This window comes from Roseivirga ehrenbergii, assembly GCF_001593005.1.
GTDB lineage: Bacteria > Bacteroidota > Bacteroidia > Cytophagales > Cyclobacteriaceae > Roseivirga > Roseivirga ehrenbergii.
The window spans coordinates 57,672-156,194 of the sequence record NZ_LQZQ01000012.1 but is presented as its reverse complement, the minus strand read 5'-3'; the positions used below and the strand labels follow the sequence as shown (position 1 = coordinate 156,194).

Annotated in this window: 93 protein-coding genes and 2 tRNA genes (1 of these 95 cut by a window edge); 44 read left to right on the top strand and 51 right to left on the bottom strand. The window is 38.7% G+C overall.

Going from position 1 to position 98,523, the window contains the following annotated elements:
* Positions 1–370 precede the first annotated feature (370 nt).
* Positions 371–3,658, bottom strand: a complete 3,288-nt coding sequence (locus tag MB14_RS09000; RefSeq protein WP_084376021.1) for a WD40/YVTN/BNR-like repeat-containing protein — start codon at positions 3,656–3,658, stop codon at positions 371–373.
* Positions 3,659–3,867: 209 nt separating this feature from the next.
* On the opposite strand from MB14_RS09000, the gene MB14_RS08995 reads away from it, so the two are divergent.
* A tRNA-Ser gene (locus MB14_RS08995) sits at positions 3,868–3,954 on the top strand.
* 164 nt (positions 3,955–4,118) lie between these two features.
* On the top strand, positions 4,119–4,664 hold the full coding sequence (locus MB14_RS08990; protein WP_062591234.1) for an inorganic diphosphatase: 546 nt from the start codon (positions 4,119–4,121) through the stop codon (positions 4,662–4,664).
* A 43-nt stretch (positions 4,665–4,707) separates the two neighbouring features.
* On the opposite strand, the gene MB14_RS08985 is transcribed toward MB14_RS08990, so the two are convergent.
* From MB14_RS08985 to MB14_RS08965, 5 genes are all read right to left on the bottom strand, one after another.
* Positions 4,708–5,955 carry a metallophosphoesterase gene (locus MB14_RS08985; protein WP_062591233.1) on the bottom strand — a complete coding sequence of 416 codons (1,248 nt, stop codon included), beginning with the start codon at positions 5,953–5,955 and terminating at the stop codon, positions 4,708–4,710.
* A 173-nt stretch (positions 5,956–6,128) separates the two neighbouring features.
* Positions 6,129–9,572 (bottom strand): efflux RND transporter permease subunit, encoded by a 3,444-nt coding sequence (locus MB14_RS08980; RefSeq protein WP_062591232.1) that lies wholly within the window; start codon positions 9,570–9,572, stop codon positions 6,129–6,131.
* Between the two features lie 24 nt (positions 9,573–9,596).
* Positions 9,597–10,772 carry an efflux RND transporter periplasmic adaptor subunit gene (locus tag MB14_RS08975; protein ID WP_084376020.1) on the bottom strand — a complete coding sequence of 392 codons (1,176 nt, stop codon included), beginning with the start codon at positions 10,770–10,772 and terminating at the stop codon, positions 9,597–9,599.
* The gene (locus MB14_RS08970; RefSeq protein WP_062591231.1) at positions 10,762–12,117 is read right to left on the bottom strand and encodes a TolC family protein; all 1,356 of its coding nucleotides are present in this window, start codon (positions 12,115–12,117) and stop codon (positions 10,762–10,764) included. The genes MB14_RS08975 and MB14_RS08970 overlap by 11 nt, the downstream gene beginning before the upstream one ends.
* Positions 12,101–12,727, bottom strand: a complete 627-nt coding sequence (locus MB14_RS08965; RefSeq protein WP_132644016.1) for a TetR/AcrR family transcriptional regulator — start codon at positions 12,725–12,727, stop codon at positions 12,101–12,103. Before MB14_RS08965 ends, MB14_RS08970 begins: the two co-directional genes overlap by 17 nt.
* A gap of 208 nt (positions 12,728–12,935) precedes the next feature.
* Here MB14_RS08965 and MB14_RS08960 point away from each other — a divergent pair, with 208 nt between their 5' ends.
* The 4 genes from MB14_RS08960 (at position 12,936) to MB14_RS08945 (ending at position 17,067) form a co-directional block, all read left to right on the top strand.
* A complete protein-coding gene (locus MB14_RS08960; RefSeq protein WP_062591229.1) occupies positions 12,936–13,748 on the top strand; it encodes an alpha/beta fold hydrolase in 813 nt (270 codons plus the stop codon).
* 19 nt (positions 13,749–13,767) lie between these two features.
* The gene (locus MB14_RS08955) at positions 13,768–14,235 is read left to right on the top strand and encodes a Rid family hydrolase (protein ID WP_084376019.1); all 468 of its coding nucleotides are present in this window, start codon (positions 13,768–13,770) and stop codon (positions 14,233–14,235) included.
* A gap of 72 nt (positions 14,236–14,307) precedes the next feature.
* Positions 14,308–15,324: a hypothetical protein gene (locus MB14_RS08950; protein ID WP_062591228.1), complete on the top strand. Its 1,017-nt coding sequence runs from the start codon at positions 14,308–14,310 to the stop codon at positions 15,322–15,324.
* Positions 15,325–15,465: 141 nt separating this feature from the next.
* Positions 15,466–17,067 carry an amidohydrolase gene (locus MB14_RS08945; RefSeq protein ID WP_062591227.1) on the top strand — a complete coding sequence of 534 codons (1,602 nt, stop codon included), beginning with the start codon at positions 15,466–15,468 and terminating at the stop codon, positions 17,065–17,067.
* Here the strand turns inward: MB14_RS08945 and MB14_RS08940 are convergent.
* Positions 17,064–17,585 (bottom strand): DUF6155 family protein, encoded by a 522-nt coding sequence (locus tag MB14_RS08940; RefSeq protein ID WP_062591226.1) that lies wholly within the window; start codon positions 17,583–17,585, stop codon positions 17,064–17,066. The two genes, MB14_RS08945 and MB14_RS08940, sit on opposite strands and share 4 nt — an antisense overlap.
* A 192-nt stretch (positions 17,586–17,777) precedes the next feature.
* On the opposite strand from MB14_RS08940, the gene MB14_RS08935 reads away from it, so the two are divergent.
* The 12 genes from MB14_RS08935 (at position 17,778) to MB14_RS08880 (ending at position 29,302) form a co-directional block, all read left to right on the top strand.
* Complete coding sequence (locus MB14_RS08935; protein ID WP_062591225.1) at positions 17,778–18,179, top strand: hypothetical protein; 402 nt, start codon at positions 17,778–17,780, stop codon at positions 18,177–18,179.
* Positions 18,180–18,240: 61 nt separating this feature from the next.
* Entirely contained in the window at positions 18,241–19,260 is a 1,020-nt protein-coding gene (locus MB14_RS08930) for a sensor histidine kinase (protein WP_062591224.1), read from the top strand.
* Between the two features lie 11 nt (positions 19,261–19,271).
* A complete protein-coding gene (locus MB14_RS08925; RefSeq protein WP_165899464.1) occupies positions 19,272–20,024 on the top strand; it encodes a LytR/AlgR family response regulator transcription factor in 753 nt (250 codons plus the stop codon).
* 69 nt (positions 20,025–20,093) lie between these two features.
* Positions 20,094–20,732: a carbonic anhydrase gene (locus tag MB14_RS08920; protein WP_062591222.1), complete on the top strand. Its 639-nt coding sequence runs from the start codon at positions 20,094–20,096 to the stop codon at positions 20,730–20,732.
* A gap of 851 nt (positions 20,733–21,583) precedes the next feature.
* Positions 21,584–23,251 carry a glutamine--tRNA ligase/YqeY domain fusion protein gene (locus tag MB14_RS08915; protein WP_062591221.1) on the top strand — a complete coding sequence of 556 codons (1,668 nt, stop codon included), beginning with the start codon at positions 21,584–21,586 and terminating at the stop codon, positions 23,249–23,251.
* A 222-nt stretch (positions 23,252–23,473) separates the two neighbouring features.
* Entirely contained in the window at positions 23,474–24,304 is an 831-nt protein-coding gene (gene speB, locus MB14_RS08910) for an agmatinase (RefSeq protein WP_062591220.1), read from the top strand.
* 85 nt (positions 24,305–24,389) lie between these two features.
* The gene (locus MB14_RS08905; protein ID WP_084376018.1) at positions 24,390–25,277 is read left to right on the top strand and encodes a NotI family restriction endonuclease; all 888 of its coding nucleotides are present in this window, start codon (positions 24,390–24,392) and stop codon (positions 25,275–25,277) included.
* 1 nt (position 25,278) lies between these two features.
* The gene (locus MB14_RS08900; RefSeq protein WP_084376017.1) at positions 25,279–26,157 is read left to right on the top strand and encodes a DNA adenine methylase; all 879 of its coding nucleotides are present in this window, start codon (positions 25,279–25,281) and stop codon (positions 26,155–26,157) included.
* A 7-nt stretch (positions 26,158–26,164) separates the two neighbouring features.
* A complete protein-coding gene (locus tag MB14_RS08895) occupies positions 26,165–26,542 on the top strand; it encodes a DUF3703 domain-containing protein (protein WP_062591219.1) in 378 nt (125 codons plus the stop codon).
* 6 nt (positions 26,543–26,548) lie between these two features.
* Positions 26,549–27,370 (top strand): AraC family transcriptional regulator, encoded by an 822-nt coding sequence (locus MB14_RS08890; RefSeq protein WP_062591218.1) that lies wholly within the window; start codon positions 26,549–26,551, stop codon positions 27,368–27,370.
* Positions 27,371–27,603: 233 nt separating this feature from the next.
* The gene (gene chrA, locus MB14_RS08885) at positions 27,604–28,713 is read left to right on the top strand and encodes a chromate efflux transporter (RefSeq protein WP_062591217.1); all 1,110 of its coding nucleotides are present in this window, start codon (positions 27,604–27,606) and stop codon (positions 28,711–28,713) included.
* Positions 28,714–28,777: 64 nt separating this feature from the next.
* Entirely contained in the window at positions 28,778–29,302 is a 525-nt protein-coding gene (locus MB14_RS08880) for a flavodoxin family protein (RefSeq protein WP_062591216.1), read from the top strand.
* 67 nt (positions 29,303–29,369) lie between these two features.
* On the opposite strand, the gene MB14_RS08875 is transcribed toward MB14_RS08880, so the two are convergent.
* From MB14_RS08875 to MB14_RS08845, 7 genes are all read right to left on the bottom strand, one after another.
* The gene (locus tag MB14_RS08875; RefSeq protein WP_062591215.1) at positions 29,370–30,572 is read right to left on the bottom strand and encodes an aminotransferase class V-fold PLP-dependent enzyme; all 1,203 of its coding nucleotides are present in this window, start codon (positions 30,570–30,572) and stop codon (positions 29,370–29,372) included.
* A 124-nt stretch (positions 30,573–30,696) separates the two neighbouring features.
* Positions 30,697–30,975 (bottom strand): hypothetical protein, encoded by a 279-nt coding sequence (locus tag MB14_RS08870; protein WP_062302844.1) that lies wholly within the window; start codon positions 30,973–30,975, stop codon positions 30,697–30,699.
* A gap of 188 nt (positions 30,976–31,163) precedes the next feature.
* A complete protein-coding gene (locus MB14_RS08865; RefSeq protein WP_062591214.1) occupies positions 31,164–31,862 on the bottom strand; it encodes a DUF4097 family beta strand repeat-containing protein in 699 nt (232 codons plus the stop codon).
* Positions 31,863–31,873: 11 nt separating this feature from the next.
* The gene (locus MB14_RS08860; RefSeq protein ID WP_062591213.1) at positions 31,874–32,614 is read right to left on the bottom strand and encodes a hypothetical protein; all 741 of its coding nucleotides are present in this window, start codon (positions 32,612–32,614) and stop codon (positions 31,874–31,876) included.
* Positions 32,615–32,864: 250 nt separating this feature from the next.
* On the bottom strand, positions 32,865–33,620 hold the full coding sequence (locus tag MB14_RS08855) for a DUF4097 family beta strand repeat-containing protein (protein WP_132644017.1): 756 nt from the start codon (positions 33,618–33,620) through the stop codon (positions 32,865–32,867).
* 99 nt (positions 33,621–33,719) lie between these two features.
* Positions 33,720–34,496 carry a PG0215 family putative anti-sigma factor gene (locus MB14_RS08850; protein ID WP_062591211.1) on the bottom strand — a complete coding sequence of 259 codons (777 nt, stop codon included), beginning with the start codon at positions 34,494–34,496 and terminating at the stop codon, positions 33,720–33,722.
* Positions 34,483–34,995 (bottom strand): GFO_1088 family ECF-type sigma factor, encoded by a 513-nt coding sequence (locus MB14_RS08845; RefSeq protein ID WP_062591210.1) that lies wholly within the window; start codon positions 34,993–34,995, stop codon positions 34,483–34,485. The genes MB14_RS08850 and MB14_RS08845 overlap by 14 nt, the downstream gene beginning before the upstream one ends.
* A 145-nt stretch (positions 34,996–35,140) precedes the next feature.
* Between MB14_RS08845 and MB14_RS08835 the strand changes: the two genes are divergently transcribed.
* The 6 genes from MB14_RS08835 to MB14_RS08810 all read left to right on the top strand — a co-directional run bounded on the left by MB14_RS08835 (position 35,141) and on the right by MB14_RS08810 (position 40,030).
* A complete protein-coding gene (locus MB14_RS08835) occupies positions 35,141–35,905 on the top strand; it encodes a YdcF family protein (protein ID WP_132644018.1) in 765 nt (254 codons plus the stop codon).
* Between the two features lie 98 nt (positions 35,906–36,003).
* The gene (locus MB14_RS08830; protein WP_062591239.1) at positions 36,004–36,420 is read left to right on the top strand and encodes a VOC family protein; all 417 of its coding nucleotides are present in this window, start codon (positions 36,004–36,006) and stop codon (positions 36,418–36,420) included.
* Between the two features lie 107 nt (positions 36,421–36,527).
* Complete coding sequence (locus MB14_RS08825) at positions 36,528–37,376, top strand: SDR family oxidoreductase (RefSeq protein ID WP_062591207.1); 849 nt, start codon at positions 36,528–36,530, stop codon at positions 37,374–37,376.
* 213 nt (positions 37,377–37,589) lie between these two features.
* The gene (locus tag MB14_RS08820) at positions 37,590–38,552 is read left to right on the top strand and encodes an endonuclease/exonuclease/phosphatase family protein (protein ID WP_084376026.1); all 963 of its coding nucleotides are present in this window, start codon (positions 37,590–37,592) and stop codon (positions 38,550–38,552) included.
* 125 nt (positions 38,553–38,677) lie between these two features.
* On the top strand, positions 38,678–39,496 hold the full coding sequence (locus MB14_RS08815; RefSeq protein WP_062591205.1) for an AraC family transcriptional regulator: 819 nt from the start codon (positions 38,678–38,680) through the stop codon (positions 39,494–39,496).
* A gap of 72 nt (positions 39,497–39,568) precedes the next feature.
* Positions 39,569–40,030: a VOC family protein gene (locus MB14_RS08810; protein ID WP_089082162.1), complete on the top strand. Its 462-nt coding sequence runs from the start codon at positions 39,569–39,571 to the stop codon at positions 40,028–40,030.
* An 85-nt stretch (positions 40,031–40,115) separates the two neighbouring features.
* On the opposite strand, the gene MB14_RS08805 is transcribed toward MB14_RS08810, so the two are convergent.
* The 3 genes from MB14_RS08805 to MB14_RS08795 all read right to left on the bottom strand — a co-directional run bounded on the left by MB14_RS08805 (position 40,116) and on the right by MB14_RS08795 (position 43,480).
* Entirely contained in the window at positions 40,116–41,474 is a 1,359-nt protein-coding gene (locus MB14_RS08805) for an NAD-dependent succinate-semialdehyde dehydrogenase (protein WP_311316239.1), read from the bottom strand.
* 57 nt (positions 41,475–41,531) lie between these two features.
* Positions 41,532–41,834, bottom strand: a complete 303-nt coding sequence (locus MB14_RS08800) for an ArsR/SmtB family transcription factor (RefSeq protein WP_053223262.1) — start codon at positions 41,832–41,834, stop codon at positions 41,532–41,534.
* A gap of 236 nt (positions 41,835–42,070) precedes the next feature.
* Positions 42,071–43,480, bottom strand: a complete 1,410-nt coding sequence (locus MB14_RS08795; RefSeq protein ID WP_062591203.1) for an OmpA family protein — start codon at positions 43,478–43,480, stop codon at positions 42,071–42,073.
* A 197-nt stretch (positions 43,481–43,677) separates the two neighbouring features.
* On the opposite strand from MB14_RS08795, the gene MB14_RS08790 reads away from it, so the two are divergent.
* Entirely contained in the window at positions 43,678–44,178 is a 501-nt protein-coding gene (locus MB14_RS08790) for a metallophosphoesterase family protein (RefSeq protein WP_062591202.1), read from the top strand.
* A 59-nt stretch (positions 44,179–44,237) separates the two neighbouring features.
* Here the strand turns inward: MB14_RS08790 and MB14_RS08785 are convergent, their stop codons facing one another.
* Positions 44,238–44,918, bottom strand: a complete 681-nt coding sequence (locus tag MB14_RS08785) for a tetratricopeptide repeat protein (protein WP_221405475.1) — start codon at positions 44,916–44,918, stop codon at positions 44,238–44,240.
* A gap of 30 nt (positions 44,919–44,948) precedes the next feature.
* Positions 44,949–46,367, bottom strand: a complete 1,419-nt coding sequence (locus MB14_RS08780; RefSeq protein WP_062591200.1) for a CCA tRNA nucleotidyltransferase — start codon at positions 46,365–46,367, stop codon at positions 44,949–44,951.
* Positions 46,368–46,646: 279 nt separating this feature from the next.
* Between MB14_RS08780 and pyrG the strand changes: the two genes are divergently transcribed.
* From pyrG to dapB, 7 genes are all read left to right on the top strand, one after another.
* Positions 46,647–48,260, top strand: a complete 1,614-nt coding sequence (gene pyrG / locus MB14_RS08775; RefSeq protein ID WP_062591199.1) for a CTP synthase — start codon at positions 46,647–46,649, stop codon at positions 48,258–48,260.
* A gap of 19 nt (positions 48,261–48,279) precedes the next feature.
* Positions 48,280–50,106, top strand: coding sequence for a membrane protein insertase YidC (yidC, locus tag MB14_RS08770; RefSeq protein WP_062591198.1), 1,827 nt, complete (start codon positions 48,280–48,282; stop codon positions 50,104–50,106).
* A gap of 205 nt (positions 50,107–50,311) precedes the next feature.
* Positions 50,312–50,992 (top strand): metal-dependent hydrolase, encoded by a 681-nt coding sequence (locus MB14_RS08765; RefSeq protein WP_062591197.1) that lies wholly within the window; start codon positions 50,312–50,314, stop codon positions 50,990–50,992.
* Between the two features lie 8 nt (positions 50,993–51,000).
* A complete protein-coding gene (locus tag MB14_RS08760) occupies positions 51,001–51,765 on the top strand; it encodes a ParA family protein (RefSeq protein ID WP_062591196.1) in 765 nt (254 codons plus the stop codon).
* Between the two features lie 80 nt (positions 51,766–51,845).
* Complete coding sequence (locus MB14_RS08755; RefSeq protein ID WP_062591195.1) at positions 51,846–52,751, top strand: ParB/RepB/Spo0J family partition protein; 906 nt, start codon at positions 51,846–51,848, stop codon at positions 52,749–52,751.
* Positions 52,751–53,332 carry a DUF5683 domain-containing protein gene (locus MB14_RS08750; RefSeq protein WP_062591194.1) on the top strand — a complete coding sequence of 194 codons (582 nt, stop codon included), beginning with the start codon at positions 52,751–52,753 and terminating at the stop codon, positions 53,330–53,332. The genes MB14_RS08755 and MB14_RS08750 overlap by 1 nt, the downstream gene beginning before the upstream one ends.
* Positions 53,329–54,045: a 4-hydroxy-tetrahydrodipicolinate reductase gene (dapB, locus tag MB14_RS08745; RefSeq protein ID WP_062591193.1), complete on the top strand. Its 717-nt coding sequence runs from the start codon at positions 53,329–53,331 to the stop codon at positions 54,043–54,045. Before MB14_RS08750 ends, dapB begins: the two co-directional genes overlap by 4 nt.
* 44 nt (positions 54,046–54,089) lie before the next feature.
* On the opposite strand, the gene MB14_RS08740 is transcribed toward dapB, so the two are convergent.
* Positions 54,090–55,400 carry a hypothetical protein gene (locus MB14_RS08740; RefSeq protein ID WP_062591192.1) on the bottom strand — a complete coding sequence of 437 codons (1,311 nt, stop codon included), beginning with the start codon at positions 55,398–55,400 and terminating at the stop codon, positions 54,090–54,092.
* A 167-nt stretch (positions 55,401–55,567) separates the two neighbouring features.
* On the opposite strand from MB14_RS08740, the gene MB14_RS08735 reads away from it, so the two are divergent.
* The 3 genes from MB14_RS08735 (at position 55,568) to MB14_RS08725 (ending at position 59,159) form a co-directional block, all read left to right on the top strand.
* Positions 55,568–56,755, top strand: a complete 1,188-nt coding sequence (locus tag MB14_RS08735; RefSeq protein WP_062591191.1) for a DUF4934 domain-containing protein — start codon at positions 55,568–55,570, stop codon at positions 56,753–56,755.
* Between the two features lie 117 nt (positions 56,756–56,872).
* A complete protein-coding gene (locus MB14_RS08730; protein WP_062591190.1) occupies positions 56,873–58,009 on the top strand; it encodes a DUF4934 domain-containing protein in 1,137 nt (378 codons plus the stop codon).
* 1 nt (position 58,010) lies between these two features.
* Positions 58,011–59,159, top strand: coding sequence for a DUF4934 domain-containing protein (locus tag MB14_RS08725; RefSeq protein WP_062591189.1), 1,149 nt, complete (start codon positions 58,011–58,013; stop codon positions 59,157–59,159).
* Positions 59,160–59,204: 45 nt separating this feature from the next.
* On the opposite strand, the gene ung is transcribed toward MB14_RS08725, so the two are convergent.
* On the bottom strand, positions 59,205–59,867 hold the full coding sequence (ung, locus tag MB14_RS08720) for a uracil-DNA glycosylase (protein ID WP_062591188.1): 663 nt from the start codon (positions 59,865–59,867) through the stop codon (positions 59,205–59,207).
* A gap of 75 nt (positions 59,868–59,942) precedes the next feature.
* Here ung and apaG point away from each other — a divergent pair, with 75 nt between their 5' ends.
* The 3 genes from apaG (at position 59,943) to MB14_RS08705 (ending at position 62,277) form a co-directional block, all read left to right on the top strand.
* Positions 59,943–60,329 carry a Co2+/Mg2+ efflux facilitator ApaG/CorD gene (apaG, locus tag MB14_RS08715; RefSeq protein ID WP_062303179.1) on the top strand — a complete coding sequence of 129 codons (387 nt, stop codon included), beginning with the start codon at positions 59,943–59,945 and terminating at the stop codon, positions 60,327–60,329.
* 5 nt (positions 60,330–60,334) lie between these two features.
* On the top strand, positions 60,335–61,108 hold the full coding sequence (locus MB14_RS08710) for an O-methyltransferase (protein WP_132644019.1): 774 nt from the start codon (positions 60,335–60,337) through the stop codon (positions 61,106–61,108).
* Between the two features lie 65 nt (positions 61,109–61,173).
* The gene (locus MB14_RS08705) at positions 61,174–62,277 is read left to right on the top strand and encodes a DUF4934 domain-containing protein (protein WP_062591186.1); all 1,104 of its coding nucleotides are present in this window, start codon (positions 61,174–61,176) and stop codon (positions 62,275–62,277) included.
* 2 nt (positions 62,278–62,279) lie between these two features.
* On the opposite strand, the gene MB14_RS08700 is transcribed toward MB14_RS08705, so the two are convergent.
* Positions 62,280–62,867: a methyltransferase domain-containing protein gene (locus tag MB14_RS08700; RefSeq protein WP_062591185.1), complete on the bottom strand. Its 588-nt coding sequence runs from the start codon at positions 62,865–62,867 to the stop codon at positions 62,280–62,282.
* Between the two features lie 104 nt (positions 62,868–62,971).
* Here MB14_RS08700 and MB14_RS08695 point away from each other — a divergent pair, with 104 nt between their 5' ends.
* Positions 62,972–63,889 (top strand): DUF8428 domain-containing protein, encoded by a 918-nt coding sequence (locus MB14_RS08695; protein WP_062591184.1) that lies wholly within the window; start codon positions 62,972–62,974, stop codon positions 63,887–63,889.
* A gap of 139 nt (positions 63,890–64,028) precedes the next feature.
* Here the strand turns inward: MB14_RS08695 and MB14_RS08690 are convergent, their stop codons facing one another.
* Together MB14_RS08690 and MB14_RS08685 are read right to left on the bottom strand one after the other, a co-directional pair.
* The gene (locus MB14_RS08690) at positions 64,029–64,856 is read right to left on the bottom strand and encodes a PhzF family protein (protein ID WP_084376014.1); all 828 of its coding nucleotides are present in this window, start codon (positions 64,854–64,856) and stop codon (positions 64,029–64,031) included.
* Positions 64,853–65,701 carry a DMT family transporter gene (locus tag MB14_RS08685; RefSeq protein ID WP_062591183.1) on the bottom strand — a complete coding sequence of 283 codons (849 nt, stop codon included), beginning with the start codon at positions 65,699–65,701 and terminating at the stop codon, positions 64,853–64,855. The genes MB14_RS08690 and MB14_RS08685 overlap by 4 nt, the downstream gene beginning before the upstream one ends.
* Before the next feature lie 52 nt (positions 65,702–65,753).
* Between MB14_RS08685 and MB14_RS08680 the strand changes: the two genes are divergently transcribed.
* Positions 65,754–66,212, top strand: a complete 459-nt coding sequence (locus MB14_RS08680; protein WP_062591182.1) for a peroxiredoxin — start codon at positions 65,754–65,756, stop codon at positions 66,210–66,212.
* A 60-nt stretch (positions 66,213–66,272) separates the two neighbouring features.
* Positions 66,273–67,127 carry an outer membrane beta-barrel protein gene (locus MB14_RS08675; protein WP_062591181.1) on the top strand — a complete coding sequence of 285 codons (855 nt, stop codon included), beginning with the start codon at positions 66,273–66,275 and terminating at the stop codon, positions 67,125–67,127.
* 169 nt (positions 67,128–67,296) lie between these two features.
* Here the strand turns inward: MB14_RS08675 and MB14_RS08670 are convergent, their stop codons facing one another.
* The gene (locus tag MB14_RS08670) at positions 67,297–67,953 is read right to left on the bottom strand and encodes an ABC transporter ATP-binding protein (protein WP_062591237.1); all 657 of its coding nucleotides are present in this window, start codon (positions 67,951–67,953) and stop codon (positions 67,297–67,299) included.
* A 130-nt stretch (positions 67,954–68,083) separates the two neighbouring features.
* Here MB14_RS08670 and sucC point away from each other — a divergent pair, with 130 nt between their 5' ends.
* The 3 genes from sucC (at position 68,084) to MB14_RS08655 (ending at position 70,439) form a co-directional block, all read left to right on the top strand.
* The gene (gene sucC / locus MB14_RS08665) at positions 68,084–69,295 is read left to right on the top strand and encodes an ADP-forming succinate--CoA ligase subunit beta (RefSeq protein WP_062591180.1); all 1,212 of its coding nucleotides are present in this window, start codon (positions 68,084–68,086) and stop codon (positions 69,293–69,295) included.
* 8 nt (positions 69,296–69,303) lie between these two features.
* A tRNA-Arg gene (locus MB14_RS08660) sits at positions 69,304–69,377 on the top strand.
* A gap of 153 nt (positions 69,378–69,530) precedes the next feature.
* Entirely contained in the window at positions 69,531–70,439 is a 909-nt protein-coding gene (locus MB14_RS08655) for a DUF6089 family protein (RefSeq protein WP_062591179.1), read from the top strand.
* 123 nt (positions 70,440–70,562) lie between these two features.
* Here MB14_RS08655 and MB14_RS08650 read toward each other — a convergent pair whose 3' ends face one another.
* From MB14_RS08650 to pseC, 26 genes are all read right to left on the bottom strand, one after another.
* Positions 70,563–72,467 (bottom strand): polysaccharide biosynthesis protein, encoded by a 1,905-nt coding sequence (locus MB14_RS08650; RefSeq protein ID WP_062591178.1) that lies wholly within the window; start codon positions 72,465–72,467, stop codon positions 70,563–70,565.
* Positions 72,464–73,600, bottom strand: a complete 1,137-nt coding sequence (locus MB14_RS08645; RefSeq protein WP_062591177.1) for a DegT/DnrJ/EryC1/StrS family aminotransferase — start codon at positions 73,598–73,600, stop codon at positions 72,464–72,466. Before MB14_RS08645 ends, MB14_RS08650 begins: the two co-directional genes overlap by 4 nt.
* Positions 73,593–74,192, bottom strand: coding sequence for an acetyltransferase (locus MB14_RS08640; protein ID WP_062591176.1), 600 nt, complete (start codon positions 74,190–74,192; stop codon positions 73,593–73,595). The genes MB14_RS08645 and MB14_RS08640 overlap by 8 nt, the downstream gene beginning before the upstream one ends.
* On the bottom strand, positions 74,189–74,794 hold the full coding sequence (locus MB14_RS08635; RefSeq protein ID WP_062591175.1) for a sugar transferase: 606 nt from the start codon (positions 74,792–74,794) through the stop codon (positions 74,189–74,191). Before MB14_RS08635 ends, MB14_RS08640 begins: the two co-directional genes overlap by 4 nt.
* Complete coding sequence (locus MB14_RS08630) at positions 74,784–75,956, bottom strand: glycosyltransferase family 4 protein (protein WP_062591174.1); 1,173 nt, start codon at positions 75,954–75,956, stop codon at positions 74,784–74,786. Before MB14_RS08630 ends, MB14_RS08635 begins: the two co-directional genes overlap by 11 nt.
* Before the next feature lie 8 nt (positions 75,957–75,964).
* Positions 75,965–77,215, bottom strand: coding sequence for an O-antigen ligase family protein (locus MB14_RS08625; protein WP_062591173.1), 1,251 nt, complete (start codon positions 77,213–77,215; stop codon positions 75,965–75,967).
* Positions 77,215–78,327, bottom strand: coding sequence for a hypothetical protein (locus MB14_RS08620; RefSeq protein WP_062591172.1), 1,113 nt, complete (start codon positions 78,325–78,327; stop codon positions 77,215–77,217). The genes MB14_RS08625 and MB14_RS08620 overlap by 1 nt, the downstream gene beginning before the upstream one ends.
* Positions 78,324–79,433, bottom strand: a complete 1,110-nt coding sequence (locus MB14_RS08615) for a glycosyltransferase (RefSeq protein WP_062591171.1) — start codon at positions 79,431–79,433, stop codon at positions 78,324–78,326. Before MB14_RS08615 ends, MB14_RS08620 begins: the two co-directional genes overlap by 4 nt.
* A gap of 6 nt (positions 79,434–79,439) precedes the next feature.
* On the bottom strand, positions 79,440–80,102 hold the full coding sequence (locus MB14_RS08610) for an HAD family hydrolase (RefSeq protein WP_084376013.1): 663 nt from the start codon (positions 80,100–80,102) through the stop codon (positions 79,440–79,442).
* A 996-nt stretch (positions 80,103–81,098) separates the two neighbouring features.
* Positions 81,099–81,980, bottom strand: coding sequence for an NAD-dependent epimerase/dehydratase family protein (locus tag MB14_RS08605; protein WP_062591169.1), 882 nt, complete (start codon positions 81,978–81,980; stop codon positions 81,099–81,101).
* Complete coding sequence (locus MB14_RS08600) at positions 81,977–82,906, bottom strand: phosphoglycerate dehydrogenase (protein ID WP_062591168.1); 930 nt, start codon at positions 82,904–82,906, stop codon at positions 81,977–81,979. The genes MB14_RS08605 and MB14_RS08600 overlap by 4 nt, the downstream gene beginning before the upstream one ends.
* Before the next feature lie 36 nt (positions 82,907–82,942).
* Positions 82,943–84,070 carry a hypothetical protein gene (locus MB14_RS08595; protein WP_062591167.1) on the bottom strand — a complete coding sequence of 376 codons (1,128 nt, stop codon included), beginning with the start codon at positions 84,068–84,070 and terminating at the stop codon, positions 82,943–82,945.
* A 1-nt stretch (position 84,071) separates the two neighbouring features.
* Positions 84,072–85,520 carry an MBOAT family O-acyltransferase gene (locus MB14_RS08590; RefSeq protein WP_062591166.1) on the bottom strand — a complete coding sequence of 483 codons (1,449 nt, stop codon included), beginning with the start codon at positions 85,518–85,520 and terminating at the stop codon, positions 84,072–84,074.
* A 16-nt stretch (positions 85,521–85,536) separates the two neighbouring features.
* Positions 85,537–86,286 (bottom strand): acylneuraminate cytidylyltransferase family protein, encoded by a 750-nt coding sequence (locus MB14_RS08585; RefSeq protein ID WP_062591165.1) that lies wholly within the window; start codon positions 86,284–86,286, stop codon positions 85,537–85,539.
* Positions 86,286–87,374, bottom strand: a complete 1,089-nt coding sequence (locus MB14_RS08580) for a glycosyltransferase (protein WP_062591164.1) — start codon at positions 87,372–87,374, stop codon at positions 86,286–86,288. The genes MB14_RS08585 and MB14_RS08580 overlap by 1 nt, the downstream gene beginning before the upstream one ends.
* Positions 87,375–87,399: 25 nt before the next feature.
* The gene (locus tag MB14_RS08575) at positions 87,400–88,476 is read right to left on the bottom strand and encodes a glycosyltransferase family 4 protein (RefSeq protein WP_062591163.1); all 1,077 of its coding nucleotides are present in this window, start codon (positions 88,474–88,476) and stop codon (positions 87,400–87,402) included.
* Positions 88,473–89,657, bottom strand: a complete 1,185-nt coding sequence (locus MB14_RS08570) for a glycosyltransferase family 4 protein (RefSeq protein ID WP_062591162.1) — start codon at positions 89,655–89,657, stop codon at positions 88,473–88,475. The genes MB14_RS08575 and MB14_RS08570 overlap by 4 nt, the downstream gene beginning before the upstream one ends.
* A 9-nt stretch (positions 89,658–89,666) precedes the next feature.
* On the bottom strand, positions 89,667–91,067 hold the full coding sequence (locus MB14_RS08565) for a capsular polysaccharide export protein, LipB/KpsS family (protein ID WP_062591161.1): 1,401 nt from the start codon (positions 91,065–91,067) through the stop codon (positions 89,667–89,669).
* A gap of 27 nt (positions 91,068–91,094) precedes the next feature.
* Positions 91,095–92,147 carry a pseudaminic acid synthase gene (gene pseI / locus MB14_RS08560; protein WP_062591160.1) on the bottom strand — a complete coding sequence of 351 codons (1,053 nt, stop codon included), beginning with the start codon at positions 92,145–92,147 and terminating at the stop codon, positions 91,095–91,097.
* Between the two features lie 15 nt (positions 92,148–92,162).
* Complete coding sequence (locus MB14_RS08555) at positions 92,163–93,308, bottom strand: ATP-grasp domain-containing protein (protein ID WP_062591159.1); 1,146 nt, start codon at positions 93,306–93,308, stop codon at positions 92,163–92,165.
* Positions 93,309–93,352: 44 nt separating this feature from the next.
* Complete coding sequence (locus MB14_RS08550) at positions 93,353–93,898, bottom strand: acyltransferase (RefSeq protein ID WP_062591158.1); 546 nt, start codon at positions 93,896–93,898, stop codon at positions 93,353–93,355.
* Positions 93,899–93,947: 49 nt separating this feature from the next.
* On the bottom strand, positions 93,948–94,976 hold the full coding sequence (locus MB14_RS08545) for an NAD-dependent epimerase/dehydratase family protein (RefSeq protein ID WP_062591157.1): 1,029 nt from the start codon (positions 94,974–94,976) through the stop codon (positions 93,948–93,950).
* Positions 94,977–94,988: 12 nt separating this feature from the next.
* A complete protein-coding gene (locus tag MB14_RS08540) occupies positions 94,989–95,897 on the bottom strand; it encodes a glycoside hydrolase family protein (RefSeq protein ID WP_084376023.1) in 909 nt (302 codons plus the stop codon).
* 1 nt (position 95,898) lies between these two features.
* Positions 95,899–96,903 carry a hypothetical protein gene (locus MB14_RS08535; RefSeq protein WP_062591155.1) on the bottom strand — a complete coding sequence of 335 codons (1,005 nt, stop codon included), beginning with the start codon at positions 96,901–96,903 and terminating at the stop codon, positions 95,899–95,901.
* Positions 96,900–97,595, bottom strand: a complete 696-nt coding sequence (pseF, locus tag MB14_RS08530) for a pseudaminic acid cytidylyltransferase (protein WP_062591154.1) — start codon at positions 97,593–97,595, stop codon at positions 96,900–96,902. The genes MB14_RS08535 and pseF overlap by 4 nt, the downstream gene beginning before the upstream one ends.
* Before the next feature lie 3 nt (positions 97,596–97,598).
* Positions 97,599–98,523 carry the 3' portion of a UDP-4-amino-4,6-dideoxy-N-acetyl-beta-L-altrosamine transaminase gene (pseC, locus tag MB14_RS08525; protein WP_062591153.1) on the bottom strand. The gene runs 284 nt beyond the window's last position, so 925 of the gene's 1,209 nt are visible here — the last part of the coding sequence; the start codon falls outside the window, past its right edge — the gene reads right to left on this strand; the stop codon is at positions 97,599–97,601.

Sequence of the window (98,523 nt, the reverse complement as noted above, 5' to 3'; positions counted from 1 at the left end):
CTCGGAACTGCCACCCCGACTAAAACCACTGACTTTTGTTAGTGGTTTTTTTTATGTCTAATCAATCCTATAAGCTATAGAGAGGTCGTAGGTTCGTTCCGAAGTCTCGGAACTGCAACCCCGACTAAAACCACGGTCACGTACTGATATAGGTTGACACAATCAATTGATAACGGTCAACTAAAATCTAGAGGAGACATTTCAACAACTAAATGGCATTGAAGAATAGCATAGTCTAGTAAAACAGTATTGTTTATTTATAACCAGACATCCAGATTAAAACAAAAAGCCTGCGGAGATAAACTTCCGCAGGCTTTTCAATTAATTATAATTCCTACCCAAAATTGGGAGAAAGATATTCATCTATTTTTCATTCACCTCCTATCGGAGAGAAGTCTACTGTTTTAACCGATGCTAAATAAGCATTCCAGTTTGCCGCATACCAAGCATCCACTTTAGATTGCAATGATTTGAATTCACTATTGAAGTCAGCCAAATCCTTACGGTCTGCAGCACCAGGAGCATCAAATGACCCAGAAATTGTACGAGACAAGCCACTTACTTTTGAGCTTAATGGAATAACATCAGAGTTACCTCCACCTCCACCACGGCCAAATCCACCTCCGCTACCCACGGCATCAGAGAGTTCTTTCATTTCCTTCTTTACTGTTTCGCTCTTAGTTCTCAATGCATTTGCTTCTGGACCACGCTTACCATTTAAAGCTTCTATCACTTTATCTACAGACGCCATATCGGTAGTGATTTTAGAGGCTAAGGCCGAAACATCTGCCGAAAGCACATTTACTTCTCTGAGTAAGTCTCTTCTAGCAATTAAATTGTTGATATCATAAGAATCACGCGGATCCATTTGAAATTCAATTTTCCCTTCGTCTGATTGATTACCAATGGTTACTTTGAAAGTATACTTACCAGGCAAGGCTGGAGCTCCACTTCTTCTAAAGAAAGAAGCGAATTGAGCAGGAACACCCGCAGGCAATTCTGGCTGTACTGTGTTTTCTGGAGGGTCTTCATCATATCTCCACGAAACGCTATTTAAGCCTTCTGCATACGAAGTACTGATCGTTCTCACTAAGTTCCCACTCAAATCAAAAATTTCAACTTTAGCTTGAGGACCTCTAGCCGCATTGGCTCCTCCACCGGCTCCGCCTCGGCCACCACGGCCTCCGCCACCACCTTGACCACCAGCAGGTCTTCTTTGTGCTTGAGGTGCAGACGCACCAGCGCCTCTTCCTCCGCCAGCTGGCATTTCAGGTTTTTTAGCAAAAAATTTGATTATTGCCGAACCAGACTGTCTATTTTCTCCTTCGAAAGTTGCATTACCAGGATTAGCTGGGCCACTCGCTGCTCTTGTGCTCACCATATAGGATGTAACGGCATCAATCGCTGTTACATCAGACTCAGTTATCGCTTTTTGGCCTTTTGCTGCCAAAACACGCAGTGGGTTAATATCGTCAAGCACGTAAATAGCTCTACCGAAAGTACCAATCACTAAATCACTCTCACGCTCTTGAATCACCAAATCCATTGTTGAAACACTTGGGTAGCCGTTTTCAAACTTAGTCCAAGTTTTTGCTTCATCGATACTGATATATAATCCATGCTCAGTACCTAAAAACATCAATTTAGGTTCTACTGGATCTTGGATGAATGACAATGCATATCCGAAAACATCATTTTCGTTTACAATTGATGTCCAAGTTTTTCCATAATCTTTAGTTCTCATCAAATATGGTTTGAAATCGAACCTTCTGTAATTATTAATTACAGCAACGGCTTCTCCTTTATTATATCGAGAAGCTTTAATTTGGTTCACCCATGATCCTGCAGGAACACCTTTAAGGTTTTGGGATACGTTTGTCCAAGTAGCGCCTCCATCTTTTGTAACATGAATGTAACCATCGTCTGATCCAGCCCAAAGCACTCCTTTTTCCACAGCACTTGGTTCAATCACTAAAAGCGTAGTATGGTTTTCCGCTCCCGTTGCATCAATGGTTAATCCACCACTCTTATCTTGATTTTGTTTAGTACTATCGTTGGTTGTTAAGTCTGGAGAAATAATTGTCCAGCTATCACCTTTATTTGTACTCTTATGTACAAACTGACTTCCAAAATAAATAGTGCTATTATCAAATGGATCTTGTGCCATGGCTGAGTTCCAGTTGAAACGTAACTTTACTTTAGGGTCATCGCTTGTAGGCTTAATTCTCTTGCTGCTTCCAGTGAGTTTATCATATCTACTAACATTACCTTGTTGCGACTGAGAATAGCCATAACGTGAATCGTCAGGATCGGCCATTACATCAAAACCATCTCCACCACCAATGGTGAAGAAGTAATCGTTTCTAATTCCATCGCTTTTCCAGGTATAAGCAGGACCTGTATATGTTCCGTTATCTTGTAAACCTCCATATACATTGTAAGGCATTTCGTTATCTACATTAATATGATAGAACTGGCCTAGTGGTAAATTCTCTACAAACTGCCATTTCTTACCCATATCACGAGTAATAGCCATACCTCCATCATTTCCTAAGATTATATACTTAGGGTCATCTGGATTAATGTATAAAGCATGATTATCTACGTGGATAAGGTTTCTAGGAATAATATTCTCAAATGACTTACCACCATCTTCACTTCTGTGTACGTTCGTAAAAATACTATATACCCTGTTTTCATTTTTAGGGTCTACGTAGATATCAAAATAATAGAAAGGTCGGTTTCCGATGTCGTTACCATTGTTTATCATCTCCCATTTAAAACCACCATCATCTGAACGATAAAGTGCGTTTTCTTTGGCTTCGATAAGTGCGTAAACTCTGTTCGGATTGTTTGTAGCAAACGCTAAACCCATACGACCTAAATCTCCTTCAGGAATACCGTTTTCTTTAGCTGACTGTTTTGTCCAGTTTTTACCGCCATCTACGGTCATATATAAGCCTGAGCTTGGCCCACCAGAAGTAAAGAACCAAGGTTCTCTTCTGTGTTGCCACATGTTTACCAGAATCTTATTTGGGTTAGAAGGATCCATCACCATGTCACCAACTCCTGTTTTTTCATCTAAATAAAGAATATGGTTCCACGTTTCGCCACCATCAGTAGTTTTATAGACACCTCTTTCTTTATGGTCACCCCACGGAGAACCAATGGCTCCGATATAAACTGTGTTCGGATCATTTGGATCGATGATAATACGGTGAACGTTTCTGGTTTTTTCAAGCCCCATTAGCTCCCAAGTTTTACCAGCATCTAAACTGCGATAAACTCCATAACCTCCTGTTAAACTGTTTCTAGGATTTCCCTCTCCTGTTCCTACCCAAACAATATTCGGGTTTTTTTGAGAAACGGCTACCGCTCCTATAGAAAGCGCTAATTCATTATCAAAAATAGGCTCCCAAGCAATACCCCCACTTTCAGATTTCCAGAGGCCACCAGAGGCAGAGCCTGCATAAATAATTTCTGGACTGCTATTTACTACATCAATGGAAGTGACCCTTCCACTCATGTTGGCAGGCCCAATACTTCTTGGTTTCATTGCTTCTAGCTTACTGAAGTCAATTTTCTGCCCAAAAGACAAAGTACTGATCAGTAAAGCGCAAAGCACGAGCATTCCAGTTCGGAAACTCGTGGCATTCATACATTTTGGTTGATACATAGTTTAGTTGTTGATTTTCGATTTAGACAGCAGTTAGTGGCTATCGTTTAATGAATAGACTCAATTTTAATGAGTTATAAAAATGGATTTACATTGATGGTATTTTTTCTAAAATACGCTTGGTGAAGTCTGATCTAATCACCTATATTTGCACTCCTCTTAAACGAGGGTAATATATCAGCTAAATACACGGAGAGATGGGTGAGTGGCTGAAACCACATGTTTGCTAAACATGCGTGCGGGAAACCGTACCGGGGGTTCGAATCCCCCTCTCTCCGCAAAAGGCCTTAGAGACAATTCTAAGGCCTTTTTTATGCTTTTGTCACAGCATTTGTCACATTTGGCCAAAATCAGGCACACTCATTTGCTAGTAGCATTAACTATCTTTACAACTCTTAGCTTAAAGCAATAAGCAATCTTATACACTTGAAAAACCTACGTTATGAAAAATAAATTTAACCCTTGGCATGACGTTTCTCCTGGAGACAATCTGCCCGATATCGTGAACGGCATTATTGAAATTCCGAAAGGAACCAGAGCAAAATATGAACTAGACAAAGACAGTGGACTTTTAATCCTTGACAGAGTGTTGTACTCTTCGGTTTATTACCCAGCGAATTATGGCTTTATTCCTCAGAGTTATTGTGAAGATAGAGATCCATTAGATATTCTGATTCTGTCACAAATCGACATTGTACCTATGTGTATTGTTCCGGCCAAAGTTATTGGCGTAATGCGTATGCTCGACAACGGTGAAGCAGATGACAAAATCATTGCAGTAGCTGCAGGCGACCCGAGTATTAGCCATATCAACGACATTTCTGAACTTCCTTCGCATTTTATTTCAGAAATGAGAAATTTCTTTGAAGACTATAAAAAGCTAGAGAAGAAAACCGTGGTAGTGGAAGAATTTCTGAACAAAGAAACTGCCATTGAAATTCTTAAAGAGAGTTTTGAAATGTATAACGAGAAGTTCAATAAAAAATAACACTGTACAGTCAATGCAAATTGGGGCTAAAGCAGCCCCACCTTTAAACCGGCCTATTCGTCAATTCAAAAATGGTGATTTCGGGAAGAATTCCGATTCGGCCAGGGAAGCCTAAGAAGCCAAAGCCTCGGTTTACATAGAGGTGATGGTTTCCCTGGGTATATAAATCAGCCCATTGTGGGTACATCCATTGCGAAGGGCTCCATCTAAAATTACCAACCTCCACTCCTAGCTGCATACCGTGGGTGTGCCCTGCAAACATCAAATCAATGTCGTTATACTTTGGCCTTACTTGTGCATCCCAATGACTTGGATCGTGTGAAAGCAATATTTTCACATCGCCTTCTGAATTTTTATACGCAAGATCTAAGTCGCCATATTTGGCAAAACGACCAGCACCCCAGTTTTCCACTCCTATTAAAGAGATTTGATCTGCGCCTACTTTCAGCGATTTATTTTCATTCATCATGAGATTCCAGCCCATTTTTTCATGCGCCAAAATCATGTCTTGTAGGTTCTTTTGTTTGGCCTGAGCTGAAGTCCATTGCATATAATCTCCGTAATCATGATTTCCTAAAGTAGAATACACTCCTAGATCGGCTTTTACTTTAGAGAAAATATCGAAGTATTCGTTCAGTTCTTTTGTCTGGTTGTTCACCAAGTCGCCTGTAAAAAACACTACATCGGACTTTTCGGCCATCAGTAAATTAACGCCTCCTTCAACTGCTTTTTTATCGAAGAAACTTCCGCTATGGATATCAGAAAGCTGCGCCATTTTAATACCATTGAAACCGCTCGGAAGGTTTGGAAGGTATAATTTTCTTCTTCTAATTCTATAATCATAGGCACCTGACACAATGCCAAAACTCATGGTTACAATTGGCAAAGTAGCTGCCGCAACGGCAGTTTTAGCAAGAAATTCAGACCTAGATATTTTTTTACCTGCTGCTATCTTCTTTTCCTTTCTGCGCTTCTTGCCTGCAAAGAAAAGCGCAATTGCTCTCCTAATATCATCTATAAAAACGAAGACCAACCCAATGAGCTTGGCAGTATAGGACATAAAAATTATGGAGATAAGAAAACTGAAAGAAATGGTTCCTGTTTGAGATAGGCGCAAATACACCACAAGAGCCATCATAACTACGGCTTGTAAGAGGTAAATCCGCTTTAGCCATTTGGCTCGACTGGCCTTTACATTCTTGAGAAGGGTCTTTGTTGCCTGATAAGCATATATCTCTATCCAGGCTAAAAACAGAATTATTAGAATAAAAGAAAAGACACTAAACTTCATACATTTTGCTAACTGTTTGAAATCAATTTGAGTTCAAAAAAAGAGCTCTCGGGAACCACCCCGAGAGCCACCAAATCAACCTTAACTATGATGGTGCCTGAGAAACAGACACCTAAATCACCACATAGTATTTTAAACAAACATCAAGCCAAAGCTCTGTTTGTATTATTTCTTTAGCTTAGAGCGTTTGCTTTTCTTGCTTCCTTCTTCCCTGCTATTCTGTACATGAATTTATCGGCTAATAAATACATTGTAGGAACAATAATAAGAGTTAAGAAAGTTGCAAAAGTAAGCCCGAAAATAATCGTCCATGACATCGGACCCCAGAACACCACGTTATCACCTCCTACATAGAAGTCCGCATTGTAACTAGTAAACCAACCGATAAAGTCAATGTTCAATCCAACTGCCAACGGCACCAAACCAAGGATGGTAGTAATAGCGGTTAAGATTACAGGACGAAGCCTGGTTTTACCAGCAAGAATGATAGAGTTCAAAACTTCTTCCATTGGTAAACGATCATCATCATCTAAGCCTAATTCTCTTCTCCTTCTTTTTCTTGTAAGTTCAATGTAATCAATCAAAACAATCGCATTGTTCACCACAATACCGGCCAAAGCAATAATTCCCACCATGGTCATGATTACCACGAATTCCATATTGAAAATTACCAAGCCCAAGAATACACCAATGGTACTCAAGAACACCGACACCATTATAATGAATGGGGCGGTAATTTTGTTGAACTGAGATACGATGATCAAGAAAATGGTAAACACGGCAATCAACAATGCTTTGGCCAAGAAAGCCATATTTTCAGCTTGCTCTTCTTGCTCTCCTGTAAAGGCATAACTATAGCCAGCCGGCATATCGTAATCAGCCATTAACACTTTGAGTTGCTCTGTAATTTCTGTAGCATTCGAGCCTGCCAGCACATTAGAACTTAAGGTTACAACCCTGTCTAAATCCTTTCTTTTGATAGAACCATATGTAGAGCCATAACGCACATGAGCAACAGAAGAAATTGGCACTTGTACCAACTTACCTGAGTTCTGATTTCTGAAAGTGATATTCTTATTCAACAAAGCATCGATATCGTAGCGATAGTCTTGATTCAAGCGAACATTGATTTCGTAATCGTCCTCCCCTTCTTTGTATTTAGAAACTTCCTTACCAAAAAGAGCGGTTCTAATTTCATTGGCAATGGCGTATGTAGACAAACCAAAACGTCTGGCATTATCGCGATCAATATCTACGATCAACTCAGGTTTACCCAATTCTAAAGAGCTCTTTAATTCTTCAATTCCACGAATTCCAGACTCATCAATTTTTTGTTGAATGTCTTCACTCACATGAATTAACCTCTCAAGATCTTCACCAATAATCTCTAAGTTAATCGGTTTTCCTGTTGGCGGACCAGCAGCATCTTTATCAATGGTTAAAGTAACACCCGGCTCTGGCTTAATTTGCGCACGCAAATCGTTCATCACATCAATGGTATTGATGTCGCCACGGAGTTTACTTTCAATAAAGTTAACGGTGATACGTGCCTTATGCGGCTCTTCTGATTGACCAACTGCTGTTGGATCGTTAGGATCGGCAGCGCCCTGACTAACATTGGTAGAAACCGACTCTACAATAGACTCATAAGGCTTAATGATTTCAAGCACCTGTGCTTCAATCGTCTGAGCAAAATCATTGGTCACTTCAATGTCAGTTCCCACAGGAAATTCAACAAAAACGTTTACATATTTAGGTTCGTTTTCAGGGAAGAATAGCACCTTAGGTTGGAAGGCGGCAAAAACACCCAATGAAATGAACAAGGCCAAAAATGCACCTCCCAAATAAAGACCTGGATTCTTTACAGCACTCTTCAAAACTTTTTCATAACGCCCCTCTAAGGCTGGTAAAAAGCCTGATTGGAACATTTTAGACAAGGGCCCTAATACATAAATGTTCATTAATGTAAGTGCGCCAATAAGAATTAAGAGGTTGCCCAATGCTGGAATTCCAGCTCCAAGAGCAATAACAAGTCCTACTACAATAGAAATAGAAGACCTAATGATTATTCTCTTGTGGTTATACACTTTCTTCCCATCTAAACTCATAAAAGACGAGATGAATACGGGGTTAATTACCAAGGCTACAAATAGAGATGAGCCCAGCGTAATAATTAGCGTTACTGGCAAGTAAAGCATAAACTCACCTATAATACCTGGCCAAAAAGCCAATGGCATAAAGGCAGCCAAAGTAGTAGCAGTAGAAGATATAATAGGCAAAGCCACTTCGCCTACACCTTTACGGGTAGCCGCCATTGGGCTCAAACCTTCTTCCATTAAACGATACACGTTTTCAACTACCACGATACCATTATCTACCAACATACCCAAGGCCATGATAAGACCGAAAAGTGTCATGGTGTTAATAGAAATGCCCAGTAAACCCAGAATCATTAAGGCCATGAACATGGATAACGGAATTGCCATACCCACAAAAAGTGAGTTGCGGGTTCCTAAAAAGAACATCAAAACGGTAACTACTAAAATTACCCCAAAGATGATATTGTTACCCAAACTGCTTACTTGCTCTCTTGTATCTTTCGACTGATCGTTGGTAACGGTTACTTTGGTTGAAGATGGAATTTGACCACCTGCGTAGCTTTCATCAATTAGTTTGGTGATTTTATCAGTAGCTATCAAAAGGTTTTCACCACTTCGTTTCATCACATCCAACTTCACAACAGGATTTAAATCCAATCGTGCGTAGTTCATCTTGTCCTTATAGCCGAATGTAACTGTGGCCACATCTTTTAAATAAACAATGTGTCCATCTTCATTACTAATGATGATTTCTTCGATTTGAGCAGGGTCATCAAATTCACCAATTACCCTTACGTTTCTTCTTAAACCATCAGCCACTACATTACCGCCAGAAAGCGTAAGGTTTTCTGCTGTAATTGCATTTTCAATATCCGTAAAGGTTACTTTTCTAGCTTCAAGCTTGAAAGGATCTACTTTTACTTCTACTTCCTTTTCATCAACCCCAACAATATTAACCTTAGAAATCTCCTTGAATTTCTCAATCTCATCTTCCAGATATTCTGCAATATCATTGAGCTCATCGAGTGTTTTTGAAGGATCAGTAAGGTTAAGGTTCAGAATAGGAAAGTTTTCTGAAAAGCTAAACTTGATTACACTCGGATCAGATTTCAAATCAGTCGGTAATTCAGACTTAGCTCTATCTACTGCATCTTTTACATCGATCACCGCATCGTCAACATCTACACCTACTTGAAATTCCACCACAATGGCAGAGAAATCTTGTACCGAAGTAGATTGAATATTATCAACGCCTTCTATGGTATTGATTTCCTTCTCTAGCTCACGCGTAATCAAGCTTTCGATATCCTCAGGTGAGTTACCTGGGTGTGCTGTACTTACATAAACCGTTGGTTGTTCCACTTCTGGAAAACTCTCCTTTGGTAGAGTAATATAAGAGTATACACCTGCCGCTACAATGATGAGCGTAAGCACGTATACTGTAATTTTATTTCGAATCGACAGGGAGGTTAATCCAAACTCCTTATCAATCACATTTTGTTGATTATTTTCAGCCATAATGCTCTAATTCAGAGGTTAAGATTAATTCTGCACTTTTACAGTTGTGCCATCTGCGATTGAACGATTTCCTTTATCAACAATTACTTCACCGCCCGTCAAACCAGAAAGCACTTCTGTTTCGTGATCGTGAGAAAGACCTAATTTCACATGAACTTTAGATGCTTTATTCGCAGCATCTAACACATACACAAAGTTACCCTCTAGGTCTTCTTGAATAATTCTTGAAGGAATTGTAATGGCTTCTTCGTTTGTATAGTCAGTTAAACCTAAAATGCTCACAATGTTCACCTTTGCATTAGAAGCTTCGCTTGGTAATTTCACTTCAATAGTGAAAGTTCTACTAGCAGGGTTGATTACATTTCCGATACTTACAATTTTAGAAACGTAGCTCTCATTCATAGATGGTATTTCAACATCTACCTCATCACCTACTTTCACTTTACCTAAATAGGCTTCAGAAACTTCGGCTGAAATGTACATATCACTGTTGCTTACCAAAAATACAATTGGAGAACCCGGTTGAACTACTTCTCCTGCTTTTACTGGCACCTCTTCAATACTTCCGGCAAAAGGAGCTACAATATTGGTTTTGCTCAATTGTGTATTTAAGGTTGAAAGTTGTTTTTCAAGTGCTTCTTTGTTGTTTTTAGCAGTCAAAAAATCTACTTCTGTACCAATGTTCTTCTTCCAAAGTCTTTCTCTTTTTTCGAAAATGGTAGTAGCATACTGCAATTGATTTTTCACTTCATCAATCGACTTCTCAAGTTGTTCAGAGTCGATTGTAGCCAACAACTGACCTTTCTTTACCGACTGACCTTCAACTACTTTTACCGAAGTTAGAAGCCCCATGCTTTCTGCACTTACGTACACGTTTGTACGAGACATTACCGTTCCTCTTACCTCGATTTTATGATCGAAATTTTTCTTTTCAGTTTTTATTGTGGTTACCAAAGTAGCTGCTCCTGAACCGTTGAAAAAATCAGGGTCAGCTTCAGCAATTTCAGCCTCTATGGTTTCAATTTTATTTCTGATTTCCTGAAGTTGAACTCTGGCTTCAGTCAGTTCTTTCTTCTTGGCGTCAAGACCTTCATTCTCAGATTTAGGCCCACATGCTGCTACCGTGAGCACAGCAAGAAAAATTGTGGCGATTGATTTAGCTTTCATGTGATTGATATATTTTGAGTTATTAGTTGTCATTGCTTCTTAGTTTACCGAGTGCTTTATCCAAATCCACTTTTGCAATAATGGCATTGTATAAGGCATTCAAATAGTTGGTTTCTGCTTCTTTATAATCCTTTTCGGCATTGGTAACTTCTAAATTAGACCCAACTCCTTCTTTGTACTTCTCTTTTGTAATACTGCTTACTTCTTGCGCCAATTCCATATTGGATTCTTGTACCTCTAATTGCTCAAGGCTTACCTCTAGATTTCTCTTGGCATTTTCAAACTCTTGAGTCAAGCTATTGGTCAATAAACCGTATTGATTGTTCAGTGTCTCTAGCTCAATTTTATTACGCTGAATTGTGTACTTTTTTCTTAAACCATCAAAGATTGGGATGCTAACATTCAAACCAATTTGAGAGTTTGAGAACCACTTTTTGCCATCGGTTAAATCGCTAAAATCGTTGGAACCGGTATTTCTACCCCAACCTGCATTGAAAGTAACTTTAGGTATGTACTGAGAAGTGGTATTCTTGATCTGCAAACCAGCCAATTCTTTTAGGTAATTGAGTTGTTGCACTTCTAACCTGTTACCAATACTAAAACCTTCTAATTCAGATTGATCGTATTTGAAGTCCAGTGTTTCTAACTGATCGGAAAGCGTAATCTCCTCCTCTACTGGCATACCCATACTTAGCTTGAGTAAATCTTTACTGGTTTTAACAGCTTGCTCCACGCCACTTCTTTCGGCTAAAAGATTATTGGTTTGTACCTGAAGCCTGCTTACATCGATTCTTTCTGCAAAACCATTTTCATATAAGGTTCTGGTTTCATCTAAAGTAGTGTTTAAGGTCTCCAAATTAGCATTGATTAAATCAACACGGGTTTGGTTTACTAAAACCAAATAGTAAGCTTTAGTTACCTGTTCGATAACATCTACTTCCGCTTTCGCTTTATCTACTATCACTTTTTCTCTAAGCACTTTCGCAGCTTGTAATCCAATAAAGAAGGATCCGTCCCAGATCATTTGCTCTAAACCAACATTCAGGTTACCAATATGTTGGGCACCAAAACCTACTAAGGTTACACCTTCATCATTTGGATTGCCAGAAATAAACGATGTTGGGATTGGGCTTTTGGCGATAAATAGGTTGTTGGTATAGTTGAAGCCAGCATTAACCTGAGGTAAACCATCGGCACGTGTTTCAAACACCTGAGCTTCTGCGTCAAGTGTAGAAAGTTGCGCATTCTTCACATTCTCATTGTTGATCAGTGCATATTCCAATGCCTTGTTCAGAGAAAATTCCGTTTGAGCTTTTACCGCAACAGCGGGCAGCAAAAGCGCGAGCATAAGCAAGTATTTATTAATTCTGCTCTTCATTGTTTTTTGAGTTTGTTGTGTATTGATTAAAAAGTTGGTGACCTTCTATGGTAAAAAGACCATGCATAAAATGATCGAATAATTGCATTTGTATTTCTTCTAAAGTGTATTTATCCCGAGGAACAAGGTTTCCGAGAAGGAATGTTTGAACCTGTTCTATACGCATAATTGCTATGAGCTCAGCATCTATATTTGGCCTAAAAAGACCTTCTTTTTTTCCTCGTTCAATAACACTCATAATAGACTCCTTCATCACATTGCCTTTAAACTCTTCGTAGAGCTTCCAGGCCTTAGGGTAGAATTTTTGAAGTTCATAAAGCAGGTTCATTTTCGTATCTCTGATGGAGTCTCGAAGGCAAACAGAAAGCAACACGAGCTCGTGCACTCCATTCTTACTCTCTTCGGTTAACCCACAGAATCGTTGACTCTCCATATCGAAGTGATTTTTGGTAATTGTACTCACCAACTCACTTTTATCTTTATAATATTGGTAAATCGTTTTCTTAGAAATACCCAACTCCTTGGCGATGTCGTCCATTGTCACAGCCCTGATACCAAATTGGGTATACAGCTCTGTTGCCTTCTCTAAAATATTCTCTCTAACATCCATTTCGATTGCAAAACTATGGAAACTTAAAGGTTTTCCAAAGTTTCCTTCGGCATTCAGACGTTTATTTTTAAGGTTTTGTTCAACATTTTTTAAAATTCTGCAAAAAATGCAAGTGCTTACGAAAACCCAAACCAAAGATTATTCTACCGAAGTTCTTGTGTTACAATTATGATTCTACCATTTTACAAAAGACATTTAACCCTAATTGATGTTATCTGAAACACATAGAAATATTACAATTAATCACCACTCTTTAAATTATACCATTTGGAACGGTGGCAAAAATGTAATACTCTGCTTCCACGGCTTCGGTTTAGATCATTCTTCGTATAAGATCGTTTGGGAAAGTCTAAAAGAGACACACACCATTTATAGTTTTGATTTACCTTATCATGGTACCAGCCAATTTCCTAAGAATGAACAGACACTTCTACCGAAACACTGGTTGGAGTTTATGGAAAAGTTTTTAATGGTTGAGGGAATTGACAGGTTTGAAGCGATAGGCTACTCTATGGGTGGAAAATATGCTATGATCACGGCTGAGCTTTTTCCAGACAAAATCAAACACCTACACTTGATTGCCCCCGATGGAATCACCACTCACTTTTCGTATCGTTTTTCTACTTATCCCTTTCTTTTCAGAAAACTGTTTAAAACTCAAATTAAAAACCCATGGTTCTTCAAGGCTTTAGTAAAATCATTGCGCACTTTAAGAATCATGAACAACTACAGCTTGAGGTTTGCGGAAAGCCAAATGGATACCGAGTTTAAACGATCTCAAGTGTATTACTCTTGGGTTAATCTAAGACACTTTTTACCTAACTTAAAATTATTGGCAGCGCAAATTAACGACCATCAAACCCCCACTACTTTCTATATTGGCAAACACGACAAGGTCATTGATTCGAAAACCATTGAACCTCTGCATAAGCTTTTGCCCGATAGCGAATTGGTAATGCTAGAAAGTGGACATAGTAACCTATTGACTTCGGTGGCCAAACACCTTGAAACGAAAAATTAGCTTTGACACATCAGCCCATATGAAAAACTACACCATTCTACTTCTAACCCTATTTTTAGCCAGTTGCAGTACTTCTACAGAAACCACCACGCCAGCAAAAAGCCTTGAGCATTATCAGTCTGAGTCGATGAAAACCTTAGGTCTCCCCTTTTCTGATGCTGTAATAGTAGACGACATCATTTATTTATCAGGACAAATTGGCAACCTTCCAGGCACTTTGGATTTAGCTCCGGGAGGTTTACAGGCTGAAGCCAAACAAGCCATAGAAAACATGAAAGCCATTTTAGAGGCCAATGGTTCTTCACTGGATGACGTAATCAAAGTAACTGTAATGATGGCCGACATTGGCGAATGGGGAGAATTTAACCAAGAATATATCAAGTATTTTACTGCAGAAAAGAAGCCCGCCAGAAGCGCTTTCGGAACCAGTGGTTTAGCATTAGGCGCGCGGCTTGAAATTGAGTGCATTGCGCTCAAAAGAAAATAATCATGGATTAATCACTAGTGCTTAATAACTTATCGGAAATCACTCCGTTATTTTCTTGTAATTTTTCGATGCATGAACTCATCCCTCCGCTCAGTCTTTACTATTAGTATATTTTTTCTCAGTCATTTTTATTGCCTTGGCCAGAAAAAGGAAGTAACTGACCGGAAAATTTATGAATACCTCGATCAGTATTCTCCAGAAAGCTCCGAAATGCTTCGGCTACTGTATAGCCTACCCTCTAAGTACGAACTGAATGGAGTAACGATGAATCTCACAAAAGAGCAACCTCCCTCCTCTTGGGTTTCTGATCATTCTGAAAAAGGTATTCTGAAAAGACTTAATACCGTGGTACATGAATCTATGCACGGATTAACGTCAAGATTACCATACACTTTACTAAAAGAACAAGGCGATGTTTATTATAATTTTAAAGATGATTACTCTGCTTTTTATGTAAACAAAGACTCCTCTTTTTTGGTAAAACACAGCCCCGTTTTTAGCAGTAATAAAATCAGCAATGAGATTCCCAAAGCCTTAAGAACCTTTAGATTCAGACCGTATATCGCTCCAAGGAATAAAATATTAGGTAGCCAGGCCCATGGAATTTACGGACTGACAGATGAGTGGAATGCTTATTACTTCGGCACAAAAACCGCCTTAAATCTTTTTGATTATTATAAATCAAAATCCGATCAAAACTACGAAGTCTATCTGGAATATGTGAGCAATATTGCTGGCACTTACTATGCCTATTATGAATTCAAGTACTTTATTCTGAAATACTTAGAATACGCCAGATCGAACGAAAAAGAAGTATATGATGGCATAATTTCCAATTACGAATTTAGAAAGGCTTTTACTTCCATTGATGATCGCTTCACTGACTTGCTGCGCGAATTCGATAAACGCTTGGATGAAATCGCGACTATCACAGAACAAAATACGGGGAGCCGTGCCTATATTGAGGATGGCTATTATTTTATTAATGGAAATGGCGTTGGGCTTTTTACGGAAGAAGTCGAAATGCTTAAAACCGAATTAAAAAACCCCAGCTTAAAGGCTATGGAGTTGGCGTTGAGGGTTGGCTAGCTATCTACACACCCAAAAAAATGCAAACGAAATTGCTTGATTCCCGCATTTATAGCCCTATAAATAAAACCAACTTTAACTCTTGATGAAATTGATTATTTTGGAAGGACCGAAAATCAACAGCTTCCAAAATAATCAACCATGAAAAGACCATTGACTAGTAAATTACTCCTGTGTATTGCGCTATTTTTTACGAGCAGTTTTGCCTTTGCACAAAAGAAATACTCCGAAAAACAGATCGCGAAACTCAAAACTGAAGTTGCCCAAATTGTGGAAGACAACCACAAGCAAACACAGATAATGATCGATAAAATTTTCAGCTTTGCTGAGCTTGGCTTTCAAGAGTATGAATCTTCTAAATACCTCACAGGCATTTTAAAAGCCAATGGCTTCGAGGTTGAGGAAGGGGTATCAGGTATTCCGACCGCTTGGTTTGCCACTTGGAAACAAGGAGATGGCCCTACAATTGCCTTGGGAAGCGATGTCGATAACATTCCAAAAGCATCACAGTATCCGGGAGTTGCTTATCACAAGCCCATGGTCGAAGGCGCACCGGGTCATGGCGAAGGCCATAATGCTGGGATTCCATTGAATATTACAGCCGCTCTTGCTGTAAAGCAGATTATGGAACGCGAAGGCATTGAAGGCACACTAATTTTGTGGCCGGGAATTGCCGAGGAATTGGTAGCTGCCAAAGCTTGGTACACCCGCGATGGCCTGTTTGACGATGTAGACATTTCAATCTTCACCCACGTAAGCAGCAACCTTTCGGTATCATGGGGACAAGCTTCTGGAACTGGACTAATTTCCGTTGAATATACTTTTGATGGCGAAGCCGCCCACTCTGCAGGTTCGCCTTGGCGAGGAAGAAGTGCTCTGGATGCGGTAGAATTAATGAGCGTAGGCTGGAATTACAAACGCGAGCACCTCACTACTTTAAAACGCTCTCACTCCATCATTACCGATGGTGGCGACCAACCCAATGTGGTGCCTTCAAAAGCTTCGATTTGGTACTATTTCCGTGATGTAACTTATGAAGGCATCATGGAGATGTATGCTGATGCCAACAACATTGCCAAGGGTGCGGCTTTGATGACAGACACGCAAATGAGCTCAAGAATATTGGGCACCGCATGGCCACGTCATTTTAACAAAACCATAGCCGAAACCATGTATGAGAACATCAAACAGGTGGGTTTACCCACCTGGAGTGAAGAAGATCAGGCTTTGGCTAAGGCAACTCAAGCAGAAGTAGGTTCTGAACCAAGAGGATTGAGTGTAAACCTTTCTAGCTTAGGCATGCCTGTAAGAAGCCCAGTAAGTGGTGGTTCAGACGATATTGGTGATGTATCATGGAAAGTACCCACGGTAACCATGCGTTTTCCTTCTAATATTCCAGGTTTGCAAGGCCACCACTGGAGCAATGCCATTGCTATGGCCACTCCTATTGCCCACAAAGGCGCCACTGCTGGTGCCAAAGCCGAAGCCATGACCATTATGGATTTTCTTTTAAAGCCTGAATTGGTAACTCAAGCTTGGGATTACTTTAACAATGTGCAAAGCAAGGAAACGCAGTACAAACCCATGATCTCGGCCAGCGATGCGCCACCTATTTACCTAAACAAGAAAATCATGGATGAATACCGTCCGCAGCTAGAGAAATTCTACTATGACGAAACAAAATACGGCAGTTACTTAGAGCAGTTGGGCGTTACTTATCCAACAATTAAGAAGGGGAATTAAGGCAAATCAGCCAGTTCGCCTAGTTTAATTTCAAAAGCCGAAGCGTTGAACCAATTCTGTGCTTCGGCTTCCTCCAATATTTTATTCAGCCGTTCCCAATAAACTCCTTTCAGTCCATTCCTTAAAACGAATTCAGAAGCTTCCACAAACGAGTTGTAAACACTCTTGAAAAAGGCTTCCTGCCTCACTTCTTTTCTGGCATTAAAACGCATGGCAGTCTCAATATTAAAGAGCATGAAATCCGCCAACAGCGAAGGGTCTAATTCCAGTGTTAAAAAATGCTTTATTACTTTTTGCGCTACCGATCTACGGGCTTTAGGCTTTCGTTTGGTCTGAGGCAAATACTCTTTGAGCACCTTCTGTTTTGCTTCATCTATCAGTTTGTCTTCTTTGGGGTTGAACACAAAGTTATAGTAGGTACGAACAGGCAGAAATTTATCGTAAAGTTCCAGCACCTGTGTTTCAAGCTCATCTTTTTTTAATGACTGTAAATACTTAACAAGTGCACGCTTACTCATTTATCGTCCTATTGGTTTTTAGATTTCGCTAAGGTATCAATTATTCAAAAAGCATCGGTCGCCAATCTGTTTTGCGAAGCTACAGCTCAACTATTTCCTTCAACAATTCAGCCTGATTTTTCGACAACCCACCAAAAGCCGTATTTCAATATTTATATGAATGATTAAATATGCATAAAAACATCCCCAATCATGAAAAGAACTTTATCACTATTCGCCATACTCCTTTTTGCAGGCTTAGGAAACCTAAACGCTCAAAACCTTGAAAAACCAAGGTCTGGAAACGAAATCCGTTTAAAAGATTACACGGTAACCGTAGCCCAAGGTGAAGAAATCGACCTTCAAATGTGGGTAGTAAAAGCGAAGAAATACAAATTGGTTGTTGAAGAACCAGAAGCTTCTGCCAATGATGGCATCCACTTCTCATTCACTCAAAAAACTGAAGTAGAAGACCCTTTGACTTACGACATGAAAGTAAAAGTAGACGCATCGACTCCAGTAGGTGATTATCTGTGCATTTTAAAAGTTCCAGGCAAAGGAAGAAGTGCTGTAACAGGTTCTACCATTAAAATTAAAGTCGTTCAAAACGACTAAAAAATTCAGAATTCAATGAAGCCCTTTTGTTTACACTTAAGGGCTTTTCTTATATTGAGCCATGTCTAAAGGAAAGGTATATGGATTAAGAATAGCAATAGGGCTTTTGGTCTTTATGTTCTTCAAAATCACATCCTATAAACTTTCTGAATGGGGTACATCCACCTTTGTATCCATGGCCAGCACGGTACTTACGGTACTCATTGTTTTTGAAATTATTGGTTACACTGGTAAATACCTGATTAAGCATTATAAATGTAGCCTTACTTCATACCGTACGCTCACAAAGTTTTATATCGGAAACTGCCTTATCACTGCTCCCTTCGTGATCGGTGCTGCTGCCTTCCATACCGAAGTTCTTATTCCTGCTTTTCCATGTACTACTTGTACTGTCGAAATATCATTAGCCACCACCGTTGCACAAAGTTTGGTGCTTTCATGGCTAATCATTTCTGCAAAATCTTTTATGATTTATGTAGAGTACACTAAACGTTCGGAACATGAAAAAGACATTCTGCAAAAAGAGCTCGCCCTTTCTAAATACGAAAGTCTAAAAGACCAAATAGAACCTCATTTCTTATTCAACAGCTTTAGTGTGTTGACGGCAGTTATTGAAGAAGACCCAAAATTGGCGGTGGACTTTGTTTCTCGACTTTCTAAGATTTACAGGTATCTAATGGAAAACACCTCGCAATTGGTGTTACTGCGTACGGAACTTGAATATTTAGAACACTATGTTTTTGTACTAAAAACAAGACACGGCCAAAGCATTAATGTGAATCACAATTTGGATGCGGGAGCTGCGCAAATTCCAATTTTATCGCTTCAAATGTTGGTGGAAAATGCTTTAAAGCACAATTACTTTTCGAAAGAAAACCCTTTGACCATCAATATATTTACTGAAGGCAATGAGTTTTTAGTAGTGAAAAACAACTTGAACAAACGCCCCAACTTAGAAAAAACTACTCATTTAGGTTTAGAAAACATCAATAAGCGTTATGAATTGCTACTCAATAAGAGTATTGTGGTGCAAGAAAGTGCAGATAGCTTTACGGTTAAACTACCATTAGTATCTCAATGAAAAACCTCGGCATGAAACTGGTTATTATTGAAGACGAAGAACTTTCGGCCAAGCGTTTGGCGAAAATGATTACTGAAATCGTTCCAAACGCTCAGATTTTAGCCAAACTGGAATCCGTGAGTGAATCATTGATTTGGTTTAAAGAAAACCCTAAACCCGACCTCATTTTCTTAGACATTCAACTGAATGATGGTACCGGTTTCGATATTCTGAATGCACTGAACGACTACCCCAAAATCATTTTCACTACCGCTTATGAGCAATATGCGCTAGATGCTTTTAAACACAATAGCATTGATTATTTACTGAAGCCGATTGATGCTACAGAGCTAAAAAATTCATTTAAAAAGCTAGAGAATATTAAGGCTACCGAAACCCTTCAATACAAAGAAAACATCGACAGTTTAAAGGCTCAGTTTTCATCTGGATTCCGTGAAAGGTTTCTAGTTAAAATTGGGCCACAGTTCAAAAGCATTACCACCAACGACATCAAATATTTCTTCTATTCTGATGGCCTCACCTACCTTCAAACCGAAGAAAGTGCCTTGCCGATTGATTACACTTTAGACCAACTGAAAGACGAATTAGATCCTAAACTCTTCTTCAGAATCAACCGCCAATTCATTATCAAAATCTCTAGCATCAAGGAAATTCACAGCTATTTCAATAGCCGACTGTTACTCACTCTGAGCCCAGCTTTTAAAGAAGAAGTAATTGTAAGCCGTGAACGGGTTTTAAATTTCAAGATTTGGGCTGGAATGTAAGTCATCTGTACTCTATTTTTGTTCAGGCGATTTTCGTTTTCCAATTTCAAAATACTATACCTTTAAGCTATGGCTAACCAACACAAAGCATTACTCGAAGGAAATAAACAGTTCATCCAGAACATCACCAAAGTCGATCCCGATTTCTTTTCAAAGCTATCGCATCAGCAAAAGCCAGAATTCCTCTGGATTGGCTGTTCGGATAGCCGTGTGCCCGCCACTGAAATCACCAACACTACTCCAGGTTCAATTTTCGTAGGTAGAAATATTGCCAACGTGGTTGTTAATACCGACCTCAATTTACTGAGCGTGGTCTATTATGCTGTCAAGGTATTGAAAGTGAAGCACATCATTGTTTGCGGCCATTATGGCTGCGGAGGGGTAAAAGCCGCCATGTCGAATGAAAGCTTTGGCTTTTTAGACAATTGGTTACTGAATTTGAAAGACATTTATAAAAACCACAGCAAAGAACTGAACGGCATTCAGGATGAAACCAAAAGGTTCGACCGCTTTGTAGAATTAAATGTGATAGAGCAGGCAAAAAACTTGGCCAAGATATCCTTTGTACAGGAAGAATGGCAGAAAGGTGAATTTCCCTTTATCCACAGTTGGGTTTACAGTTTGAATGACGGAAACATTACAGACTTAGAATGCTCTTTCAACTCAGCCGAGGCGGTAAATTCAATCTACGGATACAATCAGGAGTAACGCAAGGAAAATAGTTTTTAGATAACGAAAAAGACCGCCTGGCAGCGGTCTTGATCTGTATTTTTACAAATACCCCCAAAAACAAAAGCGGGGGACGAAGATTCGCCCCCACTTGCCATGAAAAGGCCGTGGCCATTTCACAACATCAAGTTACTGTTCAAGCCTTTGTTCTTCATTTATTGGCCCAAGCTATAAACAAAAAATGCTGTCTTCTTCAGCTTCGTCCGTTGCCAGCACCTAGTGCTAAGACAGTTTAACGCAGCTTTGCAGTCTTTTTATAAGGTTCAGTCTAAGAAAGAACCAAGCCGAAAAGATAAGGGTAAACCCTGTACCTTTTCCAATTTCTGCTCACACACCCAAATGCGCTCGCTTCTGAATTGGACTTTGGTGTATGCTCTCGCATTTTCCATCAGTTAAGCTGACTGTCTCAGATCATCTTTTTCAAGAATAACCCTTTCGCGTACATTTTTTCCGGGCTTCCCCCGAAGAGAGACTGAAAACTAGTTTCTGACTTTTATCCCTCACTTGATATATCTAAGATACTCTTCCTAAATTTACGCTCAAACTTTGTAACTCATTAGTTTCCAACAACTTTCCCGCCTCGTTATCCACAGGGTTATACACCGGCTTATCCACGATTTTCAAGCCAATCTCCTGTAAGTCAGAGACTCACGCTGAATAAGAGAGTCCTCCAAAAGTTGAGGTACCTGTTGTATAAGGAGTTATTGAATTCATCTGAACAATGAATGAGAACTTTTGGAGGGTTTTTTAAGAAAGGATAAGCTGATTTTTCAATCCCTTCTGAATGCTTTTTACTAAACTTGCACTTTAAACTTTTGAATACAGGAAAAATGAGTGAAAAGGACCCAAAAGAGTCGCTCAACTTTATTGAGCAAATGATTGAGAATGATCTAAAATCAGGAAAAAACTCATTCGTCCAAACGCGTTTTCCTCCTGAGCCCAACGGTTACCTCCACATTGGCCACGCCAAATCGATTGTATTGAATTTTGGCCTTGCCGAAAAATACAATGGCAGCTGTAACCTCCGTTTTGACGACACTAACCCTGAAAAGGAAAGTGAAGAATACGTCAACTCGATAAAAGAAGATATTAAATGGTTGGGCTATACTTGGTCGGACGAGGCACGTTATACTTCAAATTACTTCGATACGCTTTATGAATTTGCCGTAAAGCTGATCAAAAAAGGAAAAGCCTATGTAGACGATCAGTCGGCTGAAGAAATTGCAGCGGGTAAAACCAACCCTACCATTCCAGGTATAAAAAGTCCTTTCCGCGATCGTTCGGTTGAAGAAAACCTTGATTTATTCGAACGCATGAAAAATGGTGAGTTCGATGCAGGAAGCCATGTATTACGTGCTAAAATAGATATGGGTTCGCCCAACATGCACATGCGCGACCCTATCATTTATAGAATTAAAAAAGTAACCCACCACAATACAGGTGATGCTTGGTGCATTTACCCTAATTACGATTTCGCACATGGCCAATCCGATTCGATTGAACATGTTACTTACAGCCTTTGTACGCTTGAATTCAGAGATCATAAGCCATTGTACGATTGGTTCATTCAAGAATTGGAGATTTTCCCTTCTAACCAAACAGAGTTTGCAAGACTGAACTTAAGCTATACCATCGTGAGCAAGCGCAAGCTTTTACAATTGGTAGAAGAAAAGCATGTAACGGGCTGGGATGACCCAAGAATGCCCACCATTTCTGGTTTTAGAAGAAGAGGTTATACCCCAGAATCGATCAAAAACTTTGTAAAAAAAGTGGGTGTAGCCCGAAGAGATGGCATTACCGATGTAGCCCTTTTGGAACACAGCATCCGCGAAGATTTAAACAAAAAAGCCAACCGTGTTTTTGGAATTCAGAAGCCACTAAAAATGGTGATTACCAACTGGCCAGCAGACAAAACGGAAATGATGCAAGCCATCAATAACCCTGAAGACGACACAGCTGGAACGCGCGAAATGCCTTTTACTCGCGAGATTTATATTGAAAGTAAAGACTTTATGGAGGAACCGCCTTCGCCTAAGAAATTCTTTGGCTTAGGCCCCGACAGAGAGGTGCGTTTGAAATACGGTTACATTGTAAAATGCACAGGCTTTGAAAAAGATGCTGATGGCAACATTACCGAAATTCATTGTACTTACGATCCTGAAACACGTAGCGGCAACGATACCAGCGGCAAAAAGGTGAAAGGAACTTTGGGTTGGGTTTCAGTACCTCACGCTGTACCAGCGACTTTGCGTTTATACGACAGACTTTTCCGTACCGAAAACCTGAACAGCATTGACGATGATTTCTTGAATCATATCAATCCTGATTCGCTGACAGTAGTTGAAAATGCCATGCTTGAGCCTTCTATTAAAGATGCACAAGCAGGCGATATCTTCCAGTTCGAGAGACAAGGCTACTTTGTGGTAGACAGAGATTCTACTCCAGAAAAGAAAGTCTTTAACCGAACAATTACACTGAGGGATAATTGGGCGAAGTAGACTGTTAGAGGATAGGCAGTAGACATTAGATTTTAGACGATTGACTTATCGGAATTAGGTTCAAACTGCATTCTTTACTTGAGTCTAAACTGATTACCTTTCAATTAAAAACTGTTTTATAGTTTTTCATCCTGAGGTACGAAGGATCTAAGGTTTGACAAGAGTTCTTCCGAAAAACAGACACAAAAGCACGATATTCAGATTATCGTGCTTTTTTTGTGTATGTCAATTCTACGAACCCCTGTAAATCAATTAAAGCCAGGTCAAATTGCTTTGATCGGTTTGCCTTTTGATCAAAACTCTTCTTTTCTTCAAGGCCCAGCCAAAGCGCCTGAGCTAATCATTCAGGCATTAGAATCCGATTCGGCCAATTACTTTACCGAAAACCTGACCGACCTTAACGAGCATCCAAAACTGGCTTGGTGCGGAAATGCTAAACTAAGCCAATACACAGACATTGAACAGCGCATTGACGAAGTGCTCGCACAAGGCGCCCTCCCTTTTTCTTTGGGTGGCGATCATTCCATTACTTTCCCTGTGATGAAGGCATTGACCAAGAAGCACCCCAAACTCAGCATTCTCCATTTCGATGCTCATGCCGATTTATATGACGAACTGGACGGCAACCGATATTCTCATGCTTGTCCTTTTGCTAGAATTATGGAAGGCGGTTTTGCCCAACACCTGACTCAAGTGGGCATTCGTACCTTAAACAGGCACCAAAAGACCCAAGCCGAGAGGTTCAATGTGCATATGATCCAGATGAAGGATTGGAAAGCCGATATGAAATTTGAGATCGAAGGCCCCGTTTACCTTTCCTTTGATATGGATGTACTCGACCCTGCTTTTGCACCCGGGGTATCGCATCACGAACCGGGAGGCTTTTCTACCCGCGAAGTACTGACCATGATTCAAAACCTCAACCTCAACATTGTAGGCTGCGATGTAGTAGAATACAACCCCGACAGAGACCTCAATGGCGCTACCGCCATGGTAGCGGCTAAGGTGGTGAAGGAGTTGTTGGCGAAGTTGGCGAGCGGGCAGGATAATTGATAATACTTAGCTAAATACAGATATTGGTTATATAAAAATCATTTACGATATTTCTAACGGCCGATAGAAATATCTATCTTTGTATATGTTGAAAAAAAATGATCAGAAAAGTCCATTAGGCGAAGTATTTGGCTTTCCCATTAAAAATGATGGATCAAAGGCTCAACGTTACCGAAAGCAAAAACTTTGTCCCTTCAACAACAAAGTACCCAACTGTACCAAAGACAAGGCTAACAATCCTTTGGGAGTATGTAGTGTATGGCACAATGGGGTGTCGGTAATAACTTGCCCAACAAGGTTCAGAGAGGATTGGCTTATAATAGAAAAGGCTGCCGAGTTTGCCTTTGGATTGCAAGCCACATGGACTTCTATATCTGAAATTAAACTAGTTGATAAAAATGGTCAGTCAGCAGGCAATATTGACTTTGTATTAGTACAGTATAACGAAAAGGGGCAACTTATAAATTTTGCTTCTCTCGAAGTCCAGGGTGTTTATATTTCTGGTAACTTAAGAAATCCCTTCGAGGAGTATATTAAGAACCCATCTAAAGATTTTGAATGGCCGACAGGATATAATTACCCAAAACCTGACTATTTATCCTCTTCACGTAAGCGGCTTATACCTCAAATGTTGTACAAAGGAGGTATTTTTCAATCATGGAAGAGAAAACAAACCGTAGCTCTTCAGAAATCTTTTTTTGAGACTCTCCCCTCACTCCCTACCACTACAAAGGAGAAAGCTGACATCGCTTGGTTTCTATATGACCTAGAGTTCAATGAAGAACAAAATCAAAATAATTTAGTCTTAACAAAGACAGTTTATACAGAATTTGAGCCTGCACTTCTAAGGGTAACCACGCCCGAGCCAGGAGATGTCACAAATTTCATCAATATTTTACAGAGCCGTCTTGATGAACACTTAGACAAAAACTCACCTGATGCTCCATCATTAACAGATATAATCAGTAATTAAAATGAATGGTCAACTAGCTATTTTTGAGACTAATCGCAAAAGATCAACCCAGAAGGTTGTAAACGTGGCCTCTGTGCCCCAAAGAAGTCCATTTAGATACCCCGGAGGTAAAACATGGTTAATCCCCGTAGTCAGAAAATGGCTCAAACAATCTTCTGATAATTCCAAAACTTTAATTGAGCCTTTCGCGGGTGGTGGAATAGTTAGTGTAACCGCAGCTTTTGAAAAATTGGCAGGCAGTATAGTAATGGTTGAGCTTGACCCAGAGGTAGCCGCTGTATGGGAAGTAATTATAAATGGAGATCACGATTGGTTGGCTGATAAAATTTATTCGTTTGATCTTACTTCTGAAAATGCAAATAAAATTCTTGAGAAAAAGAGTAAAAGCATTCAGGAACAAGCATTTAGCACAATACTCAAAAACCGTATTTTCCACGGAGGTATTATCACAAAAGGTTCAGGGCTAATAAAGAACGGGGAAAATGGAAAAGGAATTAAGTCTCGTTGGTATCCTAAAACATTACATGATAGAATCAAGGGGATTGGGTATGTAAAAGAAAAAATGCGCTTCATAACTGGCGATGCTTTTGAAGAGCTGAAAAAATTCAAAAATCAGAAAGATGCCTATTCTTTCATAGATCCACCTTACAAAGCCGCTGGAAAGAGACTATACACTCATTTTGACATCAACCATGATGCTCTTTTTGCTCTGGCTTCCCAACTTAAAGGTAAGTTTATGCTCACATATGATGATACAGAAGAAATTCGAACACTTGCACTCAAACACAATCTTGATTTCAGAACGATTCCAATGAAGACAACACATCATATTCAAAAAAATGAACTCATAATTTCAGACAATTTTGATTGGTGGAATTGAAATAGCTATGAACCTCCACACCACCCTTCCTAAAACCCTTACACCCTATTTTAAAGCGGAATTACAGGCATATGCTATGGCGTATAAAGCTGGTGATTTAACCAAGGCTTGGGCGCATTTGGAAAGGGCGCATATTATTGGCCAGCGGTATCCCTTTGCGCATACTTTCGTGCATTGGAAAATGATTCAGTTTGGGTTTCGGATTAAAAGCGGAAAAGAAGTGATTGGGCAAATCCCTCGTTTGTTGGTGGGAGGCGTAAAGTCGTTTGTGGGTAAAGTGCCTCTGGGAAATCCCGGTGGCGCTAATGTTCCACCCATGAAACCCTTCCCCATAGAAAAAGACATTCAGGATATTTTTATTAAAGCTGGAGTTGAAACGGCATAAACAGCAATGACTACACAACTCGAAATAAAGGACAAGACTGCGCCCATCGACAGCATTAAGATATCTCCTTTCAGGAAGAACATCCGCAAAACCACCCCGCACAAACACAACAGTTATTTCGAGATTATCTTTCTTACGGAAGGTTCAGGCACGCACACCACAGACACGCAAAAATTTGACATTGTTCCGCCCATTGTTTTTACGGTGCGCAAAGAGCAAATCCACTTTTGGAATATTGAAACGGAACCATCGGGCTATGTGCTAATCATCAAAAAACAGTACATCGATAACTGTTTGGACAAGGAAATCAAACAACTGCTGGCCAAATTAAGCGCCTACCCTTGCCTCTACCCCAATGCTCAATCGTTGGAGCCGCTCTTCGAAATTCTTAATCAGGAATACCAAGAAAACGGCTACAGTCAAAAGCCGGTTGTGGACGGACTGCTCAAAGCCATTTTGGGTAAACTACTATTGTCGGCCAAAGCAGAAAAAGCTAGCGAAAGTAATAAGATCAGTGACTTTCAGCATTTTAAAGAGTTGCTCAACCAAGAAAACCAATTGACGAATAAGGTAGCGCACTATGCAAAACTCTTGCATACTACGCCTCAGAACCTGAACGCCATTTGCAGGAAAGAAGCCCATCAATCGGCTACTGAAATTATTTCAGAACACATTGTTAGTGAAGCCAAACGTCTATTGCTCTACACGGACCTTACCGTAAATGAAATTTCGCATAAACTCGATTTTAAAGACAATTCACACTTCACCAAATACTTTAAAAGGCATACTGAATTAACACCCAATGCTTTCCGTAAAGAATTGCTCTAAACCTATTGAGATTAAAAGTGCTTTAAAATCAACATTAAGCAAACTCTCCAAAAGTTCTTATTCATCGTTTAGATGAACACTTAACCCCTGATGATTATCGGTCAGCAACTTTTGGAGAGTTGGTTGATCTCAGGTCGAAAAGACCACAGCCTTTTCAAATAGACCATTTTATTAATCATACCTTGTATATTTTTGCAGCAGAGATAGTTTTTTAGTTTAGATTACATAGAGCAATGAGCAAGGAATTAAAAGAAGTCGCTAAGCTGTTTTTCAAACTGGGTAGTATTGCCTTTGGAGGCCCGGCAGCCCACATCGCTATGATGGAAGATGAAGTGGTGAAGAAGCGAAAATGGATGACACCTCAGCATTTTCTGGATTTGGTGGGTGCCACTAATCTAATTCCTGGCCCCAACTCTACAGAAATGACCATGCACTGCGGACATGAACGCGCAGGCTGGAAAGGTTTAATTGTAGCCGGTGCTTGTTTCGTTTTTCCTGCCGTTGCTATTACCATGCTCTTTGCTTGGCTCTACCAGCAATATGGCCAACTACCTTCCGTAGAACCCTTTATTTATGGTATTAAGCCAGCGGTAATTGCCATCATTATTTCGGCCGTTTATCGTCTTGGAAAAAAGGCACTCAAAAATGTAGAAATCGGAATTCTGGGGGCACTTACTTTGGCCGCTAGTTTACTGGGCATGAATGAAATCATCGCACTGTTTGCTTGTGGTGCTTTAGGCTTAATCATTCACCTGATCCGAAATTCAAAAAGTACCCTGAACAGTTTCTCTCCTATCGCTCTAGTGCAAATCACCGCCACCTTAGGCTCAATGAAAATCTTCTGGACTTTCTTTAAAGTTGGCGCATTGCTTTATGGAGGCGGTTATGTGTTGTTCGCTTTCTTAGATGCAGAACTCGTAAATACTGGCCTACTCACCAGACAACAGTTGATTGATGCGGTAGCGGTGGGTCAATTCACGCCAGGACCAGTACTTTCTACCGCCACATTTATTGGTTGGCAATTGGGAGGCTTTTGGGGTGCCATAGCGGCTACAGTAGGTATATTTATGCCCTCTTTCATCTTTGTTTCTATACTGAACCCTCTGGTTCCGAAAATGCGAAAATCGAAAGTGATTGCTGCTTTCTTGGATGCAGTGAACATTGCTGCAGTAGCCGTGATTGTCGCGGTTTGTATCGAAATGGGCAAAGACACCATTGTGAACTGGGAAACCATAGTAATTGCCGTGGCCAGTTTAATCACCGTATTCGTTTTTAAAAAACTGAACAGTGCATTTATCGTGGTTGGCGGATCATTGCTTGGTTATTTGTTGACTTTGGTTTAGAAGCCTTCTTTCTAAAAAGTATATGAAGTAGCTTTAGCTTCTCATTCCCCAAACTTACGCAGCTATGAGAAGCATTATTATTCTTGGCAGTTCTAGAAATGACGGTGACACCTCCAAAGTGGTGAACCTGCTCAAGGAAAAGTCTGATTGGGACTTAATCGACTTGAATGATTATGATTTTAGCTACTATGACTATGCACACAAGAACGCAGGGGACGATTTCCTTCCTATGATGCGAAACATCATCGACAACTACGATACTTTGATTTTTGCCACTCCAGTGTATTGGTACAGTATGAGCGGTATCATGAAAGTGTTCTTCGATCGCATTACCGACTTACTCGAAATTGAAAAGGATTTAGGCAGAAAGCTGAGGGGAAAAAATATGGCCGCATTAAGCTGCTCCATCGGCAATCATTTGGGCGATCAATTCTGGCTACCCTTTTCTGAAACCGCTAAATATTTGGGGATAAATTACCTTGGAGGCGTTCATGCGGTAATCAATGACAGCACAAGTTTTGAGGCCGAAACGGACAAACTAGAAAAGTTTATTGCGTTGATTAACACAGCAGAGAAATCTTCTCATTAACGAAACCCTCCAAAAGTTAAGATTCATAGTTAGACTAAATGCATTAGCTCTAGACCGGATTGAGGCCTCAACTTTTGGAGGGTTCATAGCCTATCATTTCCTCTAGTGTAGCAGTAAACACCTCAATTTCTTCTTCGGTATTATAGTAATGCACGGAGGCACGCACGATTTCTTTCAACTGTCGAGCCGTCATATCGAGATAACTGTTAGGAATTCCCATCCATGAAATATTAATGCCTTGGCGATGTAAGTAGGTTTTCACCTCTGCGGCTGATTTCCCTTCTACTGTAAACGACACAATCCCACTTTTCACTTCACCAATATCGTGAACAGTGATGCCCTTTACTTGACTAATTTGCTTTCTTAACACCGAAGACAAATGTTGCACCCGTTCCCATATATTCTCGATACCTACTTCTAAAATGTAATCCGCAGCGGCTTTGAGCCCTAGGGTATTGGCTCGGTTTCCTTCCCAATTCTCAAATTTTTTAGCATCTTTTCGAATGGAGTAAGTCGCTTTGCCTGTCCATTCCGCGGAATGAAGATCAATGACAGCGGGCGTCAACTTTGGCAATACCGACTTTCGAACATAGAGAAAGCCAGTACCTCGTGGACCTCGCATGTACTTTCTGCCTGTGGCAGAAAGCATATCGCAACCAATTTTTTCTACATCAAGCGGGTATTGTCCTACGGATTGACAGGCATCTAATAAGTACAAGATACCATGTTTTCGAGTGATCTCTCCTACTCCTTCGGCATCTACGGTCAATCCGCCATTGGTAGGCATATGCGTAATAGAAACCAGTTTTACCGAAGTATTCATCATGTTTTCTAGCGCTGCTAAATCCAGTTCTCCCGAAGCCTTATTAGGAATGACTTTGATTTCTATCGCCACTTTTCTTTGAAGGTGCAAATACGAAAGGTAGTTCGAAGCGTAATCGGCTTGGGTAGCAATAATCACATCACCATCTTTCCAATCAATGGCCTGAAAGGCGGCATGCCAAGCGGCTGTAGCGTTTTCTACCAAAGCAATTTCTTCTGCGGAAGCATTGATTAGTTTGGCAATAGAAGTATAAGCTCCTGAGATCTGTTCAGCATATTTTTCATGGGTTTCATAACCCCCGTAAGTCATTTCTTCCTCCAAATAATCGATCACAGCATGACGCACTGCCTGAGGCGGTAGCGAACTTCCTGCATTGTTGAAGTGAATCACCTTATCTGTCCCCGGAGTTTCCTTTCGAAATCGCTGAATATCCTTTTCTGTAAGCATGTTTGAAATTATGAAATTTGGATGGATTGTTTAATGCGGAATCCATAAAAAAACCCCGACAAATGCCGGGGCTTGGATAGAAAACACCTGTTTAATAATCACCTCAAACCATAACTAAATCAGGCTATCTTAAATTTCTTGTGCGGTTAATTACAGCTTCCAGTTCCTTGCAAGTCACCACGTCTTTTCCTCCTTTAAGTTCCTCCAGTAAAATTTCGGCTACTCGCTCTTCGCCCGATTCAAACTGATTTTCTGATTGAAGCGTGTTATTTCTATGCATGAATTTGAGATGATTAAGAAGTAGATTCTTACATTCATTTTCTACATAAAAAACTACTCCGCTGATGCTGATTTTGTGGTGACCATCCATGGTGCCGAAGTATAAAGTGGATTGAGAGAACATCTGGTTTTTATTTTTCTACACTTCTCTTTTTCAGAAAAGTTACTGACTGCTGCTTTTTCCTTTGCTATATAGATGCGCCTCGGAGCAAAAATGTTGCATGCCCTTGGTCTTTTTAACTGAAATTAACCGCAAAAGGTGAATTCATTAACAGTCGATAACATAAAGACTGCTTTCCAAGCCCTTCTTTCTTACAGGTCAGAGGCTTTTAGGTAAATATCACTCGTCACCGTTTTTAGATTTAGTGCTCTGCCACCGCTTTTGTAAGTGGCCTTCACTTTGTGGCTACTGATTTTCGGAAGTCCTTTCTCCTTTTCCATGGCCAAATCCATATTGGTATAAATACCGCCATTGACCGTTTCAATATTCACTTGGGCACCAGCGCTCTTTGCCCAGAGTAAATTGATTTGGCCTGTAACCGTTTCTAAATCGAGGTTACCTGAAAAGCCTTCTACAGCTACATCAGCCACAATGGTTTTGACCTTCACATCCGACTTTCCAGGCATCATTACTTCTACCTTGATGTCAACACAAACTCTATTGCCTTTGGAACCACGCCCAGACCAGTGATTTCCATTCTTACTATTACAGCAACAATCGCCAAGTTTTTCTAGCTTCTTGCTGTCTAGTTCAATTTCAACAGTCAGTTTTCCATTGCTATCATCCACTTTCCAATCCATGACCTCGTTGTCTTTGCCCTCGTTAATTTCATAGGTAATTTTTACTGATATCTCATTCTTATCCCAAGATTTCAGAATTACTTCGGTTCCAAAGTTCAAATCAAGATCCAGCTTTTGGCCAGTGTAGGCATAGCTTTTTTCGATGGTTTCGGCTTGGGAGAAAGCTAGCTGCGCGAAAAGACAAGCGATAAATGTAAAGAGTGCTTTCATGATTCCTTGATTTAGTTTTTACGCAAATACACGTGACCATACTGTGATTCTATCTTGAGGCGCTGGCTGCCATCTTTGATAGATGCATGTGCTTTCATCCATTTACCGAGGCCATCATCTCCACCAATTTCTACCTTGGTTTCTAGGTTAGAGAAGATTTGCCCCCACTGGGTGCTGGCCTCTAAATCCAAAGATTCAGTCTCGTCTACTTTCACATCCACTCCGCCATATCGGGCTTCCACATCAAGATGGTTCGTGCTTTGCAATACTTCTACCAAACCATAACGGGCATCGAGCATAACAGCCATACTGCGAGGAACAGTCACTTCTAACACAATCGAAATATTGATTCCGTTGGTGTAGCGGCCACTTTTACCTGTAGAAATAGTGGTTCCATTTTTTGAAATGGTGACAGACCTATTTTCTCCGTCCTCATCTTTATCAGTGTATACCTGATAGTTTTTATAGTTGTCGATGTTTTTGATGTTCGACTCTATCATGAGTTTCCCTCCGCTAACCTGGCTAGAGAGTTCGAAATCATCATCAAATTCTCCATTATGGATTTCTACATGACCTTTAATGTTGACTTCATTTTTATCCCATACTTTAATTTTGACCAATTCGGGATACTTGAAAAAGAGGTCGATGTTTTTGACTGCACTGGCATCAAAGGTCTGATTGATTTGCTTTTGCGCAAAGGCACAAACCGAAAAGAGCATGAGTATCATTAGGATTAAAATTGGCTTTTTCATGTTGTGATATTTTGAGTTGTTGACCGTTTTTAGAATTCTATTCAAATCAGAATTCAAGCTTGATTTTTCAGTTCGTCAAGACATAATTCTCCCGTTTCAATCATAATTGAATACGAATCACTAAGTAAAATAGAGGGAGAATTGCCTTAGACTTGAGCTTCCTTTTGAGGGAAGTATGGCTACCTATTTTAGCCCGGTATTAGAAAAACATCTGTAAAGTTTAGTATTTAAACTTCACGGACATTTCAGATTACTTCTTTCGAAGGTAGATATTTTTGTAAGAGGCTTGAATATCAAGTTTGACGCCTCCACCATTTAAGGTGCCTTCCACAGTTGAGCTTACCTTTCTCATACCGTCCGTTTTAGGGAATTCAATATTTAAATCTGAGTAGGCTTCACCAAAAGGTGTTTTTGCCGAAATATTGGCTTTCGCATTGGCCGGAAGCGTTACGTCTACATCGCCATATACCGAAACTAATGAGGTTGGACCTGCTTGGCTCAGTGAAGTAAATTTAGCTTCGATTTGACCATAAACTGTGTTCACCAAAGCTGGGCCAGTAATGTCTTCCAAATACACTCCATTATTATTACCTGAAATCTCCAGCTCTCCGCTTACTCGGTATACTTCAATTTTACTACCTTCCCAGCTCCCATTATGCTCAACTTTCACATTCATCGACTTGGGTATTTTGATGGTGTATTTTCCATCTGCGCGTCTGGCTACTTGCATTATAGTGATTTCTCCAGCTTCAGTCTTTACATTCAAACCAATTCCAGTATTGTCTTCTCCCCTTGCGCTGAGCGACTTAAGGCCTGCGGCTCTTTCTGATCGTTCCTCGTCCTTGTTACTTGAAGTAATTTGAATTTCAGTGCCGTCATAAGCTTCTACACTTACCCTGTTTACTTCTTTAATCACAACTTTCTTTTGACCCGATACTGCGACTTTAAAATCCTGTCCTTCTACCGTAAAGGCCACTAAAAAGAGCGCTATCGCTAATAAATTCATTGTTAACTTTTTCATCATTGATTTTTTTATGTTTCAGATATTTTGAGTTTTACCTTTTAAGGAAGGCTAATCCTGACCAATTCAATCGATTAAATACTTTTACATTTCTTTGAGTTTGAACATGCCCATATAAGCCTGATCCTTCACTCCTTTTATACTGTTGCTGTCTTCGGCTATGCGTTCTAAATCGTCCAATGCTGCTTTTTCATTATTTTCCACTAACACATCAATCAACGCGATTTGCATCATTGGCTCTTTCTCTTCTTTTAAAGCCTTAAGCAAAGCTTTCTTGGCTATGGGCTCATCATAAAACTTGGCCAAACCCTCCACTGCTTTTAACCTTACATTCATGTTTTCATCGGTTTCCAGCACGTTAATCAAAGCGTTGAGCATTTCCTGATCTACTTCTTTAAGTTCAACCGAGTAGTTCACTGCTTGCAGCCTTCCACTGGCCGATGAGCTTGTCATTTGTTCGAGCATCATAGCTTTTACCTGCGCCAATTCTTCTTTCACTCCTGCTACATCATCATTTCTGATTTCATTACCCAAGTAGAAGCCGACTAATACTAAAGCCACGGCAGCCGCTACACGATACAACCAAACCTGCTTTGTTTTAGGTTGAAGCATCGGAACCACTTTGGCTTCTTCTTGCTTCACCTGGGATTCCAACTTTCCAAAAAGCTTATCTTCAGAAAAACCTTCCCATTCTGTTTTCGCTCTCAAATCAAGCTGTGCAAACCAGACTTGCACCTCCTTCAAATGGTCGGGGACGCCTTCTCTCCGAAAGAAGCTTTGGAGTTGCTCTTCTTCCTGAAGAGAAGTTTCCCCGTTGTTATATTTCTCGATTAATGCCTCTATTTCTTTATTGCTGTTCATAATTCGCAATTTTTAAGTAATCTTCTTTCGCCTTCTTTCTTGCTCTGGAAATGCCCACTCTAATGTTGTTCACTTCCAACCCTGTTTGCTCTGCTATTTCTTCATAGCTGTAGCCTTCCACATCCCGAAGGGTAATCAAAAGCCGCTGTTGATCTGGCAGTTGCTCAAACACCCTCACCATCGTTTTTACGCTGTCGTCCAGTTCAATGCGTTGGTAAGGCGAAACTGCTCCAGAATCCAACTCCATTTCTTGAATGTCGAAATGGCCTTTCATTCTTTTTGATTTGAGTCTGTCCAAACAAAGGTTTTTGGTAATTGTTACCGCAAAAGCCTCTAAGTTTCTGTACTCGACCCATTGCGCCCGTTTGTCCCAAAGCTTTACCATTACATCCTGTAGAATGTCTTCGGCTTCCTCCACAGACCGCATCATATTAAGAGCGATCCGAAAGAGCTTATCCTTTACTGGTAGAACTTGTGATTTAAACGTTTGCAACTCCATTCAATAGTAGAGACGAGGGTGAGGGTATGTCATTACACCCGTTGTGAAATAAATATCAAAAACAAAACAAAAAACATTTAACTAATTAATAATCAATCGATAATGATTTCAGATTTTGTTAATGTAATTTCGTAAAAAATCCATCGTGTTCTTTATTCTTTCAAAAATACTCGCCCTTTTCGTAATGCCCCTCACTTGGGTCATTGGTTTTCTTGTGTATTCTAGGTTCACTAAAAGTCCGAAAAGGAAAAGGCTCTTCTTTATCCTCCCTTTGGTTTTATTGATTTTCTTTTCGAACCAATACATCAGCAACAGGGCCATGCTTTTATGGGAACCCGAACCTACACCAATGAAAGAAGTGGGTGTATATGATGTGGGGATAGTTTTTACGGGTATAACCAAAGGCAGTAAAAGTCCGAACGACAGAGTGTATTTTAACCAAGGTGCCGATAGAATTACACATACACTTCAACTTTATAATGAGGGTAAACTGAAACACATTATAGTAAGCGGTGGCTTGGGATTTCAGCAAGTAGGAATGAGTATTGCCGCAGAAAGACTCAAGAGTTTTCTGGTAATGGCGGGCGTTCCAGATTCTGTTATTACAGTGGAACCCAAGGCCGTAAACACCTATGAAAATTCGGTGGAATCTGCTAAAATATTGAAGCGTGATTTTCCAAATCAGAAATACCTTTTGATTACTTCTGCCTTCCATATGAAGCGTTCGGCCCTATGTCTAGCCAAGCAAGGCGTTGAGTTTGACGAATTCCCTGCAGGCTATTATACCGACAGGCCTAGCCTTAACTTTGATGATATTGTCATTCCAAAAGCGGAAGCCATTAAGCGTTGGGAAACGCTTTTTAAAGAATGGGTGGGCTTAGCAACTTATAAAGTGATGGGGTATATTTAGAATATACTTCGAAGAACAAAATGAACAGACTTATCATAACGATATCGATTGCAGCCTTACTTGCAAGTTGCAACTCAACACCTAATGAAACCACAAAAATGGAAGACTCAAAAAATCAAACAGACAATGTTGATAGCACGCCAAAAGTGACAGGGATTGGTGGTATATTCTTTTATTCCGACAATCCGGAAGAAACGAAAGAATGGTATGCGAAAAATTTAGGGATTGAGACCAATGAATGGGGCTCTGCAAGTTTTGAGTCGAGAAACCTTAACAAGCCTGACAAGGTTAACTCTCTTCAATGGAAGCCTTTCAAAAAAGGAGATGAACATTTTTCTCCATCCAGAAAGGATTTTATGATCAATTATCAAGTTCAAAATATAGAAGCGCTCATCATCAAACTTAAAGAAAACGGAGTAACCATTGTTGACAGCATGGCTACTTATGACTTCGGAAAGTTCATACATATCCTAGATGCAGAAGGTAATAAAATTGAGCTTTGGGAACCTAACTAATATTAATAAGTGGTTAGTCGAATTCACTATTATATAAGACCATTTGTAGCCAGCTAAAAAGAGCCTCAAGTTCTCAAAAAAAGTTAAATCATTAAAACACTTTTCCAATGAAAACAGCAGTAACATCGGCAAGCGGACAACTAGGTTCAGCCATAGTAAAGCAACTGATTGAAGAGATTGGTAAGGATAATGTGATCGCCATTGCACGAACACCCGCAAAAGCAGAACAGCTTGGTGTAGCCGTAAGAAAAGGCGACTATAACAATCGTGAGGATTTTGATATTGCTTTGAAAGGGATTGATGCCGTGCTTCTGGTCTCTGGCATGGACGAACCACAAAAGAGAATTCAACAACATAGAAATGTGATTGAAGCGGCAAAGCAAAATGGGGTGAAAAAGATTGTTTATACCAGCATTATTGGTGACGAAGAAAAAAATGCGTTTAGCCCCGTGGTTCAAAGCAATCGTCAAACCGAAGCTGATGTTCGGGAATCTGGCCTTCAATGGGTGATTGGAAGAAATGGCATTTATATCGAACCCGATTTAGAATATATCCAGACTTACAAAAGGGAAGGTGAAATTAGAAATTGTGCAGGCCATGGAAAATGTGGATACACAAGTCGACCTGAATTAGGTTATGCATATGCCAAAATGCTTTTAAACGACAAGCACATTGGAAAGACTTACAACCTGATGGGCGAAACTATTACACAAGCTAGGTTAGCAGAGTTGATCAATCAGGTATATAAAACAAACCTGATTTACAATGCTGTACCCTGCGAAGCTTATGAAAAAGAAAGAAAAGAAGAACTAGGCGAATTTATAGGGTCTGTAATTGCTGGAATTTATAAAGGAATAAGCGATGGGGTTTATAACATTCCTTCCGATTTTGAACAGGCAGCAGGAAGACCTCACAAACCAGTTATTGAGTTGATTAGAGAGTTTAAACATCTATAACAGATTACCAAAATATATTAACTTAGGTCTCCAAAAGAACCCATTATATCAAACCTGGCTCTTTTGCTATTTTAAAACCCATAACAGGCTGTTTGTAAACATTTTGAATTGAGCATTTTTTTTATCTTTCTGTCGGTACTGCTTATTATTATAAGCTTATTACCCTTTGTTAAAAACCAGCATTGGGTTTTTCGTGTGCCTGAATTTATTAAAATGCAGCTGCTCATTCTTCAGGTTGTAGCGAGTATTGGCCTTTTTGTTTTCTCGGAAAAGAGCATTGGTTTTTGGGTGGTTGCATTAATCCAAATAGGGCTAATTGTTTACCACTCCTATTTATTAGCTCGTTTTACAAAATTTTATAAAAGCCACAAGAATGAAACAGAGGGGTTGACCGAGATAAAAGTAATTTCTACCAACATTTATCAATTCAATCAAGAGTTTAACAGATTTAAAGACTTTATTCGAAAAGAAAAGCCAGATATTTTTCTCACCATAGAAAGCAACAAGGATTGGGAACTTGCCATGCGAGAAATGGAAGCTGACTATCCTTATACAGAAAAAATAACATTGGAGAACACCTATGGCATGCATTTGTATGCTAAAATGCCTTTTCAGAAGGTTACTACCCATTACTTCGTATCAGAAGATTTACCAAGCATAGAGGCCCATTTCAAAACCGAAGATGGAGAAGACTTTGTACTTTTCTGCGTACACCCACCACCGCCAAGCCCTACAGAAGAAGACACTTCTAAAGAGCGCGATGGCGATCTACTATGTATTGCAAAACGCACCAAAGAAATCAACAAGCCAACCCTCGTAATAGGCGATTTCAATACAGTGGCATGGTCCAAAATCTCTGAACTATTCCGCAAAAACAGCGGATTAATCGATGGTAGAATGGGGCGTGGAATTTTAGCTTCTTATCATGCTAAATATTGGTTTTTCAGAGCTCCATTAGATCTCGTCTTCCATTGCCCAACTATTTTTCTAAAAGAATTAAGCGTTTTAGAACACGTTGGCTCAGACCATTTCCCTATCTGTTGTGTTTTCTCTATCGACTCTTCAAATCACAATCAAAAGGAAGAAGTTGAAAAGCTAGAAAAAGAAGAAAAGGAAGAAACCAAAGAACTGATTGCAGAAGGAAAAAAAGAGAACAGCGACAACCGAACCGCATAAAGTTTCCGATTTCAATCTTAGCCTTAGATATATACCTTCATCAAGATGAGCTATCGCATGACTCTAATTACTCTTTTTTATCTTCCGAAATGGCAGGCTGACCATTCTCCAGTAAATCTCTTTAAATGAATTATCAAACGTATAAAGTTCACCCCGACCTAGAAGCCATTGTTAAGTGTTACTGGACACTTGAGGTTTCTGCTGAAATGGCAACCGAAAAGCAAAGAATAGTACCTGACGGTTGCATTGAAATGGCCTTTATTCTTGGGGAAGACATAAAACGATTGGAGAACGAAAAAAACTGGGTATTGCAGCCAAGAGCAATGGTTGTTGGCCAAATTACCAAGTCATATTTTATCCAACCCACAGGATTTGTCAATTCATTTGCAGTTCGCTTCTACCCTTACGGTTTTGCCAATTTTATAAAATCGCCAGTCAAAGAACTAGCCAATAAGGACACACCTCTCTCCGTGCTTTTTGGAGAATCAGCAAATGAATTAGAAGAAAAAATTATTCATGCTGCAAGTACGGAAGAGAGAATAGAAATTGTGGAGAGTTTTCTGTTAAGCAAGTTGATTGAAACGTCCACAATTGATAGAATCGTAAAATCTACTATTGACAGCCTTCATACAACAAACGGAAGTATACCCATTAGTTCTATTCTGAAAGGTGAACTATCACAAAGAAGAAACCTTGAGAGAAACTTTTTAAAACAAGTGGGGATTAGCCCCAAACAATTAGGAAAAATAATAAGGCTGCAAGCTGCTTTAAAAATGATGCTCAATAAGCAACCAGATAGTCTAACAGCGATTGCTTACGCTAGTGAATATTATGATCAAGCACACTTCATTAAAGATTTCAAAGAGTTTACTGGCACCAATCCTAAAGAGTATTTGAGTGACAAGCAATTAGTGCTTTCTTCTCTTTTCTATTCGGAGGACTAGAGTTGTCGCATTTTTACAATTCGTTCTTTTAGAGGTTTCTTAATCTTGAAAACTAAATTTTAAGAAATCAGAATGAAAAACACACCACTAAGTTTAATTGTAATTTTCGCAATCATACTGACTGCTTGTACTGATAAAAACACTCTAGACCCAAAAAGAAAAAACATGAAAAGCTTTATCTCAATTTTCGAAATACCAACGACTGATTTTTCTCGTGCCGTTAATTTTTATCAATCAATCTTAGATATAGAAATCTCTGAAATAGAGATGCAGGGTACACAAATGGGGTTATTCCCTAGTGATGGAGAAGCTGCCTCAGGAGTGCTTATAAAAGGCGAAGGATATACCCCTTCTTCTGATGGTGTAATAATTTACCTCAATGGTGGAGATGATCTTCAATTTATTTTGAATAAAGTAGAAGCTAATGGAGGAGAAATCATTGTTCCGAAAACGTTAATCGATGAAGAAAATGGACACTTCGCTATGTTCCTCGATACGGAGGGTAATCGCATAGGGCTTCATTCTCTAAATTGATAAAAGAAAAGAGCTGATGAACAATATCGTTCATCAGCTCTTTATTCACCTACCTCTCTGAATTATCAGACAGGTTTGTCAATCTTTAATTAATGACAATAGTTTTAGTATTCATAAATTCACGGATACCCAAGTGCGACAGCTCTCGGCCATAACCAGAGGTTTTAATACCGCCAAAAGGTAAACGTGGATCAGAAGAAACCATATGGTTTACAAACACGGCTCCTGATTCAATTTTTCTAGCAATCATTTCTCCACGCACCAAGTCTTGTGTCCATATAGAAGCCCCTAAACCAAACTTACTGTTATTGGCTAAAGCAATGGCTTCTTCTTCATTTTTCACTTTAAACAATGATGCGACTGGCCCGAAAAGTTCCTCTTCATAGGCTGGCATACCCGGCTTTAAATCTGCTAAAATGGTAGGTTCAAAATAAGCGCCTACTCTGTCAGGACGCTTACCTCCCAAAACCACTTTAGCACCTTTTTCTACACTTTCATTTACTTGTTTAAGTAATTCATTGGCCAAGTCATCCGAAGCCATTGGGCCGCAAGAAGTCAAAATATCACTGGGGTCTCCGATCTTAAGTGCTTGTAAAAATGAGCTGAACTTTTCCACAAATTCATCATACACTCTTTCTACCACAATAAAACGTTTTGCTGCAATACAGCTCTGACCGCAGTTACGCATTCTGGCCTTTACGGCAGTACGAACGGTAAGGTCCATGTCGGCATTATCGAGCACTATAAATGGGTCACTACCGCCCAGCTCCAAAACTGATTTTTTAATTTTCGATCCAGCTACACTCGCCACAGCACTACCGGCTCCTTCGCTTCCGGTAAGAGTTACCGCTTTAATGCGATCATCATTAATAATGGCCTCTACTTTATTAGAACCAATTCTTAAGTTTTGAAAAGCCCCAACAGGAAAACCCGCTTCGATGAAAGTATCTTCAATGGCTTGAGCGCACATTTGAACGCTTGAGGCATGCTTTAACAAACCAACATTTCCTGCCATTAAAGTTGGTGCTGCAAATCTAAACACTTGCCATAATGGGAAGTTCCAGGGCATTACAGCCAAGATAGTACCCAATGGTTGATAGCTTATAAATGCTTTAGAATGATCGGATTTAAGGATTTCATCCTTTAAAAATTTCTCTGCATTGTCGGCATAATATCTACACACTAATGCACATTTCTCGACTTCGGCAATACCTTCGGTTGTGAGTTTCCCCATTTCCAAGGTCATAGTTTCGGCAAGTGAGGTTTTACGTTCTTCAAGTACATCGGCAAGCTTATTAAATAGCTGAGCTCTGTACTCGAACAACTCATTCTTCCAAGTAGAAAACTGAAGATCGGCTCGCTCTATTGCTGCCTGAACATAATCCTCTGAATGAGGTTCGAAAAGTTGTATTACTTGATTATTTGAAGGGTTTACTGATTGCATTGACATAATTGAAAAAACTGAGTTCTTCAATGTAACCAGTATTTTGGGGAGTAAGTTCTAAAAAACATTAACCTTAACATCTTCTAATATTTTGATGATTTCCGGAGCTTCCTTCATCTTCAGAAAATAGAAAATATTCTTTCCATCACGCTTACTTCCTAATACGCCTTTCATTTTAAGGTTGGCCAAATGATGTGAAGTTAGCGATTGCTCTAGACCAAGGTACGCAGTAATATCATTCACCGACATCTTTTCATTCCTGCTTAGGAGATCAATGATACCGACTCGCATAGGGTGCGCAATAGTCTTCAGTACGAAGGCAATTTTCTCGACCCTTTCATTGTCAAGCTGCTCTTCCATTTGGATAGGTTTTTATCAAAGGTATGAACATATGTTCATGTAAAAAAGAAAAACAAAAATTAATCAAGCCTAAATCGGTAAATAACTAACGACTGGCATTAAACACAAACGCATAAATATGATTCACAAACACAAATAAATGATACTAACATTAAAATCAACACTTACCTTTTATAATAAAAAGAGAGGTCGCTGTACACAACGACCTCTCATTAAGTATTGTTTAATTTACTTTACTATCTGAAGATGATTTTCAATTCTACTCTCCTATTTCTAGCTCTACCTACTGCAGTTTTATTATCAGCCACTGGATTTACTATTCCGTAACCATCAGCAAACAATCTATCAGCTGAAATACCTTTGTTTATTAAGTATTGTTTTACAGCGTTGGCTCTTCTTTTAGAAAGCTCAAGATTCTTAGCAGCATCACCAGTGCTATCAGTATAACCACTTAGCTCTAAGCTGAAGTCTTCGGCTTTCATCAACTCAACAACTTGATCTAAAGAACCGTTGGCAGATGATTTTAAAACATCGCTACCTGAATTGAACTGAATATCCTTAACAGCAAGCTCAAGTACTTTTTTTACTTCTTCCTTCACTTCTGGGCATCCATTGTTTGAAGACAAGCCAGCAGTTTCAGGGCAGTTATCTTCGCTATCTTTCACACCATCGCCATCGCTATCAGGACAACCATTTAATGTTCCAGCTACAGTTGGACAAGCATCCTCGCTATCTTTCACTCCGTCACCATCTCTATCAGGGCAACCATTCAATGTACCAGCTACAGTTGGGCAAGCATCTTCAAAATCTTGGATTCCATCGCCATCAGTATCAGGACATCCATTGAATTCGGCAATACCGGCTACAGTTGGGCATGCATCTTCAGAATCTTTAATTCCATCACCATCAGTATCAGGGCAACCGTTTAAATTACCTGCTTTTGTAGGGCAAGTATCATCTTTATCTAACACACCGTCACCATCAGTATCAGGCCAAGGACAACCTTTGTTCTCTAATGGACCAGCTTCTGTTGGACACATATCTTCTTTATCGTAGATACCGTCACCATCAGAATCCTTCTTACCGCTTAAAGAGAACGAAACACCAATCGCATACTGAAGATAGTTTGGCGCGTAATCGATGCTCTTTTTGTAAGCTGCACGCATGTTAATTTCAGCGTTTTCAACCACTTTGAACTTTAATCCAGCTCCTAAAGGAATCATTTTATATGTTCCTTTATTGAACTCTTCATAAATTGGTTCAATCTTAGAAAAGCTTGTTACTCCAAAGCCAGCAAATAAATAAGGTGCTACTTTAGAGTCCTTCTTGAAGATGTAACCGTTATCAAACTTGTAGGCGAAACGTAAGTCAAGATCAGCTACATTTCCATCGAGTACATCATTGTGAACTAAGTTTCCGTAAGAAGCTCCAAGCTCTAAATCAAAACTTGAGTTTAAGTAACGCTCAACTCCTACTCTAAAGCCAGCATTATCTAGTTGGCCAAAGCTGAACATTCCATCGTACCATTTGTAATCCAATTTGTTGTTGGTAAGCTCTAGAGTCATCCACCAAGGTGAATCCTCTGTTTGGGCTGATAGGCTAAAAGTGCTGACAGCCATTGTTAGAATTAGTAATAATTTTTTCATCGTTTTTGGTTTTGTTATGCTTGTACACTTATCAAAACCTAAACCATAATTAATTTTTCACTTTTATTTTGGCACATACAGACATTTGTACTGTAAATGAGCATTATACGCTATGAGATTTATTTTTCGCTTCGAAGTGTATATTTCATTTCGGGAAAGGGTATCCCATTTCGGGAAAAATAAGCACCTTTACTACTATGAAAATAGGGTTAATTTCAGACACACATGGCTTTCTTCATGAGCGTGTATTTCATCATTTTAAAAATTGTGATGAAATATGGCACGCAGGAGATGTTGGCGATGTTAGCGTGATAGAACAGCTGGAAGAATTCAAGCCTACTAAAGGTGTTTATGGCAACATTGATGATAAAACCATTCAATCCATTTTTCCAGAAGAACTAATTTTTGAAGTAGAAGGTGTAAAAGTATATATGATTCACATTGGCGGGAAACCTCCAAAATATGCTTCTGGTATTCGAAAAAGGCTTGAAGAAATTAAGCCTCAATTATTTATTTGCGGCCATTCACACATACTGAAAGTAATGCCCGATAATAGCCTAAATAAAATGCTTTATATGAACCCTGGGGCTGCGGGTAATCATGGTTTCCATCAAGTGAGAACCTTGCTGCGTTTTGACTTGGAGAATGGCAGGATAAAAAACCTGGAGGTAATAGAACTCGGAAAAAGGGGAATGTAAAAAGGCATCACCTCATATGGTAATGCCTTTATGATTCGTTAGTAAAAAATTCGTAAATCTTACTTGCTTGCTTCTGCCAAGCCCATTTTTGCCGCTTCAAAATCTGGCGAAAGGGCCAAAGCCGCATTAAAATGAGTTTTCGCAGCTTCTTTATCCCCTTGATCTAGTGAAATCAAACCACTTAAATTTTTCACAGCTGCTTTAAAGGCAACTTCTTGAACAGATCCATCTTGCTTGGTCAAGGTTATCTTCACATCATCTTTCAATTTGCTTTCTAGTATACCAATATTAGTATTGGCTTCCTCGTAGCGCTTAATAGAATACTGTAGGTAGGCAATTTGGTAAAGGATGTTATTATCGTCTAGCTTGAGCCACATTTCTTGGTAATACTCAATGGCTTTATCATAAATCCTTAGTTGCTCGTAGCTCAATGCAGCAATTTCTGTGGCTACCATATTACCGGGGTACTTCTTTAGTAAATCCATAGCTACTAATGCACTTGAAGTATATCTTCGGTTATTATAATAATATTCCGACAGGGTTCTCATTACTGAGCTATCACCTGGATCTAGCACCAGCATATCGTACAATGCGGCCTTTTGGACTTCGATGTCATTATATAATTGTGCTTGATTATAAACTGCCATTGCTTTGGCATATTCATTCGATAGGTAAGTGCTATCTTGGCCGAATGACGCTACCGAAACCATCATAATGGCCGCTATCATCCAATACTTCATTTTTCTCATTTTATACTAATTCAGATTATTTCAATTTTTAACAACTTCAAGACCTCTTTCCCTACCTAATTCTAACATTAGATTGTAAGCCTGATCATACTCATTTTGAATTTTACCTTCCAAAACCGCCTCTTTCAACGCCTCCTTTATTTCTCCTACCATACGGCCCGGAGCCACTTTAAACGTATTCATAATCACTTCTCCAGTAATTACCGGCTGGAAGTTACGAATTTTATCTTTTTCTTCTACTTCGCGCATTCGTTGTTCTACCGAATCGAAGTTCTGAAGAAATCGCTTTACTTTATTTTGGTTTTTCGAAGTAATATCTGCTCGGCAAAGCATCATTAAATCATCAGTATGCTCTCCTGCCTCAAATAACAGCCTTCTTATTGCCGCATCAGTAATTTCATCTCTTACCAATGGAATTGGTCGTAAATGAAGTCTCACCAATTTCTGAACCTTTTTCATTTCGGCCCCTAGCGGTAATTTCATTCTTCTGAATATACCTGGAACCATTCGAGCTCCTTTATCTTCGTGACCATGGAAAGTCCAACCCGTTTTTTTATTGAAGCGTTTGGTAGCAGGTTTGGCTATATCGTGTAAAATGGCTGCCCAACGCAACCATAAATCATCGGTATTCTCACTTATATTATCCAGCACCTGCAGGGTGTGATAGAAATTATCTTTATGCGATTTATCTTCAATGGTTTGAACACCTTGTAAGGCTACCATTTCAGGAAAAATTTCATCTAAAAGCTTGGCATAAAAAAGCAATTTAAAACCGTATGAGGGCTTTTTGGCCAAAATGATTTTATTCAACTCATCGGTAACCCTTTCCATCGAAACGATTTCAATTCGATCGGCCATTTTAGTAATGGCTTCAAAGGTATCGGCTTCAATGTCGAAATTAAGCTGAGTAGCAAACCTAACGGCTCGCATCATTCTGAGCGGATCGTCAGAAAAAGTGACTTCTGGTGCTAATGGGGTTCTAATTGTTTTAGAAACTAAATCCGCTTGACCGTTAAAAGGATCAATTAGCTCACCATAACTCTTTTTGTTAAGAGAAATGGCCATAGCATTGATTGTAAAGTCGCGTCTATTCTGGTCATCTTCCAAGGTGCCATCTTCCACGATAGGTTTTCGGGAATCACGTTGATAGGACTCTTTTCTTGCCCCTACAAATTCCAATTCCAGATCACCACTTTTGATCATAGCCGTTCCGAATGACTTAAAAACTGAAAAAGGCAAGTTACCTCCTAGCTCATTGTGAACAGCCTGGGCCAATTCTACTCCAGAGCCTACACATACAAAGTCAATATCTTTTGAAGGTCGCTCTAAAAGAATGTCGCGCACATACCCCCCTACTACATAGGTTTCAACACCCATTTTATCGGCAACAGCGCCTACAAGTTTAAAAATACCGTGTTGTAAGTGTTTTGACAGGTTCATCCGTAGTCCTTTTTTTAAAAGGTGCGCAAAGTTAGCAGTTATTCAAAAGGGGACAAAAAGTAGAATAAAGGTTTATCAAATCACCTTATATGGATCATAAAATTAGTTAAAAAATAGAGAGAAGAGGCCAGTTTGGGTGTTGAGCACATAGAAAAACTCATCTAATCAATTTAGCCACATGGTTTTAAAAGAGTGAGGCAATCTTTCTGCAAGTTACCTTCATATCAAAGTAAATATACTACCTTTGTACCCCATAAGTTATTCCATTTACTCTTACTTATGGCTTCTACGAAATACATTTTTGTTACCGGTGGTGTTACTTCTTCTTTAGGAAAAGGAATTATCGCTTCATCTCTTGGTAACCTTCTGATGGCAAGGGGATACCGTGTCACCATCCAAAAATTCGATCCGTACATCAATATCGACCCAGGAACGCTCAATCCTTACGAACATGGCGAATGTTATGTAACTGATGATGGCGCAGAAACTGATTTAGACTTGGGTCACTACGAACGTTTTTTGAATGTTCGTACGTCACAAGCGAATAACGTAACTACGGGAAGAATTTATCACAACGTAATTACCAAAGAACGAAGAGGTGATTATTTAGGTAAAACCGTTCAGGTAATTCCACATATCACCGATGAAATCAAAAGAAATTTCTACCGCCTTGGCGAAACTGGCGATTACGATATTGTAATTACAGAAATTGGAGGTTGTGTTGGTGATATTGAGTCACTTCCCTTTATTGAAGCCGTGAGACAGGCAAAATGGGATTTGGGAGAAAGCAACTTTTTGGTAATTCACCTTACGCTTATTCCTTATTTAGCCGCTGCCAAAGAACTAAAAACCAAACCAACACAGCACTCGGTAAAACAATTGCTAGAAGCGGGTATTCAGCCCGACATATTGGTTTGTCGTTCAGAAAAACCATTACCTTCTGAAATCAGAAGAAAGCTGTCTCTTTTCTGTAACGTACAGTTGAACTCAGTAATCGAAGCATTAGATGCGGAAACCATTTACGATGTACCGTTGATGATGCGTAAAGAAAAACTTGACGAACGCGTTTTAACAAAATTAAAGCTTGCTCACAAAGAGCCTCCGCATATTGACGAATGGAGAACCTTCTTGAGCAAACTTAAAAACCCAACCAACGAAGTAAACATTGGTCTAGTTGGTAAATATGTAGAATTGCCTGATGCTTATAAATCTATAGCCGAAGCATTCATCCACGCTGGTGCCCACTTAGAGTGCAAAGTGAACATTCACTGGATTTCCTCAGAAACAATTACAGAAAAGTCCGTTAAACGAACCTTAAGTGATTTACACGGAGTACTGGTAGCCCCAGGCTTTGGTGAAAGAGGCATTGAAGGCAAAATTGAAGCTATTCGCTATGTAAGGGAGAATAATATCCCTTTCTTTGGCATTTGTTTGGGAATGCAGTGCGCTGTAGTGGAGTTTGCTAGAAACGTTTTAGGTTTCGAAGATGCAGCCTCATCTGAAATGGATAAGGAAACCAAACACCCAGTAATTGACCTGATGGAAGATCAGAAAAAGATTACCGACTATGGTGGAACCATGCGTTTGGGCTCTTATGAATGTAAATTAAAGAAGTCATCTAAAGCCTATCAGGCTTATAAGACTTCTACTATACATGAAAGACACAGACACAGATACGAGTTTAACAATAAGTATTTAGAGCAAATGGAAGCAGCTGGACTAAAAGCAACAGGCATCAATCCAAAATCAGGATTGGTAGAGATTGTTGAGTTAGATAACCATCCCTATTTCGTTGGTTCTCAGTTCCATCCAGAGTTAAAAAGCACAGTAATGAATCCTCACCCACTTTTCGTGAGCTTCATTGATGCTATAATACAGAATAAGAAAAACTAAGCATAAGAATAAAGAGAAGATGGATAGAAATCAGATGATCGGTCTCGGCCTGATTGCAGCGTTATTAATAACCTATGCAATCGTTTTTAAGCCGCCAGTTACCGAGGAAGATTTAGCAACGCCAGCCCCTACCGAACAGGCAGCGGTTACCCCTGAGCAAACAACTAGTCAATCAGAAGAAAGTAATGTTTTAACAGACACTATTGAAACTGATTATACAGATAAATATGGTGCGTTTGCAGCTGGTGCTCAAGGTGAAGCAACAGATTTAACCATAGAAAACGAAGTAGCTAAGTTTACTTTTAGTTCTAAGGGTGGTATAATAAAATCGGTTGAATTAAAAGAGTTTAAGACTTGGGACGGAAGGCCATTGATATTGATTGATGAAGAATCAACAAGTCAGTCGTTAACGCTACAAACGGTTAAAGGAAATATCAACATAGCCGACCTCTATTTTAAAGCCAGCCAAACAGGCACTAGTCTGGTAAAAGGCGATTCGCTTCAGTTTAAATACACTATGGATTTAGGCTCAGGCAATTCAATTGAACAGATTTATTCAATCGCAGGCGATTCATATGTAGTTGGCTATGAGATCAAAATTAATGGCCTAAACAGCACAATCATTGGTGAGCAAATGAACTTTGTTTGGCAACACCAAATGAAGCGTTACGAGAAAAATTTATCCGATTCTCGTATCAAGTCTACCATCAAATGGTATTCGCTTGCTGAAGATTTAGATGACTTAAAAGCATCGAGCAGCGATATTCAACAAGAGCAGTTAACCGAGCCAATAAAGTGGTTAAGTTTCGATCAGAAATTCTTTAATGCAGGTATCATCTCAGAAAAGGGTTTTACTGGAGCATTAGTAAGTACAGACGTTCCAGCTCAAGACACAAGCATTGTTAAAAATGGCGAAATGCGTTTGGCCATACCTGTAGCCGACTTATATAGCGGTAGCAAAAACCAGTATTATTTCGGACCAAACAATTACCGAATTCTAAAAAAGGTAACTCCGGGTTATAAAGAGAATATTTACTTAGGTTATAAAATGGTGAGTTGGGTGAACAAACTCATCATCATTCCTCTGTTCCAATTCTTAGAGAAGTACATCTCTAATTACGGAGTTATTATCATGATCATTGTTTTGATCATCAAATTGGCGCTATTCCCTCTTACAAGAAAGTCCTACCTGTCGATGGCCAAAATGAAGGCCCTGAAACCAGAACTGGACGAGTTGAAAGAAAAGGTAGGCGGAGATCAGCAAAAAATGCAGCAAGAGCAAATGAAGCTCTATCGCGAAATGGGTGTAAACCCAATCAGTGGCTGTATTCCTATGGTGCTTCAAATGCCAATTTTATTCGCCATGTTCTTCTTCTTCCCTAACTCTATTGAGTTAAGAGGAGAATCATTCTTATGGGCAACCGACCTTTCAACTTACGATGTGCTTTTCAACTTACCGTTTACCATTCCTTTTTATGGTTCTCACGTAAGTGGTTTCACCTTACTTATGACGGTTTCTACTATACTATACACTTGGTCAAACAACCAAGTAAGTACGGTACAAGGCCCAATGAAAAGCATTGGTTATTTTATGCCAATCATTTTTATGTTTGTGTTGAACTCTTATTCTTCAGGATTGAGCTTCTACTACTTCGTTTCGAACATCATCACGTTTGGTCAGCAGGCCATTATCAGACGTTTTGTAGACGAAGACAAGATTAGAGCAACGCTACATGAAAATAAGAAAAAGAATGCCAACAAGGGTAAATCTAAATTCCAACAAAGACTGGAAGATGCTATGAAGGCAAGCCAAGAAGCCCAAAAGCAAAAGAGATCTAAAAAATAAGACTTACCAATATTCACAAAAAAGGAAGACTCAAACGGTCTTCCTTTTTTGTTTCAACTTCATAAAACACCTAATTCAATCAGTCACAATCAATTATTAACACTTCACACATTCATCATTTTCTATTGATGTAGTTCCCTTAATTCTTTCAATGATTCTTCTATCTTTGTAGGCTATTGACGAACCTAATCAGAGACTACAAAACATGAAATTCACCTTCTACGGACACTCTTCTTTCATGGTAGAAACAATGGGAAAGAAGTTGCTGTTTGATCCCTTTATTACACCCAACGAAAAGGCCAAGAACATTGACATCAATGAATTAGAGCCTGATTATATTATTCTAAGTCATGGGCACGGAGATCATGTAGCAGATGTTGAGGCTATCTATTTCAACTCAAAAGCTAAGTTAATTTCCAATTTTGAAGTAGTAAATTGGTTTGAAGCCAAAGGAGTAGAAAACGGACATCCCATGAATCATGGAGGTGCTTGGAACTTTGATTTTGGAAGGCTGAAAATGGTAAACGCAATTCATTCCAGCTCAATGCCCGATGGCAGTTATGGTGGAAATCCAGCAGGCATTGTTATTACGAATAATGAAGGCAGCTTCTATTATTCGGGTGACACCGCTCTTACCAAAGACATGGAACTTATTGGCGAAGAATTCAACTTAGACTTCTCTATTATGCCCGTAGGCGACAACTTTACGATGGGTGTTACCGATGCTATAAAAGCTGCAAAAATGGTGAAATGTAATACCTTAATTGGAGTACATTTCGACACTTTTCCTTATGTAGCAATAGACCATGAGGAGTCGATAGAAAAAGCTGAAGCCGCTGGCATAAAGCTTACATTACCAAAAATTGGACAACAAATCACTTTTTAGATTTAAGAATGGGTAAGATAATTTCCATAGCAAACCAAAAAGGAGGAGTAGGTAAAACTACAACAGCCATGAACCTTGCCGCAAGTTTGGCGGTATTAGAATATAAAACTTTGGTGGTAGATGCCGATCCACAGGCCAACACCACTTCTGGCTTAGGCCACAACCCTAGAGAAGTAACCAAAAGTATTTACGAATGCATGGTGGGCAAAGAAGGCATACGCGATTGCATTATGTCTACCGAGGTTAACTTTCTAGACTTATTGCCTTCGCATATCAACCTGGTTGGAGCAGAAATAGAGATGGTAAGCCTATCGAACCGAGAGGAAAAAATGAAACAAGTTTTGGGCGAAATTAAAGATGAATATGATTTCATCTTGATTGATTGCGCGCCTTCACTAGGTTTAATTACCATTAACGCACTAACCGCTTCAGACTCCGTTATTATTCCTGTACAATGTGAGTACTTTGCTTTAGAAGGTTTAGGTAAACTTTTGAATACAATTACCATTATTCAAAAGCGTTTGAATGCTAAACTCTCAATTGAAGGAATTCTTCTTACGATGTACGATGTACGTTTGAGGCTCTCCAACCAAGTAGTTGAAGAGGTACATACGCATTTTAAAGACATGGTTTTCGAAACCATTATTCCTCGAAATGTAAAACTGAGCGAATCTCCTAGTTTTGGACTCCCAGTAATCGTTCACGATGCAGAAAGTAAAGGAGCCTTGGCTTACCTCAACCTTGCAAAAGAGATAGGAGATCGTTTAAATTAGATTTATCAATGAATTCAGTCTGTGGATTCCTTTAAATGGAAGCCATTCAGACCGACTCATTCTATTAATAAAAAATTATTATGGCAGCAAAAGCACCCAAAAAGAAAAGCGTATTGGGAAGAGGATTAGGTGCGCTTTTGGAAGATTCCAATTCTGAAGGCAACAAAAACCTAGAAACCTCATCGGTAGGAACGATGAATGAAATTAACCTTGACCAAATTGAGGTAAATCCATATCAACCCAGAACCCATTTCGATCGAGTAGCATTAGAAGAGCTTGCCGATTCAATAAAACTGCAAGGGATTATTCAGCCCATTACGGTAAGGCAACTGAGTGAAGGGGAATATCAGTTGATTTCTGGGGAACGAAGATTTCAAGCTTCAAAAATTGCTGGGTTAAAGAGTATTCCTGCTTATGTAAGAACTGCCGATGACCAGCAAATGCTGGAAATGGCCATTATTGAGAACATTCAGAGAGAAAATCTGAATGCCATCGAAATTGCTTTGAGTTACCAGAGGCTTCTATCTGAATGTAAAATCAAACAAGAAGAATTAGGAGAACGTGTTGGTAAGAACAGAACCACTGTAAACAACTACCTGAGGTTGCTTAAACTTCCGCCAGATATTCAAGCAGGTTTGCGCGACAATAAGATTTCAATGGGTCATGCCCGTGCCTTGATCAATATCGAAGATGTAGACAAGCAATTGCACATCTATAAGCAAACTGTAGAAGAAGAACTTTCTGTAAGAAAGGTGGAACAGTTGGTACGTGATTTGATTACCCCGAAAGAGGAAAAACCTAAGCCAGAAAAGACTGGAGATAGTAAGCACAGAACTTATGAAGTTCAGCAAATTCAGCAAAAGCTATCTTCACATTTCGGTACAAGGGTAAACCTAAAAGCAGACGGACAGTACAGAGGAGAAATAAAAATACCATTTGTTTCTACTGAAGACCTGAACCGCATTTTGGAGATCATAAACTTGTAATGCAAAAAATCATATTCCTTGTTTCATTCTTTGCCCTTGGCTTTGGAGCAATGGCCCAAGACCCTATAGAAATAATGGACAAAGGTTTGGTAGAGGGCGACACTGTTCCACCAGACATTGAGCTCAGAAAGGAATATGACCCTAAAAGAGCCTCTACCCTATCTGCTATTTTTCCTGGCTTAGGCCAGATTTATAATGACAGTTGGTGGAAAGCGCCTATCATTTATGTGGGCATGGGTACTTCTATATACTTTATCGATTATAATAATCAGAAAAGAAAAGACTACACTGTTTTGGTCAAAGAGTTGCTAGCGAAGCAAAAAAATGGTGAGACAATCAATGAAAATGAATTGAGGGTATATCGAAGAAATGCTGATTACTGGCGCAAAAACCGTGATTTAGTGTTTCTGACAACGCTTGCCATATATGGCTTAAACATTATTGAAGCTTCAATTGATGCCCACCTCAAAGGCTTTAATGTAAATGATAACCTTGCCAATTTTAAACCCAAAGTTGGCGTAATTAATAACGGCACCACCTACCTTGGTGTAGGTGTAACTATTCCAATCAGATCAAGATGAAAATTCTTTTATTAGGTTACGGAAAAATGGGTCAGATGATAGAAAAACTGGCCCTAGACAGAAACCATAACATTGTTGCTAAAATTACGGTAGACAATAGACACGATTTAGACAGTCTTTCTACGGACGATATTGATGTAGCCATAGATTTCAGCCAACCTTCTGCCGCTCCTGATAATATTAAATGGTGTGTTGGTCATAAAATACCCGTGGTGGTAGGTACTACCGGTTGGGCAAGTCACAAAGCTGAAATTGATCAATATTGTAATGATAATGGAGGTACTTATTTAGTGGCTTCAAATTTTAGTATTGGGGTAAATATCTTCTTCAAGTTGAATAAATTTTTGGCCAAACTCATGAATGGGCAAACCGACTATGAAGTGAGCATGAAGGAGATTCACCACACTCATAAACTGGACTCCCCAAGTGGCACGGCCATTACTTTGGCTGAAGGCGTAATGGAAAACTTACCAAGCAAAACCAAATGGGTGAACCAAGCTTCAAACAAACCAGAAGAATTATCAATTATTTCTGAGCGTGTTGACCCTGCTCCTGGCACACATTCCATCCAATACGATTCAAGAATTGATTCCATAGAAATTACCCATACTGCGCATTCACGAGAAGGTTTTGCCATGGGTGCCCTGCTGGTAGCAGAATGGCTTCCCAACCAAAAAGGCATAAAAACCATGGAGGATTTCTTGCAGTTTTAAGCGTTTATCGAACGAACCCTCCAAGGGTTAAGACAGAAAATCGACTAATCCAACTTCAGTTCATACCTCACAATCAGTTTATAATCTCTTTCCTGAGCGTAATCGTTATTATATAAAACGTACAGAGAATTCAAGTCACTCCCTCCAATGAGCTGCCCTCTCAAATCTGTAGCACTTCTAAAGTATTCTCCCCCCGGTTGAGGAGACAATGCTACCAATTCAAAGTCTTGTTTTACCACGCTGCCATCCTTGATCAACAGGTAATAAAATTTGTAAGTTGATTTTCGTACTGTTTCCCAGTATTCGCTCTCTGAAATTCCTCCAGACTCCACTAATTGGCCCGCCTGAGTATTGGAGATTACACTGCTATACCTTATCAAAGTATAATCACCAAGCTGTACCATATCATGATAAGTTGAATTAATTAGGCTTCCACCACCTTGCCTCCAATCCAAATATCCGGGACTGCCTGAATCAACAACGGATTCATTTCCACTACTAAAATAAGCTGGCTTCAAATCAATGACATTCAAGAGACTACCATCTGCTATTGAGTACTGATGCAGTTTTTGGAATTTACTAAATAGCACACTCAATACCCCTATTCTTTTATTGAAAGCCATTCTTGGGCTTGTTCCGCCTATGGTCTCATCTGCAATTCCCTCTGGAAACCCATAATTCTGAATTGTATGATCATTAATACCATCGTCCGATCCTAACAAACCGTTCAAGTCAAAAATCCTAAAGGACTTCATATAGGGAAAAGGATTGTCTTGGTTCTGGAATGCTTTCATAGACATTGTAGTATAGCCCAAAGCGAGGTTTCCATTCTGAAAAGCACTGATATCAAACGGTATATCTAAATGAGTTCTTTGGGTATTCAAGGCTTTGCTGCGCCCCAGTAGATTTCCATCGAAGTCATAAACAAAAAATCCGATCTTAGTAAAAACCCCTATCCGATTATCATCAAGAAATAGGTTATTCTTAGCCCCTACGCCATGATTGACTGGGCCATCTCCTGTATTATTAAATTGCCCAAGAACCTCACCTGACCCATCGATAATTATGAAACCGACTTCATTACCCTTTGGCATAGCTCCATCAGGTAGCATCTCGCTGAAACCATCAGCCACATCCCCCAACAAAAAGAGGTTATTCTCAGGGTCATAATCATAAATTTTTATTGGACTTAAGACATCAATCTTAATTGAATCTTTCGGAATTAAGGTTACCTCTCCAGTTGCTTGACTGCTTTCTTTACTCCCTTCATTTGAGCAGCTACTTACATTAGACAAAACTGTCAGAGCGAATACCGCTCTCAACAAGAATAAACACTTGTTGTATTTAATTTCCATAGAGATTAAGTAGTGTTAAGAATATATATTTTTAAAGTACAAGCTCTTCTTTCCTCGAATCTGTAACGTTTGTTTTAGTAGTTAAACTAACTTACATTTAATACAACTATTAATTTAGTAGTATTAAGAATTAGTCTTTTAAAATAACCTATATAATCCGAATCATCATGAATTATAAAAAAGTATTCTTCCTGCCATTAGCTTGCATTACTATATTTTCCAGTAGTTGTAGTAATAAAAAAGAATCTAATGAAACTACGAATCAACTAAATTCAGGTGCGGTAGTTATTGATATCGAAAAAGCACTTAAAGAAGGTACTTCACAATACCTAAGTCAGTTTAGTTCTGAAATTGAATATGTTAGACTCGAAACGGTAGACGAGGGGTTCGTTGCTACTGCATACCCACGAGCCTATGTATTGGAGGATTACATTTACACTGTCGCTTTCAGGCAAATACTTCAGTTTGATAGAAAAACAGGGAAGTTTATTAAAGAATTAAGCCACTATGGTTATGATCCAGAGGCTTATCAATATACCCTTCCTTCTATGCACCCAACAACGTCTAATGAAATTTATGTTAGAACTGGTAACCGAATCAAAACTTTAAATTCAAATGGAGAAATTAAAACTATAGCTTCGGCTCCCTCAGAAGTTGAAAATGCTTTCGAAGTAGAGGACGGTTATTTTGCTGGCTATATCAAGAACATGAGTTGTACTGTCACAGAGCTAATAGTTATTTTTAATAAGAAGGGAGATGTAATAAAAAGCTTTCCTAATCACCAACAATGTGAGCCAAATCGAACTAACTCATTTTCCCTCCGCTTAAGCGAAGGCCTGTTTTTCACTAGTAAAAATGATGTCTTTTTTAAAGAAGCCTTTAACGATACAGTTTTTCAGGTAACAAAGGAGAAACTTTTACCTACCGTTATATTTAATATGGGGGAACATTCACCACCCTATGAAAAGAAAGAAATCATGGAGGACGATGATTACTTCAACATGTATTCGGTGAGTAATATTGATTTAAATGATAATTACGTGTTTTTTAGCCTCAATTATCAAGGAAAAACATATAGTGCCTACCACGACATTAAAGAGAATAAAACACACCTGGCCTATGAGAGGTATGAGCAAATATCTAGCTTTCAAGATGATTTAAATGAGTTTATACCTTTCTCTCCACAGTATATCAACGACCAAAATGAACTCGTTTACAATGTTGAAGCAGAAAAGATATACAACTGGTTTCAAGACAACCCTGATAAAATCGAATCACTACCTAAAAGCTTGCAGAAGCTAAAGGACATAGACCGAGAAGATAATCCGGTCGTAATGATTGTGAAATTAAAATAAGCCTTGGCACATCATGCCAATAAGAAACTACTTCAGAAAGAAGAGATATCGGCCATTAAAATCATAGGCATCGCAATACTAAACTAGGCTCTCTTTAAAAAAAAGCTATATTTAAATATGATTAAACACATCTCTTCTTTTGCGTTTCTTCTTTTCTCCCTAAACCTAGCCGCCCAAACCCCGCCTAAGTTCGAGAGTTTTGAGATTGATATTGATGCCACTAGAACAAACTTCTTCGATGCCATTGAACATATTGAAATTATCAGATTAGAAGAAACTGAAAAGACACTATTAGGGGAGATTGATCATTATTTCAAAACGCCTTCGGGGTTTGTCATTCCTTACATGCCTATTAGCAAACCAGCTAGGCTTATTCTTTTCGATAAGCAAGGAAACTATATCAATGAAATTAGCAAGAGTGGGCTAGGCCCAGAAGAGTACAGAAATATTAGCGATGCATGGTTTAAGGATGGCCACATAGCGCTATTTAGCGGGTGGTCAAGAAGAATTCAACATTATACGGAGTCAGGTGAATACGTTGGGTCCATTGAAGCCAGATATGACAAATCAATTAGTGGTTGGGCAATGATTCCATATCAAAAAGGCTACATATTTCACCAAATGGGCACACCTCCAAATGGTAATGAGCTCATATTTACCGATAACCTTTTGAATCTCACAGGAAAAAGTGCACCAGTTGCCAAACCTCATCCATTACCTTTCACTCAGAAAAAGGTATTCAGCTCGCTCAGAGAGTCAATTTTCTATATGAAACCGTTAAGAGATTCTGTTTTCCAAATTATGAATAGCAAAGCATACCCAAGGTTTAAATTCGATTTCGGCAATGAATGGCTTTGGTCAAATCCAAAGCACATGAAATCACCAGTCACTGCCATGAACGCCATGTCTGCCGAAGCAAAAGTATATATGGTATACCCATATATTGGTGAGTGGCGCATTTTTTTGACCTACCTTTTTTACGAAGACAAGCTTGTTCATCAGAAAAAAGGATATATAGATAGAGAAACAGGTGATTTCTTTCGCTTCGATTTACGGAAGAAAGACAAAGAAGACTATAACCTGACGTTTCTTACATGGGAAGATGACAGGCTGGTAAGTTCAATCGCTGCCTACGATTTCGAAGAGTTTATGGATAACCTTAAAAGCGACCAATGGGCAGTTAAAGGAGGCTTTGACTTGGAGGAAATATTTCAATCAGAAAACCCTGTTTTGCTCAAAATCAAATTCAAGTAAAATGAACAAGTCCTGTTTTTTCATTCTCCTGATTTTCTCTACAGCTTTAAAAGCTCAAAACCTCCCCAAGCTCGAGCGTTTTGAAATTGACATTGATGCCCCAAGAACCAATTTCTTTGATGCTATTGATCATATTGAAGTTATTCGGTTAGAAGAAAACGAAAACTCACTCATCTCTTCTTGGGATAGTTACTTCAAAACTCCGAATGGATTTGGAGTGCCGAATAAGGAAGGCACAAACTTTTATCGCTCAATAGCTTTGTTTGATGTAAAGGGCGATTACAAAAATGTGATCAGTAATTACGGTCAAGGACCTAATGAATATAGTAACATTAGCGATGCTTGGTTTAGTAAAGGTAGGATTGAACTCTACAGCGGGTGGTCTAGGCTTTTACTCAGGTATTCTGAAGATGGAGAGCATATTGAAACTTTAAAAGCTGGATATGATAAGGCAATAAATGGACAAGAAATGATTCCTTACAAAAACGGATACCTTTTTGAGCCAAGAAATCCTTCAAGTCCTAATACAGTCATTGCTTATGATGGGTTTTATATTACAGATGACAAACTAAGAATCATGAGTAAGGGAGCATTCATCAACAATCCCAAACGAGTTCCAGAAAATATTGAAGGAAATATAAGCCAGCTAGAAGAGGCTGTGTTTTACAGTAAACCATTAACGGATACCGTCTATCAGATCATTGACGGGAAAGAATACCCGCGATTCAAATTTGATTTTGGAAAGCAATGGCTATGGTCAGACCCTACAAGTAATGTATCTATGAATCGAGACATTAAAGTCATGCTTAAGGGTAACAAGGTATATAAAGTAAAGCCAGGCATAGGAAAAAATTACATAATGGTCAGCTATAATTTAAACCCTATGAGTCAACGAAAAGGCATGATTAATAGAAAGTCGGGAAAGTTCACTCGGTTTGATATGCGTAAAAACAACAAGGAGGATTATGACATCAATTTCTTAGAATGGGAAGATGGCCGCCTAGTAGGTTTCATCGCTGCCTACGATTTTGAAGAGTTTATGGATAACCTTGATAATGACCAATGGACAGTAAATGGAGGTTTTGACTTAGAAGAAATCTTTCAATCAGAAAACCCTGTGCTATTGAAAATCAAGTTTAAGAGCAAATAGTAAATCAACCCTTGGAGGGTTTTGAACCCTCCAAAGGCTTAATCATCACCACTCAATCCCATCACCTCCTTTTTCTTCCAAATAAGCATTGGCCTTGCTAAAGTGCTTGCAGCCAAAGAAACCTCTGTAAGAAGATAATGGTGAAGGATGTGGCGCTTTTAAAATTAAGTTTGATTTGTCGTCAACAAAGGAGGCTTTCTTCTGGGCATAGCTGCCCCAAAGCAAATAGACTATCCCCTGTTTTCGGGTGGCCAGTTGATGAATAACAGCATTCGTAAATTCTTCCCAGCCTTTATTTTGGTGTGAACCTGCTTGATGCGCTCGCACAGTCAAAGTTGCGTTGAGTAATAAAACGCCTTGTTGTGCCCAACGGTCTAGGGAACCATGTGGTGGAATGTCTTTGCCTAGGTCGTCTTTAATTTCCTTGAAAATATTGACCAAAGAAGGCGGAAAAGGCATTCCTTCTTTTACAGAGAAGCAAAGCCCATTGGCTTGCCCTGGGCCGTGGTATGGGTCTTGTCCCAGAATCACCACTTTTACATCGTCAAAAGCACATTGATCGAAAGCCCTGAAAATGTTATTCCCTGCCGGAAAAATGGTTTGAGTTTTATATTCCTCCTTCACAAAATCCGTCAAACGCTTGAAATACTCCTTCTCAAACTCCTCTTTTAAAACTTCTCTCCAGCTCTCCTCAATCTTAACATTCATCGAATTTTCGTTTTCTCATTAGTAATTTTAAAAGTAATCTATATCTTTAAAACTCTGAAGCGAAAGCCATAAATGATTGTAACAGCAATAACAGAAGGTGTAAAAGTAAGTGTGGAAACCCACTATCAACCGGAATACTCCAGTCCGGCACAAAATCACTTTGTGTTTACCTACCGTATTACGATTGAAAATGATGGCGAAAATACAATTAAGCTACACCGCAGACATTGGCAGATTTTCGATACCAATAACGAAATGCGCGAGGTAGAAGGTGAAGGTGTTGTGGGGCAACAGCCTGTTTTAGAACCGGGCGAAAAGCATCAATATGTGTCTGGTTGCAACCTGAGAAGCGGTATTGGCAAAATGCGTGGCATCTATTTGATGGAAAGGGTGATGGACGGAAAACAGTTTGAAGTCATCATTCCTGAGTTCACCATGATCGTTCCCTATCTCCTTAATTAATTCCCTTGCACCAAATTCTGGCTTATATAAAGTACTGGCTTTTGGCCATGAATGAACATTCGTTGCACTCGCCATTCCTCTACCCTTTCTATACTGAAGTCGTTAAAAAAGACAATAAAAAAGGTTTTGAACCCATTGAAGCCTTAAGAAAAAGCCTGCTTCAAAACGATGAAGAGGTTTTAATAGAAGATTTGGGTGCAGGTTCTCGGATCAGTAATTCCAATACGCGCAAAGTAAGTCAGATCGCTAATCACGCCTCCACTCCTGCTCGCTTTTCAAGATTGCTCAATCGAATCATCACACATTTCGATTATAAAAACATCGTGGAATTGGGTACTTCATTAGGTTTGAATGCCGCCTATATGGCTTCTGCAAAAAAGGATGTTCAACTTTTCACTTTTGAGGGAAGTGCGTCCATTGCCAGTTTAGCCAGGCAAAACTTAAGTAAGTTAAACTGCTTCAATTACCAATTGATCGAAGGGAATATTGACAACACTTTACCTCAATGGATTGAAAACGCTCCTCAAATTGATTTAGCCTACATTGATGCCAACCACAGGTACGAACCTACACTTCGATACTTCGAACTACTCTTGCCTAAAATGACAACATCAGGCATGATTATTTTAGACGATATTCATTGGTCTAAAGAAATGAACGATGCTTGGAAACTGCTCAAAAAACATCCTAAAGTCTCCCTTTCCATCGACCTATTCGAAGCAGGAATGCTCTTCCTTCAGCCTGATCTAATGAAAAAAAGCTACATCTTAGAAATCTAAGACTAAAAACATAGTTCATAGATTTTAATTCTGTAAATTCATGGATCAATTTGAATTCTAAATCCGTGAAATACATTCTAGTTGGCTTTCTATTTACCCTAATTTCCGCTTGCTCTACAAAAGAGAAAACTAAATCTGATGACGATTTACAGGTCATTTCTATCGGAGAAGTCACCAAACACATTGGTGATAATTTGATCACTGAGAGAAGTGAAGTCAAGTTAGAATTGACCGACAGTTCTACTCTTGGCCCAATTGATAAGATGATCATCTATAAAGGGAAGATTTACCTGCTTGACATTAGAGTATCCAAATCTCTCTATATTTTTAATTTAGAAGGGGAAATTCTTAGGCGAATTCATTCCATTGGTGTAGCCGAAGGACAATTCTACCTTCCCTTCGATTTTAACATCAATCAGTTTTCGGATGAAATCAACATTTTGGATGTTCGCCAACGGAGAATGCTCAACTATGATTTAGAGGGGAACTTTAAAAGCCAACATAAAGTCAATGGACAGATTTCCAACTTTGCTTCACTGAACAAAGGCAATTTTGTTTTCCATATGGATGGCAGACAGGATGATCCCACTGAGAGAAAGGAACTTTTGCAGATTGCTAACAAAAGCAATGACAGCACATTTCTAAGCGGAGTATTGGAATATGGTTCAACAGATTATGTGAAAATATTCAACAGCTTAACATTTTCAAATGAGCGCATAATCTATATGCAATCCATGCACGATAGTATATACATGGTAACAGAAAAGGAAATTAAACCCATTTACTCCATCGATTTTAATGGCCATAATATTCCGTCAGAAATCAAAGGAAAAGACCCGATGGATTTCCGTCAAGCATTAATGACTGGTGACTATTATATTGTGCAGGGCAATTTATTTGAGAGCGATAATCTACTCACTTTTTCGTGGGAGAGAACATCAAAAACTGACTCCGAGACCATTGAATACGTTTGGACTCTTTTCAACAAGAACACCGATAAAACCTTAAATTTAACAATGAATCGTTTTAAAGAAAAGTATGGTTTTGGCCCTGCTCAATTCGCTCAAAAAGGCTATTTCTATAGTGTTAATACTATAGAATCAAGGTCAGTCTCTGATACAGGAGAAGAAGAAAACCCTACAATTGTTCGGTATAAGATTAACTTTTAGAATCAGATCTTTATCATCTTCACGAAAAGCTCGTTCCCCATTCTTGGTGGAATGGAATTATAAGCTTCTTCCATAATTTCAATCTTGAAATAAGGCGAGAAAATGGACCTGTACTCTTCTTCTTTACCACCAAAAGGAGGATGCGTTGTATTGAGTGGAATCTTAAACATAAGGCCTATTAGTTTACCGCCCTCCACTAAAAGCTCTTGCATTTTAGTCACATAATCCGTTCGCATAATGGGGTTGAGCGCGCAGAAAAATGTCTGTTCAATAATCAAATCATATTGCGAGTGATGCTCGAAGAAGTTACCATGAATTAATTGCGAAGCAGGGAAATCAGGAATTCTAGATCGAAGATTCTGCAAAGGAGTTTTAGAAAGGTCAATCACCCAAACATTTTTAAACCCTTGATTCCATAAGTATTCTGCTTCATAGGCATTTCCCGCCCCGGGAATTAGAATCTTAATGTCATTATCGGTAAGCTGATCGATATAATCTTTAATAGGTGTAGAAACATGGCCTATATCCCAGCCCACCTGATTATTCTCATACCTTTGTGTCCAATAATTCTCATTTAAAGATTCAATCATGCCAGTCGTTTTTAATGGGTTGGCATATTTAAAAAAGATTTAAGTAATTCGCCCAATATTTAACCGAAAAGGCGTTTAAAATTTATTAACAGAGGTTCAGCGGAATGAGTGAAGTAGCAAAGAAGAAAGGCGGAAGCCCAGATAAGATTAGAATTATATTAATTGTGGCCCTCATTGTTATTGTAGCTGGGGCGGGCTTCAAAATTTACTCTGATAACGAAAGCAAAAACGCACTTCAAGCTGAATTTGAGGCTACAAAAATCACACTTACCACTAAATTAGATAGTATTAGCGGTCAACTTAGCAACCGTATTTCTGAAATAGCCAAGTTGGGTGGAAATATAGATTCCTTGGTAACCTTAAAAGACTCTATCACTGCACAACGTGATCAGCTGCAACGAACAAGAGTAGCCAATAAAGCCATTATTCAACGCTTGGACAGAAAAGTGGGAGGTTACGAAGAATTACTCTTAGCCAAAGATGACGAGATCGCAGCGTTGAAAGTAATCAATACCAAATTGGTAGAAGAGAACATTGATTTAAAAACCGAGAAAAACGAATTGAACAATACGATTCGTAAAGCCACCGAAACGCAACAAGAGCTAAAACAGCAGATTTCTTTGGCAGCCAAACTTAAGGCAGAAAACGTAAAAGTTTTCAATATAAATTCTAGGGGAAAAGAGCGAGAAGGTGATTTCAGAGGTCGTCAGGCTGAGAAAATCAAGGTAACTTTCAATCTAGCAGACAACCCTGTTGCACCAGTTGCAGGCCATAAAATCATGATTCAGTTGGTTGACCCTGCTGGCAATGTAGTTTTTGATATCGCTAAAGGTTCTGGTTCATTTACTGTAGATGGACGTGAACAAACATTTACAGCGCGTCAGGAAATTCTTTTCGATAACTCAAAGCAAGAATTGACCTTCGTTTACGACAAAGGTTCTGAATTTGATGAAGGCGAGTACAAAGTCATCATTCTTTCTGATACTTACGAAATAGGCAGAACTACTTTTAATGTAAGGTAGAACCCTGAACCTGATTCTACACTTAGACAAACCCTCCAAAAGTTGGGGCAATTATATTATCAGTAGTAAATAATTAATCTAAAGCGAAAAAGAGAACTTCTGGAGGGTTCTGCTAATGGCAGAATACTCAATAAATTGCCTAAACTATTTTATTAATTGGGTTCAGGTTAGAAGGTATCTCAAAGTCAGTTTCAAAAACCATTACTGCATTTCCTTTTAGAATTACGCGATTCCCTTTTAATTCCGTTTGCATTTCGCCTGTTCTGGCAGAAGCTTGAAAAGCCTTAAAATTGGTCTTTCCAGTTTTATCAGCCCAGTAAGGTGTTAGAATGGTGTGCATAAAACCAGTTACAGGGTCCTCTTTAATTCCCAAATTGGGTGCAAAATAGCGGCTTACAAAATCGTAGTTCTCCCCTTTCGATAAGGCAGAAACAATTACCCCATTTTGGGCTTGTTTAGCGATAACGGCATCATCAGGATTGGCTGACAGCACAGCTTCCTCCGATTCAAAGATCAGAATTAACTCAGCAGGGTAGTTAAGCACTTCTTTAATAGGAAAACCAAAAGCACTTTCGAGTTCAATTTTATCAAAGCCTTCGGCAGTAGTGGCATAATTTGCAGGAAAATCCATGATAATTAAACCGTTTGAATCTAAAGAAGTAAACAACGAACCGCTTAAAGTTTTAAACTCAATGGTTTTGTCTTTTGGCCAGTGGCCGCCTTGCCAAAGCGCAAAAGCCGAAGCCAATGTTGCATGGCCGCAAAGAGGAACTTCGGTAGCTGGTGTAAACCATCGTAAATCGCAATAACCTTCATTTATTTTGACAAAAGCAGTTTCAGATAAATTCATCTCTACCGCTATCTTTTGCATCATTTCATCTGAAATCGGTTCACTCAAAATGGCCACAGCTGCTGGATTACCTTTAAAAACCTCTTTGGTAAAAGAATCTACTTGATAAATTTTCATACAACTTTCTGCTTTCTTTGCTTATATACTACATTCAAAACTACGCCTATCATCACCAAAGTCATTCCCAAATAGGTCAGAAGGTTGAAAGTTTCTTCGAACAAAACATAGCCAAAACCTAAGGCATAAATAATTCCGATAAAGTTAAGGTTGGCTACCTTAGAAAGTTCTTCCGACTGATAAGATTTAGTCATAAAATACTGTGCTAATTGAGTAAGCACACCAATGGCCAAAAGTACCACCCACTCAATCCCTACTGGCCAAACCCAGTGGAATGCGGAGTAAATTCCAACAATAGGAAGCGTAACCAGTGGAAAGTAAAATATGATTACCAAAGGGTGTTCCGAAGTTTTCAGCTTCCGAATCATATTATAGGCAATTCCCGAAAAGAAGGCCGCCCCTACGCCTAGCAAAGCCATTTCTGGCGAAACTCGCGCATCAAAGCCTTTAATCATTAGAATTCCCGCAAAAGAAAGCCCAAAGAAAATCCATTGTACCCAAGCCACTTTTTCTTTTACAATCCACATTCCTAGAATCGCAGTGAAAATTGGCCCCAGAAACATTAAAGTAACTGCACTTGCTAAGGGAGTTTCCTGAAGCGTAGTGAAAAACATCATTAGTGCAAGAGCTCCAGCCAAGCCTCTAAACAGGAGTATTTTCTTGTTGTTTCCAAAAAGAGGAACCTTCTGTGATTTTAATGCGATACCCGACATTAAAAACGAAACAATTGAGCGAAACAAAATGATTTCAATTGCAGGTATATTTGGCACGTATTTAATGAGCACATTCATTACTGCAAAAATGAATGTTGACAAGAGCATGTATTTTACCCCTTTTGAAACCATGCTCGAAGTTGCGATATTCCCATCCGAAAAAATAATTACTCAAACATAAAGCATGGCATTAAAAATTGGTTCAAAAGCACCCGAAATAAAATTAAAAAGTACCACAGGACAAGTATTCGATTTAGCGGTAGACCTTAAAGGCAAGCCCTGTATCATTTATTTCTACCCAAAAGATTTCACCCCAGGCTGTACAGAAGAAGCGTGCACCTTTCGCGATGCCTTTTCAGACTTTATAGGCTTAGATGTTACAGTCATTGGAATAAGTAAAGACAGTATCACCAGTCATCAGAAATTTAAAGAAGAACATAATCTCCCTTTCGAGTTACTTTCTGACCCAAAGGGGGAAGTTTGTAAATCATACGATGCACTTATTCCATTGATCAAAATTCCAAAGCGGATTACCTACCTTTTAGATGCTGAACATAAGGTTGCTGCAGTGTATCAAGATATGTTTGGAGCAAAAAAGCATATTGAAATCATGCTTGAAAAGATGAAATCTGCCAATACATAGCTTTTTTTTGCGTTTGAATTATATCTTTATGGTTCTAAGCCTAAATCAAATTTTTAAAGAATGACTAAATCACGCTTTTTGTTATTGCTTTTTGTTATTGTTTCAAAGAGCATCATGGGTCAACAGTACACCACTACAGGCGATTTTGATAGAATTTCGAAAGTCACTTTTGGCTTTGGCTTAAACACCTATTTTGGAGAGTTAAGTGCTTTAGCCACCGACACTAAAGTAAAAATGGGTTTAAGTACTTCACTCGCTTACGAACACCTTTTCACTGACAACATTGCGCTTCGCGGAAGTTTATCGGTATACTCAATTAAAGGAGCCGACTCTCTTTCTGTTGAAACAGCGAGAGTTCGAAGAAACTTATCTTTTAAAGCCACTAACATAGAGTTTACGGCTCAGGCTTTATATTATGCTTTTCGCCACCCCCATACAGGCTATAAAGACAGGGCTTTTGTGAATCCTTATTTTCATTTGGGTTTAGGGGTAACCACAAACAAACCCAAAGCTACTTTAGCCGGAACCGACTACGAATTACGTCCAATGAGACTAGAAGGCGTTGAGTATGGTACTTTGGCGCTGATAGTCCCAATAGGTGTCGGGGTAAATATATTCATCAATAGAAATATGGACCTGCAATTAGAAATGCAGTACACAGCCGCTTTGACAAAGTATCTAGATGATGTGAGTGCAAATTATAGAGATCCATCTTCTTTTGCTGACCCAATCGCTTCACAGCTATCTGACAGAAGAGTAGAGTTAGGTTTTGATCCAGCCGCAGCGGGCGATGCACGCGGGGAAGGTACGAATGATGCCTATTTAAGATTTGGATTCAGACTAGGATATTATCTACCGGGTTCATTATACGGTAAATCTTCTATTCGTTGTAAAGTGGTGAAGAAGACCAGATAAAACTGAACTCAGCTTTAAATACACTAAGAACCTTCCAAAAGGACATTCTATTTTCTAAAACAAAAATGAGTACTGCTGAATAATGAAAACAAATACTTTGATGGCTAACTGATAACAAAGCACAGCTCAAGTCATGGTTGAAATTATCAAATTCGGGGAAGATAAATATCTACTCACTAACAATTACCCCATCTCTAATTTCAATCTTTCGATCAGTCATTGATGCTAGGGATTGATTGTGCGTTACAATCACAAAAGTTTGGTTAAGTTCATCTCTAAGGTCGAAAAATAAGCGATGCAACTCTTCAGCTGTTTTCGAATCTAAATTACCGCTGGGTTCATCAGCAAAAACAAGGCTCGGGTCATTAATCAAGGACCTGGCTACTGCTACACGTTGCTGCTCACCACCAGAAAGTTCAGAAGGTTTATGATCTTTTCGGGACAATAGACCAAGTTTAGTTAAAAGCTTTTCACCCTTTTTAAAAACTTCCTTTTCATTAGAATTAGAAAATAATGCTGGCAAACACACATTTTCCAATGCTGTAAATTCAGGCAACAGATTGTGGAATTGAAAAATGAAACCTATTTCCTTATTCCTGAAACTGGCCAATTGTTTAGGATTCATTTCACCGACAGATTTTCCGTTGATCATTATTTTACCAGTATCTGCTAAATCTAAAGTTCCTAAAATATGAAGCAAGGTGCTTTTTCCAGCCCCTGATTCTCCTACAATCGACAGCAACTCTCCTTTTTGAACAGTCAGGTGAATGCCCTTGAGCACTTCTAAATCACCATATGACTTCCTTACACTTTCTGCCTTTAAAATCTCCATAGCTACTTATGAAACCAAACATAGTAAAATCATACGAATGATCATGTACAACTAAAAAGAACGCCACCTATTTTCCTTGTTATATTAAGGTCAAAGGTGTAGTTTCGTGCAAAAATTTTGACACATGAATATCCACGAATATCAAGCAAAAGAACTACTAAAAAAACATGGAGTAAAAATTCAGGAAGGCATTGTTGCTTCAACAGCTGACGAGGCGTTGGAAGCGGCAAAAAAACTGAATGCTGAAACAGGAACATCTTGGTACGTAGTAAAAGCTCAAATCCATGCTGGTGGTCGTGGAAAAGGCACTGTAAACGAAACCGGATCACGAGGTGTAGTTTTAGCAAAAAGTTTAGATGAAGTACCTACCAAAGCAGGAGCTATTTTAGATGGCACTCTTGTAACTCATCAAACTGGGCCTGAAGGAAAGAAAGTCAACAAAGTACTTATTGCACAAGATGTGTACTATCCTGGCGATTCAGAGCCTAAGGAATACTACATGGGTATCTTATTAGATAGAGCAAAAGGCTGCAATGTAATCATGGCCTCTACCGAAGGTGGAATGGACATTGAAGAAGTTGCAGAAAACAGTCCAGAGAAAATTATTAAAGAATGGATTGATCCAAAAGTAGGTCTTCAAGGTTTCCAAGCTAGAAAAGTAGCTTTCAAACTAGGCTTAGAAGGAAATGCATTTAAGGAAATGGTTAAATTCATTTTCTCACTATACAAAGCATATGAGAGTTCTGATTCTTCAATGTTTGAAATTAATCCAGTTTTAAAAACCTCTGATAACAAGATTCTTGCTGTTGACGCAAAGGTAAACTTAGACGACAATGCTTTAATGCGTCACCCAGACCTATTGGCATTGAGAGATGTTACTGAAGAAGATCCAGCAGAAGTAGAAGCAGGAAAGTTTGGTTTAAGCTATGTTAAACTAGATGGTAATGTAGGCTGTATGGTAAACGGAGCTGGTTTGGCCATGGCTACTATGGATATTATCAAGTTATCAGGTGGAGAGCCTGCGAACTTTTTAGATGTTGGAGGATCGGCTAATGCAGAAACTGTAGAAGCAGGTTTCAGAATTATTCTTCAAGACCCTAATGTTAAAGCCATATTAATCAACATATTTGGAGGTATCGTTCGTTGCGACAGAGTGGCCAATGGAGTTGTAGAAGCTTATAAGAAAATTGGAAATATTAATATCCCAATCATCGTTCGTTTGCAAGGAACAAATGCTGAAGAAGGAGCTAAAATCATTGACGAAAGTGGTTTAGCCGTTCATTCTGCTATTCTTTTAAAAGACGCAGCAACTAAAGTTCAAGAAGTTTTAGCTTAAAAAGCTAGGCATCCGTAGCTCAACTGGATAGAGTACCAGATTTCGGCTCTGGGGGTTGAGGGTTCGACTCCTTCCGGGTGCACTTAAAAATCCTTCGGTATTTTACCGAAGGATTTTCTATTTATAAGAATATTACCTAGTTTTGTACAGCCTCACCGAAGTACGTTTAGTGTAACCACCACTTATTTAGTTAAATGTTTTTCAGTATATAGATTTACACACTTGTGTATTCGGAATGAAAAAAACGATATTTCTTCTTCTATTTATTTTCGTTGTGGTTGATTCTGTCAACGCTCAAAGCTTCTATTCTAGAAGACGAGACAGAAGCATGATGTTCTCTTTTGGTTTAGGCGCGTCCACCTATCATGGTGACTTACATGATGTACTATACGATGGATTTACAGCAAGACCTAATTTTGGTCTAGGATTACGTAAAAAATTTGGTTCGCAATTGAGTGTGAGGGTTGACTTAAACTGGTATCAAATTGCTGGTGCCGACTCACTTAATCAAGAAATCAAACAAAGAGATAATAGATTTGGTGGTACTGATACTCGAAGAAAGAGAAATTTATCTTTTAGATCAAACAATCTTGAGTTATCGGCCATGTTTGTTTTCAACCTGATACCAGTTAACAACTCCTATACTAGACGTCCTTTGATTAACCCTTATATTTATGCTGGACTTGGACTAAGCTCCAACAATCCCAAAGCATTATACGAAGGGAACTGGGTACCCTTAAGACCATTACAAACTGAATTAACACCGTATTCTGGAAGAATTATGGTAGTTCCTATTGGCATTGGAGTAAGATTAAAAGCCAATGATGCGATAGATATTCTTTTGGAAGCAGGTTATAGACACACCTTTACTGATTATTTGGATGACATTAGTAAAGATCATGTAGATAGAAGTGAGTTTGACGTTCTATTTGGTGAAAACACAGAAAAAGCAGCTTTAGCGAAAGCCTTATCTGATAGAAGTGCTGAAGGTGGATTTTCCGTAAGTTTACCAGGAGATGATAGAGGAAACCCGTTAAAGAACGATGCTTATTATATTTTTCAAATCAGACTAGAAATGTATTTACCAGATAATTTCTTATCACAACTCTTCTCTCCTTCTAGAAAGAAACCTAAGTTTAGATAATCATCTACATATAAAGTAGACATAATAAAAGGGGCTGAATTCATATGAATTCAGCCCCTTTCATGTTGAAAATTAATATTTAAATAAACTCCTTCTTCTTGTCCCTCTCACCAAAAAGGAGAATCAACGATCAAGCATTGTGAATTTAGATTCCTTGCTTCTATACTCTTGAATAAGAGACTTTAATACCTTCACCATTTTCATATCTATATCATCACCACTGCTAGGTGACGAATAAATTAGACCTTCTAAATCGGAGTAGTGTGATTTAACCTTAGAAAAGTCAAGAGACCTTACTTTGGCGATCATTATTTTGGGATGATGGGTACTCATCGTATTCTCTTTGTCATCTAAGAGCTCTTCATACAGCTTTTCACCAGGCCTTAATCCGGAAAAAACGATATCAATATCTTTTCCTTCTTTTAACCCTGAGAGCTGAATCATCCTTTTTGCTAAGTCAACAATTTTTATTGACTTACCCATGTCAAAAACGAAAATTTCACCACCATTACCCATTACCCCAGCCTCCAACACGAGACTACAAGCTTCAGGTATTGTCATGAAATATCGTGTGATGTCGGGATGAGTTACGGTAATTGGCCCGCCTTTTTGGATCTGTTTTTTGAAAATAGGAATAACCGAACCATTGGAGCCTAACACATTACCAAACCTTGTAGTTATAAATCGTGTAGGACTATCCGCCTCAATCTCAGAAAGAAGGTTATTCAAGGATTGCACATATATTTCAGCAGCTCGCTTAGTAGCCCCCATTACACTTGTAGGGTTTACCGCCTTGTCTGTAGAAATCATCACAAACTTTCGGACGTCATATTCCACTGATAAATCGGCCAAATTTCTAGTGCCCAACAAATTACATTCAATCGCCTCTGGAACATTAATTTCCATCATAGGCACATGTTTATAAGCTGCTGCATGAAATACGAACTCAGGCTTATACTGACTAAACAACCGCCTAACGCGCTCTCGATTGGTAACATCAGCCACATAGCAAACGAGCGATTCACCCAATGACCTTAACTCTCTAATCTCATTTTCAATTTCAAAAAGTCCAGACTCAGACTGATCTAATAAAATAAGCTTAGCGGGGTTATATCGAACAATTTGTCTAACCAGTTCTGAACCAATAGAACCTGCCGCACCAGTAATCAAAATACTTCTTCCCGATAATTCCTGATTTACAAATTTGTTTTTTAGACTAATCGGGTTTCTTCCTAGAAGGTCTTCAATCTTCACTTCATGAATTTGATCAATACCAAACTCTCCTCCTATCCATTGATCTGCTGAAGGAACAGTTGACACTTTAATTCCAAATTCTAAGCATTGATCTACAAGTTCATTTTTCCTGTCTAGCGACATACTTGTAGTAGCAATGATTAATTCGCTAGGGTTATTTTTAATCACTACCTTTTTAAAATCGTTTCGTGCAGAGTAAATACGTACACCACTCAATACATTACCAATCTTTCTTGGGTTATCCTCCAAAAAACCAATGACCTTAACATTAGTTGAAGTATCATTATCTAACAATTGTTTGGTAATCATACCCGACTGGCCAGCACCAAAAATAATAATCTTCTTACTGACCTTAGGAATCGTTCTGTAAAATGAAAAGAGCTCCTTTACTAGAAGTCGATAACTCGTGAGCGCCACAACGGATACAAAAAATGCAATTGCCGCAATGGAATATGGAATGGCATTTTCCGAAATGGAGTTAATTCCTAATGCTATAACCAAGGTTAATAAACTGGCATAAAGCACTCTCAAGGTATCTTGAATACCTGTATATCGAATGATGCCTGCAAAGCTCCTAGTGACTAGAGAACTAATTAGACCAGCAAGGGTGAAAATAATTATGCCCTGTAAAAAATTATAGGCATAAAGGTTTTCAACATTAAAGTTCAGACGAAGTAAATACCCCACTAAGGCAGACAGTGAATAAATGACTAAGTCAATTAAAACAATTATCCACCTAGGTAGAACGTTTAATGTGCTAATGCTTCTTTTCATGATTTAGCAATGAAGCCTTTAATTGCTACTACTACTCTTTCTAATTCTACTGTAGTTAGGTTCGAACCTGAAGGAAGACACAAGCCCTTAGTAAATAACTCATCACTGACTCCATTGCCGTAATAAACACAATCTTTATAAAGTGGTTGTAAATGCATTGGTTTCCAAAGTGGTCTAGTTTCTATATTACTCTTCCATAACTCAAGCCTTACGTCTTCACGGTCTACTCCAAGTAGCTCTGGTTCAATTTTGACTGAAGTTAACCAATAATTAGAGAAATCATTAGCACTCATTTCAGATTGAAAATTAAGGCCTTCAAAACTTAAATGTTCTCTATAAAATGCATTAACCGCACGTCTCTTCGATACATGACTATCTAATACTTCTAACTGCCCTCGTCCTACACCTGCCAAAATATTCGACATTCTGTAATTATAGCCCAATTCGGTGTGTTCATAATGTGGGGCTTCATCACGAGCCTGAGTAGCCAAAAAGCGAGATTTATCAATCCATTGGGTATTATTGCTCACTAAAGCCCCACCACCGGAAGTAGTAATTATCTTATTCCCATTGAAAGATAAAATACCCATATCACCAAAAGTTCCTGCCTTTCTTCCATCAATAGTTGAACCTAGTGCCTCAGCGGCATCTTCAATTAAAGGGATTTCATAACGACTACAAACCTCTACAATTTGCTTCATTTTAGCAGGCATTCCGTAGAGGTGAACCATAATCACCGCTTTGGGTCTTTTCCCTTTTTTTATTCTATCTAGGATTGCTTCTTCGAGTAATACAGGGTCAAGATTCCAAGTGTCATATTCGCTATCCACTAAAACAGGGGTAGCTCCTAAGTAAAGTATTGGGTTTGTGGTTCCGCAAAAAGTAAAACTTTGAGCAATTACTTCATCTCCGGATTTAACTCCTAAAAGTATTAGCGCCAAATGGATGGCTGCAGTTCCGCTTGAAAGAGCGGCCACGTGATTAATCCCTAAATATTCTCCTAATTCTTTCTCAAAGTGATCGACATTAGGCCCCAATGGAGCAATCCAATTGGTATCAAAGGCCTCCTTTACGTATTTCAGCTCATTGCCTCCCATATCAGGAGAAGAGAGCCAGATTCTATCTTCAGTCATTTGTGTATTTGATTATTTTTCCAGGACTCCCAACAACTACTGCAAAATCTGGTATATCTCTTATTACCACAGCCCCTGCCCCTATAACAGCCCATTTTCCAATTTTGATATTAGGACTAACCACAGCACCAGCACCTATTTGAGTTCCCTCTCCTACATGAACAGTTCCACAAAGCGTGGCATTGGGGCTAATATGTACATAATCTTCGATTACGCAATCATGATCAATTGATGAGGAGGTGTTTATAATTACGTGTTTACCCACTTGTGTATCTCTATTAATAACCACACCAGCCATAATCACCGTGCCCTCTTTTACATTTACGGTTGAGTCTAAAACAGATTGAGGGTGGATGCCTATAACGAAGTTACAAGGGAGGTGTTCCGCCAATTTCTTTCGAATAGCATTAGAACCTATACTCAGTATAGCCTGCTGGTTTGTAAAGTCAAAGTCTGCATCATGCTCTACTTTGTAACCACATAACTGCTTTATATTGGGGTTGGCGTCTACCAAACATTTTATCTTTCGATTATTTCTTTCAAGAATATCGAGTATCACCTTAGCATGACCTGAAGCCCCTATCAGAATCATATGTTACCTTTAAACTTCTCCATTGTCACAGTTCCTTCACCGCTGATGCCTTCTGAGACCAGCACTTTTTTAATTGTCAAAAATAGAATTTTTAGGTCTAGCTTAAAAGATAAGTGGTCTACATACCAAACGTCCATTTCGAACTTACTTTTCCAGTCTACCGTATTTCTTCCATTTACTTGAGCCCATCCAGTAATTCCCGGTCGAATATCATGTCTACGTTGTTGTTCTTTAGAATACAAAGGTAAATACTCTACTAAAAGTGGTCGAGGACCAATAAGCGACATGTCTCCTTTGAGGACATTGATCATTTGTGGTAGTTCATCAATTGAAAATTTTCTCACAAATGCACCTATGCTGGTCAATCTCTGCTCATCAGGGAGCAAACTTCCGTGGGCATCCCTTTTATCATTCATCGTTTTAAATTTGACAATTCTAAAGATTTCCTCATTCTTGCCTGGTCTTGACTGAAAGAAAAAGGGTTTACCCCCATTTGCAAAAAAGAGAGCAATTGTGGTTAAAAACATTATCGGGCTTGCTAAAATAAGTACAAGCAGTGACACCGTGAAATCAAAAATTCGCTTGAAATGGTTAGCGTACATGTTTAGATATTTGCTCAAGGTACTCTGAATGTAAGGCTTCCCAAAGTGATTTTTGATCATATCGATTTATAATCATATCCCTTGCGTTACGCTTTAAGTTATCCATTAACGACTGATCCGTTAACAGTCGCAATATGGCTGAACTTATTGCTTCAGTGTCTTTTGGAGGAACAATCAATCCATTTTTTTCATGCAATACAATCTCATTGCATCCATTGATATTGGTGACGATAGAAGGTAAACCCATTGCCCCAGCCTGCAGTGGAACATTAGGAAATCCCTCTCTATAACTAGGAAAAACCAAGAAGTCACTAGCTAACAAATATGGGCGAACATCAGCCTGAAAACCAACTGAATGTATTCTTGTGTTGGTCATTATTTCATTCATTACACTAAGTTCTAAGGGATCTAATTCGGGCTCAAACGGCCCCACCAATATTAAATCAAGATTATCGAACTCTTTGAAAGCGTTAATCAACTCATTGATCCCTTTGTCTCCTGTTACTCTTCCCACAAATACTCCCACATGTTGACTACGTGAAATCCCAAGTTCGAGCCTTAGTTCCTCCGCTCTCTCGACTAATGTAGGATTCGATTGAAAGTATTCGCAATTAATCCCATTGCTGCTGCCATTCCCTATTACTTTAATCTTTTTCTCGTTGGAATAAATATTTTTAAGAATAAAATCTTTTTGTGCAAAAGAGTTTGGATACACCTTGGTTGCACAACTGTAAGTGAGATGTTCGACCCAAACCAAAATCTTTCTTTTGAAGCCTCTTGCTTCCATCAAAGGAAGTCCTGCCACAGTATGCATCCGAACTGGTACTCTACAAAACCATGCCGCCATCATCCCTATTAAACCAGCTTTGGGTGTGTGGGTATGAACAATATCAAAGGTATTTCTTCTCAAGAACCGGATCAATTGGAGTAAGGTCCTAAGGTCTTGTATAGGAGATATTTCTCTACTTAAGGGGAACTCGTTATGAATTACTTTCTCTTGTTGAATAATGGCGCATATTTCAGGACCTTGTGAAGAACCCACCTCAACATGAAACCCTTTACTTTGAAAATAAGCAAACTGACCTTTCAAAAGAAGGGACAAGGACATTGGAATGGTAGTAAGTCTTAAGATTTTCAGAGATTGTTTATTCTGATTTACCATGAATCCAACTAAGAAGCACTTTGACTTAATAACTCCGACTTCTTAAACACAGCAAGCTTCTTCTCCATTCCCTTCTTTTTTAACAAGTACATTTTCAACATCTCAACCTTATTCCGCTCTGCTCGAATAATTGGAAACATCATTAATGCTACCCAAAATATGGTAAACCGCAGTCCCATATGGGTTACCCCATAGGCGAAAAGTGGCAACGAATACACTAGATAAAACCATGGAAGCTTTTTAAGTAGGGAATAAACAAAAAGCAAAAACAATAGAGTGCCAGGTATCCCATAACAGAAAATAATTGTCCCAAACGATGAATGAATTTCATGATTGGTTATAAATGTATCAAACCGATTATATCCCCCTTCTCCCGCACCAAAAACTAAATATTCGGGGTGGTTGGTGATCCTGTCATATCCCCGATATTCCCATTCCGTAATTTCATCTGGTCTATTCTCTTCATTTACGTTTCTAGCATCTAAATTTTCTTGGAATCTCTTACCAAATTCAGATTGAGTCACACCTAAAAAGCCTAGACCTCCGACCACGATTATGGCAAATATATTTCTGACAGAAAATATTTTATTGGCTATCAAGTAAGCTCCAAAAAGAATAATCATTGAGCCTAAAGCCGCTTTTGAAACACTCACTAGTGCTAAGTAACTAAATACAAAAAAGCTTAAGTAAACTATTAGTCGTGGTAATTTGATCATGGTCTCCAATACCAATACAATAGCCAAAGCACTCAATGAATAATATCCCAATTGGTTTGGGTTGGTGAAAAACATTGCCCCACGAATACCTTCACTATTGGTTTGAAGTGCATAAGAAAGCACAATCTGAAGAATACCGGCAAAAACACAAGCATAGGCGGTAGTATAAATAAATTGCTTCCCATATTGCCTATACAACGATAGCGCAAAGCCCATTACCATTAAGTTATAAAAGTAAAATGCACTATAGACATACCAAGCCAATCCATTATTGCTCTCCCCCAACAGAGCAAAATGAACACCTAAATTAACAATGCTTAAATAAATGCAAAACTTCAAAAAGCCTTTAAACACGGGTTGGTTTACTTCACTTATTTTAAAATGCTGCCCCAATACATACAAGCCAATCACAACAACTATCACAATATCGGAGGGTTGTGCACTCCCCGCTGGGAGAAAATAAAAAGGAAAGGCAATCAAGTAAATAGCCCATGCCTTTAACCAACCTTTTGCTCCTAATGTATGTTTGAAAATAGCTAACATTATTCTGTTAAAACGGAAGTGATCTTTTGGGCTGCATTCCCTATTGCAATGTGTTCATAAAAATAGGAAATTTCCGCTTGTCCTCCGAAAAGAACGGACAAATCGAAATCTCCTTCTATCGGGATTTTCAAAACATCAGCGCTTTCATGATAATCAAAAACGTATCCATAGTTAGGGATTTCTAATTGCGCAATTTTTCTTTTGGCTCCTAAAAGCTCTAATCCTACAGTAGATGCCATAATTACTCCCGCATCCACCTCTAAAATGGCTTCTACAATGGATTTTGGTAATTCAATTGCAGGAAAATACTTATTGGCAACGGCTAGATACTCTTGAATATCTTCCCGTGGGTGACATTTAATACCTAACTGAATATTCATACGCTTTAATTGCGGAGCAGCCCGCATCACAAATTGCTCTAATAACTCTAGCTTAGCTTGAGGGCTACAAAAACCTTGATCATCAATGGGATTGGTAAAGATTCCCAAAACTTTTTGATTACCATCTCTTATTAAACGCGGTTCGATATCTGCTAGAAATTTATTAAACCTTGGCGACCCTGTAACGACTACCTCAGTGCCTTGAGTTGCAATGGGTCGAAAATGTTTGGCGGAGCGTTCGCCCCAAGTCATCACTTTTACGGCTCCGTTCCCCCCATATTTCACCTCAGCTTCGTTGGGTAAAGGAAACCTAATTCCTTCTTGCATCAAATAAAAAGGAATTGATTTACCCTTAAGCCATTTACATATTCTATCTCCTGGAAAAGCAGCATCATTCAGTAGCAGTACCTTATCAACACCAGAAAGTGATTTTTTAATGAAAGGCTTAACTTTCCAAAACCAAAAAATCATCCTCACTACGGTTCTAACTACCGAATCACTATTACCCAATGCTTTCTTACCCGAACTCGGCTTCAGATTTTGAGGCAAACTACCAAATTTAACATATTCGATTCCTTCACTTTTAAGGATATCTTCTGGACTCGCCATTCTTCTAAGCTCACAAAGCGAAACATAAGTTACCTGATGCCCTTTTGCTTTAATCAGTTTTGCAGCATCAATTGTGAGTTCCAAATGGTGATTTGGATTGGTGATAAGTATGGCTAGTTTCATTCGTCTAGAAAATCAAAATATGACTGCACTCCATTCTCTTCTGTATATGATTGTACTGCATTTGGTGCAGCTATAGAAAACTTGAGCCTCAAATCATGTTTTTCTAATAAGTGGAGAATCCTTTCGCTCATGGCAGTATCGTCTTCCACATCAACCAAACACCCATTTTCACCATCAATAATTAGCTCATTGGGTCCGGTTGGGCAATCTGTAGAAACACAGGCGGCACCGCAGGCTAGCGCTTGTACTAGCGTTCCAGGCATTCCTTCATGACGAGAGCTAAGTACATAAATATCAGCAGTAGCCATATATTTAAAAGGATTCTTATCGAAACCTGCGAAACACACCTTATCGTCTAATTGCATTTCTGAAACCATAGCACGATAATGATTTTCCAACGGCCCCTTGCCCAAAATAAATAGGCCAACCTTTTTATTTACTTGAGTCACCTTTTGAAATGCTTTCAGAAGTGTGTCGTAATCCTTCTGCCACTCAAAACGACCTGTTGCTAATATGGTTTGGTCAAATTGATTAAAGAATGGATGATCTACTTTTTCTCTAGCACCATCTAACAATGCCTTATTTACAATTGGATTATGTACTACTCGAGTGCGTGATGATGGTACGCCAAGAATATCCTTACATTCAATAGCCACACCCTTTGATACCGCAGTCACCCATGTTGCTTTTTTATAAAGAAAGGCCTTAATAAAAATCATCAACCTCCTTTTAGCCTTGCTTTTTTTAGGAGGAAAAAGAATATTTCTTTCCGAAACCACAGTGATTCCTTTGTATCCACTGAGCCAAGCAGCTAACATCATCGGCATTGAAGCGCCTCCACAAGTAGAGTAAACTACATCATAATCACTTTCTGAAATCAACTTTTTCAGTGGCTTCCACATGGGCCAAAGTGAACTACATTTAAGGTCGAAAAGCCGCACATCGCTGGGAAGCTGATCTATGAACTCTCCTTCTGCCCGCATCAAGGCTAAATCACATTGAAACTTTTCTCTATCAAAGGCTTGCAGCAGGTTTACCGTTACTCTATCGGCTCCGCCATAGCCCAAAGTGGGGCGCACAAAAAGTATCTTCAATCGTTTTGACATGCGTAATTATTGAATTTTAGAGAAATCATTAGCTCCATACTTGTAGGTAACTTTCTCCCAATAATCAGAAAGTTCTGGCGTTAATCGAGCAAAGAAATCCATCTGGGTTTGTTCTGCGGCTTGATGATCGGTGCTGGCATCACCAAAAAAGAGGCAATCTTCAGCATTCAACTGTTTTCTTTGCATCACCTCTTTAGCTATTTCAGCTTTCTTTCTTGGGCTTCCATATACCTCGTCAAAGAACGGGCTTAGTTTGCGATCGATCACAATGCTTCTTAACTCTTCTTGTGGGGTGCCAGAAGCCACCACACAATAGATATTTTGTTGCCTAATAAAGGTGATCATTTCTCTAAATCCGGGAACAAAGGGTGCTGACAATACTTTAGCTTTTACTAATTCAGAGAAACGTTTACCCAGCTCCTCTCCCATTTCTTGGGTATGTTCTTGATTTAAAAGATTTTCGGAAATCCATTTGAATTTTTCATACCTAGCCACGCCCTGATGGGCCAAATGATGTGCTTTCACTTGTTCTTCAAACCCTGTGCCTGTATAAAGCTCTACAAAAGCATCGGTCTTTATATTCCCTGACTCTAACACAACTCCGTCAAAATCGAAGAACATGCATTTGTATTTTGCTAAATCAGTATGTGAGATTGGTTTTTGAATCATTTTTGGTTTTGTTTCTTATTCTTATTTGACCTCACTTCACCGTCATTCTGAAGAAGTTTGAATGGCGATAGACATTCAAGCGCCTGAAAGAATCTGTCCGTCTCTGGTGCTGGCTCTTCGAACTAACAGACGCTCGCGGTTTCGTTTTTTCAAACTTCACCTCAGCGTGACGGTTATTTTTAGCGTAATTCTGAATTTCCTCCTGAGTGACAACGATGTAACTAAAAGAGGACGAGACATATTGTGAAATTTAGATCCTTCGTACCTCAGGAAAGGAAAACATGCTGTTTACTGCTAAACCATCATCGACTGGACATCAAGGAAGTGCGTGTTAACAGTTCAAAGTTAAATCTTAGATAAAGGTCTTTGTATGCAGGCTCTTTTTCCATCCTGAGTGATACCGCGTTCGCACAAGCTTAAGCGGATGAGAAGCGAAGGATCTAAAATAGCCAAACGTAAATTAAAATTCAGATCCTTTGTACCTCAGGAAAAGAAAACATACTGTTTACTGCTAAACCATTATCAACTAGACATTAAACGAAGTGCGTATTAACAACTCAAAGTGAAATCTTAGATAAAGATCTTTGTATGCGCGCTCTTTTTCATCCTGAGGAACGAAGGATCTTCCTAAGCTGCCCTGAATAATCAGTTCCAGAGACAACCTCAGCGTGATGGTTATTTGAGTAGTTGTCTCGTCCTCCAACCTCCCCCAAGGGAGGACAGCCTCAGCAGTAATGAAGCTTCAGAAATTAAATTTGCAAACATGAAGAGAATACATCATTAGCCTTACCACCAAATTAAACCACTAAGATCAATCTCCCCCGCAGGCGGGGGTTAGGGGGTGGATTCATATAGACTATTCTATACACTGCAAAAAGCAGATAGGTACTAAGACGCTCCGAAGTATAGGTGCTTAGCACTAACTACTCCGAACAGACAGACGCTCACGGTTTCGCTTTTCAATCTTCAACCTCAGCGTGACGGTTATTCTTGGCGTCATTCTGATAAACCTGAATCAATCTCTTCAATGACTTGAATAAGCCCTTGTCCCATATCTACAAACTCGTTAGAAACCAGTTTATGACCTATTTTGGGCGTATAGGCGTAGGGTGTAATATTGTAGTGTCCGTTAGTAGCGCCTTCATCGCCTAAAAACCTCACTTTCACTTCTTTACCCAATATTTCACCAAACATTTTGTAGAGATCAGCAATTTCCAACTTATCATTACCTGTCAATACTAAGTTTTTATTGGCATACTCGGCATCTAAAATAGAGGCACTTAACCTTGCTGCATCATAAGCATGAATGTAATCGCGCTTATCACTCGATTTTCCACTATGCTCCATTTCAGTTTGATCCATGAAATTTTTAAGCAGACGATAAACTCCATTGGCCATATCCGTTCTTGGCCCATACAAGCTACCATAACGGAGAATCGTATATTCTAAGCCAAACTGATTGTAATACTCTTCAACATAGTTTTCGCAGGCCTGTTTGCTGCATCTGTAAAAGCTACCTTCGCGACTATAAACATACACGGTAGAACCGAAAACAAAGCGCTTTACATTATTCACCCTACAAGCCTCAAGCATATTGACCGTACCTTGAATATTAATGGCTACGGTTTCAATCGGTCGTGCTTTGGCAGCATTTAAATCGGCTAGAGCGGCTAAGTGATACACATACTCAAATCCAGAAAGTTGCTCGATGAGTTTTTCGGCATCGCAAACATCTCCCTTAATGAAACTTTGGTCTTCACGTAAATAAGGTGACTCTACTTGGTCTAAAATAGTAACCTCGTGCCCGATATCAGAAAGCGCATCGGCTATATGGCTACCTAAAAACCCAGAACCACCTGTTACTAAAACTTTGCTCATTTCTTTTTGAAGTAATTAATCACATTTTGTGCTGCTTCCATTTCCATATTAATTCTTACTTCACTAGCGTAAGAACCGATATGAGGAGTAAGGGTACAGTTTTTCATTTTGCTTAAGGGGCCTGTGTAAGGCTCTTTTTCGAAAGTATCAATATAAGCAGAAGCTGTGGAATTCGATTTTAAAAACTCTACTAATGCATCCTCATTTATTAAACCACCACGCGATGCATTGACTAGGCATAGACTCCTTTTTGCTTTGGAAAAGAATTCAGCATTGACCATATGTTTGGCCTCTGGCGAATATGGCGTATGAATAGTGATAATATCTGATGTACTGATTAATTCATCCATTCCTACAAAAGACACATTATGCTTTTTAGCAAATTCAGTATTCTGGTATAAATCGAAAGCCAATACTTTTACTTTGAAAGGGCTAAGTAACTCTACAAGCCTACAGCCTACTCTTCCTAAACCAATAATCCCTACTGTTTTTTCTTTCAGAAGATTTCCCATTGGTTTTTCCCAAATACCATTCCTGATATTAGTGTGGGCGTTGGCAATGCTTCTCAAGCAAGACAGAATACCTCCCAAGGTAAGCTCTGCCACTCCATCCACATGGGCACTTGGCGTATTTTCTACCGTAATATCTTGTCTTTTTGCAGCAAGAAGATCTACATTATCAATCCCCGCCCCTAATCGACATAGATATTTCAAACCGGCAGCAGCACTAAGCACTTCATCATTGAGGGCTTCTGTACCTGCAATTAAACCATCATAGCCCTTCAGAATTTCTTTTGACTCTTCTACGGATAGTTTCCTACCATATGGGTTTACGGTAACCTCAAATCCTTCTGCTTCCAATAATGCCAAAGGAGCAGGGTCTACCTTACCGAAAGAAGATGAAGTGGTGAGTATTTTATAAGGCAAGTGTTTAATATTTATGGGTTCAAATAATCTAACTTATTAATTGTATTGATATAACAAATACCTATTTACAGGATTATCAACATCCTTTTTTAACCGTTCTAAATTTGTAATATTGTTTAATTCGGAGCCCAATTCAAGCATCTTAATTAAAATCTTCCCATAGGTCAATTCACCTCCATGAAAACCATCAATCACCTCTGCATCAGATGAATTACAGCTACTTACATTTGGGAAGTTGTAAAATTCAAATCCAGAATCAACAAAAACAGATTTCAATTGAGATGGTAAGCCTCCTAGATAATCATAATTTCCTATTTCAAGCATTCTGTCATATACTTTATCAGCAAAAGGTGGCAAAAAGCCTATAACATGAATATTGTTTTCCTTACAATAATCTACCAAACTCTGTAATTGAGATAAGGCACCCTTGTTAACATCCTTCGCATATTGAAATCGACTATTCCCATGCTCTATTCTAGCATAGGTTTCATCGAATAAATCCCTTTCAAAAGAAATATCATTGTTTAGAAGCTTATTAATAACCGACCCATAATATATACTTCCATCTTTTCTAAAGCCAGTTTCATTCACTATTGCGTTTAGACCAACTCTATTACCTCCACCTGTTGTACCCATCATCCTCCAAGAGTACTTACCTGATAAAAAATCTAAGTAGAGCTCTGGAAATGTAGAAATATCTGGCCAGAAATGATGAATGGGTATTCTAACAGATTCCTGATGCTCTCCTGACTCATTATCCCAGTTTTCGTTAAACATCCATTGATCTAAACCTAAGAGTAAATATTTCGGCAACTTACATGCGGGTAAGCTTTCAAGAAATGGCTTAAACTGAGCAATCTTAGACACAGTATAGCCTGCATTATAAAATGAGGAATCGAACATCTCCTCTCGAAATCCCAAAACTCTAGAAGAGCCCAATGATAGTACTGAGTTATTGGGCTTTTCTGTAACTCGAGCCCATTTTATATAGGAAATATCAGACTCATTATATAAAAAGCCTGCAAGGTAGTTTTCCTCAGAAAACACAAGCTTATTAACGTTCAAATAACTCTCCCCAACCCTAAATAAAAAAATATTAGCAGGGACTAACGCCAAAACGATAGGTACCAGAAATAACCCAAATCTTTTAAGGAGTTTTTTCATCTTAAAATTGAAAATATATAAACCCTTGTTTCTCACCTGACAGTAAAAACATTGCCAATATCATCCCATAATATAATGTATAACGGACAACAACATTAAACTTGCTTTCAAGGTGCGTTAATGGATGCTCCTTCTCACGGCCCCACCACTCTGCAATTAGCATAAATACAATAAGTCCAGGGGTAATTAATGCATGTCTAAGGCCAAGACTTTCAGGTTTTGAAAAAATGGAGGAACTAAAAATCCTAACCAGATAACCATTAGCATCGAGTACAGAGTCCGACCTAAAATACACCCATGCTAATGTCGTCAAGCCAAACGTTGTTAAAATGCTTACCCCCTCCTTTAATGATGGGAAATGCTTTCCCTCAGCAGCAACACCAAGGTTAAGCCTATTTCGGTTTGATAAAAGAAGAGGTAAAAAATACAGGGCATTCAAACCTCCCCAAACGATAAAGGTCCAATTAGCGCCATGCCAAAAGCCACTCACAAGAAAGATAATAAACGTATTTCGAATTTTTTTATACAATCCTCCTTTACTACCCCCTAATGGAATGTATACATAATCTCTAAACCAAGTTGATAGGGAAATATGCCATCTCCTCCAAAATTCCGCAATATCTCTTGAAAAATAAGGATACGAGAAGTTACGCATTAGTGTAAAGCCAAAGAGTTTTGATGTACCAATGGCAATATCAGAATACCCAGAAAAATCACAATAAATTTGGATTGAAAAGAAAAACGCACCTATTACCAAACTACTACCATTGTATAACTCATAATTCTGAAAAACTAGATTAACATATTCCGCGCAATTATCGGCAATCACTACCTTTTTGAATAAACCCCATAGAATTTGTCGAAGGCCATCAACGCATTGATCATAATTAAATACTCTGTTTTTGTAAAACTGAGGTAATAAATTACTTGCTCTTTCAATTGGCCCAGCGACCAGTTGGGGAAAAAAGCTTACGAAAGCTGCAAAAGAGATAAAGTTTCTTGTTGGCTCTAGCTTTTTTCTATAAACATCTATTGAATAACTTAGGGTTTGAAAGGTGTAGAAACTTATCCCTACAGGCAATACTATATTGAGTGAACGAACATTTAACTCAGCACCAAAAAATCGAAAAGCCTCGACAAAGTTATTGACAAAAAAGCCATAATACTTGAATATAAATAAAATACCAATATTTACTACAATGCTTGTAAGCAATAATGACTTTCTCTTGACCTTCTCTTTGTACTTATCAAGCCCAATTCCAATCAAAAAATCTACAATAGTGCTAAGTAAAATTAGAATTAGAAATTGCCAATCCCACCAGCCATAAAATACGTAACTAGCCCCTAACAAGAACATGTTCTGAAGCATAAGATTTTTCTTCAGAACAAGCCAATAGACACAAAATACTAGAGGTAGAAAAACTGCGAACTCAATGGAATTAAATAACATCTAATTCTAGAATCGATTACAAACCATTTTCAGAAGATTTTTTTAGTGCTTCTTTGATTTTATCTAACCCTTCTAACCACCATTCGCTGATACCCACATCGAAATAAGTATGGATATCGCGTCCGGTAACCCAAGTACGAATGATTGGAGCCGACTTCTTACCCATCCACCACCAAGGATTTGGCCCGTCATGACTTTGTACGGTGTATTTTCTAAATGCCCATACTCCTTGGTCGTAGTAATAAGCCTTCTGGTAAGATTGTCTTTCGGTAGATACATTGCGTTCTACATTCCCATACGGCCTTAACAAACCGTTTTCAGCAATCTCCATTGCTCGAAGTGGATGGTCATCCTGTGCTTCCCATACGGTCATACAAGAATCCAACTCGTTTTCATCATCCAACTTTTGAAGACATTTGTCAATAATGCTTCCATCGATATAGACTGTATTTCCGAGAAGAAGCACTACGTTTTCGAGGTTATCATAACGTTCATCTACCCATTCCACAGCATGTTTAATTACATCACCGTGATTAATGCTGTCTGCGCCCAGTTCATCGGGGCGAGGAATAACGGTAGCACCATACTTTTCAGCTGCGGCAGCTATACCTTCCCCATCAGTGGACACAAAAATTTTATCAATCTTAAGCGCATCTAATGATGCTTTAATTGGATAATAGATCAACGGCTTGCCCTTGACCTCTAAAATATTCTTATTGATTATGGATTTACTGCCTGCTCGGGCAGTGATAATGGCTACATTCATTATTTTTCTAATTGCTCATTTATAAAAGCTAATATACGTTCTGATCTCTTCTCCCAAGTGTAATTTTCAATGAATCTTAAGTAGGCTCTTTGTCCTAGGGCCTCTCTTTTTTCAGGTGAAGATAATTCATTGATTGCCTGTATCCATTCATGAATATTATCTGGCGCAGCAAAAATGGCTATCTTACCGTCCAAAACTTCTTTTAAAACAGGAAGGTCAGAGGCAATTATTGGCTTTGAATACGACATGTATTCAAACATTTTTAATGGAGAGGTATATTTTCCAATATTTGATTTCTTACCCGTTCTCACATCTGCTTGATTAGGCAGTAAGCAAATGTCAATATTCATCATTTCTTTCCAAATATCCCTTTGTGATACAAAGCCTTTAAGCTCAACATTGTTAAGGTTTCTATCTTGAATTTTTGTAGTCACAATTGAAGAAGGTTCTCCAATAAGTATGAAAGTATGTTCTGGCATGGCTTCAGCCAATGGCAAAATAACTTCAATCCCTTTTCCCTGATGGAAGGAACCTACATAGGCGATATTTAGCCTCGTTTGCTTTTTATAGCTTGGCACATAATCCACTGAAGGCACATTGGCGGCATCAGGAATTACCACAATTGATTTTTTAGAGGTAGGAAATTCTATTCTAAAATCCTCTTTTATCTTTTCAGTAATGCCAACAAAACCCAAACAGGAATTACTCCCAATAGCATTCTGAAAGGCCATTTTATAAAGGAATCCCTTATTCCATGCATCATCGTGTAGTTCGACCACATATGGAATTTGCTTATTGATAAGAGGTAGCAATACGAACCTTGAATAGATGACTTCTGGATTGATTCGCTTGAGTTGACCTCTTATTTTAAGAAGTAATAAAATCAGCTTCCCTTTGTAGCTGGGGATACTTACGGTAAAATGTCCCTCTTCCAGGTTTTTGCTGACACCGTCACTTTGAGACAGTAGGGAAAGTTTCTTGGTGTTGGTTTTTAAATGAGGAAGTAAATTCCGAACATGTATTGCACTTGCACGATTAGAGCTTATAACTCCATCCGTTAAAAAAAGTAAGTGCTCATTCAGCTTCATTATTAGTCTTTGAACGTAGTTGATTTCATACTTTAAAGTCCAGAATACTATCGCAGAAGGAAACGAGTTTCTGAACGTTTACCTCTTTTACAAATTTACGCTGGATCATTGAGGTTGCTCTTGCTCCTATCTCTTGTCGTTGAGAATCGTTTTCCAACAATTTGTAAACTTGATCCACCATGGTTTCAAAATCACCCGAAACAAAACCAACATCCTCATTCAAAATAACCCCACCTGGATCGAAGAAAAGGGATATCACTGGCTTACTAAAGCCCCAAGCCTGTAAAAACACATTTGGGAAACCCTCGGGTTCGCAAGTGTGTACCAAAAGCATAGAAGTTTTAATGATGCCATTCGTTTCAAAAACCGATTTCGAACCTAGAAAATGAAAGTTTCCGGGTAACTCTCTCGATGTGTTGAAGTACTCATAAGCCTGTTGCTGAATGTCACCAACCATTAAAAAATCAACTCCTCTCCCAGTTAACGACTTTGCTAACTCGACAAATAACTCAGGATGTTTATGGGCCTTAATATTCCCAACCCAAACCACATAAGATCTTGGCCAAGTAAATTCTTCGTATTCTAAAAAAGGAGAGTTAGGAATATATACTTTATTGGCGTGAGTGATGTGGCCTAAATGTTCTTCGTTATTACAAATTACACCATCCACTTTCTTAAAGGCCTTTTGAAACTGGATTCCTTTAACTAGGTGGGCCAATCTCCTTTTAGTGCGAGACAAAACGCTCAAATTGGGTATGGGCTTATAGGCAAAGGGTTTTAAATCATGAATATGACTTACAGAGAAAACAATTTTAATATTAAGCACTTTAATCTCATTGATAATTGATGCCAATAAATTTTTATTGAATCGCCAATAAATCAAGTGAGGTTGAAGTTCCTTGCAGGCCTTAATAATTGAAGTTGAGTTCTTTTCTACATGGAGTAGTTTATAAGGAAGATCAGCAGCGTCATCATAGCCTCCAACAGCAAGATAGGTGACATCAATACCCAATTCGGTTAGTCCTTGGGCAATTTGATGACACTGAATTTCTGAGCCCCCAAGGATATGAGTATAATGGGCGTTGATGAGAATAATTTTCATCTAGGCAAGTCAACGATTCGTTTAAACTCCGAAAGGTATTTATTTGCACTATTTTCTAATGAATGATGTGATTGGATATAAAACATGGCATTTTTAGAAATAAGGCTAAGTTGATCCGATGTCAACTCATAAATCCTACTTAATTCTTCCTTCCATAATTCAGGGACATTACTAGCTACAAACCCATTTTCTCCGTGCTCTATAATAGAGTTATGTGCCTCGATGTCTGAAACTAAAACGGGAATACCAATTGACATGGCCTCTAATACAGACTTAGGAACTCCCTCGTAATCTGTACATAAAGCAAACAAATGAGCTTTCAAAAGTTGTTCTTTAACTTTAACTGGCTCAACAAACCCTCTTAATTCAACGTGCTCAGATAAGAATAAGTCATTATTAATAATCTTCTTATAATGGTCAAGCATTGGGCCATCTCCGAAAAATATCAATCTCGAATTTGAATTATTCCAGATTCTAAACGCCTCCATTAGAACATCTTGCCTTTTGGCATAATCGCTAAAGCGAGCAACCATTACTATGGTATAAGGTGATTCACCATTTACTACCCAAGTATTTTTACTATTAAACTTAACCCCAATATCAAGAATGAACTGATCCATTAAATCAAAGTCATAATAATGCTTGTCCTTTATTTTTAAAAAAGATCTTTTCATTTCTTGAGAAATGAAATTAACAGAATCAACGTAATTAAATGACCACTCGATTTTCTCTCGCAGGAATGGATAGTTCTTTAAAATATTATTATGCCAATATAGACCCGCTGTTCTATAAACTATGCGACACTTGAGTTTATTTGAAACCCTCCAATTTACCATTTGATATAAAGCTGGGTATTCATTACAAACACAAACTATGTTGAAATCCCTAAACTTAAGACTCATATAAGAATAGAATATCCTCGTCCTTATCAACTCACTAAGTTTCCTAATAAAAGAAATACTCATAAAGGGCAATCTGAATATTGGCAAAAAATGCACTATTACCCCATTCTTGAAATCGATTTTTGGAAAGGAAAATCTTACATTGTCTACACCTGACAGATAATGTACTTCACAATCTAAATGAACTAATGACTCCGCAAGTAAAGTCATTGACCTCTCCGCCCCACCATATGATTTACCACTATAACAAGACTTATAGGAATAAAAGAGAACTTTCATTTATATCAATCAGAGGGTAGAATACATATACGTTTGATATTCTGATAAAAGAGCCTTTATTGCCTTTAGATGGCGAACTTCATGAGCTTCTTTCTTATCGTAACAAAAATAAAATTTTGACTCTGCCAATTTCATAAAATCGTTAATCACTTCACTCTTATTGAAGGTTTGCGCACCGTCAACATGCTGAGCAAACACGGCCAAATCACCCTCTTTCAAAAAATTAAAAGCTCCTCTGATTGTATTATACTTGGCATCTCCAAAAAACAGCACTGGCTTTTCATTAAGAATAGCTTCAAAACCAACAGTTCCAGTTATTGTAATTACGCCTGATGTTTGTTTTAAAATTTTTTCTGAGGATAAATCAAGTGAAACTAACTTTATATTAGACCCAATGGAAAGTATCCCTTTATAAAACAGCTCACTCCTTACATGTTTCGAATTTATAAGGAACTGTGAAGGATGCTCTTTAACTAGAATGACATACCCCTCTTTGAAATTATCTGCAACAGCCTTTATAGCGGACCACTGTTGGGAAAACATTCCTCCATCTGGTGAAGTAGTCAACTCAGGTTGAAAATGAAGTGGAAAATATAAAATCTTTTTCTCAAGTGATTTAAGTTCATTTTCATTAGAAATACTTACCAAATCCGTATAAACGTTCTTCTGAGCCTTTTTCTTTTTATACCGTTGCCAACCAGATAAAGTCACTCTCTTCTTAACAAAAAGATTATACCTCAGCTTTTTCATCAAGCTTCCTCCATCACGTTTTTGCTTTACCATGTAGGAAGGTTCTGACTTGGTTAACGCCAATAATGAACTTTCTACATGCTTGTGCTTGTACTTCACTACTCCACTATCAAGTTCTTGAGGAGCATTTTTTACGTAATTTATATGATCTCCAATCTCTTCATAAAGCTGGTAGCTATTCAAAGCATCACACCTTGATAGTATCACCACTTTTATACCTAAATGATGTCCAATTAGGCATAGCAGGTAACTTAAAGGGTCATGAGGCGTTACTCCAAAATACAGTAGGCCTGCTTGTGTATTCTTTATGATATCTAGCGCATAATAAATGATTTTCTGTCTTATTAAAGAATAATCAAAAGCCAAAGTAGTGTCGAAATACCTGTTTACATGGTAATGAATCTGTTCTTCAAAAGGCAATAGGTATTCTTGTAAAGGAGCAGAAAAATCAGACTTTGGGCTGTAATTAATCAGATTATCAATGGACAAATTCTTTTCATAAATAGGTAATTGTGCATATTGCGTATGAACGCTCAAGTCTATATTTCTCGCCACTAAACCCACCACTTTAAAACCAGGAAGTTCTTTCTGAAAAAAAGGAAGTCCTTTTAGTGCATAAGCATTCTCGAAATTTACAACTAGGGTATTTATACTCTTCATACGTGACGAAAAACTGTCTTAAAACTATTACTCTGACATTAAGAGACCCCAAGTGAGGGGTGTCCCCTTTTTCAAGTCACTATTAACTTTCTTTCCTAAAGTCAATTCATAATACTTAGGTATCAAGCCTAAACCAGGCCGGATTACCCTGATATTCTCAGCTGTCAATACATCTCCAGCCTTAAGGTCTGTAGCGATGTAAATTGATCGCTTATAAAAGACACTGTCTCTTTCCGCCTTCTGGATACCATATTTAACTTCTCCTAACCCTTGCCATGCTCTTTTGGACTCTACAACAAGGCTTTTCATTTCTGCTGGCTCCATCGAAAACGCGGCATCCACCCCGCCTTCTGCCCTTGATAAAGTAAAATGCTTTTCAATTAGTACCGCACCAAAGGCAACAGCTGCAATTGGAATACCGATTCCCATTGTATGATCAGATAAACCAATATGACATTTATACAAATCTTTCATATGAGGAATTGTTCGCAAATTTGTATTCTCTGGTGTGGCTGGATAAGTGCTCGTACATTTCAAAATAATAAGGTCCTCACACCCATTTTCTCTCAACACCCTAATACTCTCATCAATTTCAGACACATTAGATACCCCGGTAGACATAATTACGGGTTTTCCTGTTTGCGCCACTTTCTGTAAAAGTGGGTGATGAGAGTTCTCAAATGAGGCTATTTTATATGCGGGAACATTTAGCGTCTCTAAAAAGTCTACAGAAGTTTCATCAAATGGAGAACTGAAACATATTAGCCCTTTTTCGGCTGCTCTTTGCATTATTGGCGCATGCCATTCCCAAGGAGTATATGCCTCCTTATAAAGGTCATACAACTCTTTCCCATTCCATTCAGGGTTATCATGAACAATTTTATAGGCTCCTTTCATCGTGATGGTATCCGCTGTATAAGTTTGTAACTTAATTGCGTCAACCCCACATTCAGCGGCTGCATCGACTATTTCTAGTGCTCGCTCTAAAGACTGATTATGGTTACCCGACATTTCAGCAATAATGAACGGACTCTGTTCAGTTCCTATTAATCTTTCTCCTATACTAATTTGATTTGCCATTTTTTTCTAAGGTCATTAAACAATTACTTCTCTACTTTTAGCGAGGGTCTTATTCATTTCATCAATTGTATTTGTTTGAAGTAAAATATAGCCCATCCTGTTCATTGAACTAGTAATCACATTGGCATGGTAATTTTTTACCTCAGATCTGATAATATGCTCACTAGCGTTTTTTACAAACTCACAGCATCGATCGTAATTTTTAGTATTCAAGAATTGAATAGAAGCCACCTTTGATATTGAAGGGAGTGGATCAACTGCATCCCCCATGGAGGTTTTAATCAAAGCTTCTAGCATATCTATGCCAGTGGCTAGTGGAACCAAGTCTGATGTAATGTAATCACCACCTAACCTACATGCAATTTCAATTATAAAAGCTCCTTGTTCATTTAGTTTTACTTCAGTATGTGTTGGACAGTTATCAATGCCCATTTTACCTATTGCGTTTAACACCTCAGCTTTTATTAACCTTTCTTCTTCTTCCGTAACTTGAGCAGGTATTAGGTGGTTATCTTCAACAAAATACCCATGTTCTTCCCCAAGGGTGGTTTTCTCTGTTATAGCAATAATATGAGTTATCCCGTTCTGACTTAAGCCTTCAACACTATATTCTCGGCCTTCAATGTAATCCTCAACAATAACCTTAGACATTTTAGAAAATGACATAGCTACTCTGTATTGACTATCTAACTCTTGGCGGTTATTTACTTTCTTTACACCCCTACTAGCTGAAGAATCTATAGGCTTAATGATCGATGGAAAGTGATCTATATGTAACAAGTCTTCCAAAGACTCTATTTGCCTAAAGCAAGGAGTTCTAATTCCATTTTCCTTAAAAAAACTCCTTTGAAGATATTTATTGGTACACAACTCAGCCACCTTCTCCGACATTGCCTTTAGGCCCAAGTGTCTGGCTACTTTAGCGACAACTCGTACAGGATAATCCGAGGTAGTAAGAATACCATCTATTTGTCTATCTTTTGCTATTTTTAGAATCGATTCAAAATCATTGGTACTAACCACAATCCTTTCTTTGGAAAAAACAAAGCCTGGAGCATTGGCATCAAAATCGACCACAATAGTAGCTAATCCCATATCATTAGCCCTTTTTATAACGGGCACCTGCATTTCGCCAGCCCCCAAAATCATAAGATTTCTCATCTAACTATTCTGGTCTATTGGGTCTATAAACTCATACTGATGTATTACCAATTAATAGGGTCCAATTTAGGACGTTCTCCTATTTTCTTAGCAGGGCTTCCTACATATATACCATAAGGCTCGCAATCCTTGTTCACAAAGCTACCCGCACCTATTACAGCACCCTCTCCAATCGTAACTGGCATGATCACACTCCTTGCACCTATATAAACATCATCTCCAACTACTAGTTTACCACCAATTGCCACAGCAGCACCTTCTGGAAGTCCATCTACCATTCTTAAACCAGGAGCATGTGAATAGGTTGCTGAGAGAAACACGGTACCAGGCCCAGTAGAGACTCTCGCACCAATGACTGTAAGCCCACCACCCCAAACAACCGTATGGGGCTGAATATCAGAGTAATCCCCAACAATTAAGCCTTCACCAGCAAATATAAATGCAAAGTCTCTCACTTTAACATGCGCTCCTAATTCTACTTTTTCAGGGAACGCAATTTTAGCCATTGGATAAAGCTTTACGCCCTCTCCACATGATTTCAGTTTGGATCTTACGTTTTCCCCCATCAATTCAATTCCTTCGATTTCCATTTTTAAACTCTTTTAAAGGTGATTAAAAAACTAAGTTGAAAGTTTATAATTAACTAAGTTGATTTTTTAGCTGTTTTCTTTTTTCAACAAGGTGGCCAAAGCTATTTTCATTGTCTTCTTTAATGAAATCATGAAGCATATCTTCGAAGCTATATCTAGGACTCCATTTTAAAACTTCTTTGGCCTTAGATATATCGTATATAAAGTTATCTAGATTGTTTTTAAACTCCGGACGTTCAATAAAGACAGGTTCAGACCCTTCTTTCCAAAATACTTTTGCAATTGTTTCAGCCTCTTGCCTCAAGGTCAACTTTTTACCAGAAGTAATATTAAAAAGTCCTGTCGCACTCTCATGCTCAATTGCCTTAACAAAAGCATCGATTACATCTTTAATGTATACAATATCTCTGCCTTTGTCGGCATCTCCCCATAGTTCGATGGGTTTACCGTCCTTTGCGTTATCAATGAATATCTGAAAGCCAGTTTTAATGTGCTTTCCCTCTTTAAAAATTTCCGTATGCGGGCCAAAGCCGTAAACCGGAGGTAATCTAAATATGATTCCATTAAAAGAATACTCTGCATTATAATGAAGCACGCAGTCTTGTGCAGCACTTTCAGAAATACTAAACATTGCGTATTCTCCATCATATTTGATTGCCCTTCCATCATTCTCAGTTATCGGCTGATTCCGAACCCATAATCCCTGAGTATTTCTATGAGAGCTTGCATAGATCAGTTTTCCAGCATTTACTTCCCTACAAAAATTCAATATATTTAGCGTTCCTGATACATTGACATTAATATAATTCTTTGGATCATAACTCTTAGCGCTCACATTCGCAGGTTGGGTAGCGGCTAAATGTATCACCGCATCAAATGAATCCTTTGGAAGTTTATCGAACTCTCTTTCTTGAGTGATGTCGACATGAATATAAGAAATACCCTTTTTAGTATAATACTTCTCGCCTATGTCATTTATATCAGAAGCAACTACATCAAAACCAAGCTGAACTAGCGCATCGATTAGGTAGGTACCCATAAACCCCGCTGCCCCAAATACCAATATTCTCTTTTCCATTTTCACTTAGTATTACCTTCTCAACTTGGCCAAACCGAACCCTTCTTTACCATAACCGTTTCCGGAATATAGCATATAGATATCTTCCTTGTGCTTAAACACATTAGGATAACAAATCATTTGAGAGTCCCACCCTTCATCAGAAAGATGAATTCCCACTTTATCATCCATCCGGGTAAATTGATAACCATCAGCAGATTCAGCATATCCCATTGTATAACCTCCTGTACCCATGGCATAACAATACCACATTTTATATTTGCCGTCATCTTTAATTACGCTGGCTCTAGAAACTCTAGTTTCATTTTCGTCCTTATAATCTACTGAAACTAGCCCTTCCCGTTTCCAATGAATTCCATCAACAGATTCAGCATATTTTATATTGTAACGAGGTAATTCTTCACTAATCCATTTGTCGGCAGAATCATACCACATTCTCCAAATTCCATCTTCAATTAAGATGCAGGATACAACTAAGATTGTAAAAGGTTCATCGTTTGTTCTATCAATAATAGGAGACCTAGAGTATCTCTGGAAGCTATCTCCGTTGTCATTGCTTATAGCTAAGCCTGAAACTTCAGCCGCCCTCACCTTAGAACCTTTATTCCAGCCCATAATATAAAAGAACTTCTTCCCATCATGATTAACTATACAGGTAGGAGAAACACCATTATCATCATAAGCCCCTAATTCACCAATATCGACAACAGGCTCTTTTGATAATTTCAATATTCGAGTTGGATCATTAATATCAAACTCAATAAAACCTGTCCTAGATATATTCAAATCATCTCTACCCGAAAAGTAAACTCTAAATAAATCATCCTTTACATGGTCTATAGTAGGTAACATTGCATGAGTTTTGACCCAATCATGTTGCCCTTCAGGTAAGAAAATTCTTCCAATTTTTTCCCAATTCATATTATAGTATTCTTTTCTTTGGTTTAACAATTTCGGCCAATATTTCCCTTTTCCCTTTTCCTATTTCCATTTTTTTAATATTTGGTGTCTCTGGAAAAATAAAGTTTTTGTTTTCGATCAAGTCAGGCACTTTATAAACCTCTGATTTATCATAGGTATCCAGAAACCCTTTATAAACATCTCTTTGCAAATCGTTTTGGTGAAAACCAATAACCGGAGTTCCTATTGCTAAAGACTCAAAAAAAGAGAGCCCTGGGGAAGCAAAAACCAAATCATTTTCAAACATTCTTTCGGCAACATTGTTGATTTTCTCCACCACATCTACCTTGCTGGTGGAATTTAAATGTAAAGACCTCACCTCATCAAGTTCATCATGATTGTTAAAAGCATCTCCTAGAACAAGCGTTATATTAAAGGCTCTATTCATCCTTAACAGCTCATCCAAAACACCGGTAGAAATATTTAAAGGATCTGCTCCTCCAAACATTAACATGATGTTTTTTATCGTAAAATGATCAACGCTTATCGTTTTTGTTCTATCATAAAACTCAGGTCTCAAAAGCCAATATTTTGGCCCAAAAAATTCCACTTTCCCTGTAATTTCATCTCTATCGTAAATATTCTCAAAATGACTCCCAATGTCGGCAAGCACGGTAATATCAGCGTAATCGTTTGCTGAAGTCAAGTTTGTAAAAATAATAAGTTTAACGTTAAGTTCTGATTGAATCCGCTGCGCCAGTTCGGGAGAAACATCTAACTTATCAAAAATTATGCGATCAGGCTTGGCATCTTCTAGCCAATTAAAAATCAGATTATCCGTTGTGAAAGCCTTAGCCTCAAACCCATTTTGGCAAATCAAATCGGTTACTGAACTACTACTTTTGGTTAGAAAAAAAATCTCCGCATTCTCAACCTCATTCATTATAGTCCTAGCCAGCGTAGTCGATTGATAGACATGCCCCATACCCAGTTGATTATTGCCGTCCGTAATAATTGCAAACTTCATTCAGCTTGGTTTCGGTTAAGATCAAATTTCATTTCTGCCATTCTCCAGTCAGATGGGTTATCAATATCTTGAACTTCCATTTCGGAAAGAATTATTGTTCCAGTATTATTTGGCCAGTCCCAATTAACTATTTTTTCTGTATCAAACCAGTACCATTGCCCAGCATCATGATAGGCCTCCTTCAAATCTTGGGTACGGGTGTCTCTATGCTCGGGCCAAAACATACTCAAACCACCATTATCATCAACTCCATAACTTCGCCAAATTGAAGAACTAAAAACAACACTAGGAAAAACACAAGTATATGCTTCAGATTTCAATTGTTCTAAGCCCAATTTCAAATGTACATCTTGAATTAACGGAGCAGCGGGGTAGATGCAACAAACGTATTGAAAATTAACATTCTCTAACCTTTTATAGTCTTCTAAAACTTCTTCAATCACCTCCATCGTAGTAGCGTGATCACTAGCGTTCCTTTGAGATCTTTTGAATGGAACCTTGGCTCCATAAGTTAAGGCAATTTGGGCAATTTCATCATCATCGGTAGAAACCATGACTTCATCGAAAAGACCAGATTTTAGGGCTACTTTGATTGAATAAGAGATAACAGGCTCTCCATAAAAGTTCCTTATGTTTTTTCTGGGTATTCTTTTGCTACCTCCTCGGGCTGGGATAATACAAAGACTCTTCATTTTCTACCTACCTCCATGAAAATCAAAAATTTGATCAATTATAAAACTTTGTTCAGTCTCAGCTAATGTAGGATACATGGGCAAACTTATACATCGGGTATAATAGGCTTCTGAAGCTGGCATATCGCCTAACTTAGCACCCAGTTGCTGATAATACGGCATCAAATGACAAGGGATATAATGAATCTGGGCAAATATATTTTTTGACCTTAAGAAATTATACAGCCCCAAACGGTCTTCCACTTCAATCACATATAAATGATAAGCATGGCCTTCTATGATTCCTGATTGGCCTTTTATAAATGTTTGTTCGTGAAAAGCATCAAAGTAAATCTTTGCAATCTCCTTTCTTCGTTCAAGCCCAGCATCGGCCCTCTTCAATTGACTTAAGCCTAAAGCCGCTTGGAAGTCGGTCAAGCGGTAGTTGTAACCTAGGTCTTGCATTTCCATGTACCAAAGGGGATATTCGGTCTCAGGTAGTGGGTAGTGGGTAGTGCCTACTGCGAGTTCAATGCTATTTTGGAATTGAGAGGTATCTTTGGTAATACCATGGCTGCGTAGCATTAATAGCTTTTCATAGAGTGCCTTATCATTAGTAGTAATCATTCCACCTTCTCCAGCAGCAATGTGTTTTACGGGATGAAAAGAGAAAATTGCCAAATCTGCAAATTTTCCATTACCACACTTCTGTTGATTACCCATTGAATCTACAAAATATCCACCGGGAGCATGACAAGCATCTTCAATAATCCAGAGTCCATATTCATCAGCTAATTCACGAAATGCCTCTAGGTCATTCGCTCTTCCTGCAAAGTCAACTGGAATAATGCCTTGATAAGTACCTTTCGGAGAACTTTTCAATAATGCTCTCACCTTTTCGATATCTAAAAGATAAGTCTCTGGATTAATATCAGAGAATACAACTTCA

Excerpts from the sequence above, each read along its gene's own strand:
- MB14_RS08650 (WP_062591178.1), bottom strand. The coding sequence starts at position 72,467 with ATGAAAAGAAGCATTAGCACATTAAACGTTCTACCTAGGTGGATAATT.
- MB14_RS08805 (WP_311316239.1), bottom strand. The coding sequence starts at position 41,474 with ATGCAATCAGTAAACCCTTCAAATAATCAAGTAATACAACTTTTCGAA.
- MB14_RS08750 (WP_062591194.1), top strand. The coding sequence starts at position 52,751 with ATGCAAAAAATCATATTCCTTGTTTCATTCTTTGCCCTTGGCTTTGGA.
- MB14_RS08760 (WP_062591196.1), top strand. The coding sequence starts at position 51,001 with ATGGGTAAGATAATTTCCATAGCAAACCAAAAAGGAGGAGTAGGTAAA.
- MB14_RS08605 (WP_062591169.1), bottom strand. The coding sequence starts at position 81,980 with ATGAGCAAAGTTTTAGTAACAGGTGGTTCTGGGTTTTTAGGTAGCCAT.
- MB14_RS08645 (WP_062591177.1), bottom strand. The coding sequence starts at position 73,600 with ATGACTGAAGATAGAATCTGGCTCTCTTCTCCTGATATGGGAGGCAAT.
- pseI (WP_062591160.1), bottom strand. The coding sequence starts at position 92,147 with ATGGCAAATCAAATTAGTATAGGAGAAAGATTAATAGGAACTGAACAG.
- MB14_RS08795 (WP_062591203.1), bottom strand. The coding sequence starts at position 43,480 with ATGAAAAAATTATTACTAATTCTAACAATGGCTGTCAGCACTTTTAGC.
- MB14_RS08875 (WP_062591215.1), bottom strand. The coding sequence starts at position 30,572 with ATGCTTACAGAAAAGGATATTCAGCGATTTCGAAAGGAAACTCCGGGG.
- MB14_RS08700 (WP_062591185.1), bottom strand. The coding sequence starts at position 62,867 with ATGATTGAATCTTTAAATGAGAATTATTGGACACAAAGGTATGAGAAT.
- MB14_RS08895 (WP_062591219.1), top strand. The coding sequence starts at position 26,165 with ATGAACCTCCACACCACCCTTCCTAAAACCCTTACACCCTATTTTAAA.
- MB14_RS08790 (WP_062591202.1), top strand. The coding sequence starts at position 43,678 with ATGAAAATAGGGTTAATTTCAGACACACATGGCTTTCTTCATGAGCGT.
- MB14_RS08800 (WP_053223262.1), bottom strand. The coding sequence starts at position 41,834 with ATGGAAGAGCAGCTTGACAATGAAAGGGTCGAGAAAATTGCCTTCGTA.
- MB14_RS08900 (WP_084376017.1), top strand. The coding sequence starts at position 25,279 with ATGAATGGTCAACTAGCTATTTTTGAGACTAATCGCAAAAGATCAACC.
- MB14_RS08535 (WP_062591155.1), bottom strand. The coding sequence starts at position 96,903 with ATGAAGTTTGCAATTATTACGGACGGCAATAATCAACTGGGTATGGGG.
- MB14_RS08550 (WP_062591158.1), bottom strand. The coding sequence starts at position 93,898 with ATGGAAATCGAAGGAATTGAATTGATGGGGGAAAACGTAAGATCCAAA.
- pyrG (WP_062591199.1), top strand. The coding sequence starts at position 46,647 with ATGGCTTCTACGAAATACATTTTTGTTACCGGTGGTGTTACTTCTTCT.
- MB14_RS08555 (WP_062591159.1), bottom strand. The coding sequence starts at position 93,308 with ATGAGAAATCTTATGATTTTGGGGGCTGGCGAAATGCAGGTGCCCGTT.
- MB14_RS08570 (WP_062591162.1), bottom strand. The coding sequence starts at position 89,657 with ATGAAAGTTCTCTTTTATTCCTATAAGTCTTGTTATAGTGGTAAATCA.
- MB14_RS08620 (WP_062591172.1), bottom strand. The coding sequence starts at position 78,327 with ATGAAACTAGCCATACTTATCACCAATCCAAATCACCATTTGGAACTC.
- MB14_RS08695 (WP_062591184.1), top strand. The coding sequence starts at position 62,972 with ATGAGTGAAGTAGCAAAGAAGAAAGGCGGAAGCCCAGATAAGATTAGA.
- MB14_RS08690 (WP_084376014.1), bottom strand. The coding sequence starts at position 64,856 with ATGAAAATTTATCAAGTAGATTCTTTTACCAAAGAGGTTTTTAAAGGT.
- MB14_RS08890 (WP_062591218.1), top strand. The coding sequence starts at position 26,549 with ATGACTACACAACTCGAAATAAAGGACAAGACTGCGCCCATCGACAGC.
- pseF (WP_062591154.1), bottom strand. The coding sequence starts at position 97,595 with ATGAAGAGTCTTTGTATTATCCCAGCCCGAGGAGGTAGCAAAAGAATA.
- MB14_RS08585 (WP_062591165.1), bottom strand. The coding sequence starts at position 86,286 with ATGAATGTAGCCATTATCACTGCCCGAGCAGGCAGTAAATCCATAATC.
- MB14_RS08610 (WP_084376013.1), bottom strand. The coding sequence starts at position 80,102 with ATGATTCAAAAACCAATCTCACATACTGATTTAGCAAAATACAAATGC.
- MB14_RS08940 (WP_062591226.1), bottom strand. The coding sequence starts at position 17,585 with ATGAGTAAGCGTGCACTTGTTAAGTATTTACAGTCATTAAAAAAAGAT.
- MB14_RS08950 (WP_062591228.1), top strand. The coding sequence starts at position 14,308 with ATGAACTCATCCCTCCGCTCAGTCTTTACTATTAGTATATTTTTTCTC.
- MB14_RS08640 (WP_062591176.1), bottom strand. The coding sequence starts at position 74,192 with ATGATTCTGATAGGGGCTTCAGGTCATGCTAAGGTGATACTCGATATT.
- MB14_RS08825 (WP_062591207.1), top strand. The coding sequence starts at position 36,528 with ATGAAAACAGCAGTAACATCGGCAAGCGGACAACTAGGTTCAGCCATA.
- speB (WP_062591220.1), top strand. The coding sequence starts at position 23,474 with ATGTCAATTCTACGAACCCCTGTAAATCAATTAAAGCCAGGTCAAATT.
- MB14_RS08580 (WP_062591164.1), bottom strand. The coding sequence starts at position 87,374 with ATGAAGCTGAATGAGCACTTACTTTTTTTAACGGATGGAGTTATAAGC.
- MB14_RS08740 (WP_062591192.1), bottom strand. The coding sequence starts at position 55,400 with ATGGAAATTAAATACAACAAGTGTTTATTCTTGTTGAGAGCGGTATTC.
- MB14_RS08960 (WP_062591229.1), top strand. The coding sequence starts at position 12,936 with ATGTTATCTGAAACACATAGAAATATTACAATTAATCACCACTCTTTA.
- MB14_RS08685 (WP_062591183.1), bottom strand. The coding sequence starts at position 65,701 with ATGGTTTCAAAAGGGGTAAAATACATGCTCTTGTCAACATTCATTTTT.
- yidC (WP_062591198.1), top strand. The coding sequence starts at position 48,280 with ATGGATAGAAATCAGATGATCGGTCTCGGCCTGATTGCAGCGTTATTA.
- MB14_RS08870 (WP_062302844.1), bottom strand. The coding sequence starts at position 30,975 with ATGTTCTCTCAATCCACTTTATACTTCGGCACCATGGATGGTCACCAC.
- MB14_RS08945 (WP_062591227.1), top strand. The coding sequence starts at position 15,466 with ATGAAAAGACCATTGACTAGTAAATTACTCCTGTGTATTGCGCTATTT.
- MB14_RS08935 (WP_062591225.1), top strand. The coding sequence starts at position 17,778 with ATGAAAAGAACTTTATCACTATTCGCCATACTCCTTTTTGCAGGCTTA.
- dapB (WP_062591193.1), top strand. The coding sequence starts at position 53,329 with ATGAAAATTCTTTTATTAGGTTACGGAAAAATGGGTCAGATGATAGAA.
- MB14_RS08595 (WP_062591167.1), bottom strand. The coding sequence starts at position 84,070 with ATGAAAAAACTCCTTAAAAGATTTGGGTTATTTCTGGTACCTATCGTT.
- MB14_RS08920 (WP_062591222.1), top strand. The coding sequence starts at position 20,094 with ATGGCTAACCAACACAAAGCATTACTCGAAGGAAATAAACAGTTCATC.
- MB14_RS08925 (WP_165899464.1), top strand. The coding sequence starts at position 19,272 with ATGAAACTGGTTATTATTGAAGACGAAGAACTTTCGGCCAAGCGTTTG.
- MB14_RS08630 (WP_062591174.1), bottom strand. The coding sequence starts at position 75,956 with ATGGTAAATCAGAATAAACAATCTCTGAAAATCTTAAGACTTACTACC.
- MB14_RS08675 (WP_062591181.1), top strand. The coding sequence starts at position 66,273 with ATGACTAAATCACGCTTTTTGTTATTGCTTTTTGTTATTGTTTCAAAG.
- MB14_RS09000 (WP_084376021.1), bottom strand. The coding sequence starts at position 3,658 with ATGAATGCCACGAGTTTCCGAACTGGAATGCTCGTGCTTTGCGCTTTA.
- MB14_RS08590 (WP_062591166.1), bottom strand. The coding sequence starts at position 85,520 with ATGTTATTTAATTCCATTGAGTTCGCAGTTTTTCTACCTCTAGTATTT.
- MB14_RS08905 (WP_084376018.1), top strand. The coding sequence starts at position 24,390 with ATGTTGAAAAAAAATGATCAGAAAAGTCCATTAGGCGAAGTATTTGGC.
- sucC (WP_062591180.1), top strand. The coding sequence starts at position 68,084 with ATGAATATCCACGAATATCAAGCAAAAGAACTACTAAAAAAACATGGA.
- MB14_RS08850 (WP_062591211.1), bottom strand. The coding sequence starts at position 34,496 with ATGAACAGCAATAAAGAAATAGAGGCATTAATCGAGAAATATAACAAC.
- MB14_RS08730 (WP_062591190.1), top strand. The coding sequence starts at position 56,873 with ATGATTAAACACATCTCTTCTTTTGCGTTTCTTCTTTTCTCCCTAAAC.
- ung (WP_062591188.1), bottom strand. The coding sequence starts at position 59,867 with ATGAATGTTAAGATTGAGGAGAGCTGGAGAGAAGTTTTAAAAGAGGAG.
- MB14_RS08725 (WP_062591189.1), top strand. The coding sequence starts at position 58,011 with ATGAACAAGTCCTGTTTTTTCATTCTCCTGATTTTCTCTACAGCTTTA.
- MB14_RS08815 (WP_062591205.1), top strand. The coding sequence starts at position 38,678 with ATGAATTATCAAACGTATAAAGTTCACCCCGACCTAGAAGCCATTGTT.
- MB14_RS08810 (WP_089082162.1), top strand. The coding sequence starts at position 39,569 with ATGAAAAACACACCACTAAGTTTAATTGTAATTTTCGCAATCATACTG.
- MB14_RS08820 (WP_084376026.1), top strand. The coding sequence starts at position 37,590 with ATGCAGCTGCTCATTCTTCAGGTTGTAGCGAGTATTGGCCTTTTTGTT.
- MB14_RS08575 (WP_062591163.1), bottom strand. The coding sequence starts at position 88,476 with ATGAAAATTATTCTCATCAACGCCCATTATACTCATATCCTTGGGGGC.
- MB14_RS08880 (WP_062591216.1), top strand. The coding sequence starts at position 28,778 with ATGAGAAGCATTATTATTCTTGGCAGTTCTAGAAATGACGGTGACACC.
- MB14_RS08965 (WP_132644016.1), bottom strand. The coding sequence starts at position 12,727 with ATGGATGTTAGAGAGAATATTTTAGAGAAGGCAACAGAGCTGTATACC.
- MB14_RS08830 (WP_062591239.1), top strand. The coding sequence starts at position 36,004 with ATGGAAGACTCAAAAAATCAAACAGACAATGTTGATAGCACGCCAAAA.
- chrA (WP_062591217.1), top strand. The coding sequence starts at position 27,604 with ATGAGCAAGGAATTAAAAGAAGTCGCTAAGCTGTTTTTCAAACTGGGT.
- MB14_RS08545 (WP_062591157.1), bottom strand. The coding sequence starts at position 94,976 with ATGGAAAAGAGAATATTGGTATTTGGGGCAGCGGGGTTTATGGGTACC.
- MB14_RS08915 (WP_062591221.1), top strand. The coding sequence starts at position 21,584 with ATGAGTGAAAAGGACCCAAAAGAGTCGCTCAACTTTATTGAGCAAATG.
- MB14_RS08565 (WP_062591161.1), bottom strand. The coding sequence starts at position 91,067 with ATGAAGAGTATAAATACCCTAGTTGTAAATTTCGAGAATGCTTATGCA.
- MB14_RS08615 (WP_062591171.1), bottom strand. The coding sequence starts at position 79,433 with ATGTCAAAACGATTGAAGATACTTTTTGTGCGCCCCACTTTGGGCTAT.
- MB14_RS08735 (WP_062591191.1), top strand. The coding sequence starts at position 55,568 with ATGAATTATAAAAAAGTATTCTTCCTGCCATTAGCTTGCATTACTATA.
- MB14_RS08865 (WP_062591214.1), bottom strand. The coding sequence starts at position 31,862 with ATGAAAGCACTCTTTACATTTATCGCTTGTCTTTTCGCGCAGCTAGCT.
- MB14_RS08970 (WP_062591231.1), bottom strand. The coding sequence starts at position 12,117 with ATGAAGAGCAGAATTAATAAATACTTGCTTATGCTCGCGCTTTTGCTG.
- MB14_RS08785 (WP_221405475.1), bottom strand. The coding sequence starts at position 44,918 with ATGAAGTATTGGATGATAGCGGCCATTATGATGGTTTCGGTAGCGTCA.
- MB14_RS08755 (WP_062591195.1), top strand. The coding sequence starts at position 51,846 with ATGGCAGCAAAAGCACCCAAAAAGAAAAGCGTATTGGGAAGAGGATTA.
- MB14_RS08980 (WP_062591232.1), bottom strand. The coding sequence starts at position 9,572 with ATGGCTGAAAATAATCAACAAAATGTGATTGATAAGGAGTTTGGATTA.
- MB14_RS08845 (WP_062591210.1), bottom strand. The coding sequence starts at position 34,995 with ATGGAGTTGCAAACGTTTAAATCACAAGTTCTACCAGTAAAGGATAAG.
- MB14_RS08780 (WP_062591200.1), bottom strand. The coding sequence starts at position 46,367 with ATGAACCTGTCAAAACACTTACAACACGGTATTTTTAAACTTGTAGGC.
- MB14_RS08635 (WP_062591175.1), bottom strand. The coding sequence starts at position 74,794 with ATGTACGCTAACCATTTCAAGCGAATTTTTGATTTCACGGTGTCACTG.
- MB14_RS08860 (WP_062591213.1), bottom strand. The coding sequence starts at position 32,614 with ATGAAAAAGCCAATTTTAATCCTAATGATACTCATGCTCTTTTCGGTT.
- MB14_RS08625 (WP_062591173.1), bottom strand. The coding sequence starts at position 77,215 with ATGTTAGCTATTTTCAAACATACATTAGGAGCAAAAGGTTGGTTAAAG.
- MB14_RS08930 (WP_062591224.1), top strand. The coding sequence starts at position 18,241 with ATGTCTAAAGGAAAGGTATATGGATTAAGAATAGCAATAGGGCTTTTG.
- MB14_RS08680 (WP_062591182.1), top strand. The coding sequence starts at position 65,754 with ATGGCATTAAAAATTGGTTCAAAAGCACCCGAAATAAAATTAAAAAGT.
- MB14_RS08985 (WP_062591233.1), bottom strand. The coding sequence starts at position 5,955 with ATGAAGTTTAGTGTCTTTTCTTTTATTCTAATAATTCTGTTTTTAGCC.
- MB14_RS08540 (WP_084376023.1), bottom strand. The coding sequence starts at position 95,897 with ATGAATTGGGAAAAAATTGGAAGAATTTTCTTACCTGAAGGGCAACAT.
- MB14_RS08855 (WP_132644017.1), bottom strand. The coding sequence starts at position 33,620 with ATGAATTTATTAGCGATAGCGCTCTTTTTAGTGGCCTTTACGGTAGAA.
- MB14_RS08990 (WP_062591234.1), top strand. The coding sequence starts at position 4,119 with ATGAAAAATAAATTTAACCCTTGGCATGACGTTTCTCCTGGAGACAAT.
- MB14_RS08655 (WP_062591179.1), top strand. The coding sequence starts at position 69,531 with ATGAAAAAAACGATATTTCTTCTTCTATTTATTTTCGTTGTGGTTGAT.
- MB14_RS08765 (WP_062591197.1), top strand. The coding sequence starts at position 50,312 with ATGAAATTCACCTTCTACGGACACTCTTCTTTCATGGTAGAAACAATG.
- MB14_RS08975 (WP_084376020.1), bottom strand. The coding sequence starts at position 10,772 with ATGACAACTAATAACTCAAAATATATCAATCACATGAAAGCTAAATCA.
- MB14_RS08955 (WP_084376019.1), top strand. The coding sequence starts at position 13,768 with ATGAAAAACTACACCATTCTACTTCTAACCCTATTTTTAGCCAGTTGC.